110 protein-coding genes and 6 pseudogenes (2 of these 116 only partly in view) are annotated in these 109,240 nt (G+C 73.6%); 71 read left to right on the top strand and 45 right to left on the bottom strand.

What is annotated here, in order from left to right; all coding sequences use genetic code 11:
• Positions 1-986: the 3' portion of a S1 family peptidase gene (locus tag E4N63_RS00775; protein WP_228430411.1), read on the top strand. It extends 61 nt beyond the left edge of the window; only the last 986 of its 1,047 coding nucleotides appear in the window; the start codon falls outside the window, past its left edge; its stop codon occupies positions 984-986.
• Positions 987-1,100: 114 nt separating this feature from the next.
• Here E4N63_RS00775 and E4N63_RS00770 read toward each other — a convergent pair whose 3' ends face one another.
• Positions 1,101-1,919, bottom strand: coding sequence for an IclR family transcriptional regulator (locus E4N63_RS00770; RefSeq protein WP_230239644.1), 819 nt, complete (start codon positions 1,917-1,919; stop codon positions 1,101-1,103).
• 141 nt (positions 1,920-2,060) lie between these two features.
• Here E4N63_RS00770 and E4N63_RS00765 point away from each other — a divergent pair, with 141 nt between their 5' ends.
• The 5 genes from E4N63_RS00765 (at position 2,061) to E4N63_RS00745 (ending at position 7,048) form a co-directional block, all read left to right on the top strand.
• Positions 2,061-3,578 carry a sodium:solute symporter family protein gene (locus E4N63_RS00765; protein ID WP_125625613.1) on the top strand — a complete coding sequence of 506 codons (1,518 nt, stop codon included), beginning with the start codon at positions 2,061-2,063 and terminating at the stop codon, positions 3,576-3,578.
• Positions 3,579-3,635: 57 nt separating this feature from the next.
• Entirely contained in the window at positions 3,636-4,580 is a 945-nt protein-coding gene (locus E4N63_RS00760) for a 5-dehydro-4-deoxyglucarate dehydratase (RefSeq protein ID WP_125625612.1), read from the top strand.
• On the top strand, positions 4,577-5,833 hold the full coding sequence (locus E4N63_RS00755) for a glucarate dehydratase family protein (protein WP_125625611.1): 1,257 nt from the start codon (positions 4,577-4,579) through the stop codon (positions 5,831-5,833). Before E4N63_RS00760 ends, E4N63_RS00755 begins: the two co-directional genes overlap by 4 nt.
• Before the next feature lie 227 nt (positions 5,834-6,060).
• Complete coding sequence (locus tag E4N63_RS00750; protein WP_125625615.1) at positions 6,061-6,483, top strand: Hsp20/alpha crystallin family protein; 423 nt, start codon at positions 6,061-6,063, stop codon at positions 6,481-6,483.
• Between the two features lie 175 nt (positions 6,484-6,658).
• Positions 6,659-7,048, top strand: a complete 390-nt coding sequence (locus E4N63_RS00745) for a DUF2267 domain-containing protein (RefSeq protein ID WP_308188621.1) — start codon at positions 6,659-6,661, stop codon at positions 7,046-7,048.
• A gap of 78 nt (positions 7,049-7,126) precedes the next feature.
• On the opposite strand, the gene E4N63_RS00740 is transcribed toward E4N63_RS00745, so the two are convergent.
• Positions 7,127-7,420: a hypothetical protein gene (locus E4N63_RS00740; RefSeq protein ID WP_125625609.1), complete on the bottom strand. Its 294-nt coding sequence runs from the start codon at positions 7,418-7,420 to the stop codon at positions 7,127-7,129.
• A 286-nt stretch (positions 7,421-7,706) separates the two neighbouring features.
• Here E4N63_RS00740 and E4N63_RS00735 point away from each other — a divergent pair, with 286 nt between their 5' ends.
• Positions 7,707-8,060: a PRC-barrel domain-containing protein gene (locus E4N63_RS00735; protein WP_125625608.1), complete on the top strand. Its 354-nt coding sequence runs from the start codon at positions 7,707-7,709 to the stop codon at positions 8,058-8,060.
• Between the two features lie 22 nt (positions 8,061-8,082).
• On the top strand, positions 8,083-8,262 hold the full coding sequence (locus tag E4N63_RS00730) for a hypothetical protein (RefSeq protein ID WP_019712151.1): 180 nt from the start codon (positions 8,083-8,085) through the stop codon (positions 8,260-8,262).
• 346 nt (positions 8,263-8,608) lie between these two features.
• Here the strand turns inward: E4N63_RS00730 and E4N63_RS00725 are convergent, their stop codons facing one another.
• The gene (locus E4N63_RS00725) at positions 8,609-9,457 is read right to left on the bottom strand and encodes a BN159_2729 family protein (RefSeq protein ID WP_230239643.1); all 849 of its coding nucleotides are present in this window, start codon (positions 9,455-9,457) and stop codon (positions 8,609-8,611) included.
• Positions 9,454-10,314 carry a sigma-70 family RNA polymerase sigma factor gene (locus E4N63_RS00720; RefSeq protein ID WP_230239642.1) on the bottom strand — a complete coding sequence of 287 codons (861 nt, stop codon included), beginning with the start codon at positions 10,312-10,314 and terminating at the stop codon, positions 9,454-9,456. Before E4N63_RS00720 ends, E4N63_RS00725 begins: the two co-directional genes overlap by 4 nt.
• 153 nt (positions 10,315-10,467) lie before the next feature.
• On the opposite strand from E4N63_RS00720, the gene E4N63_RS00715 reads away from it, so the two are divergent.
• From E4N63_RS00715 to E4N63_RS00705, 3 genes are all read left to right on the top strand, one after another.
• Positions 10,468-10,878 (top strand): helix-turn-helix domain-containing protein, encoded by a 411-nt coding sequence (locus E4N63_RS00715; RefSeq protein WP_125625604.1) that lies wholly within the window; start codon positions 10,468-10,470, stop codon positions 10,876-10,878.
• Between the two features lie 168 nt (positions 10,879-11,046).
• Positions 11,047-11,247, top strand: a complete 201-nt coding sequence (locus E4N63_RS00710) for a hypothetical protein (RefSeq protein ID WP_125625603.1) — start codon at positions 11,047-11,049, stop codon at positions 11,245-11,247.
• Between the two features lie 321 nt (positions 11,248-11,568).
• Positions 11,569-11,955 (top strand): DUF2267 domain-containing protein, encoded by a 387-nt coding sequence (locus E4N63_RS00705; protein ID WP_230239641.1) that lies wholly within the window; start codon positions 11,569-11,571, stop codon positions 11,953-11,955.
• Positions 11,956-12,042: 87 nt separating this feature from the next.
• On the opposite strand, the gene E4N63_RS00700 is transcribed toward E4N63_RS00705, so the two are convergent.
• A complete protein-coding gene (locus E4N63_RS00700; RefSeq protein WP_230239640.1) occupies positions 12,043-13,125 on the bottom strand; it encodes a MerR family transcriptional regulator in 1,083 nt (360 codons plus the stop codon).
• Positions 13,126-13,308: 183 nt separating this feature from the next.
• Here E4N63_RS00700 and E4N63_RS00695 point away from each other — a divergent pair, with 183 nt between their 5' ends.
• Positions 13,309-13,605 carry a hypothetical protein gene (locus E4N63_RS00695; protein WP_230239639.1) on the top strand — a complete coding sequence of 99 codons (297 nt, stop codon included), beginning with the start codon at positions 13,309-13,311 and terminating at the stop codon, positions 13,603-13,605.
• A 156-nt stretch (positions 13,606-13,761) separates the two neighbouring features.
• Here E4N63_RS00695 and E4N63_RS00690 read toward each other — a convergent pair whose 3' ends face one another.
• A complete protein-coding gene (locus E4N63_RS00690; RefSeq protein ID WP_230239638.1) occupies positions 13,762-14,529 on the bottom strand; it encodes a class I SAM-dependent methyltransferase in 768 nt (255 codons plus the stop codon).
• Between the two features lie 221 nt (positions 14,530-14,750).
• Here E4N63_RS00690 and E4N63_RS00685 point away from each other — a divergent pair, with 221 nt between their 5' ends.
• The 3 genes from E4N63_RS00685 to E4N63_RS00675 all read left to right on the top strand — a co-directional run bounded on the left by E4N63_RS00685 (position 14,751) and on the right by E4N63_RS00675 (position 17,015).
• Positions 14,751-15,593, top strand: coding sequence for an SAM-dependent methyltransferase (locus tag E4N63_RS00685; RefSeq protein WP_125624670.1), 843 nt, complete (start codon positions 14,751-14,753; stop codon positions 15,591-15,593).
• 164 nt (positions 15,594-15,757) lie between these two features.
• Positions 15,758-16,018: a DUF397 domain-containing protein gene (locus tag E4N63_RS00680; protein WP_125624669.1), complete on the top strand. Its 261-nt coding sequence runs from the start codon at positions 15,758-15,760 to the stop codon at positions 16,016-16,018.
• Between the two features lie 85 nt (positions 16,019-16,103).
• Positions 16,104-17,015, top strand: a complete 912-nt coding sequence (locus E4N63_RS00675; RefSeq protein WP_125624668.1) for a helix-turn-helix transcriptional regulator — start codon at positions 16,104-16,106, stop codon at positions 17,013-17,015.
• A gap of 131 nt (positions 17,016-17,146) precedes the next feature.
• On the opposite strand, the gene E4N63_RS00670 is transcribed toward E4N63_RS00675, so the two are convergent.
• Together E4N63_RS00670 and E4N63_RS00665 are read right to left on the bottom strand one after the other, a co-directional pair.
• Positions 17,147-19,174, bottom strand: coding sequence for a CocE/NonD family hydrolase (locus E4N63_RS00670; RefSeq protein ID WP_125624667.1), 2,028 nt, complete (start codon positions 19,172-19,174; stop codon positions 17,147-17,149).
• A 3-nt stretch (positions 19,175-19,177) separates the two neighbouring features.
• On the bottom strand, positions 19,178-20,443 hold the full coding sequence (locus tag E4N63_RS00665) for an acetyl-CoA carboxylase biotin carboxylase subunit family protein (RefSeq protein ID WP_125624672.1): 1,266 nt from the start codon (positions 20,441-20,443) through the stop codon (positions 19,178-19,180).
• Between the two features lie 183 nt (positions 20,444-20,626).
• Here E4N63_RS00665 and E4N63_RS00660 point away from each other — a divergent pair, with 183 nt between their 5' ends.
• The gene (locus E4N63_RS00660; protein WP_230239637.1) at positions 20,627-21,610 is read left to right on the top strand and encodes an aldo/keto reductase; all 984 of its coding nucleotides are present in this window, start codon (positions 20,627-20,629) and stop codon (positions 21,608-21,610) included.
• 108 nt (positions 21,611-21,718) lie between these two features.
• On the opposite strand, the gene E4N63_RS00655 is transcribed toward E4N63_RS00660, so the two are convergent.
• Positions 21,719-23,407 carry an SDR family oxidoreductase gene (locus E4N63_RS00655; protein WP_230239636.1) on the bottom strand — a complete coding sequence of 563 codons (1,689 nt, stop codon included), beginning with the start codon at positions 23,405-23,407 and terminating at the stop codon, positions 21,719-21,721.
• 349 nt (positions 23,408-23,756) lie between these two features.
• Here E4N63_RS00655 and E4N63_RS00650 point away from each other — a divergent pair, with 349 nt between their 5' ends.
• The gene (locus E4N63_RS00650) at positions 23,757-24,209 is read left to right on the top strand and encodes a hypothetical protein (RefSeq protein ID WP_019706456.1); all 453 of its coding nucleotides are present in this window, start codon (positions 23,757-23,759) and stop codon (positions 24,207-24,209) included.
• A gap of 84 nt (positions 24,210-24,293) precedes the next feature.
• Here the strand turns inward: E4N63_RS00650 and E4N63_RS00645 are convergent, their stop codons facing one another.
• Together E4N63_RS00645 and E4N63_RS00640 are read right to left on the bottom strand one after the other, a co-directional pair.
• Entirely contained in the window at positions 24,294-24,746 is a 453-nt protein-coding gene (locus tag E4N63_RS00645; RefSeq protein ID WP_125624664.1) for a DUF4383 domain-containing protein, read from the bottom strand.
• Positions 24,747-25,216: 470 nt separating this feature from the next.
• Positions 25,217-25,576: an STAS domain-containing protein gene (locus E4N63_RS00640; protein ID WP_078649263.1), complete on the bottom strand. Its 360-nt coding sequence runs from the start codon at positions 25,574-25,576 to the stop codon at positions 25,217-25,219.
• A gap of 56 nt (positions 25,577-25,632) precedes the next feature.
• Between E4N63_RS00640 and E4N63_RS00635 the strand changes: the two genes are divergently transcribed.
• A complete protein-coding gene (locus E4N63_RS00635) occupies positions 25,633-26,217 on the top strand; it encodes a TetR/AcrR family transcriptional regulator (protein ID WP_125624662.1) in 585 nt (194 codons plus the stop codon).
• Between the two features lie 59 nt (positions 26,218-26,276).
• Positions 26,277-26,651 (top strand): RNA-binding S4 domain-containing protein, encoded by a 375-nt coding sequence (locus E4N63_RS00630; protein WP_095756384.1) that lies wholly within the window; start codon positions 26,277-26,279, stop codon positions 26,649-26,651.
• 64 nt (positions 26,652-26,715) lie between these two features.
• Here the strand turns inward: E4N63_RS00630 and E4N63_RS00625 are convergent, their stop codons facing one another.
• From E4N63_RS00625 to E4N63_RS00615, 3 genes are all read right to left on the bottom strand, one after another.
• Positions 26,716-26,889, bottom strand: a complete 174-nt coding sequence (locus E4N63_RS00625) for a hypothetical protein (RefSeq protein WP_185831263.1) — start codon at positions 26,887-26,889, stop codon at positions 26,716-26,718.
• A gap of 255 nt (positions 26,890-27,144) precedes the next feature.
• Entirely contained in the window at positions 27,145-27,804 is a 660-nt protein-coding gene (locus tag E4N63_RS00620) for a class F sortase (protein ID WP_125624661.1), read from the bottom strand.
• A 45-nt stretch (positions 27,805-27,849) separates the two neighbouring features.
• Positions 27,850-28,635: a CHRD domain-containing protein gene (locus tag E4N63_RS00615; RefSeq protein ID WP_125624660.1), complete on the bottom strand. Its 786-nt coding sequence runs from the start codon at positions 28,633-28,635 to the stop codon at positions 27,850-27,852.
• A gap of 267 nt (positions 28,636-28,902) precedes the next feature.
• On the opposite strand from E4N63_RS00615, the gene E4N63_RS00610 reads away from it, so the two are divergent.
• The 3 genes from E4N63_RS00610 to E4N63_RS00600 all read left to right on the top strand — a co-directional run bounded on the left by E4N63_RS00610 (position 28,903) and on the right by E4N63_RS00600 (position 31,626).
• A complete protein-coding gene (locus E4N63_RS00610; RefSeq protein ID WP_230239635.1) occupies positions 28,903-29,217 on the top strand; it encodes a multidrug efflux SMR transporter in 315 nt (104 codons plus the stop codon).
• 145 nt (positions 29,218-29,362) lie between these two features.
• Positions 29,363-29,812, top strand: a complete 450-nt coding sequence (locus E4N63_RS00605) for an SRPBCC family protein (protein WP_125624659.1) — start codon at positions 29,363-29,365, stop codon at positions 29,810-29,812.
• A 422-nt stretch (positions 29,813-30,234) separates the two neighbouring features.
• A complete protein-coding gene (locus tag E4N63_RS00600) occupies positions 30,235-31,626 on the top strand; it encodes a lysine N(6)-hydroxylase/L-ornithine N(5)-oxygenase family protein (RefSeq protein ID WP_230239634.1) in 1,392 nt (463 codons plus the stop codon).
• Positions 31,627-31,638: 12 nt separating this feature from the next.
• Here E4N63_RS00600 and E4N63_RS00595 read toward each other — a convergent pair whose 3' ends face one another.
• Together E4N63_RS00595 and ctaD are read right to left on the bottom strand one after the other, a co-directional pair.
• Positions 31,639-31,992, bottom strand: coding sequence for a hypothetical protein (locus E4N63_RS00595; protein ID WP_125624657.1), 354 nt, complete (start codon positions 31,990-31,992; stop codon positions 31,639-31,641).
• 7 nt (positions 31,993-31,999) lie between these two features.
• Positions 32,000-33,763, bottom strand: coding sequence for a cytochrome c oxidase subunit I (gene ctaD, locus E4N63_RS00590; protein ID WP_125624656.1), 1,764 nt, complete (start codon positions 33,761-33,763; stop codon positions 32,000-32,002).
• Between ctaD and E4N63_RS00585 the strand changes: the two genes are divergently transcribed.
• Positions 33,750-33,899: a hypothetical protein gene (locus E4N63_RS00585; protein WP_185831262.1), complete on the top strand. Its 150-nt coding sequence runs from the start codon at positions 33,750-33,752 to the stop codon at positions 33,897-33,899. The two genes, ctaD and E4N63_RS00585, sit on opposite strands and share 14 nt — an antisense overlap.
• 110 nt (positions 33,900-34,009) lie before the next feature.
• Here the strand turns inward: E4N63_RS00585 and E4N63_RS00580 are convergent, their stop codons facing one another.
• Both E4N63_RS00580 and E4N63_RS00575 read right to left on the bottom strand, forming a co-directional pair.
• Entirely contained in the window at positions 34,010-34,639 is a 630-nt protein-coding gene (locus tag E4N63_RS00580; RefSeq protein ID WP_230239633.1) for a PP2C family protein-serine/threonine phosphatase, read from the bottom strand.
• A 655-nt stretch (positions 34,640-35,294) separates the two neighbouring features.
• Positions 35,295-35,855, bottom strand: a pseudogene (locus tag E4N63_RS00575) (PAS domain-containing protein); the annotation flags it as partial.
• A gap of 466 nt (positions 35,856-36,321) precedes the next feature.
• Here E4N63_RS00575 and E4N63_RS00570 point away from each other — a divergent pair.
• The gene (locus tag E4N63_RS00570; protein ID WP_228430409.1) at positions 36,322-36,882 is read left to right on the top strand and encodes a hemerythrin domain-containing protein; all 561 of its coding nucleotides are present in this window, start codon (positions 36,322-36,324) and stop codon (positions 36,880-36,882) included.
• Positions 36,883-36,948: 66 nt separating this feature from the next.
• On the opposite strand, the gene E4N63_RS00565 is transcribed toward E4N63_RS00570, so the two are convergent.
• On the bottom strand, positions 36,949-37,197 hold the full coding sequence (locus E4N63_RS00565) for a hypothetical protein (protein WP_228430408.1): 249 nt from the start codon (positions 37,195-37,197) through the stop codon (positions 36,949-36,951).
• A gap of 124 nt (positions 37,198-37,321) precedes the next feature.
• Here E4N63_RS00565 and E4N63_RS00560 point away from each other — a divergent pair, with 124 nt between their 5' ends.
• The 17 genes and pseudogenes from E4N63_RS00560 (at position 37,322) to E4N63_RS00485 (ending at position 54,728) form a co-directional block, all read left to right on the top strand.
• Positions 37,322-37,684, top strand: coding sequence for a helix-turn-helix transcriptional regulator (locus E4N63_RS00560; RefSeq protein ID WP_230239632.1), 363 nt, complete (start codon positions 37,322-37,324; stop codon positions 37,682-37,684).
• Between the two features lie 270 nt (positions 37,685-37,954).
• Positions 37,955-38,563, top strand: a complete 609-nt coding sequence (locus tag E4N63_RS00555; protein ID WP_125624704.1) for a hypothetical protein — start codon at positions 37,955-37,957, stop codon at positions 38,561-38,563.
• 599 nt (positions 38,564-39,162) lie between these two features.
• Positions 39,163-40,650, top strand: coding sequence for a UDP-N-acetylmuramoyl-L-alanyl-D-glutamate--2,6-diaminopimelate ligase (locus E4N63_RS00550; protein ID WP_125624703.1), 1,488 nt, complete (start codon positions 39,163-39,165; stop codon positions 40,648-40,650).
• Positions 40,651-41,028: 378 nt separating this feature from the next.
• A complete protein-coding gene (locus E4N63_RS00545; protein WP_125624709.1) occupies positions 41,029-41,574 on the top strand; it encodes a TerD family protein in 546 nt (181 codons plus the stop codon).
• 155 nt (positions 41,575-41,729) lie between these two features.
• Positions 41,730-42,287 (top strand): DUF6153 family protein, encoded by a 558-nt coding sequence (locus tag E4N63_RS31345; RefSeq protein ID WP_374112651.1) that lies wholly within the window; start codon positions 41,730-41,732, stop codon positions 42,285-42,287.
• 82 nt (positions 42,288-42,369) lie between these two features.
• Positions 42,370-42,998: pseudogene (locus tag E4N63_RS00540) on the top strand (DUF305 domain-containing protein).
• A gap of 342 nt (positions 42,999-43,340) precedes the next feature.
• Positions 43,341-44,381 (top strand): C40 family peptidase, encoded by a 1,041-nt coding sequence (locus tag E4N63_RS00535; RefSeq protein WP_125624700.1) that lies wholly within the window; start codon positions 43,341-43,343, stop codon positions 44,379-44,381.
• 183 nt (positions 44,382-44,564) lie between these two features.
• A complete protein-coding gene (locus E4N63_RS00530) occupies positions 44,565-44,915 on the top strand; it encodes an NADH-quinone oxidoreductase subunit A (RefSeq protein ID WP_039820962.1) in 351 nt (116 codons plus the stop codon).
• Positions 44,906-46,336: a hypothetical protein gene (locus E4N63_RS00525; RefSeq protein ID WP_230239631.1), complete on the top strand. Its 1,431-nt coding sequence runs from the start codon at positions 44,906-44,908 to the stop codon at positions 46,334-46,336. The genes E4N63_RS00530 and E4N63_RS00525 overlap by 10 nt, the downstream gene beginning before the upstream one ends.
• Entirely contained in the window at positions 46,329-47,273 is a 945-nt protein-coding gene (locus E4N63_RS00520) for an NADH-quinone oxidoreductase subunit H (protein ID WP_125624698.1), read from the top strand. The genes E4N63_RS00525 and E4N63_RS00520 overlap by 8 nt, the downstream gene beginning before the upstream one ends.
• Before the next feature lie 18 nt (positions 47,274-47,291).
• Positions 47,292-47,855: an NADH-quinone oxidoreductase subunit J gene (locus tag E4N63_RS00515; protein ID WP_125624697.1), complete on the top strand. Its 564-nt coding sequence runs from the start codon at positions 47,292-47,294 to the stop codon at positions 47,853-47,855.
• Positions 47,852-48,157, top strand: a complete 306-nt coding sequence (locus E4N63_RS00510; RefSeq protein WP_019706390.1) for an NADH-quinone oxidoreductase subunit K — start codon at positions 47,852-47,854, stop codon at positions 48,155-48,157. Before E4N63_RS00515 ends, E4N63_RS00510 begins: the two co-directional genes overlap by 4 nt.
• Positions 48,154-50,144: pseudogene (locus E4N63_RS00505) on the top strand (proton-conducting transporter membrane subunit). The gene E4N63_RS00510 and the pseudogene E4N63_RS00505 overlap by 4 nt, the downstream one beginning before the upstream one ends.
• A 5-nt stretch (positions 50,145-50,149) precedes the next feature.
• On the top strand, positions 50,150-51,661 hold the full coding sequence (locus tag E4N63_RS00500; RefSeq protein WP_185831267.1) for a NuoM family protein: 1,512 nt from the start codon (positions 50,150-50,152) through the stop codon (positions 51,659-51,661).
• A complete protein-coding gene (locus E4N63_RS00495; RefSeq protein WP_230239630.1) occupies positions 51,658-53,151 on the top strand; it encodes an NADH-quinone oxidoreductase subunit N in 1,494 nt (497 codons plus the stop codon). Before E4N63_RS00500 ends, E4N63_RS00495 begins: the two co-directional genes overlap by 4 nt.
• A 165-nt stretch (positions 53,152-53,316) precedes the next feature.
• Positions 53,317-54,510, top strand: coding sequence for a cytochrome P450 (locus E4N63_RS00490; RefSeq protein ID WP_230239629.1), 1,194 nt, complete (start codon positions 53,317-53,319; stop codon positions 54,508-54,510).
• Between the two features lie 2 nt (positions 54,511-54,512).
• On the top strand, positions 54,513-54,728 hold the full coding sequence (locus tag E4N63_RS00485) for a ferredoxin (RefSeq protein WP_176743609.1): 216 nt from the start codon (positions 54,513-54,515) through the stop codon (positions 54,726-54,728).
• Between the two features lie 263 nt (positions 54,729-54,991).
• On the opposite strand, the gene E4N63_RS00480 is transcribed toward E4N63_RS00485, so the two are convergent.
• The 4 genes from E4N63_RS00480 to E4N63_RS00465 form a co-directional block, all read right to left on the bottom strand.
• Positions 54,992-55,630 (bottom strand): hypothetical protein, encoded by a 639-nt coding sequence (locus tag E4N63_RS00480; RefSeq protein WP_185831266.1) that lies wholly within the window; start codon positions 55,628-55,630, stop codon positions 54,992-54,994.
• Between the two features lie 226 nt (positions 55,631-55,856).
• Positions 55,857-56,096: a DUF6411 family protein gene (locus tag E4N63_RS00475; RefSeq protein WP_230239628.1), complete on the bottom strand. Its 240-nt coding sequence runs from the start codon at positions 56,094-56,096 to the stop codon at positions 55,857-55,859.
• Positions 56,097-56,188: 92 nt separating this feature from the next.
• Entirely contained in the window at positions 56,189-57,064 is an 876-nt protein-coding gene (locus E4N63_RS00470; protein WP_230239627.1) for a cytochrome c oxidase assembly protein, read from the bottom strand.
• Entirely contained in the window at positions 57,061-57,552 is a 492-nt protein-coding gene (locus E4N63_RS00465) for a DUF2243 domain-containing protein (RefSeq protein WP_228430407.1), read from the bottom strand. The genes E4N63_RS00470 and E4N63_RS00465 overlap by 4 nt, the downstream gene beginning before the upstream one ends.
• A 539-nt stretch (positions 57,553-58,091) precedes the next feature.
• On the opposite strand from E4N63_RS00465, the gene E4N63_RS00460 reads away from it, so the two are divergent.
• The 6 genes and pseudogenes from E4N63_RS00460 (at position 58,092) to E4N63_RS30865 (ending at position 62,929) form a co-directional block, all read left to right on the top strand.
• Positions 58,092-58,202, top strand: a complete 111-nt coding sequence (locus tag E4N63_RS00460) for a keywimysin-related RiPP (RefSeq protein WP_230239626.1) — start codon at positions 58,092-58,094, stop codon at positions 58,200-58,202.
• A 19-nt stretch (positions 58,203-58,221) separates the two neighbouring features.
• A complete protein-coding gene (locus E4N63_RS00455; RefSeq protein WP_308188620.1) occupies positions 58,222-60,315 on the top strand; it encodes a lasso peptide isopeptide bond-forming cyclase in 2,094 nt (697 codons plus the stop codon).
• Complete coding sequence (locus E4N63_RS00450) at positions 60,198-60,455, top strand: lasso peptide biosynthesis PqqD family chaperone (RefSeq protein ID WP_125626285.1); 258 nt, start codon at positions 60,198-60,200, stop codon at positions 60,453-60,455. The genes E4N63_RS00455 and E4N63_RS00450 overlap by 118 nt, the downstream gene beginning before the upstream one ends.
• A complete protein-coding gene (locus tag E4N63_RS00445) occupies positions 60,452-60,886 on the top strand; it encodes a lasso peptide biosynthesis B2 protein (protein ID WP_125626286.1) in 435 nt (144 codons plus the stop codon). The genes E4N63_RS00450 and E4N63_RS00445 overlap by 4 nt, the downstream gene beginning before the upstream one ends.
• Positions 60,883-61,833, top strand: a pseudogene (locus tag E4N63_RS30870) (ABC transporter ATP-binding protein); the annotation flags it as partial. The gene E4N63_RS00445 and the pseudogene E4N63_RS30870, both read left to right, overlap by 4 nt.
• A 385-nt stretch (positions 61,834-62,218) precedes the next feature.
• A complete protein-coding gene (locus tag E4N63_RS30865) occupies positions 62,219-62,929 on the top strand; it encodes an ATP-binding cassette domain-containing protein (protein ID WP_308188619.1) in 711 nt (236 codons plus the stop codon).
• A gap of 91 nt (positions 62,930-63,020) precedes the next feature.
• Here E4N63_RS30865 and E4N63_RS00435 read toward each other — a convergent pair whose 3' ends face one another.
• Genes E4N63_RS00435 through E4N63_RS00425 form a run of 3 tightly spaced genes read right to left on the bottom strand, consistent with a single transcriptional unit; the run spans position 63,021 to position 65,883 of the window.
• Complete coding sequence (locus tag E4N63_RS00435; protein ID WP_230239625.1) at positions 63,021-63,371, bottom strand: hypothetical protein; 351 nt, start codon at positions 63,369-63,371, stop codon at positions 63,021-63,023.
• Positions 63,372-63,373: 2 nt separating this feature from the next.
• Positions 63,374-64,060, bottom strand: coding sequence for a hypothetical protein (locus E4N63_RS00430; protein ID WP_230239624.1), 687 nt, complete (start codon positions 64,058-64,060; stop codon positions 63,374-63,376).
• A complete protein-coding gene (locus tag E4N63_RS00425; RefSeq protein ID WP_230239623.1) occupies positions 64,057-65,883 on the bottom strand; it encodes a serine/threonine-protein kinase in 1,827 nt (608 codons plus the stop codon). The genes E4N63_RS00430 and E4N63_RS00425 overlap by 4 nt, the downstream gene beginning before the upstream one ends.
• A gap of 306 nt (positions 65,884-66,189) precedes the next feature.
• Here E4N63_RS00425 and E4N63_RS00420 point away from each other — a divergent pair, with 306 nt between their 5' ends.
• Complete coding sequence (locus E4N63_RS00420; RefSeq protein ID WP_230239622.1) at positions 66,190-67,299, top strand: site-2 protease family protein; 1,110 nt, start codon at positions 66,190-66,192, stop codon at positions 67,297-67,299.
• 65 nt (positions 67,300-67,364) lie between these two features.
• Here E4N63_RS00420 and E4N63_RS00415 read toward each other — a convergent pair whose 3' ends face one another.
• A complete protein-coding gene (locus E4N63_RS00415; RefSeq protein ID WP_230239621.1) occupies positions 67,365-70,037 on the bottom strand; it encodes an AMP-binding protein in 2,673 nt (890 codons plus the stop codon).
• 310 nt (positions 70,038-70,347) lie between these two features.
• Here E4N63_RS00415 and E4N63_RS00410 point away from each other — a divergent pair, with 310 nt between their 5' ends.
• The 4 genes from E4N63_RS00410 to E4N63_RS00395 all read left to right on the top strand — a co-directional run bounded on the left by E4N63_RS00410 (position 70,348) and on the right by E4N63_RS00395 (position 74,974).
• Positions 70,348-71,385, top strand: coding sequence for an iron ABC transporter substrate-binding protein (locus tag E4N63_RS00410; protein WP_230239620.1), 1,038 nt, complete (start codon positions 70,348-70,350; stop codon positions 71,383-71,385).
• Between the two features lie 108 nt (positions 71,386-71,493).
• Positions 71,494-72,975 (top strand): iron ABC transporter permease, encoded by a 1,482-nt coding sequence (locus E4N63_RS00405; protein ID WP_230239619.1) that lies wholly within the window; start codon positions 71,494-71,496, stop codon positions 72,973-72,975.
• Positions 72,972-74,027, top strand: coding sequence for an ABC transporter ATP-binding protein (locus E4N63_RS00400; RefSeq protein ID WP_125625436.1), 1,056 nt, complete (start codon positions 72,972-72,974; stop codon positions 74,025-74,027). The genes E4N63_RS00405 and E4N63_RS00400 overlap by 4 nt, the downstream gene beginning before the upstream one ends.
• Positions 74,028-74,158: 131 nt before the next feature.
• Positions 74,159-74,974, top strand: coding sequence for a restriction endonuclease (locus tag E4N63_RS00395; protein WP_230239618.1), 816 nt, complete (start codon positions 74,159-74,161; stop codon positions 74,972-74,974).
• Positions 74,975-74,989: 15 nt separating this feature from the next.
• Here E4N63_RS00395 and E4N63_RS00390 read toward each other — a convergent pair whose 3' ends face one another.
• Together E4N63_RS00390 and E4N63_RS00385 are read right to left on the bottom strand one after the other, a co-directional pair.
• Positions 74,990-76,189 (bottom strand): PP2C family protein-serine/threonine phosphatase, encoded by a 1,200-nt coding sequence (locus E4N63_RS00390; protein WP_228430404.1) that lies wholly within the window; start codon positions 76,187-76,189, stop codon positions 74,990-74,992.
• 293 nt (positions 76,190-76,482) lie between these two features.
• Positions 76,483-77,151, bottom strand: coding sequence for a TetR/AcrR family transcriptional regulator (locus E4N63_RS00385; RefSeq protein WP_185831296.1), 669 nt, complete (start codon positions 77,149-77,151; stop codon positions 76,483-76,485).
• A 97-nt stretch (positions 77,152-77,248) separates the two neighbouring features.
• Between E4N63_RS00385 and E4N63_RS00380 the strand changes: the two genes are divergently transcribed.
• Both E4N63_RS00380 and E4N63_RS00375 read left to right on the top strand, forming a co-directional pair.
• Positions 77,249-77,965, top strand: coding sequence for an NAD(P)-dependent oxidoreductase (locus E4N63_RS00380; RefSeq protein ID WP_125625438.1), 717 nt, complete (start codon positions 77,249-77,251; stop codon positions 77,963-77,965).
• A gap of 605 nt (positions 77,966-78,570) precedes the next feature.
• Positions 78,571-78,840, top strand: a complete 270-nt coding sequence (locus tag E4N63_RS00375) for a MerR family transcriptional regulator (RefSeq protein WP_095757849.1) — start codon at positions 78,571-78,573, stop codon at positions 78,838-78,840.
• 104 nt (positions 78,841-78,944) lie between these two features.
• On the opposite strand, the gene E4N63_RS00370 is transcribed toward E4N63_RS00375, so the two are convergent.
• A complete protein-coding gene (locus E4N63_RS00370; RefSeq protein ID WP_230239617.1) occupies positions 78,945-79,835 on the bottom strand; it encodes a LysR family transcriptional regulator in 891 nt (296 codons plus the stop codon).
• 93 nt (positions 79,836-79,928) lie between these two features.
• On the opposite strand from E4N63_RS00370, the gene E4N63_RS00365 reads away from it, so the two are divergent.
• Complete coding sequence (locus E4N63_RS00365; protein ID WP_230239616.1) at positions 79,929-80,330, top strand: nuclear transport factor 2 family protein; 402 nt, start codon at positions 79,929-79,931, stop codon at positions 80,328-80,330.
• Positions 80,331-80,459: 129 nt separating this feature from the next.
• Here E4N63_RS00365 and E4N63_RS00360 read toward each other — a convergent pair whose 3' ends face one another.
• Entirely contained in the window at positions 80,460-80,903 is a 444-nt protein-coding gene (locus E4N63_RS00360) for a VOC family protein (protein ID WP_125625442.1), read from the bottom strand.
• A gap of 101 nt (positions 80,904-81,004) precedes the next feature.
• On the opposite strand from E4N63_RS00360, the gene E4N63_RS00355 reads away from it, so the two are divergent.
• The 4 genes from E4N63_RS00355 to E4N63_RS00340 all read left to right on the top strand — a co-directional run bounded on the left by E4N63_RS00355 (position 81,005) and on the right by E4N63_RS00340 (position 85,601).
• The gene (locus E4N63_RS00355) at positions 81,005-83,104 is read left to right on the top strand and encodes a helix-turn-helix transcriptional regulator (protein WP_230239615.1); all 2,100 of its coding nucleotides are present in this window, start codon (positions 81,005-81,007) and stop codon (positions 83,102-83,104) included.
• A gap of 294 nt (positions 83,105-83,398) precedes the next feature.
• Positions 83,399-83,626 carry a hypothetical protein gene (locus E4N63_RS00350; RefSeq protein ID WP_125625444.1) on the top strand — a complete coding sequence of 76 codons (228 nt, stop codon included), beginning with the start codon at positions 83,399-83,401 and terminating at the stop codon, positions 83,624-83,626.
• Positions 83,623-84,657 carry a helix-turn-helix domain-containing protein gene (locus E4N63_RS00345; RefSeq protein ID WP_125625445.1) on the top strand — a complete coding sequence of 345 codons (1,035 nt, stop codon included), beginning with the start codon at positions 83,623-83,625 and terminating at the stop codon, positions 84,655-84,657. The genes E4N63_RS00350 and E4N63_RS00345 overlap by 4 nt, the downstream gene beginning before the upstream one ends.
• Positions 84,654-85,601, top strand: coding sequence for a TniB family NTP-binding protein (locus tag E4N63_RS00340; protein WP_230239614.1), 948 nt, complete (start codon positions 84,654-84,656; stop codon positions 85,599-85,601). The genes E4N63_RS00345 and E4N63_RS00340 overlap by 4 nt, the downstream gene beginning before the upstream one ends.
• Positions 85,602-85,935: 334 nt before the next feature.
• Here E4N63_RS00340 and E4N63_RS00335 read toward each other — a convergent pair whose 3' ends face one another.
• The 4 genes from E4N63_RS00335 to E4N63_RS00320 form a co-directional block, all read right to left on the bottom strand.
• Positions 85,936-86,769: an aldo/keto reductase gene (locus E4N63_RS00335; RefSeq protein WP_230242282.1), complete on the bottom strand. Its 834-nt coding sequence runs from the start codon at positions 86,767-86,769 to the stop codon at positions 85,936-85,938.
• Between the two features lie 157 nt (positions 86,770-86,926).
• Positions 86,927-87,133 carry a hypothetical protein gene (locus E4N63_RS00330; protein WP_230239613.1) on the bottom strand — a complete coding sequence of 69 codons (207 nt, stop codon included), beginning with the start codon at positions 87,131-87,133 and terminating at the stop codon, positions 86,927-86,929.
• Positions 87,130-87,561: a heme-binding protein gene (locus tag E4N63_RS00325; protein WP_230239612.1), complete on the bottom strand. Its 432-nt coding sequence runs from the start codon at positions 87,559-87,561 to the stop codon at positions 87,130-87,132. The genes E4N63_RS00330 and E4N63_RS00325 overlap by 4 nt, the downstream gene beginning before the upstream one ends.
• A gap of 69 nt (positions 87,562-87,630) precedes the next feature.
• Positions 87,631-88,836 (bottom strand): MFS transporter, encoded by a 1,206-nt coding sequence (locus tag E4N63_RS00320; protein WP_230239611.1) that lies wholly within the window; start codon positions 88,834-88,836, stop codon positions 87,631-87,633.
• Positions 88,837-88,984: 148 nt separating this feature from the next.
• On the opposite strand from E4N63_RS00320, the gene E4N63_RS00315 reads away from it, so the two are divergent.
• Positions 88,985-89,458: a MarR family winged helix-turn-helix transcriptional regulator gene (locus E4N63_RS00315; RefSeq protein ID WP_125627010.1), complete on the top strand. Its 474-nt coding sequence runs from the start codon at positions 88,985-88,987 to the stop codon at positions 89,456-89,458.
• On the opposite strand, the gene E4N63_RS00310 is transcribed toward E4N63_RS00315, so the two are convergent.
• The 4 genes and pseudogenes from E4N63_RS00310 to E4N63_RS00295 form a co-directional block, all read right to left on the bottom strand.
• Positions 89,370-89,930 (bottom strand): VOC family protein, encoded by a 561-nt coding sequence (locus tag E4N63_RS00310; RefSeq protein ID WP_230239610.1) that lies wholly within the window; start codon positions 89,928-89,930, stop codon positions 89,370-89,372. The genes E4N63_RS00315 and E4N63_RS00310 overlap by 89 nt on opposite strands.
• A 592-nt stretch (positions 89,931-90,522) precedes the next feature.
• Positions 90,523-90,942: an SRPBCC family protein gene (locus E4N63_RS00305; protein WP_230239609.1), complete on the bottom strand. Its 420-nt coding sequence runs from the start codon at positions 90,940-90,942 to the stop codon at positions 90,523-90,525.
• A gap of 58 nt (positions 90,943-91,000) precedes the next feature.
• Positions 91,001-91,999: pseudogene (locus E4N63_RS00300) on the bottom strand (aldo/keto reductase); the annotation flags it as partial.
• A gap of 173 nt (positions 92,000-92,172) precedes the next feature.
• Complete coding sequence (locus tag E4N63_RS00295; protein ID WP_230239608.1) at positions 92,173-92,553, bottom strand: hypothetical protein; 381 nt, start codon at positions 92,551-92,553, stop codon at positions 92,173-92,175.
• 146 nt (positions 92,554-92,699) lie between these two features.
• On the opposite strand from E4N63_RS00295, the gene E4N63_RS30370 reads away from it, so the two are divergent.
• From E4N63_RS30370 to E4N63_RS00285, 3 genes are all read left to right on the top strand, one after another.
• Positions 92,700-92,831 carry a hypothetical protein gene (locus E4N63_RS30370; RefSeq protein ID WP_268270950.1) on the top strand — a complete coding sequence of 44 codons (132 nt, stop codon included), beginning with the start codon at positions 92,700-92,702 and terminating at the stop codon, positions 92,829-92,831.
• Positions 92,831-93,235 carry a hypothetical protein gene (locus tag E4N63_RS00290; protein ID WP_228430400.1) on the top strand — a complete coding sequence of 135 codons (405 nt, stop codon included), beginning with the start codon at positions 92,831-92,833 and terminating at the stop codon, positions 93,233-93,235. The genes E4N63_RS30370 and E4N63_RS00290 overlap by 1 nt, the downstream gene beginning before the upstream one ends.
• 136 nt (positions 93,236-93,371) lie before the next feature.
• Complete coding sequence (locus E4N63_RS00285) at positions 93,372-93,926, top strand: XRE family transcriptional regulator (RefSeq protein ID WP_125626762.1); 555 nt, start codon at positions 93,372-93,374, stop codon at positions 93,924-93,926.
• 448 nt (positions 93,927-94,374) lie between these two features.
• Here E4N63_RS00285 and E4N63_RS00280 read toward each other — a convergent pair whose 3' ends face one another.
• Entirely contained in the window at positions 94,375-95,361 is a 987-nt protein-coding gene (locus E4N63_RS00280) for an alpha/beta fold hydrolase (protein ID WP_230239607.1), read from the bottom strand.
• 142 nt (positions 95,362-95,503) lie between these two features.
• On the opposite strand from E4N63_RS00280, the gene E4N63_RS00275 reads away from it, so the two are divergent.
• Positions 95,504-96,136: a helix-turn-helix domain-containing protein gene (locus E4N63_RS00275; RefSeq protein WP_230239606.1), complete on the top strand. Its 633-nt coding sequence runs from the start codon at positions 95,504-95,506 to the stop codon at positions 96,134-96,136.
• A 68-nt stretch (positions 96,137-96,204) separates the two neighbouring features.
• Here E4N63_RS00275 and E4N63_RS31340 read toward each other — a convergent pair whose 3' ends face one another.
• From E4N63_RS31340 to E4N63_RS00255, 4 genes are all read right to left on the bottom strand, one after another.
• Positions 96,205-96,537 (bottom strand): hypothetical protein, encoded by a 333-nt coding sequence (locus E4N63_RS31340; protein ID WP_374112650.1) that lies wholly within the window; start codon positions 96,535-96,537, stop codon positions 96,205-96,207.
• Between the two features lie 249 nt (positions 96,538-96,786).
• The gene (locus E4N63_RS00265) at positions 96,787-98,415 is read right to left on the bottom strand and encodes an FAD-dependent oxidoreductase (RefSeq protein ID WP_230239605.1); all 1,629 of its coding nucleotides are present in this window, start codon (positions 98,413-98,415) and stop codon (positions 96,787-96,789) included.
• 168 nt (positions 98,416-98,583) lie between these two features.
• Positions 98,584-98,823, bottom strand: a complete 240-nt coding sequence (locus E4N63_RS00260) for a hypothetical protein (RefSeq protein ID WP_125625570.1) — start codon at positions 98,821-98,823, stop codon at positions 98,584-98,586.
• Positions 98,820-100,178: a S8 family serine peptidase gene (locus E4N63_RS00255; RefSeq protein ID WP_230239604.1), complete on the bottom strand. Its 1,359-nt coding sequence runs from the start codon at positions 100,176-100,178 to the stop codon at positions 98,820-98,822. The genes E4N63_RS00260 and E4N63_RS00255 overlap by 4 nt, the downstream gene beginning before the upstream one ends.
• Positions 100,179-100,814: 636 nt before the next feature.
• On the opposite strand from E4N63_RS00255, the pseudogene E4N63_RS00250 reads away from it, so the two are divergent.
• Positions 100,815-101,411, top strand: a pseudogene (locus E4N63_RS00250) (serine protease); the annotation flags it as partial.
• A gap of 478 nt (positions 101,412-101,889) precedes the next feature.
• On the top strand, positions 101,890-102,861 hold the full coding sequence (locus tag E4N63_RS30860) for an endonuclease I family protein (protein WP_230239603.1): 972 nt from the start codon (positions 101,890-101,892) through the stop codon (positions 102,859-102,861).
• Positions 102,862-102,870: 9 nt separating this feature from the next.
• On the opposite strand, the gene E4N63_RS00240 is transcribed toward E4N63_RS30860, so the two are convergent.
• Positions 102,871-103,863, bottom strand: coding sequence for a pyridoxal-phosphate dependent enzyme (locus E4N63_RS00240; protein ID WP_230239602.1), 993 nt, complete (start codon positions 103,861-103,863; stop codon positions 102,871-102,873).
• Between the two features lie 216 nt (positions 103,864-104,079).
• Here E4N63_RS00240 and E4N63_RS00235 point away from each other — a divergent pair, with 216 nt between their 5' ends.
• The 5 genes from E4N63_RS00235 to E4N63_RS00215 form a co-directional block, all read left to right on the top strand.
• Entirely contained in the window at positions 104,080-104,946 is an 867-nt protein-coding gene (locus E4N63_RS00235) for a helix-turn-helix transcriptional regulator (RefSeq protein ID WP_125625573.1), read from the top strand.
• Between the two features lie 3 nt (positions 104,947-104,949).
• The gene (locus E4N63_RS00230; RefSeq protein WP_019708414.1) at positions 104,950-105,180 is read left to right on the top strand and encodes a DUF397 domain-containing protein; all 231 of its coding nucleotides are present in this window, start codon (positions 104,950-104,952) and stop codon (positions 105,178-105,180) included.
• Positions 105,181-105,258: 78 nt separating this feature from the next.
• On the top strand, positions 105,259-106,077 hold the full coding sequence (locus tag E4N63_RS00225) for an SAM-dependent methyltransferase (RefSeq protein WP_125625579.1): 819 nt from the start codon (positions 105,259-105,261) through the stop codon (positions 106,075-106,077).
• A gap of 84 nt (positions 106,078-106,161) precedes the next feature.
• Positions 106,162-107,616: an FAD-binding oxidoreductase gene (locus E4N63_RS00220; protein ID WP_125625574.1), complete on the top strand. Its 1,455-nt coding sequence runs from the start codon at positions 106,162-106,164 to the stop codon at positions 107,614-107,616.
• 179 nt (positions 107,617-107,795) lie between these two features.
• Positions 107,796-109,240, top strand: the 5' portion of a protein-coding gene (locus E4N63_RS00215) for a nitric-oxide reductase large subunit (protein WP_230239601.1). The gene runs 1,072 nt beyond the window's last position; only the first 1,445 of its 2,517 coding nucleotides appear in the window; the start codon lies at positions 107,796-107,798; the stop codon falls past the right edge of the window.

Below are 109,240 nucleotides of genomic sequence, written 5' to 3'. Positions count from 1 at the left end.
GCGCCGCCGTTCCCCGTCCCGCTCCGGCCGTGATCACCCCGGCCGCCGCCGGGGAACTCTCGGCCCGGCTCACCACCCGGCTGGGGAAGGAGGCCGGGGGCGCCTACTACGAGGCGGGGAGCGGGCGGCTCGTGGTGAACGTCCTCACCGATGGCGCGGCGGACACGGTGCGCGCGGCCGGTGCCGAGGCGAGGCCGGTACGGCACTCCCTGGCCGAACTCGACGCCGTACGCGCGGCCCTGCGCGAGGAGGCCGCGATCCCGGGGACGGCCTGGTCGGCCGACCCCCGGCTGAACAAGGTCGTCGTCACCGCCGACCGCACCGTCACCGGGGCGCGCCTGGACCGGCTGGAGGGCGTCGTCGGCCGGTTCGGGGCGATGGCCGTTCTCGAGCGGACGGACAGCGAGTTCACGCCGTTCCTCGTGGGCGGTGACCCCGTCTGGACCGGGCGGGAGCGCTGTTCGCTGGGGTTCAACGTGACCGTCGACGGCAGGCCCCACTTCCTGACCGCCGGCCACTGCGGCGGCGAGGACGCGGGCTGGTCCACCTCCCGGGGCGGCCCGCGGATCGGAGTGGTCGCGCAGGCCCGGTTCCCCGGCGAGGACTACGCGCTCGTCCGCTTCACCTCCTCGAGCGTCACGAGCCCCAGCCTGGTCGGCCTGTCCCGGGGGCGGACGCAGCGGATCACCCGGGCCGCCGATCCGGTGGTGGGCCAGCAGGCGCGGCGCGGCGGCAGCACCTCCGGGCTGCGGTCGGGCGCGGTCACCGGCCTCGACGCCACCGTCAACTACCGGGAGGGCACGGTGCACGGGCTGATCGAGGCCGACATGTGCGCGGAGCCCGGGGACAGCGGCGGACCGCTCTTCGCCGGGACGGCGGCGCTCGGCCTGGTCTCGGGGGGCATCGGCGACTGCTCCGGCGGGGGCACGACGTTCTACCAGCCGGTGACCGGCGCGCTCCGGGCGACCGGCGCGGCCATCGGCTGACACCCGCGGCCGCGGCCGCCCCGGCACACCGGCACCCGTCACCGGACCCCGGCACTCCTCCCGTGCCGGGGTCAGCCGCGTGCCGCACGCGGCGCGGGGCTGAGGCGCCCGCGTTCAGCGGATGCCGACCCGCCGCAGCCGCCGTCCCAGATCCCCGGCCACCTCGGTCAGCAACTCGCCCACCCCGGCGACCGCTTCCTCGGTGACCTGGTCGGTCGGCATGGAACAGCTGATCGCGTCGGTGGCCGGGATGCGGTACGGGATGACCGCGGCGGCGCAGCGCACACCCGGCGTGCCCTCCTCCGTCTCCAGGCCGTAACCGCGTTCCCGGGTCTCCGCGCAGGCCGCCTCCAGGGCCTCCAGGGTGGTGAGGGTGTTCGGGGTGAGCGCGGGCAGGGGGACCGGCATCAGCCCGGCGATCTCGTCCTGGGTGAGTTCGGCCAGCAGCACCTTGCCGAGGGCCGTGGCGTGCGCCGGCAGGGTGCGGCCGACCCGCGAGACCAGATGGGCCGAGCGGCGCGATTCCCGCGTCTCCAGATAGACCACCTGGTTGCCGTCGCGGCGCGCGTAGTGCGCGGTGAAACCGGTCTTGTCGCGGACGGTCTCCAGCGCCTCGGTGGCGTACGGGATGACGGGGTCGCGGTCGAGGTAGGCGGTGCCGCAAATGAGGGCGCGCACCCCGAGCCGGTAACCGCCGCCGCCGTCGGTCTCCAGCCAGCCGGACTCGTGAAGGGTGCGGAGCAGGCCGTGGAGGCTGGAGCGCGGGAGTCCGGTCGCGGTGTGGAGCGCGCCGAGCGTCAGCCAGTCGTCGTTCGCCGCGAAGGTCTCGATGAGATCGATGGCCCGGCGGGCCGACTTCACCCCGGCCGGCTCCGGTCTGCCCCCGGCCGGCCCGGTGCGGGCGGCGTCGGGGAGGGCGGTCGGTCGCGGCATGCTGCTCCTCTGTTCCTCTGTCCGAACCGTTGACACGTGATCCACGTCATACTAGCTTCCCCGAACGCCATTCAGGTGTGCGAACTCTGTCCGCCTGAGTGACTCCATTCACATATGTGAAATCTGAGAGGGGTCGCTGCAGTGCACATACTCGACTGGATCATGGTGTGCGGGTACTTCCTGGTGATGGTGGGCATCGGCTGGTGGTCCCACCGGAGGGTCCGCAACGTCCGGGACTTCTACATCGCCGGCCGGAAGATGCCCTGGTGGCTGGCGGGCATCTCGCACCACATGTCGGGCTACAGCGCGGTCATGTTCGTCGCCTTCGCCGGCGTCGCGTACACCGACGGCATCACCGTCTACTTCTGGGCCTTCGCGACCATCGGCATCGGGGTCGGCATCGGCAGCTGGCTCTTCGCCGCCCGCTGGAACCGGCTCTCCTCCCGGCTCGGCGTCGCCTCGCCGCTCGAATACCTGGCCCGCCGTTACAACGTTCCCACCCAGCAGGCCCTCGCCTGGAGCGGCAGTCTGCTCAAGGTCTTCGACGTGGCCTCGAAGTGGTTCGCCGTCGCGGTGCTGCTGAACTCCTTCGCCGGAGTGCCGCTGGTGCTCGGCATCATCATCACCGGCACCGTCACCATGATCTACTGCACCGCGGGCGGGCTCTGGGCCGACGCCCTCACCGACTTCGGCCAGTTCCTCATCCAGGGGCTCGCCGGCCTCGTCATGCTCTGGGTCGTGCTCGGCAAACTCGGCGGATTCTCCTCCCTGTTCACCTTCTGGGGCGATCTGCCGGAGGGGCACCTCAGCCCCACCACCTCCAAGTACACCACCGTCTTCCTGCTGGTCTACATCCTGGTGAAGACCCTGGAGTACAACGGCGGCATGTGGAACCTGGCGCAGCGCTACATGGCCGCGCCGAGCACCCACGCCGCCCGCCGGGGCGCCGTCCTCTCCTCCGTGCTCTACCTGGTCTGGCCGTTCGTCCTGATGATCCCGATGTTCGCGGCGCCGCTGATCGTCCCCGGTCTGGAGGACCCCACCACCTCCTACGCGGTGATGACCACGACCCTGCTGCCCGCCGGCATGGTCGGCCTGGTCCTGGCCGGCTTCTTCTCCCACACGATGGCGATGGTCGCCTCCGACGCCAACGCCATCTCCTCCGTCATCACCCGCGACATGCTCCCCGTGATGTGGCGCCGGGCGCGCGACTTCTCCGCGAGCGAGAAGCTGCTGGCCGCGCGGATCGCCACCTTCTCCTTCATCACCCTCAGCATGATCGTCGCCACCCAGGCCAAGGACCTCGGCGGCGTCCTCGCCATCGTCGTCTCCTGGGTCGCTGCGCTGATGGGCCCGATCTCCATCCCGCTGCTGCTCGGCATGCTGCCGTGGTTCCGCCGCTGCGGATCCCGCGCGGCCCTGGTCTCCTGGGCCGCAGGACTGGGTACCTACGCGCTCGTCTACTACGTGCTCGACAGCACGCAGACGACCATCGTCGCCGCGCCCATCCTGGTGTCGCTGGTCCTCTACTCCGGACTCGGCCTGCTCGCGCCGGAACCGAGTGTGCGCGCGGACGAGATCATCGACACGGCCGGCCGCAAGGACGAGGACACCGGCGGCCCGGAGAGCTCGTCCGAGGACCCCGTCGTCGCCGTATGACGCAGGGCCGGCCCGCGGCCCCGGCCGGACATCCGACCAGAGGAGAGAACGGACCCGATGACGCAGTCCACCGCAGAACTGAACGGCCTGCTGGCCTTTCCGTTCACCCCCTTCACCGACGACCTCGAACTCAACCTCGACGCCTTCGCCGACCATGTCGAGTTCCATGTGGCGGCGGGCGCCGGAGCACTGTTCGTCGGATGTGGCACCGGCGAGTTCAGCTCGCTCGCGCCGGACGAGCTGAACGCCCTGGTACGGAAGGCGCTTGACGTCACCGGCGGGCGGGTCCCCGTCTGGGCCGGGGCCGGAGGCGGCGCCGCGACCGCCCGCGCGGGTGTCGCGGCGGCCGCGGCGGCCGGGGCCGACGGCGTCCTGCTGCTGCCCCCGTACCTCGTCACCGGCCCGCCCGCCGGCCTCGTCGCCCACGTGCGGTACGCGGCGGGCGGCACCGGCGTGCCGCTCATCGTCTACCACCGCGCCACCAGCGTCCTCACCGAGGAGTCAGCGGTCTCCCTGCTCTCCGTCCCCTCCGTGATCGGCATCAAGGACGGCCACGGGGACATCGAGCGGATGAGCCGCATCGTCACCGCGGTCCGCGCCGCCGGCGGCCGGGGACGGGACTTCCTCTTCTTCAACGGACTGCCCACCGCCGAGATGTCGGCGCGCGCCTACGCCGCCATCGGCGTCGAGCGCTACTCCTCCGCCGTCCACGGCTGCGTGCCCGAGATCGCCCAGCGCTTCCACCGAGCCCTCTCCGAGGGCGACGGCTCCACCATGGAAACCCTGCTGAACGGCTTCTACCTGCCCCTGGTGGCCCTCCGCGACGAGACCCCCGGCTTCGCCGTCTCCCTGGTCAAGGCCGCCGCCCGGCTGCGCGGCCAGAAGGTGGGCCCGGTCCGGCCGCCGCTCGCCGAGCCCACCGACGGCCAGCTCCGGCGGCTGGAGCGGATCATCGACCACGGCCTCGCCGTCCTCGCCGGGCTGGAGGCGGGCGGCCGATGAGAATACGGGAGGCCCTCCTCACCCCCGTCGCCTTCGCCGACCCGCCGCTGCTCAACGCCATGGGCGTGCACGAACCGTACGCGCTGCGCAGCGTGCTGCGGCTCGTCGGCGAGGACGGCGTGACCGGGCTCGGGGAGTCCTACGGCGACGAGGCGTTCCTCACCCAGGCCCGCCGGGTCGCCGAACAGCTCACCGGCTGGGACGTGTTCGACCTGCCGGGCCTGCGCCGGACGGTCGAGCGCGTCGTCGGCGAGACCGTGTACACCGATCTGCACGGCCTCACCGGCGGCTTCTCCACCGGCAAGACCCTCGCCAGCGTCTACTCGCTCTTCGAGGTGGCCGCCCTCGACGCCCAGGGGCGGCTCCTCGGCCGGCCGGTCTGCGACCTGCTCGGCGGCCGGGCCCGGGACGAGGTCGAGTTCTCCGCCTACCTTTTCTACAAGTACGGCGCCCACCTGGGCGCGGAGGCCGACGACTGGGGCGAGGTGCTCACCCCGGAAACCCTCGTCGGCGAGGCCCGGCACATGCTGGACACCTACGGCTTCCGCTCCCTCAAGCTCAAGGGCGGCGTCCTCCCGCCCGCGCAGGAGACCGAGGGCATCCGGGCCCTCGCCGCGGCCTTCCCCGGCCACCCGCTGCGCATCGACCCCAACGGCGCCTGGAAACCCGACACCGCCATCGAGGTCGCCCGCGCCCTGGACGGCGTCCTCGAATACCTGGAGGACCCCACCCCCGGCATCACCGGCATGGCGCGAGTGGCCGAGGAGGCGGGCATGCCGCTCGCCACGAACATGTGCGTGGTCCGCTTCGACGACCTCGAACCGGCCATCCGGGCGAAGGCGGTGGGCGTCGTCCTCTCCGACCACCACTTCTGGGGCGGCCTGCGCGACACCCAGGCCCTCTCCGTCCTCTGCCGGTCCTTCGGCATCGGCCTGTCCATGCACTCCAACAGCCACCTCGGGATCAGCCTCGCCGCGATGGTCCACGTGGCCGCCGCGACCCCGCATCTCAGCTACGCCTGCGACACCCACTGGCCGTGGAAGGAGACCGACGTCATCGTCCCCGGGACCCTGGAATTCCGCGACGGCGCCGTCAGAGTGCCCGACGGGCCGGGGCTCGGAGTCGAACTGGACGAGGACGCCCTCGCCCGCGCCCACGAGGACTACCTCCGCTGCGGTCTGAGGAAGCGCGACGACGCGAGCTACATGCGCCGCTACGTGGGGAGTTTCCAGCCCAACACGGAACGCTGGTAGCCCGGCGCCCGCGGTCCCGGCCCACCGCACCACCCGCGGCGGGGGAGGGGGCGTCCCTGATCCCCTCTCCCGGCAAGGGAAACGGGGGTGCTGCTCTGCCGGTCGACCCGCTCTGACCTGCATAAAGGACGGGGTTGAGTGGCAGCTTGTCAAGTTTTCTCGTGCGGTGTATATAAGAAGTGTGTAGGGCATCGCAAGCAGTGCCACATGGAGGGAGATGACCCGTGATGCTCATGCGTACCGACCCCTTCCGCGACCTGGACCGGTTCGCCCAGCAGATGTTCGACAGCGTCACCCGGCCTTCGGGCATGCCGATGGACGCGTACCGGTCGGGCGAGGACTTCATCGTCCACTTCGACCTTCCGGGGATCGACCCCGAGAGCATCGACCTCGACGTCGAGCGCAACGTCCTCACCGTGCGGGCCGAGCGCAGGTCGCCGGCTCCCGAGGACGCCGAGGTGATCGCCGCCGAGCGTCCCGCCGGAAGCTTCAGCAGGCAGCTCTTCCTCGGCGACACCCTCGACACCGAGCGGATCGAAGCCTCCTACGAGGCGGGTGTGCTGACCCTGCGGATCCCGGTCGCCGAGCAGGCCAAGCCGCGCAAGATCCAGATTTCGGGCGGCAGCGAGCGCAGGGAGCTCCGTTCCTGACCCGCCGCGGGGTGCCGGGGCCGCGCAGTGGCGGCCGCGGCACCCTCCTGTGCGCCGTGCCGTGTGCCGTGTTCTGCGCGACGGACCGGGCCGCCGCCGGGCATGCGCCCCGGGCCGCCGGGTGTCGCGCACCGTCTGTCAGTCGTCGTGAGGGGAAATGAGGAGGAGCGCGCGCATGCGCTGGAGTGAGTTCACCGAGCAGGTCCGGGAACGCGGCGAGTATCCGACCCGGCGGGAAGCCGAACGGGTGATCCGTGTCGTGCTCTCGGCGCTGGCCGGTCAGCTCGGCCGGGCGGAGCGGCATCTGCTGGCCCGCCGGCTCCCGCCGGAGGCGGCCCGGGTGCTCATCACGCAGCGGCCGGTGAGCCGGCCGCTGGCCGCCGCGGAGTTCGTGGACGGGATCGCCGCCCGGACCGAGGGAGCGACCTCCGCGACCGCCCGCTGGGACACCAGCTCGGTTCTGAGCGTCCTCGCCGATGGGGTGGACCGCGAGCTGCTGGACCGGATCATCGACCGGCTTCCCGGCGGCTACGCCCTGCTGTTCGGCCGGGCGCAGCTCGTCTGACGCACCGCCGGCCCGGCCCTCCGAGCGCGGACCGGGGCGGCCGGGCCGGCGGTGACCGGCGAGGCGGGCCTCCGGCCGTCAGCCTCTCTCCTCCTGCTGCCCGTTCGCGGCCCCGGGCGTTCTGCGCGGGCGTGCGGGCGTGCGGCGCCGGCTTCCGCGGGCCGTGCCCGCCGTTCTCTCCCGCCCGGCCAGGTCGATGACGGTCGCGCCGGTACCGGCCGCGCTCTCCGCCGTCTCCGGGTCCGGCTCCGGCCGGTCCTCGCGTCCTGTGCCGGCGGAACGGCCTTCCAGGGCGGCGAGAGCCTCGTCGAAGGTCTCTCCCGTCACCTGCATCCGTATACGCGCCAGGCGCTGCACTTCTTCGTTCGCCACCCGGCACAGCATAGGCCCCGGGAACACCCGCCCCCGGCCATCGGCCGGACGGGACCGCCCGGTCACCGCGCCGATCCGGCCATTCCGGCCGCCCGGTTCAGGCCCCCCGGGGGGCGGCCGCTCCTCCGTGCCCGCGGCGCCGGTGATCCTCCGGGGCCCGTCCGATAGCCCGTCAGGCGTACGGATCCCGCCGCCCGTGCGCTCCCGGCGCGCGGACGGCGCCGTATGCGGATAGGACGGATGAGGACGGGACCGGGAAGCGCCCGCGGAGAACGGAGGACATGCGGTGTTCGAGGCCGAGAACATCAAGGACTGGCGCGGCCACGCCGTGCTGGACGCCGAGGGCCGGCGGATCGGGGAACTGGAGTCCGTCTATGTCGACACCTCCTCCGACGAGCCGGCCTTCTCGGCAGTCCTCGTCGGCCTGCCGACCCGGCGCCGGCTGGTGTTCGTGCCGCTGGACGGGGCCACCGTCGGGCCCGGCCATCTCAAGGTCCGGGTCTCGCGGAAGCAGGTGAAGAACGCCCCCTCGATCGACCGGGACGGCGAACTCCTCGCCGAGGAGGAGGCGGCGGTCTTCGCCCACTACGAACGCCCCTACCGGCAGGGCTCCGGCGGACGCCGGCTGGCCCGGCGCTGAGCGCCCCCGTATCGGAGATCCCATGGCCCTGTTCCTGTTCCTGGTCCTCGTCGCGGTCGGACTCGGCATCGCCGGGGTGGTCGTCGAGGGGCTGTTCTTCCTGCTCGTCATCGCGGTGGCCGTCTTCCTCGCCGACCTGGTGCTGCTCGGTGTGCGCATCGGCCGCCGCCGGCGCCCGGCAAGGCACCGTCTGCCGCGGTGACCGCGGAGTCTCCCGCCCCGGCGTGCCGCCGGGAGGCGCGCCGCGGGGCAGGGGGACGGCGCCGCGGAGAAGGGGCGTCACCGGGAGGAAGGCCGGGCCCGGTTGCCACTCGGGGGTGGGACAAGGACGGGTCCGGCCCTCCGGACCGGCGGGAGCGAACGCCGTGCTCGGCCGCGCTCGCCGGCGGACCGGCCGGCTGCCCACCGCCCTAGGGGGTGCGCGACGGGCCGACGGCCCCGGGAACCGGCGCCGACAGGGGCATTCCGGCACCGGTTCTTGAAAGTTGACTACCACCGGCGGGACGGTCCATGTACCGGGCGGGCCGTTTCCCGGGAGCGGATCGGACTCAGTCCGCGTCCCCGCCGGTCACCGGCGGGGACGCGCCGGTGTCCACGGGCGTGAGCGGCCCGGCGTGCCGGACGATGTTCTCCAGGGTGCACAGCTCCGTGCGGCCCCGTACGGACAGCAGCGGCATTCCGCTTTTGTCGCGGATCCCGAGGAACAGCCACTGGTTGCCGTCCCCGCCGTTCTCGGCCAGCGGCCGCGCCAGGTCGTAGACGCGGCCCCAGAGACAGTAGGGCCGCACCGCCTCCTGGTAGGCCGCGTGGAGCAGCCCCGGTACCTTGTGGGCCACGAGCCGCACCGGTACGCCGGCCCGCGTGCCGAAGGCCAGCTGGGCGTATCCGGCCGGCCGGGTGTCCTCCGCCGCCCCGGCGCCGATCTCGGAGAGCCACCGTTCCCAGTCGGCCAGGGTCCGGGCCCGGATGCAGACCACGACCCGGTCGTGGTCCTGCTCGATGGTGAGCACCTCGGGGCGGTCGCCGTGGTGGTCGACGAGGTCCTCGAAGACCTTCTCCGCGCGGGCGCAGCGGGCCTCCCACTCCGCCGGTGCCGGCAGCCGGGTCACCGTGCCGGGCTCGGGGGGCGGATCGGCGGCCGGATCCGTCCGGCGCAGCACGATGCCCTGGTGCGGCAGCACGGTGTCCGGGGGCGGCCGGTCGGCCCCGGGAGGCCCGGGAACGGCCTCCGGGGTGACCTCGGTGCGATCGACGCGGCCCATGGCGTTGATGTCGGTGAGGAGCCCGGCGGCGTCCAGGTCGACCGCGATGCGCAGTTCCAGCTCCGGCCCGCTGTAGGCCGCCAGCGCCTTGCGGATGATCCGCAGGGCGTGCGGGAGGTTGGGATTCAGGGTCATGCGGCGACCACCGGATGGCCGGCGGGGAGCGAGCGTGCCAGGCTCCGTACGGCCCGGTGGGTGAGGGTCTTGACCGCGCCCTCCCGTTTCCCCATGATCCTGGCCGTCTCGGCGACCGACATCCCCCGCCGGAAGCGGAGGGTCACGCACTCCTGCTGCAGGGAGCTCAGCCGGCCGACGGCCGCCCACAGGGCGGCATGGGTGTGGGCCTCGATGACCCGGTCCTCGGCCGCCCGCTCGTGGAGGTCGCCGTGGACCACCTCCCCGGGGAAGACCTCGCGCCGGGCCGGGCCGGACTTGTAGTGGTCGATGACGATGTTGCGCGCGATCACCGTCAGCCAGGCGCCGAAGGCCCCGCCCCGGCAGGAGAAGGTGCCGATGCCGCGCAGGGCGCGGAGGAACGTCTCGCTGGTGACGTCCTCCGCCAAGGCGGTGTTGCGCACCCGGTGCTGGACGAAGGCGAACACCTGCCGGTGATAGCGGTCGTAGAGAGCGGCGAAGGCCTCGGGGCTCCCGTCGCGGGCACGTGCCACGAGCCGCTGCTCGGCGGTCGTGTGCGGGAGGGCGGTCCGGGTGTCATCCGGTGTGGTCACGGCGGTGCCTTCCTGGTCGGGGGCGGGGACGGCAGGTCGCGGGGCGAGGATCCGGGTGTCGTCGGGCGGGAGGCCCAGGGCGGAGCGGAGGCGGCGGTAGGTGGCCGGACGCATGCGGCGTCTGGTTCCGACTTCGATGCGGCTGAGATAGCTGGCGGTGATGCCCACCCGCTCGGCGAGCTGGGGGATCCCGATGCCGCTGCGCATGCGGAGGTCCCGGACGACCGCCCCGTCCACGGGATACGTGGGTGAGGGACTCTGCATGGCGGAGAAAGTAGCGGGAGTTAGCGGCTATGTCCAGTCGCAATTAGCGGGTTTTCACGGCTAGTTGGCGCGAAGCTTCGCTAACTCCCGCTTATTTTGCGGTGCATATGCCAAGTCCTAGCCGGTCCTAGCCGGTCCTGAGAGGATGGGCGCATGGTTCCCCACCTCGATCGTTTGGCAGAGCGCGTCACGCGGCGCCGGCTGGATCTCGGCCTCGGTGTCGAGCCGGCCGCGCGGTCCGCCGGCATCAGCAAGGACACCTGGAAGCGGGTCGAGCGCGGTGCGCGGGTCCGTGACACCAGCTACGCGCACATGGAGCGGGCTCTGGGCTGGGCGCCGGGCAGCTGCCGCCTCGTACTCTCCGGCGGGGAGCCGGTCCCGGTCGAGCGGGCGGATGCCGACGCGGGGGTCGTCATCGCCTCGTTCCCCAGGGAGGAGGTGGAGGCCGGTATCCGGCAGGCCCTCGAGAGCGCGGCGATCGCGGTCACCGATCTGCAGGCGAGCAAGATCCGGGAGATGAACGAGCGGGTGCTGGAGGACCTGCGCCGCAGAGGGCTGATCTGAGCGGACGGGGACGGCGGGCGGCGGGCGGGGCGGAGGCGCGGGCCCGGCCGGGAGCGGTGTGCTCCGCCGCGGCGCGGCGCTCTGCAGGATTCCTGGGCCCGGAGGCGACGGAAGTGGCACGATCGGACGGTCACTCGGGGGTTCTCCCACTCCTGAAAAGGGGGAACCATGCGCAGCACTCTGGTGATTGCTGACCACGGGCCGGCCTTCCGCGGATGGGTGGCCCGCACCCGGACAGGGCGGGAGGTGTGCGTCGCTCCGCCCGCGGTCCGGACCGACCCGGTGGCCCGGCAGGTCGTGCGGGAACTGGTGACGCGACTCGGAGGGAACTGCACGGTCTGCGCCGGCTGCTTCATCGGGAGGGAATGACCGGCGGCCGGTTCGCGGAAGTCCCGGCGGCAGGGGTGCCTGCCGGACTGCCGTGACGACCTGACCGGCCGTCCGCTCCCGCTCCATGGCGCGTCCTCCGTGCAGCCGTCCTGTGCCGTGCCCGGCCCGGGGCGGCTGTGCGTGCGTCCCCCTATCCGTCCCGCGGGAGGGCCGGGCAGCCGGGCGAAAGCTGTTTGAAGCGGAGGGCCCCTGGTACCTCTAGAAGGACATTCGCCGCGGACGGTGCGAATCGCCCCGGACCCGGCCGGTATCCCTGGCGCCGGGCCCGGATATCCGCCCACACAAGGAGTGAGCCATCCCATGCCGTACGGAGCCTTCCTCGCAGCCGTGCGCGAGCGCGGTGGATACAGCGCGGACGAAGCGGACCGGGTCACCAGGGCCGTCCTGACCGCGCTGGGCACCCGGCTGACGCCCGATATCGCGGGTCATCTGGCCGACCAGCTGCCCGAGCCGCTGGCCGACATGATCAATGACGCGGAGGCCGCGGCCCGGGACTGGGGGGTGCGGACGTTCGTCGCCCATGTGGCCGAGGCCACCGGTGAGGACGAGGAGAGCGCCGAGGTGGCCGCCCGCGCGGTGCTGTCCACGCTGGCCGACCGGATCGGCCGCGGTGAGCGGGACGTGCTGCTCAGCCGGCTGCCCGCCGAGTACGCCGGTCTCTTCGGCTACCCGGAGCTGGCCGGCTGAGGGAGTGGCGGGGCGCCGGTGCGGAGGAGGCCGCCCGGCTTCGGCCCGGCCCCGGCCTCCGAAGCTCGCCCCCTGTCCGGGAGACCGTCAGCGTCCGTTGACCGGGTGATCTGTGATCTCCGTGGCTCCAGCCGCTTCGGTCCCCGGTCGCCGGGGGTGCGGCCGTCCCGCGTCCCGCATGGCGTCGGCGATCCAGGCGTAGGGGATGGGGTCGTGATGGTCCTCGGGCGCGGTCCCGTTGATCCGCGCCACCAGGGACAGATACCGGCCGTGGGTGTCGTCGTAGACGGGGCCCCCGGAGGTGGCTTCCTCTTCGGTGACCCGGCGCAGGATGCCGGGTATCTGACGGCAGCCGTCGGCCATCCGGTTGCGGACTTCGGGGGTGAGCGGTGTGCCGGACAGCGCGGTGGCCGCTGCCATGAAGCGGGTGACGGCCTGCTGGGCCCGGGCGGACCGGGGCGGTTCTCCGGCACGGTACGCGGCCAGGAGCTCCTCCATCGGCGGGGCCCCGGTCACGTGGATGAAGTCCTGCAACGGGCCGGTCGCCAGGACCTGCGCCTCCGGAGTGGAGTAGGCGTCCCGCAGGTAGGCGCGGACCGCGTCGCGGAACCCGGGATCCGTCACCAGGTCGGCCAGCTCGATCCAGGCCTCGAACTGGGCTGCCGTGGGGTCCGCGGGCAGGACCGGGCGCATCGTCCGCAACCGGTCGACGAAGCCCTCGGGGACGTCCAGGTCCTCGCCGGCGTCGTACCAGAAGTCATCGATGGTCTGTTCGCGTTCCTCGTCGGTCATCGAGACGAGCTTGTGCATCAGGCCGGCTTGAGCGGGCGTGCCGCCCCCCTGTTCGATCAGGGTTCTGAGCACCGCCCGCCTGGCCCGCAGGATGCGCTCCCGGCGCTCGACGATGCCCAGGTGCGTGGTGAGCAGGGCGTGCAGGGTCGTGCCGCCTTCGAGCAGGCGGCGGATCTCGTCCAGGCCGGTGTCCAGCTCGCGCAGGGTACGGACGAGTTCCAGCCGGGCGATGGCGGCGATGTCGTACATCCGGTGGCCGGCCCCGTTCAGGCCCGTGGGCTCGACCAGCCCGGCGTCGGCGTAGAACCGGACGGCACTCACGCTCAGGCCGCTGCGGCGCGCGGCGTCTCCGACGGGGTACAGCTCGTGGTCGTTCACGGGGTCACTGTGGTACCTCAAGTCGCTTGAGACGCAAGCCGGTTCACGTCCCCCCGGAGAGGCAACGGAGATCCGCCTCCCGGGCGATGCGGTCCCCGTCCCGGTCCGGGGAGGCTGCACAGCAGCGACCGCACGAAGGGAAGGCCATGGCAGTGATCAAGGAGCCCGACTGGAACACCGTGGGTGTCCTGGGATCCGCCCGGGGGGTACACGGGCGGGGAGCGGCTGGCCCGCCTCGGCATCGACCACGCCTCGGCGCGCGGCGCTCTGACCGGTGATCGCGTCCGTCTGGCGGCCGACCCCCGGTCCTTCGAGCAGTACATCGATGAGTCAGCGGGCCGGAGCGCGGTGAGGCCGGCCTGCTCCGGCAGCGGATCGACGGCCGATCCGGGCACCGGCCCCCTGGTCGAGATCCTCCTGAGGGAGGAGGCACGCGCCCGGCAGCTGATCGACGCACCGGCCACCGCCACCGGCGACTGACGGGGCACGGGGTCCCGGGCTTCGCCCACATGCCCGCCGCCCGTGCGGCAGGTGCCGGGGCGGGTCCGGACGGGGGCGGGTCCGGACGGGCGGGGCGGGAGCCGGGGCGGCGGTGTTCCGCGCGGGACGGGCCGGGGCGTCATCCCGCCGCGGGACTCATCCCTCGCCTTTCCGGGGACCTTCGCCGCCCCGGCCCCCGGTGTCCTCCGCGCCGCTGGGCCGCTCGGCCAGGAAGGTGTGCACGATCCCGCGCTGCCAGCCCGTCACCGGAGCGGTCCGCACCGGCGGCAGCCCCGCCCGGGCCAGCCGCTCGCGGAAGGCGCCCGCGGTGTCGAAGTCCAGCACGCTGCGCCACAGATGACGGTAGAGCGAGGCGTCGCCCCGGGACAGGGAACCGGCCGGGATCACGATGCCCCAGCAGACCGCCGACCAGACGAGCCGGTGGAACGGGGTCCCGGTCAGCGTGTACTCGTGCACGGCCAGTCGCCCGCCCGGGCGCAGCAGCTCGCGTACCGTCCGCAGCACCGCGTCCGGGTCCGCCACGTTCCGTACCAGGTAGGCGGCGAAGACGGCGTCGAACGGGCCCTCCGCGCCCGGCCGGGGCAAGTCCTCCGCCGCGGCGTGGACGAACTCGACGTCGCCGTCCCAGCGTTTGGCGGCCGCCTGCCGCAGCATGCCCGCCGAGGCGTCGACCGCCGTGATCCGGGCGCGGGGCGCGGCGGCGAGCAGGGCGGCCGTCGAGGCGCCCGTGCCGCAGCCCAGATCCAGCACCCGCATCCCGGCCCCCTGCGCGGGCAGCGCGAGCCGGCCGGCGGACAGCCGCAGATGCGCGTGGTAGCCCGGGTTGGCGGCGACGAGGCGGTCGTAGGAGCCCGAGGCCCGGTCGAAGGCGGCGGCGAGGGCGCCGTCCTGGAGTGTGGTCATGGCCCCGAGGGTTCCCCGGAGAGGGCGCGGGCCAAACGGAACCCGGACCACCGCTTCCGCGTGCCGGCAGCCGCGGCGGACGGCCGGGCCCGCCCGCCGCGGCTGTCGGCGGCCCGCGCGAGCCCTGGGAAGCGGGCCGCTGCGGAGCCCCAACACAGTAGGGTCGTCAGCACAGTTGACGGCCCGTCCGGCAGCGGGCGGCGGGGAAGGAGCGGTGCAGCATGGTGGACGCGGAGGGATGGATGCGGACCGGGTCCAGGCCGCCGGTCGAACTCCACACCGACCGGCCGCACGCCGCGCGCGTGTACGACGTCCTGCTGGGCGGCAAGACCAACTACCCGGAGGACCGGAAGGCGGCCGAACAGCTGCTGGAGACGATGCCGATGGCCGGCCTGGTGGCGCACCAGAACCGCGCCTTCATGCACCGCGCCGTGCGGTACCTGGCCCGGGAGGCCGGGGTCCGCCAGTTCCTCGACATCGGCACCGGCATACCGACCTCGCCCAATCTCCACGAGGTCGTCCAGGACGCCGACCCCGCCTGCCGGGTCGTCTACACCGACAACGACCCGATCGTGCTGGCCCATTCACGGGCCCTGCACGAGTCCACCCCCGAGGGCCGGACCGCCTACATCGAGGCCGATCTGTGCGACCCCGACGGCATCCTGGAGCACCCCCGGCTCCGCGCGACGCTCGACTTCGGACAGCCCGTAGCGGTGACCCTGGTGGCGGTGCTGCACTGGCTTCCGGAGCGGGCCGACCCGTACGGCATCGTCGCCCGCCTCCTCCGGGACCTTCCCCCGGGCAGCCACCTCGTGCTCAGCCATGCCACGAACGACTTCGAACCGGCCATGCTGAAACAGGTTTCGGACAACTTCAAGGCCAAGGGGTCGAACGTGACGCCGCGGAGCAAGGACGAGGTGCAGCGCTTCTTCGACGGCCTCGACCTCGTGGAGCCGGGCCTCCAAGTCGCCCAGCGCTGGCGCCCCGATCCGGTCGACGTGGGCGCGGAGACCCTCTCCGACACCGACATCCCGCTCTACGTCGGCGTCGCCCGCAAGCCCTGACCCGAAGCGCACCGCGCGCGAAGGAGGGGCTCCGGACCGCCGTGCTCCGGCTGGTGCGGTGCACGCGGCCGCACTTAGAGTCTCGCGTACGGCATATGAGGGCCTGTGCGAGGGGTTTCCGGGGCGGGCGCGGAGCCGTCCGCCCAGCGGCGGAGGAGGCTGGGATGGCGGGGACCGGCGGTGACGAGCGGCCCGACCGGGCGGACGACTTGGAGAGCGTGACATGGAGGAAAAGCCACCGCAGCGCGCCGGGCGGCAACTGCGTGGAACTCGCGGTACTCCCCGGGGGCAGGATCGCGGTGCGCAACTCCCGTTACCCGGAAGGACCCGTGCTGGTCTGGACCCGGGAGGAGATGGCCGCCTTCGTCCGCGGGGCGAAGGACGGCGACTTCGACGCCCTGGCGAGACGGGAGCAGTCCGCGTGACCGGCTCGGCGGTCGCCGGCGGGGGACCGGCCGCCCGCCGTCTCCCCAGGAGCGGGCGGCCGCGCACCGGGCAGGAGGTGCCGCGGTGAACGCGCTCACGGAACCGGACGACGCCTTACCCGTACGGCGCTACCTGGACCGGCCCGAGGCCGGGCCCACCGTGCTGCGGATCGTGGTCGGCGCCCAGCTGCGGCGGCTGCGCCGGGAACGCGGCATCACCCCGGAGGCGGCCGGCCGGGCGATCCGCGCCTCCCATGCGAAGATCAGCCGTCTCGAACGCGGGCAGGTGGGCTTCAAGACCCGTGACCTGGAGGATCTGCTCACCCTCTACGGAGTCCACGACCCGGACGAGCGCTCGGACTACCTCACCCTCGGCCGCCGGGCCAACCGCCCCGGCTGGTGGCACGAGTACAGCGACGTCCTGGAGGACTGGTTCGAGCTGCACATCGGTCTGGAGGAGTCCGCCCAGCTCATCCGCACCTACGAGGTGCAGTTCCTCCCCGGCCTTCTCCAGACCGAGGCGTACGCGCGGGCGGTGACCCGGATCGGTTACCCGGACGCCCCCCGGCGCAAGATCGACCGCCTGGTGGAGCTGCGGCTCGCCCGGCAGAAGCTGCTCACCCGGCCGGACGCCCCGAAGCTCTGGGCGGTCGTGGACGAGGCGGTGCTGCGCCGGCCCTTCGGCGGCCCGGAGGTGATGCGCGCCCAGCTGGAGCATCTGCTGGCCGTGAGCGAGCTGCCGAGCGTGTCGCTCCAGGTGGCGCCGTTCAGCGTGGGCGCGAACGCCGCGGCCGGTACCCCCGTCACGCTGCTGCGGTTCCGGGAGCCGGACCTGCCGGACAAGGTCTATCTGGAGCAGCTGACCGGCGCGGTGTACCTCGACAAGCGGGAGGACGTCGACCAGTACGGGCTGATCATGGAACGGCTGTGCGCGGAGGCGGAACCCCCGGAGGAGAGCCGGGAGTTCCTCAGGGAACTGCTCGGCCGGGAGTACTGACCGGCGCGCCGCTGCCCGGGCCCGGTGCCCGCCCCGGCGGCGGACCGCGCGGCGCCCGCCGGGCAGGGACCCCCGCCGGGCGCCGTCGCGCGGGTACGGGCCCGGGCGGTGTGCCGTGCCGGGAAGCCGGCTCAGAGATGGTCGCGGGGCACCGTCTCGTTCCAGTTGCGGGAGAACACCCGCTCCCCGCCCTCGTAGCCGTCGAGCGTGGCGTGCAGCAGGAACTCCGTCTCCGTGGAGCGGAGCACCGTACGGGTCACGGTCCGCACCTCCCAGCCGTCCCGGCGGAACGTCATCGTCCACGCCGACTCGCCGCGCACCGACTGGAAGTCGTCGGCCACCGAGTCGTACCGCTCGTAGGCGCGGCGGCCCGCTTCGAGGCCGATGTCCTCGTAGCGCACGGTGCCGTTGTCCTTGACGATCTCCAGCGACGCGTTGTAGCCGACCAGGTCGCGGGAGACGGTCCAGCGCTGCTCGGGCGGGGACACCTGGGTGGCCTCCAGCGGGGGTGTGCCCTCCGGCTCGTCGAAGGGCCGCGCCGCCACCTCGTCCGGCTCGGCCGCGGGCCGCACCGGCAGCGTCAGCGCGCTGGCGCCGGAGTACACCGCCAGCAGCACCGGCCGCGGCGGCGGCCAGGCCAGCGGCCAGTACGAGGTCGACAGCGACAGCCGGATCCGGTGCCCCGGCGGGAAGGCCTGAGCCGTGCCGTTGAGCTGCACCACCGCCCGGTACCGCTCCCCGGGCACCAGCGGCTCCGGCGCGGCCCGGCCGTCCCTGCGGGTGAGGTTCAGCAGGCCGTAGCTGACCCGGGTGGCACGGCCGTCCGGCGCCACGTCCGACAGCCGCGCCGCCACCATCGCCACCGGCTCGCTGACCGACAGGTCGAGTTCCACCGTCGGGGCGCCCAGGATCTCCAGCCGCTCGGGCAGCGGATCGGTGTCGAAGACCATCGACCCGCCGTCCTCCTCCCGCTGGTCGTAGGGGAGGTCCGGCGGCGCGTTGTACGAGGCCCACTTGCCGGCGAACTGCCCGACGGACAGCGGCGACTGCACCGTCATCTCCGTCCCGTCGGCGGTCGTCTCGCCCGGCGCGCCGATCCGGTGCCGGCTCAGCGGATGGGACATCCGCTCGATGTGCGGAGAGGGCCAGGCCGGCTCGCCGACCCAGCGGCCAGGGCGCTCCTCGTAGGACGTGGACGGCGGCACGCTCTCCTGCATCCAGGCGCGCAGCATCGGCCCGTCCATGGCCTCGTTGTCCTTGTCCTTGAGCCAGTGGTCCCACCAGCGGACGACCTCCTGGAGGTAGCCGATGGCCGGGCCGGGCTCGCCCAGGTGCGGATACTTGTGCGACCAGGGGCCGATCAGCCCGCGGCGGGGGACGTCCAGGTTCTCCAGCAGCCGCGTCACGGCGTTGGAGTAGCCGTCCGCCCAGCCGCTGGAGGCCAGCACCGGCACCCGCACGGCCGAGTAGTCCTCGCAGACCGAGGCGTGCCGCCAGTAGTCGTCGCGCCGCTGGTGGTGCAGCCACTCCGCGGCCCAGGGGCGGCTGTTCTCCAGGCGCTCCCGCCACATGTCGCGCCAGCGGTCCCCGACGAGCGCGGGGTCCGGCGGGCAGGTGGCGTAGGCGAACATGGTGCCCGCCTCGGCCAGGTTGTCCGAGAGCAGACAGCCGCCCATGTAGTGCATGTCGTCGGCGTAGCGGTCGTCGGTGAAGGACGCGATGACGATCGCCCGCAGACTCGGCGGCCGGCGGGCCGCGACCTGGAGGGCGCTGAAGGCCCCCCAGGAGATGCCCATCATGCCGGTGCGTCCGTCGCACCACGGCTGGTCGGCCAGCCAGGCGAGGACGTCCTCGGCGTCGGTCTGCTCCACCTCCAGGTACTCGTCGGTGAGGACGCCCTCGGACTCGCCGGTGCCGCGGATGTCGACCCGTACACAGGCGTAGCCGTGACCGGCCATGTAGGGGTGGTGGATGGAGTCGCGTACGGAGCTGAGGTCACGCTTGCGGTACGGGATGTACTCCAGCACCGCGGGCACCGGCTCGTCGTCCGAGGCGGTCGGCCGCCAGATCCGGGCCGAGAGCCGGGTGCCGTCCGAGACCGGGATCCGGACGTGCTCCTCTTCCTTGATCGCGCAGGGCAGGCTGGTGACGGCTCGCATGAATCAGTCGCGCTCCTCCTCGGGTGCGGCGTCGAATTCGAAGGGAAGCGCCGCCACACACCGGTCGTACTTCTCGCAGAGCTCTTCCTCGCTGTCCGCGCCGATGAAGAGATGGGCGAGCTCGAAGCTGTAGCTGTCCTGGCCCGGGAGGTCCGAGAGCCGCTGGCCCCGGCCGGGCACGATCTCGATCTTCACCCCCGGTACCTCCTCCTGCAGCCGCTCGATCTCCTCCTCGGTCGGCACCCGCCGCGCCACACCGTCCTCGAAGCGCCGGTAGTACCACTTGGCGGCCACCTGGTACGGCCCCTCGCCCTGCGGCAGCCGCGGGTCCTGGCCGAGGGCCAGGCTGAGCATGCAGTGGTGGTTCGGCACGCCGTCGACGTACTCGAACATCTCGGCGTGCGACTGCGAGTGCCGCGGATTGATCTCCAGCAGATTCAGCTCATCGGTCTCCTTGTCGTAGAAGTACTCGATGCTGAACGTCGCGGAATCCATGCCGATCTGCGAGATGACCCGCTTCGACACGTCCTTGATCCGTTCCACGACGGACTCGGGCAGCAGCTGGGTGGGGTACTGGTGGCGGAGGAAGCAGGGGGAGTCCGGGTAGTTGATGGAGTCGAGGACGCCGTACACGGTGACCTCGCCGTTGTGGACGTAGCCCTCGGCGGCGAACTGCTCGCCGCTGAGCGACTCCTCGGCCAGGCACGCCTGACCGCCCGCCTCCTCGACCTCCGCCGGCAGCTCCAGCTGGTCGAGGATGTACTCGAAGGGCTTGCCGACGCGCGAAACGCCCTCGCGGATCTCGCCGATCGCCTCGTGGAACTCCTTTTCGTCCTTGACGCCGAAGGCCAGTTCGGAGGAGAAGGACTTGACGGGCTTGAGCCACATCGGGAAGGACAACCCCTCGGGCGGACCGGGTTCCGAGAACGGATCCACCACCGCGAAGCGCGGGTGCTCGTCGATGACCTTCCGCTGCTCCAGCCGGCTCCAGTACTTGTGCTCGCACTTGACGATGGATTCCAGGCTCGTGCTGTGCAGTCCATAGCGTGCGCACAGAATGGGGACCAGCGTGCTCACCGGGAAATCCCAGTAGCCCACGATGGCGTCGATGCTTCCCTCGAAGGCGTCCAGCTTCGCCTGGGCCTTCTCGATCAGTTCCACCACGGGAATGTCGCCGACCTGGAGTTCCTCGATGGTCAGCAGCGGATGAAAACGGTAATTCACCGCCAGGGGGACGTCCTGGAGCGTGTCCAGATTCCCCTCGTCCATCCCGATGACGAAAATATTCGCTTGGCTCACCAGTTCCTCCGCCCTGTGGGAATCTCCCGTACAAACGGAGCGGCTACCCTGACCCGTCCCGCGCAATCTTCCCGGTCAGCGGCCCGCTCCCCGGACGCCCCGCCGTTCCGCCGGCCGGTCCGGCCCCGCCCGGGCGAACGTAGGATCGATCCCATGGAACAGCGAGTACTGGGCAGGACGGGCCGCGAGGTGTCCGTCGTCGGACTGGGAACATGGCAGCTCGGAGCGGACTGGGGCGAGATCCGGGAGGAGGACGCCCTCGCCGTGCTCGACGCCGCGGTGGAGTCCGGCGTCACCTTCTTCGACACGGCGGACGTGTACGGCGACGGCCGCAGCGAGCAGCTGATCGGCCGCTACCTCCGGGAGCGCCCCGACGCCGGGATCTTCACCGCCACCAAGATGGGCCGCCGGGCGGAGCAGCTTCCCGAGCACTACAACCTGGACAACTTCCGTGCCTGGACCGACCGTTCACGGGCCAACCTGGGCGTCGACACCCTCGACCTGGTGCAGCTCCACTGCCCGCCCACCCCGGTGTACTCCTCGGACGCCGTCTTCGACGCCCTCGACACCCTGGTGGCCGAGAAGCGGGTGGCCGCGTACGCGGTGAGCGTGGAGACCTGCGAGGAGGCGCTGGCCGCGATCGCCCGCCCGGGGACGGCGAGCGTGCAGATCATCCTCAACCCGTTCCGGCTCAAGCCGCTGGAGCGGGTGCTCCCCGCCGCCGCCGAGGCGGGCGTCGGCATCATCGCCCGGGTGCCGCTGGCCTCCGGACTGCTGTCCGGCCGCTACACCCGGGACACCGTCTTCTCCGCGGACGACCACCGGACGTACAACCGCCACGGCGAGGCCTTCGACCAGGGCGAGACCTTCTCGGGTGTGGACTTCGCCACCGGTGTCGAGGCCGCCGCCGAGTTCGCCGGACTGGCCCCCGAGGGCGCCACACCGGCCCAGACCGCGCTCCGCTGGATCGTCCAGCAGCCCGGCGTCACTTCGGTCATCCCCGGCGCCCGTTCGCCCGAGCAGGCACGGGCCAACGCGGAGGCCGCCACGCTGCCGCCGCTGCCGCAGGCCACCCTGGACGCCGTCCGCGAGCTGTACGACCGCCGCATCCGGGCGCAGGTGCACAGCCGCTGGTGACCCCGGGGACCCGGCCCGCCCTCCCCGTCCCGTACGCGGCGCCGCCCGCGGAGGGCCGGGGCGGGCCGGGAGCGCCCGCGCGGAAGCGGGCGGCACCGGAGGCGGTTCTCAGTGCCGGGGCCGGGAGGCCCCCGGCTTCCCGGCGCCCCGGGAGACCAGGGCGGCGATCCTGGCGGCCGGCCCCGGCGCCCGCGTCCGGCCGGGACCCCGGCCGTGCGCGGACGCGCCGCTCCGGCCGGCCCCGGCTCCCCGGCGCCCCCTTCGCGCGAGGAATCCGTCCGTCCCGGCCTCCGTCCGCGCGGACCGCCCGGCGGCGGAGGCGATGTTCCGGGCCATGCCGCCGAACACCACGGCGTGGAACGGGGAGACGCTCCACCAGTACAGATGGCCGGCGAAGCCGTGCGGGTGGAAGAGCGAACGCTGCCGGTAGACGGTGCGGCCCCGCTCGTCCCGCCCGGCGGTCATCTCCAGCCAGGCGAGCCCGGGGAGGCGCATCTCCGCACGCAGCCGCAGCAGCCGGCCCCGCTCGATCTCCTCCACCCGCCAGAAGTCGAGCGAGTCGCCCACGCGCAGCCGGTGCGGATCCCGGCGGCCGCGCCGCAGGCCGACCCCGCCGACGGCCCGGTCGGCCCAGCCCCGCACGGCCCAGGCCAGCGGGAAGGAGTACCAGCCGTGCTCGCCGCCGATGCCCTCGATCACCCGCCACAGGGCCTCGGGCGAGGCCTCGACGAGCCGCTCCCGGTCGTCGGTGTAGAGATCACCGCCGGCCCAGTCCGGGTCGGTCGGCAGCGGATCGCTGGGGGCGCCGGGGACGGAGGCCGAGGACCAGCGGGTGGCGACGTCGGCCTCCTTGATCCGCTGGAGGGCCAGCTCCACCGACCGCCGGAACCCGGTCAGCCCTTCCGGCGGGTCCGGGACATGGCGGGCGATGTCGTGCTCATGGCAGACCACCTCGTGGCGCAGTGACTCGGTCAGTGGCCGGGCGAGCGGCGCGGGAACCGGCGTGACCAGCCCGATCCAGTGACTGGAGAGCCCCGGGCTCAGCAGCGGCAGGGTCACGATCAGCCGCCGGGGCAGCCCGGCCGTCCGCGCGTACTGCCGCATCATCTCCCGGTACGTCGTCACATCGGGACCGCCGATGTCGAAAGCGCGGTCGACCTCCGCGGGGAGCCGGGCGCAGCCCACGAGGTAGCGGAGCACGTCCCGTACCGCGACGGGCTGGATCCGGGTGCGGACCCAGCGGGGTGTGACCATCACCGGCAGCCGCTCGGTGAGGTGCCGGAGCATCTCGAAGGAGGCCGAGCCCGAGCCGATGACCACCGCCGCCCGCAGGACCGCCGCCGGCACCTCGCCGTCCAGCAGGATCCGTCCCACCTCGGCCCGGGACCGCAGATGCGGCGAAAGCTCCCGCTCGGGCACCCCCGCCGGGGTCAGCCCGCCCAGATAGACGATCCGCGAGACTCCGGCGCGGTGCGCCTCCTCGGTGAAGATCCGGGCCGCGCGGCGGTCCGTCTCCTCGAACCCGGAACCGGCACCGAGGGCGTGCACCAGGTAGTAGGCCACGTCCACCCCGCTCATCGCGGCCCGCACCGACTCCGCGTCCGTCACATCCCCCCGTACGGTCTCGACCCGGCCGGCCCAGGGGTGGTCGCGGAGCTTGCCCGGGGTTCGGGCCAGGCACCGCACGGCGAAGCCCGCGGCCAGCAGCTCCGGCACCAGCCGGCCGCCGATGTATCCGGTGGCGCCGGTCACCAGACAGCGCTGCGGGGGCCGGTCCCCGTCCGTCCCCGTCTCCACATCGGCCTCCCGGTCTCGGCCCGCCGCCGGCGGGAGCGGCGGGTGTCGGCGCGGACGCGGGCGGGCGTGCCGCGCCCCCACTCTGGCACGCCCGGCGCGGAGCGCCAGCCCGGCTCTTCCGAACGGGGGACGGACGGGCCCACGCCGGACCGGCACGCATGAGCCGGGAACCGTGCGGAAGAAGAACCCGGGCCGGGCCGCACCCACGCGGTGCGGACGGAGCGCCCCGGCACGGGGCTCCGGACACGGCGCGGAGCGAGGCCGGGACGTTCCCCCGGCCCGCGCGCTCCTCGTCGCCCCTCATCGCCCACGCGGGACCCACCCGCCGCAGAGAACCCACGGAGAGACCATGGAAACCGGTACCGCAGCGGACAAGGCCGACGGACCCGATCCGCAGCACCGGCGGCCCGAGGACGCCGACGACACCGCCGTCGCGGCCGCGGGCAAACTGTCCGAGGCGCTGGAGTACACCGAGCGGGCCCGGGGGCTGCTCTACGCGTTCCACCAGCTCACCGGTCACGCCGATTTCCTGCTGGACGAGGTCGTCCGCCTGCTGCACGCCGGAGGACACCGGGAACTGGCCGATGAGGTGCAGGACGGGCTGATCGGCCGCAACGTCCTCGCCGGCCGGTGGACCTTCCAGATCGTGGAGGAGTACGACGACGGCTATTACCGCGAGTTCAGGGAGACGGAGCGGCGGGTGCGCGACCGGCTGATGGAGGGCCGCCGCCATGTGTACGAGGCGGAGCTGAAGGAACGCCGCCGCACCCACGGCCGCCCGGGGCACCGCGCCAGGCCGTAGGGCCCTGCCGGGAAACACCGGGGTCCGGCCGGGACGGGGATCCGTCGTTCCGGCCGGACCCTCCGGGGACCGGGGCGCGCCCGCTCAGGCGGTGCGGCCGTGCCCGCGGCCGAGCAGGATTCCCAGGCCGATCATGCCGATGCCCAGGAAGAAGTGCAGCCAGTCGTCGGCGGAGTTCAGCGGGACGAAGTTGGCGTCCGAGCTCTTGTCGATGACCAGGCCGTACAGCCAGAGCACCAGATAGACGGCGCCGCCGCCGACGAGGTACGCGCGGGCCAGTGAAGCCGTCCGCGCCATGGCCAGTCCGGCGACCCCGAAGGCCAGGTGGACGAGGTTGTGCAGGACGGAGACCTGGAAGATCCCGAACAGTTCCGCTCCGGAGTCGTGTCCCGCGAAGGAGAGCGAGTCGTAGTCGGTGGTGATGCCCGGGATGAAGCCGAGGATCCCGACGAGCAGGAAGACCGCCCCCACCACCTGGGCGGCGGTGCGCACCGGGGACCTGCCGGCTGCGGTTCTCTCATCATGGCGGACGTGCATGGCCGTCACCTTTCGGACGAGTAGCGGCGTCCTGGTCCGGACGCCGGTGGAAACGCTGCTCTGATCGGCATTCCGGGTACCTCCGGTGGTCTTCCGGAAACGGTGTACGGCCTGATTTATGACGGAACCCCCTGGCGCTCACGGCGAGGTGACGGCCGTGGTGGCAGGGTGCCGGGCGTGGCAGTGGCCCCCGCGGTGCGGGGAAGCGGCACAGGGAGACGCGAAGGACGCGGGAGGAAGACGCGGGGGAGAGGCGCGAGCGAGAGGCGCGAGGGAGGCGGCGGCACTCGGGCGGCCGGCGGTGCGCGCGGCGGCGGTGCCGCGGGACGGGCCCGCGCCGGGGACTCGGATTCGGTCCGCCCGGGCGGCGCCGCCCGGAGCGGCCGCGGACGCACGGGGACCGCAGCGCTGTGCTGGTCCCGCGGCCCCGGCCGGACAGACGGAGGGTCGGTGGGTTCAGAGGGGGTGGCTCAGCGGCCGGCCCCGAGCGGCGGCTCGTCCAGGAGAGAGCCGGCCAGGGTGAGCACGCGCTGCGGCTGGCGGCCCCAGTTGACCGTCGTCACCGCCCTCCGGTGCTCTTCGCCGTAGGAGCGCAGGTACCGGAGGAAGTGCAGTCCGGCGATGTCCATGAAGGTGACGTCGGCCATGTCCAGCACCACTCCGCCGTCGCCGGCGGTCAGCCCGTTCACGGCCCGGTAAAGGAGGGGCGCGGAGTCGTAGTCGACCTCTCCCCACGGCGCCACGACGGCATCACCGTCGGGGGCCCGGGTGATGGTGTGGACCCCCGCGTGTACGGGGGGCGAGGAAGACAGGTCTGTCTCTGAAGGCATGGCTTCATGATGCGCACAGTTCAACGCTCCTGTCCACGACTACACTGGGGCGCACGATGACCATCGAGATCGCAGCCACCGTATCTCCCGCAGCGGCCCGGGAACGCATTCTGCGCACGGCCTACGCATTGTTCTCCCGGCGCGGTGTCCGCGATGTGGGCATTGACGAGGTGATTCGCCGCTCGAAGGTGGCAAAAGCCACCCTCTACCGGCATTTTCCGTCGAAGGACGCGCTGGTTCTGGCGTTTCTGGAGATGCGGGAGAAGAACTGGACCCTCGGTTTTGTCGAGGCCGAGGCGCGGCGTCTCGGGAAAACGCCGGAGGAACGCCTGCTGGCGATTTTCGACGTCTTCGACGGATGGTTCCGCAGCCCGGAGTTCGACGCCTGCGCGTTCATCAACGTACTGCTGGAAATGCGGTCGGAGCATCCGCTGGGCCGGGCCAGTATCCGGCACCTGGACACCATACGGAGCGTGGTGCGCACGCTGGCCGACGAGGCCGGCCTCCGGGACACGGAGAACTTCGCGCGTTCCTGGCACATCCTGATGAAGGGCTCGATCATCTCCGCCACCGAGGGTGACTCCGACGCCGCCCGGCGGGCCCGGGCGATGGCCCGGCTCCTCATCGAGCAGCACCGCTGACGGGTGACGTCCGCACCGGCCCCGGGTGCGGCGGGGGCCCCGGCGGTAGGGTCGGGGGCATGGTGTCGGACGAGGGAGCCGTACGCGTCGACAGCTGGATCTGGTCCGTACGGCTGACGAAGACCCGCTCGATGGCCGCCTCCGCCTGCCGGGCCGGCCACGTCCGGGTCAACGGCGAGCGCGTCAAGCCCGCCCACTCCGTCAAGGCGGGGGACGAGGTGCGGCTGCGCGTCGCCGGCCGCGAGCGGATCGTGGTCGTGAAGCACCTGCTGCGGAAGCGGGTCGGGGCGCCCGTCGCGGCGGAGGCCTACGTGGACAACAGCCCGCCGCCGCCCCCGCGCGAGGAACTCGTGGTGGCCCCGCGCCGCGATCGCGGCGCCGGGCGCCCCACCAAGCGGGAGCGGCGGGAGACGGAGCGGCTGCGCGGCCGGTGAACCGGCGCGGCCCCGCGGGCGGCCCTCCGGCCCCGGGCGGGTGCCCGGGGCGTGGCCGCGGCAGTCAGCGGCGGCCCTGTTCCCGGATGCGGCGCTGGATGCCGGGTCCGTTCCAGTCCAGTGCCTCGGCCGCTTCGCGCCGGATCTCCTCGGCGGCGGCCCGGGTGTCGGCGAGGATGTCGCCCTGTTCGTTCACCAGCTGCTGGTAGATCGGGGGATGGGCGGCCGTCGTGGTCACTGTGATGGTCCTTCAGGGTCGGGTCACGGGGGTGTTCCGTGCTGTACAGCGACCATGATCTCGCAAACGTTTCCGCGCTCTCCGGGGGCCCGGGGCGCCGCGCGTCACCGTACGGCGCGGAGCCCTCCGGACGTACGGCGCGGACCGTACCCCGCGTACGGCGCGGGGCGGCCGCCGGGGGAAGTCCGGCGGCCGCCGCCGTGCGTGCCGGGTGCGGTGACCGGCACGCGGCGGGTCCCGGCGGCGCCGCGGGGGTCAGGCGCGGCTGCCCGCCAGGGAGGCGAAGACGACCACGTTGTCGGAGTAGCGGTTGTCCGACTCGGAGAACTCGCCGCCGCAGGTGATGAGGCGGAGCCCGGCGTGGTCGAGATTGCGGTACACCTCGACGGTCGGGAACTCGTTCTTCGGATACTGGCCGATCTTGTCGACCGTGAACTCGGCCGTCCTGCCGTCCTCGCGCGTCACTTCGATCCGGTCGCCCTGCTTCAGGGTGGACAGCTTGTGGAAGACCGAGGGCTCACCGTTCCAGGTGACATGGCCCGCGATGACGGCCGGTCCCAGGGCGCCGGGCGCGGGCCCGGGCTCGTACCAGCCCGCCTTGAACGGGTCGCGCGGGGTCTTCATCTCCCCGTCGGCGCCCAGGTTCAGCTTCTCCAGCGTGGAGGTGACGCCCAGCCCGGGGATGGAGATCTGCCGCGGCTGGGAGGCGCCCAGCGGCTTGACGTCCCCGGCCGGCTTGCCGGCGGGCTGCCCGCCGCCCCGCGTCGCGCCGTCACCGGGAGCGGCGGGCGGGGCCGTGCCTGCCGCCTCGTCGGACGAGGCCCGGCTCTGGACGGTCAGGATCAGCCCGACGAGGGTCGCCGACACCACGACGAACACGAAGACGAACAGGGCGCGTTTGCGGCCACGATTCACGGGGGACCTCCGGGGGTTCGGGTAGCTGCTCACGGCGGCCTCGGGTCAGCCGTCCTGGGCGGCGCGCCTGCGCCGGGTCACCACGAGGGTGCCCGCGGCCGCGACGAGCGTCGCCGCGCCGACGGCGGCCATACCGCGGCTCTGGACACCGGACGTGGAGGCCGTCGTTCCGGTCTCCACGCCGCCGGCGGGCACGGAGCCGACCGCGGCGCCCTTGACCAGGCCGCAGGCGGCCGGAGCGGTGGCCTCCTGCGGAAGCTTCGGGTCCAGGTCGCTCTTGCCGACGCCGAAGTCGTACTCGTTGTTGCCGTTGGGGTCGATGCCGTGCTGCACGACGTGCAGGTCCTGGATGTGGTCCGCGACGTCCTGGGAGACCGTGAGGGTGCGTTCGTAGGAGAGCGTGCCGTCGGCCTCGGCCACCGGCATCCGGTCGACGGCGAGGCCGCTGTCCGGGGTCGTGTCGCCGTCCACCGTCAGCGAGATGTTGATGTTGCCGTAGACGGGCAGCCCCTCGCTGGTGGTGACGATGCCGTCCCCGTCCTTGTCGGCGGTGATGTCCGGGCAGGTGAAGTCGTGCCCCTCCGTGGAGCCGTGGATGTGCTGGGCGTGCGGCTGGCCGGGCGTCAGGCCCTGCGACTCGATCTTGACGGTCAGTTCGGTGCCGTCGAGGCTCAGCATGGCGGTGCCGGAGGCGCCGGAGTTGTTGAGCTGCGAGAGGTCGATCTGGAACCCCTGCGGTCCGGCGGCCGTCGCGGCCGTCGAGGTGCCCAGGGCCAGGGCCATGGGGAGGGCGACGAGTGCGGCAAGCCGTGTGGTGCGCTTGGCTGTCATTTCGGGTGCATCCCTTCCGGTGGCCCCTGCGGTCGCAGCGGCCGGTGCGCGGTCTCGTACGCGGACCCGTTGCCGTGATCCGCCTGCACCCCTCATTCGGAACCGGGGCCGGGGCGGATTGGTGGGTGCCGGAAAACTTTTCCGGCACCCCCTCCGGCCGCCGGGCCGGGGCTCCCCCGGCGGACGCCGTGTGAGATCTTGGCCGGGGAGGCGGCCGGCCCCGGAGGGACCGGCCCGCGGCGGCGCGACGGTGTGCGGGAGTGGGCGATGGCCTGGGCGGTGCTGATCCTGTCCGGTGTGCTGGAGGCGGTCTGGGCCACGGCGCTGGACCGGTCCCAGGGGTTCAGCAGGCTCTGGCCCAGCGTGGTCTTCGGGGTGGCGCTGGCGCTGAGCATGGCGGGCCTCGCCTACGCCCTGCGGGAGGTGCCGGTCGGCACCGGCTACGCGGTCTGGGTCGGCATCGGCGCCGTCCTGACGGCGGGGTGGGCCATGGCGACCGGCGGCGAGACGGTGTCCGTCGCCAAGCTGCTGCTGCTCGCGGGGATCGTCGGCTGTGTGGCGGGACTGAAGCTGCTCCACTGACCGCCGGGCGTGAGCCCCGGAGAACCGGTGGGGCCCGGCGGCGCGAACCGAATGACCGGATCCTTCCATTCCGGTACGCATCGGCGGCGGACCCGGGGGCAGGCGGAGCGGTGTACGGAACCCCCGAGGTGAGGAGCACACCGACATGTCGAAGGTCGAGGAATCCGTCGAGGTCGAGGTCCCCGTGCGCACCGCGTACGACCAGTGGACGCAGTTCGAGGACTTCCCGCAGTTCATGGAAGGCGTCGAGCGGATCGAGCAGCGGACACCGACCCGGACGCACTGGGTGACGAAGATCGCGGGCGTCAAGCGGGAGTTCGACGCCGAGATCACCGAGCAGATCCCCGACGAGCGCGTCGCCTGGACCACCGTCGAGGGTGAGGCCAAGCAGGCCGGCGTGGTCACCTTCCACCGCCTGGACGACAAGCGGACGAAGGTCATGCTCCAGCTCGACCACGACCCGCAGGGCATCGCCGACACGGTCGGGGACAAGATGGGCTTCGTGAAGAAGCAGGCCAAGCAGGACCTGAGCCGCTTCAAGTCCTTCATCGAGTCCCGCGGTGTCGAGACCGGTGCCTGGCGCGGCCAGGTCTGACCGGCACACCCGGGTGGCGAGGCCGCGGTTCCCCACCACGACGGACGGCCGGCCGGAACCGCCCCCGCGAGGGCACGGACCACAGCGGTGGGGCCCCGGCTGCCGGGCCGGGGCCCCACCGCTGTGCGCCGCCCGGCCGGCCCGCCCGGGCCTCCGGCCGCCGAACCGGGTACCCGCGCGCGGGAATTGACCCGCTTGGCATCCGGGGCCCGGCCGGTTAGCCTCTCCTGGATTTCCGCCGGTGAGCCCAGTCCGGCACCCCTCCGCCCGGGAGAGCCCTTGCACCGTCCGGACGCCGCCGTCCCGCGCACACCATCCGCTCCCGCGGGCCGTCCCGGAGCGGCCGGACGCTCCGTACGGGCGGCAGCCGCGGCACCGGCGGCGGACCCCGCCGCGCCCGCCGGCCCGGCGGGGGAGCGGCGGTGACCGCGGCGGCCGAGCACCCCTACGACCTGGTCGGCATCGGCATCGGCCCGTTCAACCTCTCCCTGGCCGCCCTGGCCGACGGCGTGCCCGGGCTGCGCACCCTCTTCCTGGACGCCCGGCCCCGGTTCTCCTGGCACCCCGGCCTGCTCCTGGAGGGAACGGTTCTCCAGGTGCCCTTCCTCGCCGACCTGGTGACCATGGCCGACCCCACCAGCCCCTGGTCGTACCTCAACTACCTGCGGGCGCACGACCGGATGTTCCCGTTCTTCTTCTCCGAGCGCTTCCACATCCCCCGGCGCGAATACGACCACTACTGCCGCTGGGCCGCCGAGTGCCTGCCGTCCTGCCGCTTCGACGCCGAGGTCACCTCGGTGGAGTGGGACGGCGCGGCCGGCGTCTTCCGGGTGGAGCACCGGTCCGCGGCCGGCCGCCGCTCCTCGGTGGCCGCCCGGCGGATCGTGCTGGGCATCGGGACGGAACCGGTGCTCCCCGAGGTGCTGCGCCCGCTGCCGGCCGCCGGGCACCGCGGCCGGGTCCTGCACAGCGCCGACTACCGCACCCACCGCGCCCGCCTCGCCGCCGAGGACGACGTCACGGTGATCGGCGCCGGACAGTCCGGCGCCGAGGTGGTACTCGACCTGCTGCGTCACCAGGACGGCGACGGTGCCGGCGGTCCGTACGTCCGCTGGCTGGCCCGTACCCCCGCCTTCGCGCCCATGGAGTACTCCAAGATCGGTCTGGAGCACTTCACCCCCGACTACATCCGCTACTTCCGCGGGCTTCCGCCGGAGGTGCGGGACCGGCTCGTCCGCGAGCAGTGGCAGCTCTACAAGGGCGTCAGCGAGGAGACCCTCGCCGAGATCCACGACGCGCTGTACGAGCGCACCATCGGCGGCACCGAGCCCCGCGCCGCCCTGCACCCCGGTGTCGAGATCACCGGGGCCGAGGCGGTACCCGGCGGCTTCCTGCTGCGCTGCCACCACGCCCAGCAGGACAGCCGGTTCGAGGTGCGCACCTCGGCCGTCGTCGCGGCCACCGGTTACGCGGCCGTCCGCCCCGCCTTCCTCGGCCCGGTGGCCGGCCTCGTCGACTGGGACGACCGGGGCCGGTACCGGATCGACGGCGAGTACCGGGTGGCGCTCGACCCGGCCGTCACCGGCTCGCTGTACGTGCAGAACGCCGAACTGCACACGCACGGGGTCGGCGCCCCCGACCTCACCCTGGGCGCCTGGCGCGCCGCCACCATCCTCAACGCCGTCGCCGGCCGCCCCGTGTACCCCGTACCGGACCGGGCGGCCTGGACGACCTTCGGCGCGCCCGCGGATCCGGGCCACCGCGGACGGGACGGTGCGCCGGGGGACGCCGCGGACGCGCCCGCGAGCGGTTGAGGCCCGCGCGGTCTACCGGCTGAGACCGGCGACGGTCAGCGCCCAGACGCTCAGCGCCAGTGCTCCGAGCACCGCGGCGACGGCCGTGCACAGCACCCGGCGGCGCAGCGACTCGTAGCGGGCGGTGTACTCGGTCCGCAGTTCGGCGGAGCGTTGCAGGATGTGCTCCAGCAGGCGCCGGGTGAGAGCGAGCCGGTCCTCGACGTAGCCGCCGACGATCTCCTCGCGCTGAGCCGTCGTCAGCCACGGCATGCGGTCGGCGAACGCCTCGGCCTCGGTCCGGGCGTCGGCGATATGGGTCCGTCCCCGGAGGTATCCCTCCAGCTGGGCGAGCCCGGCGTTGATCTCCTCGCGATCGGGCCGCACGCCGGCCTCAGCTCCGGCCGCGGCCGTCGCCGTGACCGTGGCCCGGGCCGCGGTCGTCGCCGAGCGGCGGGGCAGCGCCCCTGCCGGGTTCGATCATGTCCCTGCGCCCGGTGTTCTCCTCCTCGTCGATGAGGGCGAGATCCGGGTGGTGCAGGTCGAAGGCCGGTGACTCGGAGCGGATCCGCGGCAGGGTGAGGAAGTTGTGCCGGGGCGGCGGGCAGGAGGTGGCCCACTCCAGTGAGCGGCCGTAGCCCCAGGGGTCGTCGACCAGGATCTTCGGCGAGTACTTGGCCGTCTTCCAGACGTTGTAGAGGAACGGCAGTGTGGAGAGACCCAGCAGGAAGGAGCCGATGGTCGAGACGGTGTTCAGCAGGGTGAACCCGTCGGCCGCGAGATAGTCGGCATAACGGCGGGGCATCCCCTCGACGCCGAGCCAGTGCTGGACGAGGAAGGTGGTGTGAAAGCCGATGAAGAGCGTCCAGAAGTGGATTTTCCCCAGCCGCTCGTCCAGCATTTTCCCGGTGAATTTCGGCCACCAGAAGTGGAATCCGGCGAACATGGCGAACACCACGGTCCCAAAGATCACGTAATGGAAGTGTGCGACGACGAAATAGCCGTCGGTGACATGGAAGTCGAGCGGCGGAGAGGCGAGCAGCACGCCGGTCAGACCGCCGAAGAGGAAGGAGACCAGGAATCCCAGCGCCCACAGCATGGGCGTCTCGAACGACAGCGAGCCGTTCCACATGGTGCCGATCCAGTTGAAGAACTTCACGCCGGTCGGCACCGCGATGAGGAAGGACATGAAGGAGAAGAACGGCAGCAGCACCGCGCCGGTGGCGAACATGTGGTGCGCCCACACCGAGGCCGAGAGACCGGTGATCACCAGTGTCGCGCCGACGAGGCCGACATAGCCGAAGATCGGCCGCCGGCTGAACACGGGGATGACCTCGGTGATGATGCCGAAGAACGGCAGGGCGATGATGTAGACCTCGGGGTGGCCGAAGAACCAGAAGAGGTGCTGCCACAGGAGCGGCCCGCCGTTCGCCGGGTCGTAGATGTGGGCCCCGAAGAGGCGGTCCACCTCCAGGGCGAACAGGGCGGCGGCCAGCACGGGGAAGACCAGGATGATCAGGACACTGGTGAGCAGGGTGTTCCAGACGAAGATCGGCATCCGGAACATCGTCATGCCCGGGGCCCGCATGCAGACGATGGTGGTGATGAAGTTGACGGCGCCCAGGATGGTGCCGAAGCCGGACATCGCCAGGCCCATGATCCACATGTCGCCGCCGACGCCCGGCGAGTACTCCTCGCGGGAGAGTGGCGTATAGGCGAACCAGCCGAAGTCGGGGGCCCCCTGCGAGGTGAGGAAACTGGCCAGGACGATCAGCGATCCGAAGAGAAAGAGCCAGTACGACAACATGTTCAGCCGGGGGAAGGCGACATCCGGCGCGCCGATCTGCAGCGGCATGATGGCGTTGGTGAAACCGGCGAACAGCGGGGTGGCGAACAGCAGCAGCATGATGGTGCCGTGCATGGTGAACGCCTGATTGTACTGCTCGTTCGAGAGGATCTGCGTGCCGGGCCGGGCCAGTTCGGCCCGAAGGGCGAGAGCAAGGATTCCGCCGACCACGAAGAAGATGAACGACGAGACCATGTAGAGGGCGCCGATTTTCTTGTGGTCGGTGGTGGTCAGCCAGTCGACGACCACTCTCCCCGGCGTCCTGGGCCTCGGTCCGGCCGGTACTTCTTTCGTCTGGATGTCCGAGACCATGAGTATTCGCCTCTCCGCCACCGGCGTCGGCAACGTCGGAATGGATGTGTCCGCCGGTTTCGCGCAGCACGCCGATGCCTCGACCGGCGGGGTGGCATCGTGCTGCGTCGTCTTGATAGCACGCGACGCCGGCTGACGGTGAGTTCGACTCTTGTACGGGCGCGGCCGGAACGCAAATGAGTGTCACCCGAATGGCGCAGGTGGTATTCCGGCGGTGCGCGGGAATTCCGGGAGAGCGGGCGGATGTCAGCCGGTGCGGCGTACCGCGAGAAGGGCGATGTCGTCCGAACGGCCCGGATCGCCGTCCTCCCGGAGAAGGAAGTCCGTGACCTCCTCCGGGCCCACTGAGCGGCCGTACTTCTGTTCGGTGTCCCGCATCCAGTGGTGGAGTTCGTTGCGCATCTGTTCGATGCAGGCGTCGAGGTCGGCGCCCTTCCGCTCCACCAGGCCGTCCGTGAAGAGGACGAGGGTCTCCCCGTCGGCGAGACGCGCCCTGGTCGTCCGGTACCGCGCGTGCGGCATGACGCCGAGCGGCGGGCCGCCCGCCAGCTGGAGTTCACCGGCCGTGCCGGGGGAGACCAGCAGGGGGTGGGGGTGTCCCGCCCGGGCCCCCTCCAGGGAGCCGTCGGAGGGGTCGAGGACGAGATAGGCGCAGGTCGCAAAGCGGCCGGTGTCGAGATCGGCCAGGACGCGGTTGGCCCGGGCGAGCACACTTCCCGGGTTCATCCCGGCGTCGGCGCAGGTGCGCAGGATGACGCGGAGCTGGCCCATGACCGCCGAGGCGTGGGCGTCGTGCCCCTGGACGTCCCCGATCACCAGGGCCGCGGTGCCGTCTGCGAGCGGCAGCACGTCGTACCAGTCCCCGCCGACGTTCATCTCGCTCGTGCCCGGGAGGTAGCGGGCGTGGGTGGCGAGTGAGGGGGCGGGGGCAGGCGGCGGGGAGCATCGCCGTCTGGAGATCGCTGGCCCGCTGGTGCTCGGAGTCGAACATCCGGGCGCGTTCGAGACTCTGCGTTAGGATCGCCGCGACGGCGGTGTAGAAGGTGCGTTCGCCCGGGTCGAAGTGGCGCGGGCCGGAGAAGGAGATGAGGCAGGCGCCGGTGGGCCGCTCGGAGGAGGAGAGCGAGAGCACGACCCAGGCCCGCGGTGGCACGGGGCCGGTGGCGCCCAGATCGGGGACGCCCGTGCCGCGCAGCCGGTTGAGGTCCTCCAGGAACAGCGGCTCCTCCTGCGTCATCGCCAGTTCCATGACCCTGCGGGCCGGTGCGTGCAGATGGCGCAGTTCCGGGGCGACGGGGGTCCGGCCGATGATCTTCAGCCCGCCGTGCTCGACGACGCCGATGGTGACGTTCGCGGCGCCCAGCGCGGGACGGGTCAGATCGGTCATGACCCGGGCGACGTCCCGTACGGTCACGGCCTTGGAGAGCGCCCGGGTCAGGCTGAAGAGGAAGGCGTCCCGCGAGCGGTCGGGGGAGAGGGACGGCATGGCCGGCGTCATACCGGGCGGACTCCGCAGCACCAGCCCCAGGGCGCGGGCGGGGCGTCCGTCCTCGCCCAGGACCACCCGGCCGTGTTCGAGCACGGGGTGCTGGCTGCCGTCCGGGTGGACGACGCGGTAGTGCAGCCGGTAGGAGCCGGTGTCTCCGGCCGGGCCCGCCCCGGGTGAGGTGACGGCGGCCTCGGTCACCTCCGCGATGGCCGCCTGCACCACCGGGAGGTCGTCCGGGTGGAGGGAGCCGAAGAACGCCTCCTCGTCACCCTCGAACTCGGCCGGGTCGACGCCGTAGATGTCGCAGGCCCGCTCGTCCCAGCGGACGGAGTTCCGCGAGAGGTCCCAGGCGAAGCCCCCGGTCCGGGTGGCCCGCGCCGCCTCGGCCAGGAGCTCGACGGAACGGTGGGCGAGGCTGTTCAGCCGAACCGCGCAGGCGTCGGCCAGCAGTTCCAGGACCGAGTCGTCGGGGGAGCCCCCGGCCGGACCCGCGGGACGCAGCCCCGCGGCCAGGACACCGGCGACCCGGCCGTCGGCGGACAGCGGCAGCAGTGCCACGGGGGTGTCCGGTCCGCCGGCGCGCAGGGGCCGTCCGGTGCGCATCACCTCCGCGACCGCCTCGTCGAACGCCCGGTTCGCGGGCCCGAGTCCGGAGTTCGCGGGGAACACCTCGGTGCGCGCGACGCCCTCGACGTATATCCGGGTGCGCTCGGGCACCAGTGGCGCCGGCTCACCGTCCTCCTCCCGGTCCTCGGTCAGGACAGCGAGCATGGCCTGCGGGTCCGGGCTCCGCAGCAGCAGAGGCAGCCGGCGGAGCAGCCCCGGCGGATGGGCTGAGGCCATGACACGCTCTTTCCGATAGCAGTCATTCACGGCAATACGGATAAATGAGACTATAGGATATCGCTGCGGACGGTCCGGCGCCCGGCCGGACGCCGGACCGCCGGGCGGGCGTGCGCCCGGCGGGTGTGGGAGTGCGGTGCGGTGGGTACCCGGTGCCCGCAGTCCGCCGCCGGACGGTGACGTCCGGCGGCCGGTGACGTATCCGACCAGGCAGGGGCAGGCGGGCATGGACCACGGTGAGGACGCCATCGCGGAACTGACGGCCGATCACCGCGAGGTCGACGAGCTGTTCGAGAGTCTGCAGGGCGTCCCCACCGGCCGTCCCGAGCGCAGGCAGGTGCTGGACCGGATCACCATGGAACTCGTCCGGCACGCGGTCGCCGAGGAGCAGTACCTGTACCCGGAGGTGCGCCGGCGCGTGCCGGGCGGCGCCGCGCTCGCCGACAAGGAGATCGCCGACCACGCAGAGGTGGAACGGCTCCTCAAGGACCTGGAGGACCGCAGGCCCGACGACCCGGACTTCGACGGGCTCGTCATCCGGCTGATCAGCGAGGTGACCGCGCACATCCACGACGAGGAGCGGCACCTCTTCGTCCGGCTGCGCGAGGTCTGCTCCCCCGAACGGCTGCGAGAACTGGGCGGCAAGATCCGCCGGGCCAAGCGGACCGCCCCCACCCGCCCGCACCCCGGCGCCCCCGACACCCCGCCCGCCAACCGTCTCCTCGACCCGGGGGCGGGGCTCGTGGACCGCGCCCGCGACGCCCTGAGCGGGCGCGGGAGGCTCTGAGTCCCCGCCCGGCGACCGGGGCGGCGGGGACGGGGAGACCCGGCGGGCCGGCGGGCCGCCACGGGATCACAGGAACCCGTGGTGCGGCGTCCAGGTGTACTTGCCGCCACCCACCCACCGGACCGCGGCGGGATCGTCGAGATCGACGTGCACCAGCCCGGCGTCGTGGGCGAGGGTGACGACGTCCACGATCGACTCGGCCTTGCCGACGGGCTCCCCCCGGATCTCCACCAGACGGAACGGCGGCTCCCCCGGGGTGACGGGCCAGACCACGATCGGCGGGGCCTCGACGAGCGGTTCGTTGATCTCGGTCATGGAATCATCGTGCGGCCGCCGGCCGGGCCCCGCACGTCCGGGCCGGGCGGGTGCGATCCGCGGGGTGAAGTGGGGGCCGCGGCAGCACCTTGTCCCGCGGCGGGGCGGCTGTAAGGATTGACGTATGTCGAATTCCGGAGGTCCGGTGCGTACGCCGGTGGCGGAGCCCGTGGTCCCGTGCTGCCCGCCGCTGAGCCGGCGCGCGCTGACCGCCGAGGAGGCCGGGCGCACCGCGGCGATGTTCAAGGCGCTGGGCGACCCGGTCCGGCTGCGGCTGTTCTCCCTGGTGGCCTCGCACCCCGGCGGGGAGGCCTGTGTCTGTGACATCTCGGATGTCGGCGTCTCGCAGCCCACGGTCAGCCACCACCTGAAGAAGCTGCGGGAGGCCGGGCTGCTCACCTCCGAGCGGCGCGGCACCTGGGTGTACTACCGGGTCGCGCCGTCCGTCCTGGCGGCCCTGGCCGGTGTCCTGGCGGCCGCCGACTGACGCCGGGCGGTGCCGGCCGGACGGAGGCGCCGCCTCCTGTGGCGGGAGCCATTTGGCCCCGCCCTCCGCCGCTCGCAGCCGTCAACGGTCGCTACGCCCCCGGGCGTGTGGAGAAGGCCGTTTGCCGCGGACTGATGTGACGTGCCGTCAGCTCCGTGTGGATCACGATGTGAGGGGTACCGGCCCCTGACGGGCGGAAGTTGTGCGCGGTAGGTTCAAGAGATCAGCACAGGGCAGTCGTGATGTGAAAACTCCCGGAAGGATGCGGACATGAGCGATACGGGTCCGAACAACCCGTACGGCCCGCCCCAGGGCGGGCAGTACCCCTCGTCCCCCCAGCAGTCCGGGCAGGGATACGGGCAGGCGCCCTATCCGCAGCAGCCCGGGCAGGGATACGGCCAGGCGCCCTACCCGCAGCAGCCCGGGCAGCCCTATGGCGGGTATCCCGGCGGCAACCAGATGCCGGAGCAGATGTCCGGCACCCTGAAGACGGCACGGGTGCTGCTCTTCGTCTTCGGCGGACTGGGCCTCATCGGCGGTCTGTTCATGACGGCCGGCGGCGCCCTGCTCAACAACAGCGAGGTACGCGAAGCCGTTGAGGAGCAGGGGGGCCTGCAGGACGGCATATCGGCCGGGCTCCTGCTCGGGCTCGGGGCCTTCGCGCTGATCCTGTCGATCGCGGAGATCGTCGTCGCCGCCAAGTTCGGCAAGGGCGGCAGCGGTGTCCGGATCGCCGCGATCGTCGTGGGGGCACTGATGATCGTCTCCGGCGTCTACTTCTTCCCGCCCGGCCTGCTGTGGATCATCGCGGGTGGTCTGGTCGTCGCCTTCACGGCGATGAAGGACGGCGCGGCCTGGTTCGCCCGCCCCCGATCCTGAACCTTCCCTTCCCGGTCCGGCCGGCCGGCCGGGAACGGTCCGCCCGTCAGGGGTGGCGTCCTCTCCGGATGCCACCCCTGACGTGGTTCGCCCGCCGCCCGGCCGCCCGCCGCCGTGCCCCGGTCCCGCGGCGGCCGTCCGGCCCGGCCAGGTGCCGCTCGCGCCGTGAACCGGCCGGTGGCACGGGACGTACACTGGGGTCATGGGTCGCACAGACGGAGTGAGGGAGTGCCCGCGCAGGGCTCCCCGCGCCGCACGCCCGGACGGCGCGATCCCGGCGACGGGTCCCGCACCCGGCGCCGTGCCTGACGCCGGCTGCCGGGCGCTGCACGGACACGGCTAGCGCCGGCGACCCCTCGGCCCCCCACCCGGGCCTTCCGCCCTTCTCCTGTCCCTCCGCGGATCTCTCCGCACGGCTCCGCTCCTGATCCGGAACGCCGTAACCACCCCCCGCCGGATTGAGTTCCGGCACCCCGGCGCCGCCGGGCCCGCCGTTCCGTTCCGCGTCCGTCCCGCCCGTCGCCGCACCAGCGGTGGCCCCGGTGTGCCGTGCGCCCGGCCGGGACGCGCGGGCGCGCCGCGCCCCCGAAAGGACGCCTGTGAAGCTGAACGCACTGCTGGCCGGACACGACCACGAGATCCTCCGCGGCGATCCGGAGACGGACATCACCGCCGGGGTCTGCTTCGACGCCGGCCGGGTGTCGCCCGGTTCGCTGTTCATCGCCGTCCCCGGTCACCGCGAGGGCGGTCCCGAGGCCATCGGGCCCGCCCTCGCGCGCGGTGCGGCGGCGGTGCTCGTCGAGGAAGGGCGGCCCGGACCACCGGAGTCGGTATGGGCGACCGCCGAGGACGTGTGTGTCGTCCGGGTACCCGGGACGCGGGCGGCCGCGGCGGCCGTCGCCTCGCGCTACCACGGCGATCCCGGACAGCGGATGGACATGGTCGCCGTCACCGGGACCAACGGCAAGACCTCGGTGTCCTACATGGTCGAGTCCGTCCTGCGGATCGCCGAGAACGCCAGGGTCGGGGTCATCGGAACGGCCGGGAGCCGGATCGGCGACGAACTGATCCCGATGCCGAGATCGGCCCTGAGCACACCGGAGTCACCCGATCTCCAGTACCTGCTGGGATGTATGCGCGACCGCGGGGCCACCAGCGTGGTCCTGGAGGCCACGTCGATGGGCCTGCTGACCCACCGTGTCGACCACACCTCCATCGACGTGGGCGTCTTCACCAATCTGACGCAGGACCACCTGGACGACCACGGAACGATGGAGAGCTACACGGAGGCCAAACTCCGCCTCTTCCGCGGGCTGTGCGGGCGCGCGGTGGTCAACGCCGACGACCCGGTGGGAGCCCGGATCGAGGCCCTGATGCCCGGGGCGGTGTCCACCTACGCGATCGACGCCGAGGCGGACTACCGGGCGACCGACCTGCACATGGACGCCTTCGGCGCGCAGTTCGTCCTCCACCACGCCGGCCACAAGTACCCCGTGGCCATCCCCGTACCGGGCCGGTACTCGGTCGCCAACGCGCTGGCCACCGTCGCGGCCTGCCATCTCCTCGGGCACGAACTGGAGGGGCTGCTCTCCGCCCTCGACCGGCTCCCCCCGATCCCGGGCCGGTTCGAACGCTTCACGGCCCCGCACGGAGCCTCCGTGATCGTGGACTACGCCCACTCCCCGGACTCCCTGGACAAAGTGCTGGCCACCATCCGGGACTTCGCGCCCGGCCGGATCATCACCGTCTTCGGCTGCGGCGGGGACCGGGACGTCACCAAGCGCGCCCGGATGGGGGAGATCGCCGGCTCCTACTCCGATCTGTGCGTCGTCACCTCGGACAATCCCCGCGGCGAGGATCCCGAGATCATCCTGGACCACGTCAGCGAGGGCCTGAGAGCTTCGGGAACCCCCTTCGAGCGCTGTGCCGACCGGCGGCGGGCGATCGCCTTCGCGCTGGCCGAGGCCGGTCCGGAGGACATCGTGCTGGTCGCGGGGAAAGGCAGTGAACCCTTCCAGGTCGTGGGGGAGGAGCTGATCCCCTTCAGCGACATGGCGACGGTGCGCGAACTGGCCGAGCCCCGGTAGGGCGTCCGGTGGGACGGGACCGGCGGGCCGGCCCGCCGCGACGAGGGCCCGGGGCGGCCCCCCAACGACCCGGCCCCGTAACGGGTCTGACGGGCCGCGGGCTCCTCCGCCCCGGCTCTCCGGCGACGGAGCCCGGGGCCGGGCCCGGGTACCCGGACGCGGAGCCGTCTCACGGGGCGCACGGTGAGCGGCGGTTGACGCCCGCGCCGACGGACCGCCGGACCCGGCTGGGCGGTCCGGCCGGCTTCCCGGAGCCCACAGGGCTTTTCCGGCCCCGGTGAGCGGGGCAGTCTCCAACCGACGGGCTCGCCGATACGATGGCGCCCGTACACGTCGCGTCACGCACCGTCCCGGGGGAAGGGGAAGCCCGTGAGCAGCATGAGCAAGGGCTCCGACGGCAATCTCAACAAGGGCCTGGAGAAGGTCCAGGTGGCGGTCAAGTGGGACCCCAGTCCCCTCGGCGAGCCCACCTGCGATCTCGACATCGTCGCCGGGACCTACTCGGCCGAGGACCCGTACGGCGATCCGGTGTACCTCGTCCACTTCGACAGCCGGTCGCCCGACGGCACCATCACCCTCACCCGCGACAGCCGCAACGGCATCGGTTTCGGGGTCGACGAGGCCATGACCCTGGAGCTCTACCGGATGGCGCCCACCTTCGCGCGGGTGGTCGTGGGCGTGGCCATCCAGCAGGGCGAGGGCCGCCGTACCTTCGGCGGGGTCCGGAACAGCGCCGTGCAGATCCTCAACGGGCCGGCCGAACTGGCGCGGGACGACTTCGAGAGCGTCTCCGGGGCCCTGGCCGCCACCGTCGCCGAGTTCCGCCGGGACGCCGACGGCGCCTGGGAGTTCCGCAAGACCCTCCGCGGGTACGACGCCGACCCCAACGCCTTTGCCCGGCTGATGGGGGAGCGGACCCCCTGATCCGGCGCGGACCCCCCGGCGCCGTCCCGCGCCGGACGCGGCTCAGCGCAGCTCCGGCATGATCCGTTCGTGGACGAGCCGGAGCCGGGCCGCGGCGTCGGGTCGACGCCGTTGCGCCGCAGGGACGGGTGCGCGGGGCCGGGCGGTGTCCCGCGATGTCCGGGCCACGGGCGAGCCGGCCGGAGACGCCGCCGGGCCGCCAGCGGCCCCGTGGCCCCCGGGCGTTCCGGAGAACGAGGTGTCCGGCGTCACGCGCACCGGCACCGGGAAGCACCGGCCCGGCGGTCCGGGGCCCGATACCATGGCGCCGTGAGCCGAGAACAGCGCCCGGTCCGGCGCCCTCCGGGGCGGACCCGCGCGTGCCTCGTGCTCGCCGTGCTCGCCGGTCTTCTGGGCCTGCACGGCCTGGCGGCGGCACCGGCTTCCATGGCCCTCGCGCCGCCGCACTCCTCCGTTTCCTCCGAGGAGCGGCCGGCCGGCCCCCGGCTCTCGGCCGACGGCGCGTGCCACGACCCCTGCGGCGGGCACGAGACGCATGCCGTGACGGACTGCGCGGCGGCCTCCGTGAGCACCGGCCCCGCACCGTCGCCCCCGTCCCCGGCCCGTACGCCGCGCGCGGTGCGGCGGGGACACCGGCCACGGCCGGGCCGCCCGCTCCCCGGGGCGGCAGAGGGCCGCCCTCGCTCTCCGAACTCCAGCTCCTGCGGATATAGGCCGCGCCTCCCGAGGTGCGCGCGCGAACGCGCCGGCGCCTCATACGGCCATGCCTGCATCAGACCTTCAGGAGTTGTGACCATGCGATCCACCCGTACCCTTTCCCGCCGCGCCGCCCGCGCGGCCGCCGCCGGAGCAGCCGCGCTGGTGCTGGCGGCCTGCGGCGGAGAGAGCGGAGACAACAGCAGCGACGACACCCGGGCCCGGCCCGCCCCTCCGCCGCGAGCGCGGCGCCGGACGCGAAGCACAACGCCGCCGACGTGGCCTTCGCGCAGGGGATGATCCCGCACCACGAACAAGCCGTCGAAATGGCGCGCCTGGCACGCGGACGCGCCGCCTCGGACGAGGTCGAGAAGCTCGCCGGGCAGATCGAGAAGGCCCAGGCGCCGGAGATCGAGACCCTCGACGGCTGGCTCGGCGCCTGGGGCGAGGAGCGGATGCCCGGCGGCATGGACCTCGGGGCCCACGAGGGCCACGGCATGTCCGGGATGATGGACGCCGGGCAGATGAAGCGGTTGGAGTCCGCCTCCGGCAAGGCGTTCGACACGGCCTTCCTGGAGCTGATGATCGAGCATCACGAGGGCGCCGTGACGATGGCCCGCACCCAGCAGAAGCAGGGGGAGTACGGGCCGGCCCGGAAGATGGCCGCGGCCATCGTCACCTCGCAGGGCGAGGAGATCGCCCGGATGAAGGATCTTCTCGGCCGCTGACGGTCTCCGACGGCCTCCGACGACGGTTGACGGACGGCGGCGGCACCGGGACGGGACCACGGGTTCCCGGTGCCGTTCGCCGGCCCGTTCAGTGCGGGCGGACGGCGTGCGCCGGGGCCAAAGGTGACGTGTCCGGGCGAATGCGGACAGCCCGGCGGTCAGAAATACCCGGGGCTTTGAGCCGTGAAACCCAGCGGGTTAAGATCCGGCGTCGAGTCCTTCGCGTGGTCGGCTGCCCAATGGGGGTGGCGGCGAAGGCACCGTCGATTCCGCAGAGTTGCGCGGAGCCGGGAGCACGCCCCACCTCCCGGCAGGCGGCCGAGGAAGAAGGAGCTGCCCTCAGTGGCGTCCCACCGTCGTCCCAAGCAGCCTAACCAGCGCGCTTACGCGGCCGTTCTCGGCGTCACTGCCGCGGCGGTCGCCCTCTCCACCAACTCGGCGCAGGCCGATCCGATGCCCGACCCCGACAAGAAGGGCGTCAAGGCGCAGGTCGACCGGCTCTACGAAGAGGCGACCCAGGCGACCGAGAAGTACAACGGGGCGAACGAGAAAGAGGAGAAGCTCGAGAAGGAGGTCGAGTCGCTGCAGGAGACGGTGGCCCGCGGCCAGGCCGAGCTCAACAAGCTGCGCAACGGCCTGGGTTCGATGGCCACGGCGCAGTACCGCAGCGGCGGCATCGACCCGTCGGTCCAGCTCCTCCTCGCCAGCGACCCGGACGGCTACCTCGAGAAGGCCTCCACGCTCGACCGGCTCAGCAGCCAGCAGCTCACCACGCTCAAGAAGGCGCAGGAGAAGCAGCGCACGCTGCAGCAGCAGCGCGCCGAGGCGGCGGACAAGCTGGGGGACCTGGAGGAGACCCGCACGGAGCTCCGGGACCGGAAGAAGGAGATCCAGGGCAAGCTGGCCAAGGCCCAGCGCCTCCTCAACAAGCTGACGGCCGAGGAGAAGGCCGCGATGGCCGCGGAGGAGGAGCGCGCGAACCGCACCAGCGCCCGCGCCGAGCTCGGCAGCCAGTCCAGCGCCACCGGCCGCGCCGCGTCCGCCTTCGAGGCCGCCAAGAGCCGGGTCGGCATGCCGTACGTGTGGGGCGCCACCGGCCCCAACTCCTTCGACTGCTCCGGTCTCACGTCCTGGGCGTTCCAGCAGGCGGGGATCGCGATACCCCGGACCTCGCAGGCCCAGGCCAACGCCGGCACCCGCATCAGCTCGCAGAGCCAGCTCCGGCCCGGCGACCTCGTCATCATGCGCAGCGACCTCAGCCACGTCGGCTTCTACGCCGGCAACGGCCAGATCCTCCACGCCCCCAAGCCCGGTGCCAGTGTGCGGTACGAGCCGATGAGCACCAGCGGCATGCCGTTCATGTGGGGCGTCCGCATCGGCTGAGCGCCGCGGGGGCGGCCCGGCGCCGCCCCCGTACCGTCGGCCGGAGCCGGACCCGACGAGCCCGCACCCGAGTGGTGCGGGCTTTTTCATACCCTCCGGCAGGTGATTCATCCTCATTGCCGCTTTTGTTGGGATGTGTTGACATGGCGTTGGCGGGTACCGGCGGTGGCGGAGGAGGACGACATGGACGTATGGGAGCCGGTGCTCGTGCTCCTGGGACTGGTGGCCGGAGGGCTGCTGCTGGTCCGGGGGGTGGGGCTGTGGCTGGCGGCGGACCGCGAGCCGCTGGAGGCCGGGCCGTTCAGCGGTGGGCCGCCCCCGGGCGAGCACGCCTTCTCCCGCTTCCATGTGCGCTGGTACCCCATCACCATGATCTTCCTGGCCTTCGACATGGAGATGCTCTTCATGTACCCGTGGGTCCGGGTGGTCTCCGAGAAGGGCCCGAGCGCCGTGGCCGAGATGTTCCTCTTCCTCGGCATTCTCTTCGCGGGCGTGGTCTACGCCCGGCGCGAGGGGGCCTTCCGGTGGACCTGAGAGACCGCCTCCGGCGTGCCGCGCTGAGCCGCCCGGGGGTCATGCTGGTCGCTCTGCCGGGAGCCACCCGCGTCCGGCTGGAACTCGAAGCCGAACTGCGGCGCCGGGGATGGCCGCGGAGCGGGAGCCCCGCCGCCGCGGATCTGCTCGTCGTCGCCGGGGAACGCGATCCGCTCGGCGAGGACTCCTGGCTCGACGGGATCTGGGAGGGGGTGCCGAAGCCGGCCGTCCGGCTGGCGGTGCGTCACCCCGGCGACGCGGCGGCGGCCCTGGACACCGGGCACCGGCTGCTGCGCGAGGACGCGGGGACCCGGCACGACCTCGCGCCGGCCGTGCCCCCGCCCGGCGGTGAACCCACCGCGCGGCGGGACGGGCGGCCCGGCGGCGGTCCCGGGGAACGGGCGGATGACGGGGCGGGCGGTCACCACGATGACGGCGGTCACCACGATGACGGTGGAGACCGGGATGACCGGGGCGGTCACAGCGACCACGGCGGTCACGGCGATCCCGGCGGTCAGGGCGATCCCGCCAGTCAGGGCGGCGAGCAGGAGAGCGGCCACGGTGACAGCAGCGGCCGTCACGGTGACGGCCACGGCGGCCACTCCTCGCACGAGACGCACGAAATGTCCGAACCCGCGGGCCTTCCGATGGCCGAACGGGCGGAGGACCGGGACGGCCTCACGCTCGACCGCCTGCGTCTGCCCCTCGGACCCGCGCTGCCGGACTGGCCGGCCGGGCTGATCCTGCGTCTGGTCCTGCAGGGCGACGTCGTCCAGCGGGCCGGGACGGAAACCCTGCCCGTGCGGCGCCGGAAGGACCCGTTCTGGGACGAGCCGTGGCTGCGTGCCGCCCGGGGGGAGACCGTCCCCCGGTCCGAGGCCGCCCGCCGGCGCTGCGCCGCCCATCTGGACAGCCTGGGCCGCTTCCTCGCCGTCGCGGGCTGGGACGACCCGGCCGCCCGCGCCCGTCGGCTGCGGGACGCCGCCCTGTCGGCGGAACCCGGGGACCGGCTGCGCGAGGACGTCGTCTCGCTGGCCCGCCGGGTGGCGCGGTCGCGTGCCCTGCGGCTGCTGACCGCCGGGCTCGGCCCGCTGCCCGCCGCGGAGGCCCGGGCAGCCGGCGTCTCCGGGCCGGCGCACACCGCCGACGGGGACGCCTACGACCGCCTGCTGGTGTGGCTGGACGAACTCGGCCGCGCCGCCGGGGAGTTCGGCGACGAACGGCCACTGGCACGGGACGACCGGACGGGCCCGCGCGGCACCCTGGACGGTGCCGCGCCCCCGTCGCAGGGACTGCTGGACGTCCTCCCGGGTCTGCTGAGCGGAGCCGAGTTCGCCGGCGCGCGGATCGTCGTCGCCAGTCTCGACCCGGACATCGACGAGCTCACGGCCGCCAGCCGGCGGGAGGCCGCCGGTGTCTGAGACCGCACCGCTGTGGGCGGCCGCCGTGCTGCCGTTCGCGCTGCTGGCCCTGGCCGCCGTCACGGCCGGGTGCGGAGCGGCCGTGTCCGCGGCGGCCGAGCGGGGCCCGGCGGGTTCCGTCCGCGAACTGGCCAGCCGGGCGGCCGCACCGCTGCGGGAGGCGCTGCGGCTTCTGGTACAGCAGCCGCGGACCACCACCGCCGCGGACGGCGCGCTCCGCCGGGCGGGGGTGGCACTGCTCCCCGCCGCCGCCGTCCTGGCGGGCGCGGTGCTGCCCCTGGGGTTCCGGTCCGTCACCGACCCCGCCGTCGGCATCGTCTGGTTCAACGCCATGGAGGTACTGGCCTGGGCGGCCGTCTGGCTCACGGGCTGGGGGCCCAATTCGGCGCTGTCGCTGGTCGGGGGCTACCGCTTCCTCGCCCAGGGCCTGGCCTACGAGCTGCCGCACATGCTGGCGATCACGACGGCGGCGCTCGGCGCGGAGTCGCTGCGGGTCGGGGAGGTGGTGGCGCGGCAGGAGGGCCTGTGGTTCGCGCTCTGGATGCCGGCCGCCTTCGCCGTCTATCTGGTGAGCGCCGTCGCCATGGCGTTCTGGGGGCCCTTCGGCCATCCGCTGGGCCGGGACGCGGCGGGCGGCGCGGCGGCCGAACTCGGCGGCCCCGCGCGGCTGGCCCTCCTCGGCGGGCGGTGGACGCTGCTGGTGGTGGCGGCCGGGTTCGCCGTGCCGCTCTTCCTCGGCGGCGGCCACGGCCCGCTGCTGCCCGGCTGGCTCTGGACGCTGCTGAAGACGGCGGCCGTGCTGGCCGTCCTGCTCGCGGTCCGGCGCGCCCTGCCCGCCGTCCGGATGGAGCGGTACACGGAGTTCGCCTGGACGGTCCTCGTCCCGCTGACACTGCTTCAGGCCCTGGCCGTCGCCGTCGTCGTGCTGAACCGATGAAGGGAGCGGAATCCGCCGATGCTCGATCACGCGCTGTTCTGGGTGCTGGCCGTACTCGCGGCCGCCGCCGGTGTCATGGTGTTCCGCTTCGACTCCATGGCCCGGGCCACCTACGCCCTGCTCACCTCGCTGTTGTGCGCGGGCGGTGTGGTGATGCTCCTCGGGCTGGACTACCTGGGCGTCGTCATCCTGCTGATGATGACCGTCGAGATGGCCCTCATGGCCGTCTTCATGGTGATGTACATGATGAACCCGGCCGGGCTGATGCCCATGTCGATGCTGCACAACACCAGGGGCGCGGCGGTCCTCTGCGGGACCGTCTTCGCCGCGCTCGCCGCGGGCATCCTGCTCGCCCCCTGGCCGGCCCGCCGCGGCCGGCCGCCCGCGGACCCCACCCACGACCTGGGCATGTCGCTGATGGGGCCGCACATGCTCACCATGATGACCTTGGGCATGGCCCTGTTCGCCACCATCGTCGGCACGGTCGTCCTGGCCACCCGCCGCGGCCGCTACGACCGTTTCGGGGACGATCTGAAGGCCCGCCGGCCCGACGACCCGGTGCCGGGAGGTGGCCGGCGGTGACCCTGGAGACGCTTCTGCTGCTCGCCGCCGCGCTGTTCAGCACCGGCCTGTTCGGCGCGCTCACCCAGCAGTCGGTCGTGATGCTGATGATGGGGCTCGAACTCATGCTGGGCGGGCTGATCGTGGCCGCCGCGGCCGTCTGGCACCACATCGCGCCCGCCGGCGCCGACGGCCAGGTGCTCATCGTACTGGCCGTCACCGTGATGGCCGTGGAGATGGCCGTCGGATTCGCGGTGGTCACCGCCCTCTTCCGCGCCCAGGAGATCGACATGACGGACATGGCCGCGGAGCTGAAGGAGTGAGCTGGCTGCTGTGGGCCCTCATCGCCCTGCCGCTGGGCTCCGGCACGGCCCTGGCCGTCCTGGGCCGCCGGGCCGACCGGGCGGCACCCGGGACGGCGGTCGCCGCGGCCGCCGCCACCCTGGGGCTGGCCTGCGCCGCCGCCACCACCCGGCCCGATGCCGCGGCGCCGCTGCTGGACGGGCTCCCGGTGCGGCTGGCGGCGGACGGACTGTCCGGCCCGGTGGCCGTGGCCACGGCCGCGGTCACCCTGGCCGTCCTCGTCTTCAGCAGCCGGGGCAACGGGCCCGGCGAGGCGCGGGCCCGCTTCTCCGGGCTGATGCTCCTCTTCTCCGGCGCCATGCTCACCACCGTCACGGCGCAGACCCTGCCCGTGCTGCTCATGGCCTGGGAGCTGATGGGGGCCACCTCCTGGGCCCTCATCGGCTACTGGTGGCGGGAACCGGCGCGGGTGCGGGCCGCCGGCACCGCGTTCCTCACCACCCGCGCCGCCGACCTCGGCCTCTACGTCGCGGCGGGCGCCGCGCTCGCCGGCGGCGGCGCCGGAGGGCTGGACCTGGACGAGCTGTCCGGAACCACCGGCCCCTGGCTGTCGGTCGTCACCGCGGGCGTCATCGTGGCGGCCCTCGGCAAATCGGCCCAACTGCCCTTCAGCTTCTGGCTCTCCCGGGCGATGGAGGGCCCGAGCCCGGTCTCCGCGCTGCTCCACTCGGCGACCATGGCCGCCGCCGGGGCCTATCTGCTCCTCAGGACCGAACCGCTGCTGACGGCCTCGGGCTGGGGCGGGCCGGTGACGGCCTGGGCCGGTGCCGCCACCGCCGTGCTCCTCGGCCTGGTCGCCGTGGCCCAGACCGACCTCAAACAGCTGCTGGCCGCCTCCACCTGCGCCCAGACCGGGTTCATGGTGCTCGCGGCCGGCACCGGCGGCATCACCGGCGGGACGCTCCAGTTCATCGGCCACGCCGCGGCCAAGAGCCTGGCCTTCCTGGTGGCGGGGGCCTGGCTGACCCTGCTGGGCACCAAGGCACTGCCCGGGCTGCGCGGAGCCGCGCGCCGCCACCGCGTGGCCGGAGCCACCTTCACCGTCGCCGCGCTGACCCTGGCGGGCTGGCCGCCACTGGTGCTCTGGGGAGCCAAGGACCTGCTCCTGGCCGCGGCCCTGAAGCACGGAGTGGCGCTGTACGCGGTAGGGCTCGCGGCCGCCGTGGTCGCCGCCGTCTACAGCGTCAAGGCCCTGTGGTTCGTCTGGCGCCCCGCGCCCGGCGCCGCAGGGGACGGCAGCGGCCCCCGTGACGGCGGTGCGGCCCGCGACGGCGGGGGAGCGCTGCCCGCCCCGGCGTCCTGGGCCCTGGGCGGGCTGGCTCTCGCCTGTGCCGCGCTCGCCGTTCTCGCGTTCGAGCCCGCACGGGGGACGTTCGCCCGGGCCCTCGGCGCCGCGGGCGAGCCGGCCCCGCACGGCTGGGAGGTGGCGCTGTCAACCGCCCTCGTCCTGGCGGCCTCGGCCGTCGTCCTGCGGCGGGCCGCCCGCCCGCTGCCGCTGCCGCCCGCCGTCACCGCCTGGTGGGGCGACTGGATGCGGCTGGAGGCACTGGCCCGGCTGCTCCTCGTCCGCCCCGTACTGCGGCTGGCCGGTGCGCTGGCCGCCTTCGACGACCGCGTCCTCTCCCGGGCCGTCCGCGCGGCCGGACACGGAGCCCTGCGCGCCGCCGGGGCCGTGGCCGTCCTCGACGCCCGGGGCCCGGACCGGGCCACCACCTCGGCGGCCCGCGCGACGCTGCGGCTCGCCCGCGCCACCGGGCGGCCGGACGGCCGCGCCGGGGGCGGGAGGAGTGGCTCGACGGCCTCGTCCGGGGGGTCACGTCCGGGGCCGCGGCCCTGGGGCGGCTGGCGCGCCGGCCGCAGACCGGTCAGCTGCACCAGTACCTCGCCCAGGCCGTCGCCGCCTTCACCGTCCTCGCTCTCGCCCTCGTCCTCGTCGCTGTGAGGTGACCGCCGTGCTCACGGTCCTCGTCCTGCTCCCCACCGCGGTGGCGGCGCTCCTGCTCTGCCTGCCCCGCCGCGCGCCGCGCGCCGTCTTCCTCGGCGGCTGGCTGGCGGCAGCGGCGGCGGAACTCGCCCTCACCGCCGTGATCTGGGCGGGATACCGGGCCGGCGGCGGGATGCAGTACGAGCAGCGGGTGCGCTGGATCCCGGACGCGGGGGTGAGCTACCACGTCGGCGCCGACGGGCTCTCCCTGCCGCTGATGGCCCTCACCTGCGTGCTGTTCCTCGCCTGCGCCGGCTACACCTGGGCGCGGCGCGGGACCCGCCGGGTGCGGGAGTTCGCCGCCCTCTTCCTCTTTCTGCAGACCACCTGCCTCGGGCTGTTCGCCGCCCTGGACCTGATCCTGTTCTTCCTCTTCTTCGACCTGTCGATCGTCGCGATGTACTTCGTCATCGCGGGCTGGGGTCACCGGGGCGCCGCCCGCGCGGCCCTCACGTTCTTCCTCTACACCTTCCTCGGCTCCCTGGCCCTCCTCCTGGGCTTCATCGGCCTCTTTCTGGCAGCCGACCCGCACACCTTCGACATCGTCGAGCTGACCCGGGAGAACCCGCTCGCCGGACGGGCCGCGTACGGCGGCCTGGTGCTGCTCGCCATCGGTGTCGGACTGGCCGTCAAGACACCGACCGTGCCCTTCCACACCTGGCTTCCGCCCGCCCACACCGAGGCCCCCGCCGTGGGCTCGGCGATCCTGGCCGGTGTCCTGCTGAAGATGGGCACCTACGGTTTCCTGCGCATCGCCATGCCCGTCCTCCCCGGCGCCTGGCGCGAGTACGCCCAGGTCTTCGTGGTCGTGGGCCTGGTGTCGGTGCTGTACGGGGCGCTGGTCGCGCTGGCCCAGACCGACTTCAAGCGGATGATCGCCTACACCTCCGTGAACCACATGGGCTATATCGTCCTGGCGTTCGGCGCGGCCGCGGCCACGGGCGCCGGAGCGGAGGAGGCCCGCCGGCTCGCCGTCACCGGGGCCGTCTTCCAGATGGTCAGCCACGGACTGCTGACCGGCGCGCTGTTCCTGCTCGCCGGAGTCCTGTACGACCGGTGCCGTACGTATGAGATGGCGGCCTACTCCGGACTCGCCGGCCGCGCCCCGGTCTTCGCCGCGCTGACCGGGGTGGCCGCCTTCGCCTCCCTCGGGCTGCCGGGGTTCTCCGGCTTCATCGCCGAATTCCAGATCTTCACCGGCAGTCTCGGTCCCCGGCCGGTGGAGACCTCGCTCGCGGTGCTCGGCATCCTCCTCACCGCCGGCCTCTTCCTCCGCGCCCTGCAGCAGATGCTCCTCGGACCGCTCCGGCTGCCGGACGCGCCCGGTGCCGGACGGCCGTTCCCCGACCTCCGGGCACCCGAACGCGTCGCCGTCGTACCGCTGCTGGGCCTCGGCGTCCTCCTGGGCATCGCGCCCCGCTTCGTCCTGGACGTCATCGAACCCGCCTCGCGCGGCGTGATGGAGCTGCTGTCCCGATGACCCGGATGGAACAGAGCCTTGTCGAGCTGATCCCGGAGGCGCTGCTCGCGGCCGGGGCCGTCGCCGGACTGCTGCTGGGCGCCTGGCTGCCGCGCCGCCGGCAGTGGCTGGTGGGCGTCCTCGCCTGTGCGGTGTGCGGAGCGGGCGCCGTGGCGGCGGCGGTCCTCGCCACCGGTCCGCCCGCCACCGCCTTCAGCGGCTCCTTCGCCGCCGACCCCGTCACGGGCACCGCCCGGATCGTGATTCTCGGCTCCACGCTGCTGGTGTCGCTGCTGGGGCTCGGCCCCCTGCACGGGCACCCGCGGCAGTCCGAGTTCTTCGTCCTGCTGCAACTCGCCGCGCTGGGCGCCCTGATGCTCGCCGGGGCGCAGGACCTGCTGCTGCTCGCCGCCGCCTACCTGCTGGCGAGCGTCCCCTCCTACGTCCTCGCGGGTTTCCGGAAGGACGCGCCCGGCACCGAGGCCGCCCTGAAGTACTACGTGGTCGGCGCGCTGCTCGGGGTGCTGATGCTGGCCGGGATCACCGTGCTGTACGCGGCTGGGCGCGGCTCCGCCTACCCCCTGCTGCGGACGGAGCTGCCGGAGGCGTCCGCGGGGCTGACGGCCGCCGGAACGGTCCTGCTGCTGGCCGGGATGCTGTTCAAGGCCGCGGGGGTACCCGGCCACTACTGGCTGCCGGACGCGGTGCAGGGGAGCGCCGCGCCGGTCGCCGCCTTCCTCACCACCGTGCCCAAGATCGGGGCGCTGGCGGCGCTGTACCGGCTGGCGGCCGTGCCGTTCTCCGGTACGTCGGCCGGATGGCCCGAGCTGGTCGCCGTGCTGTCCGCCGCCTCGATGACCCTCGGCAACCTGGCCGCGTTCTTCCAGCGGGACGTGCGGCGGCTGCTCGCCTACTCGGCGATCAGCCAGGTCGGCTATCTGCTGATGCCGGTCGCCGTGGCGGGCCGCGACTCCCTCGCCCAGCCGGCGCTGCTCTTCTATCTCGCCGCCTACGCGCTGACGAACCTCGGCGCCTTCGCCGTCGTCTGCGCCCTCCCCCGGATCCGTACGCTCGACGGCTACCGCGGCCTGGCCCGGCACCGGCCGGCGCTCGCCGTCTCCCTCACGGTCTGCCTGCTGGGCCTGGTGGGTACCCCGCCCACCGCGGTCTTCCTGGGCAAGCTGGAGGTCTTCGGCGCGGCGCTGGACGGCGGCCTCGGCTGGCTGATGGTCCTGGCCGCCGTCAACACCCTCGCCTCGCTCTTCTACTACCTGCGGTGGATCGCCCCCGCGTTCGCCATCGGTCCGTCCTCCGGGAACGGGAACGGGAACGATGCCGGTGCCGCGAAGGGGGCGCCGGACGGGGCCGGTGACCGGGGCGGCCCGTTCGCCCCCGATGAGCGGACGGCTCCGGCCGCGGCGATCGCCGTCGCGGCGGCGGCCCTCTCCCTCCTCCTCGGCCCGGCCGCCGGCCCGGTCCTCGCCGTCCTGGACGGACCGCTCGCCGGATGAAACGGCCCCGTCCGCCCGGCCGGGCCTTCCGGGCCCGCCCTTCCGGAAGCGCCCGGGGCGGTGACGAGCGGCCGAAAAGGGTGTGTTGACGCCGGAACGGCGGCGTTCCTACGGTCCTACGGGCGCGGGCGGCCGCCCCACGCCGGAGCCGGAAAGGGGACCCGAGTGACCACGACCGACACCGGACCGATCAGCTATCCCTTCAACGAGGCCACCGGGCTCGGCCTCGCCGACGCCTACGAGCGCGTCCGCCGGACTCCCGGCCTGGTCCGCGTACAGCTGCCGTACGGCGAGCCCGCCTGGCTCGTCACCCGTTACGCCGACGCCCGGCTGGTCCTGGGCGACCGCCGGTTCAGCCGGGCCGAGGCCACCCGCCGCGACGAACCCCGGCAGTCCCCGGTGTCCATGGCCAACGGCATGCTCGCCATGGACCCGCCCGGCCACACCCGGCTGCGCGCCCTGGTGGCCAAGGCGTTCACCACGCACCGGGTGGAGCGGCTGCGGCCGGACGTCCGGGCCCTCGCCGAAGACCTGCTCGGCGCGCTGGAGGAGAGCGGCCCGCCGGCCGACCTCGTCGAGGGGTACGCCCTGCCGATCCCCGTCGCCGTCATCTGCCGCCTCCTCGGCGTCCCCGAGGAGGACCGCCCGCGGTTCCGCGAGTGGAGCGACGCGGCGCTGTCCACCAGTTCCCTGACGGCGGAGGAGTTCCTGGCCAAGCGCGAGGAACTGCGGGGCTACATGGCCGGGTTGATCGCCCGGCACCGCGAGGAGCCGCGGGACGACCTGATGAGCGCGCTCATCGCCGCCCGCGACGGCGACCTGGAGCGGCTCACCGAGGAGGAGCTCATCGACCTCTGCGTCGGCATCCTCGTCGCGGGCCACGAGACGACCGCCACCCAGATTCCCAACTTCGTCCTCACCCTGCTCGACCACCCCCGGCACCTGGAACGGCTGCGCGAGGAGCCGGAGCTGATCCCGGCCGCCGTCGAGGAGCTGCTGCGCTTCGTCCCGCTCGGGGCCGGGTCCGCCTTCCCCCGGTACGCCACGGAGGACATCGAGGTCGGCGGCACCCTGGTACGGGCGGGCGAGCCGGTGCTGGTCGCCGTCGGGGCGGCCAACCGCGACGCCCTGCGCTTCGGCGAGCCCGGGCGGCTCGACTTCGGCAGGTCGGCCAACCAGCACATCGGCTTCGGTCACGGCGCCCACCACTGCCTGGGCGCACCGCTCGCCCGTCTGGAACTCCAGGAGGCCCTCCGGGCGTTGATCCTCCGCTTCCCCGGACTGCACGCGGCCGGGGACGTCGAGTGGAAGACACAGATGATCGTGCGCGGACCGCGCACCCTGCCGATCGGGTGGTAAGCATGACCTGGCACATCGAAGTGGACCGGGAGCGGTGCATGGGCTCCGCCGTCTGCGCGGGCACCGCGCCCGACCTCTTCACCATGGACGCCGACCGGTCCCGCCCGGTGCGGCCGGACGTCGAGCCGGACGAGGAGGTCCTGGACGTGGCCGACTCGTGCCCGGTGATGGCGATCGAGGTCCTCGACGGCGGGAAGGTGATCGCCCCCCGCCCCTGAGCCGCCCGGGCGGGGCACCGCCCGCCCCGTTCAGGCCCCGGAGCCGCGATCCGGGGCGTCCGCGGGGATGTGCCGAGCCCGGCCGGGTTCGGGTCCGCGGTCGTCCGTCCCTCCTCAACAGCCCTGTGCCGGGAGGAAGTCCGGAACGGTACCGGAGACCGTCCGGTGCCGCGCGTCCCGAGGTCCCCGGAAGCCCGCCCGCCCTTCCCGCTCGAGGGCCGGGAAGGACGGGCGGAGAAGTACGGGGTGGCGGCCGCCGGGTCTCAGGAGCCCGCCCCGGGCAGCTCGGGGGCGTTGGCGAACAGGTCGAAGTACATGCCGAGCGAGACGAGCAGACCGACCGCGCCGAGCACGAGGCCGGCCAGCGCCACGGACTTCACCCAGGAGCGGGTCCCGGCGCGCTGGGCGTGCAGGGCCAGCAACAGGCCGCCGACGAGGATCGCCAGCAGCGCGAAGATGCCGTTGAGCAGGGCGGCGGTGTGCCACGGGACGCTGTAGTAGGCCTCGATCTGGTCGCCGCCACCACCGGAGCTGGCCTCGATCTGGCCGATCAGCTCCTTGCGGGCGTGCAGCATCTGGCCGACCGAGGTGCCGGTGAGGGAGCAGAGGCCGAACGCGGCGCTGACGACGGCGGCGGCGCCGGCCCCGAATCCGGTGCCGGAGGCGGTGCGGGCGGGGGCGGCGTCCGCCGGGACGTCCGGCCCGTCGTCCTCGGCGCCGGTGTCTGCGGCGGGGGCGGTGCCCTCCGCGGTGGTCACCGGCTCTTCGGGCCCGGCCGCCTCGTCCTTGCGGATCTCCTTCTCCGCGGAGGGTCGCGCGGACTGCCCGGGAACGGCGGTCTTCTCCTCCTCCTTGCCGGGGTCGCTGTCGGTACGGGGGGTGGTGGTGCTCTCATCCGTCATGGGGAGCCACCCTACGGGGCGCACCTAAGGGTCCGGTAAGACCCTTCCGGCCGTACGGAGTCGCGGCCCTTCCGAGCGGCCCGGGATCCGGCGGTACCGGCGCGGCGAACGCCTCCGCCTTCCGGCTGCCGCCGGCCGCGCCGGGTTGGCGGCGGCTGCGGCACCGGGAGGCCGGAGGCGCTTCCCGCTGTGGCTCACCCGGTGAGGAGGCGGCCCGGGTGTCCGCTCAGAACGGCATGCGCCACCGGGCGCGGCGTCCGGCGGACCCGCTCCGCGACACGGCACGGGAACTGCTGCGGAACGGCTTGCTGAACAGCTGGCCCAGCGGCCCGGGCGCCTTGCCCGTCACGCGGGTTCCGGCTCCGAGGGAGCGCTGGGTCCCGCGTTCCGGATGGCGGGAGAAACGCGGCAGCAGAAAGGCCAGTACGGCCAGAACCACACAGACGACGACAATGGCGACGGCCACGGCGGAAACCTCCTCGCTCTTCGGTTTTCCGCGCTTACCCGGCCCGGGACCCGGCACACCCGAAGCTCCGGCACCGCTCCCGAATGACCTGGTCACGGGCTCGCCCCGCCGCTCTCCGCCGGTGACGGGCGACGTGGTGCGCCGGCGGAACCGGTGCCGGCCGCCCCGGTGGAGCGCCCGGCGCGGGAGCGGGCGCGCCCGGTGGCGGCGTACCACTGGACGGCGAGCACGGCGGCGAGCGCCAGTTCGACGAGATCACCGCCGTAGTACATGAGCTGCGAGCCGGTGCGCAGATCCGCTGTGCCGAAGCCGGTGCCGGGCGGGGGAACGGCGTAGAGACTCTTGGCGAGGACGGCATGGGCCGCTCCGGCGAGCAGCAGCGTCGTACCGCGCCAGGCGAGGCCCCAGGGGTGCCGCAGCGGCTCCGGCGCACAGACGGCGAAGGAGAACAGCAGCCCGGCCGCCACCACGTGGAGATGCACCAGGCTGTGCGGAAGCGGCTCGTGGTGCGAGGCGGCGAACAGGCCCGTCCGGTACAGCACCCACAGCCCGCCCACGTCCAGCAGCGCCGCAAGAGGGGGAAACACGAGCCAGGCGGCCGGCCGGGACCGTACGGCCGCGAGCAGCCCGCGCCGCGCGGATCCCGGGGGGAGCGTGCGCAGGGCCAGGGTGACGGGGCGGGCGAGGACCAGCAGCAGCGGTGCGGCCATGCCGGCCAGGACGTGCTGCGCCATATGGGCGGTGAACGGACCGCCGGGCAGGGGGACCGCGGGTGCGGCCGCCAGGGCCAGCCCGCCGGAGGTGAAGGACAGATCCCGCCTCCACGGCCAGCGGTCACCGCGCCGGCGCAGCCGGGCGGCGGCCGCCAGGTAACCGGCGGCCGCCGCCCAGGCGGCGAGCGCCGTGAGCAGCTGCCCGGGCGAGAGGTCCGGCCCGCCGGCGGCGAGAGCCGTGTACCGGCCGGTCACCGGGCCGCCGGGGGCCGCCGGGACGCGCGGTCCGCGCGCACGGCCAGGACCGCGCCGGCGGCCAGCAGCACCACAGCGAAACCGTTCCACGCCAGGTCGTAGGGGAGGAGCTCGACGCCGTACCGGACTTGGTGGGTCCGGAGCACCTTGTGGTCCACGACGCCGTCGAAGAGCTGGAAGCCGCCCAGCCCGAGGAGCAGCCCGGCCCGCGCGTGGCCCGGCGAGAGGGCACCGCGCCGCCGGAGGTCGGAGAAGAGCACGAAACCGGCCACCAGTCCCAGGACTTCGGCGGTGTGCAGCAGTCCGTCGGCGAGCAGCCCGACGGCGGGGGTGGAGCGGTCGTAGAAGTGGTGCCAGGCCAGCAGCTGGTGGAAGACGATCTCGTCGGCGGCGGCCATGAGTGCCGCGCCGATCAGCGCGGCCACCCACAGCGACCGGCGGGAGAGCGGTGCGCCCGGCCCCACTGGCTCACGTTCGCGTGCACTCACGGCTTCTCCTCGGCGCTGCGGTGGGGAGGGGACATCCGGAACGCCTACCCGGGGCGGGGCGGACCGAGTCGGGAACGCGGCAGGCGGAGGACACGGCGAGCGGTGTGCGGGGCGAGAGGGGCGCGGCCCGGCGCTGAAGGCGGCGGAAAGGACCGCCGGGCCCGGCACCGAGCAGGCCCGGCACCGAGCAGGCCCGGCCGGCCCGCTGACCGTGCGGGACCGCCGGAGCGGTGCCGGGAGGGAGCCGGTGCGCATCCGGCCATACGTTCGTCCGGCAATCCCATGGCCGGTCCGTAGGGTCCTGGTTCTTACAACAGCTGGACGGTGCATCACCCGGGCAGGGGGTTTGGAGCGCGGTATTCCGCTACGGCCTTGTTCCGCCCGTCCCGCATGGCCAATTCTCTCTGCAGCCAGCCGTTTTCGTCGGACACCACCCGGGGTCCGGGACGGCGGGCGCGGGGCGAATCGTTCCCTTTTCCGCCGCCGGCGCCGTCCGGCGGACGGCGGGGACGGGCCGCCCCGGCGAAGGGAGGAAAGGCATGCGCAAGGCTTACGAGGCGCCGGTCCTGGTCGAACTGGGCGGGTTCCGGGAGAAGACGGGGATGCTGGGGCACAGCGGCAACGACCGTCTGATCCTCAGCAAGAACTGAGGCGCGCGGAGCCTGAGCCATGACGCCTCGATCCTCCGGGATCGCGGGCCCGGGCGAGGGCCACTTCACGGTCTTTCCGGACTGTGCGGAGGCCCTCGCCGCGGCCCGCTCCCTCATCACCCCCGGCTCCCGGGTGCTCTCCTACCCCTCCGGCCGGCCCTGGCTGGCCGGCCGGTGGCACGACCGGGAGATCACCGCCGTACGCGCCCGCCGGTCGGGCATCGCCGTCCTCGGCTGCTGCCCGGCCGAGGCGGCCGAACTCCAGCGCTGCGCCGAGCGGATGCGCGACCTGACCGAGGCCGGCGAACTGGCCCGCCGGCTCCCCGGCAGCTTCCACCTCGTGGCCGATCTCGACGGCCGGCTGCGGATCCAGGGCACCGCCTCCGGACTGCGCCGCGTCTTCCACGCCACCGTCGGCGGCACGGTCGTCGCCGCCGACCGCGCCGACATCCTCGCCGAAGCCGCCGGGACCGGGGTGGACGAGGAAGAACTCGCCGTCCGCCTGCTCTGGCCCGTCCCGCACCCGCTGGCGGAGACCTCCGTCTGGCGGGGCGTGACATCCGTACCGCCCGAGGACGCCCTCGTCGTCACCCCGAGCGGCCGCGGCAGCCGGACCACACGCTGGTGGACACCGCCCGAGGCGGACGACTCCCTGGAAACCGGCGCGGAGAACCTGCGCGCGGCCCTGGACGACGCCGTACGCGCCCGCACCCGCTCCGCCGCCACGGTGAGCTGCGACCTCTCCGGCGGTCTCGACTCGACCAGCGTCACCTTCCTCGCCGCGCGCACCCCCGCCCGCGTCATCGCGAGCACCTGGCCCGGCCGCGACCCGGCCGACAGCGACCTGCACTGGGCGCGGAAGGCCGCCGAGCACCTGCCGGACCTCGACCACGTCGTCTGGGACGCCGGCGCGTCCCCCCTCGTCTACACCGGTCTGCTCGACATCGACGACCCGATGGACGAGCCCACCATCGGGGTGATGGACCGCGCCCGGGCCCTGCACCACCTCCCCGGACTCGCGGACCGGGGCAGCGAACTGCACCTCACCGGCATCGGCGGCGACCACATCGCCTGGTGCTCCGAGGCGTACTACCACCGGCTGCTGCGCACCGGCCCGCTTCTGGCCCTCGGCAGGCTCCGAGGCTTCCGCGCCCTGTGGAACTGGCCACTGCGCGACACCGCCCGGACCCTGCTGGACTCCCGCCCCTACGGGGAGTGGCTCGCCGGCACCCGGCGCGAGCTGCACGCGCCCCCGGCGCCGACCGTCGGCGGCGCCCTGGGCTGGGGCACACCGCCCCGGCTCTTCGACTGGGTCACCCCGGACGCCGGCGAGGTGATCCGGCGGGCCCTCGGCCGGGCCGCGGAGAACGCCGTCCCCCTGGCGCCCGACCGCGGTATGCACGCCGACCTGCACCTCATCCGCGACTGCACCCGGGTTCTGCGGATCTGGGAGCGGATGGCCGCCCGCACCGGACTGCCCATGGCCTCGCCCTTCCTCGACGACCGGGTGATCGAGGCGGCCCTCGCCGTCCGGCCGGCGGACCGGGTCACCCCGTTCTCGTACAAACCCCTGCTCACCTCGGCCATGCGCGGCGTCGTGCCGGACGTCTGCCTGAGCCGCCGCAACAAGGCCACCGCCTCGATGGACGCCGCCAACGGGCTGCGGGAGCACCGGGCCGATCTCCACGCACTCTGGGAGAACTCCGAACTGGCCCGGCGCGGCCTGGTCGACGCCGGCCGGCTCCGGGCGCTGGCACGGCGGCCCGCCACCCCCGGCCTGCGCGAGGCGATGCTCTACTCGACCATCGCCTGCGAGGTCTGGCTGCGCACCCTCGCACCCGCCGCCGCCCCGCTTCCGGCCCCGCACCGGGTCCCCTCTGCCGGCGCCGTCCTGAGCGGCCGTCCTGAGCCGCCGCCGCCCACCCCGCACGCCCACCCGCACACCCACTCCGCACCCCGCGCACCGGCGCCGGGGCGGGAAAGGAACAGGAAGAGATGCCGTTGCAGTTCGCCGCCGATGTGTCCACCGCCGAGACCGACTACGGAACCGTCCTGCTGGACCAGCGCAGCGGCCGCTACTGGGAACTCAACCCCACTGGCACGCTGGTGGTGAAGGCCCTGCTGCGCGGCGCCGACGAGAAGGACGCCGTGGAGGCGCTCGTGGCCGAGTTCGAGATCGAACGTGAACAGGCCGCGCACGACGTGGCCGCCCTGGTCGAGACGCTGCGCGACTCGGGGCTGGTGACGGCGTGAGCACCCCCGCCGCACTGGACCGGCCCTCCGGCGTGCCCCTGGCCCACCGGCTGGCCGCACGCGCCGTCCTGCCGCCGGCGTACCTCCTCGCCCGGTTGCAGCCCCGCCGGATCCGCCGGCTGCTGGAAGCCGTCCGCCGCGGGGCCCGTCCGGCGTCCCCGGAGCGGACCCTGGCGGCGCGGAACGCGGTGTGCTCGGTCAGCCTGTTCTGCGCCGGCCCGCAGGGCTGCCTCCCCCGCTCGCTGGCGGCGGCGCTGCTGTGCCGGATCTGGGGAGTGTGGCCGACCTGGTGCACGGGGGTGCGCGTGGTCCCGCCGTTCACCGCCCACGCCTGGCTGGAGGCGGACGGCCGTCCCGTCGACGAGGGAGTGCCGGACGGCTATTTCACCCGGCTGCTGAGCGTCCCCCCGCGGCGGCGGACCGCCGGATGACGCTCCCCGCCGCGCCGTCGGACGTCCGCGGCGCACCGCCCGCGCCCGCCGCCGGACAGGACCCGCCCGGCCAGCCGCATGCGCCCGCCGGGGCCGGCGGGGAGCCCGCGGAGCCGGGCGCGGGACCGGCCCCGGAGAACCGCACGGTGCGGGCGGCCGTCCGCCGGATGTTCCAGCTCACCGCCGGGCACCGCCGGGGCCTCGCGCTGGCGGCCGTCCTCACGCTGGCCGCCTCCGCGCTGGGGCTCGTCCAGCCGCTGGTCGCCAAGGAGTTCGTGGACTCCGGCGGCCGGGGCGAGGTGCGCTGGCTGCTGCTGCCCGCCCTGGCCGCGCTCTTCGTCACCGAGGCCGTGACCGGGGCCGGCGGTCGCTTCCTGCTCGAACGCACTGGCGAGGGCGTGGTCCGCGGACTGCGGCACGGTCTGGTGGCCCGGCTGCTGCGGCTGCGGATGAAGACCTACGACGAGCATCGCGCCGGCGATCTGGTCTCCCGGGTCACCACCGACACCTGCCTCCTGCGCGAGGTCGTCGCCCAGGCTCTGGTGGACCTGGTGGTCGGCGTGCTCGCCGCCGCCGGCGCGGTGGCCCTGATGTGGTGGATCGACCCGCTGCTGCTGCTCCTGGTCACGCTCACCGTCGCGGCGGCCGCGGTGGTCGTCACCTCCCTGCTCTCCGGGATCCGGGCCGCCGCGGAACGGACGCAGGGCGCCCTCGGGGAACTGGCCGCCGACCTCGAACGCGCCCTGCGCGCCCTGCCGATGGTGCGGGTGCACCGGGCCGAGGAGCGCGAGGCCCGGCGGATCGGGGAGCGGGTCGACACCGCGTACGGGGCGGGCGTGCGCACGGCGAAACTCGCGTCCGTGATGAGCCCGGCGGTGGAACTCGCCGTCCAGGGCTCCTTCCTGCTCGTCCTCGTCATCGGCGGGATGCGGGTCGCGTCGGACGCCGACTCCCTCGGCGACCTGGTGGCGTTCCTGCTCTACGCCTCCTATCTGGTGATGCCGCTCTCCTCGGTCTTCCGGGCGGCCGGCCTCCTCCAGAAGGGCATGGGCGCCTTCCAGCGCATCGACCGGGCGCTCGCCCTGCCGGTGGAGGACGACCGGCCCCGCGCCCCGCCGCACGGGCCCCGCCCACGGCGGAACGGGGACCGGGGCGGAGGGCGTCGCGCCCGGCGGGACGCAGCGCCGTGCGGGGAGCGCGGCGGAGGGCTGCGCGCCCGGCGGCGCGACTCCGGCGCTCGTCCTCCGCGATGTCCACTTCGGCTACCACCCGGGCCGTCCGGTCCTGCGCGGCCTCTCCCTCACCGTGCCGCCCCGGGGGCGGGTCGCCCTCGTGGGGCGCTCCGGCGCGGGCAAGAGCACCGTCCTCGCGCTGATCGCCCGGTTCCGCGACCCCGACTCCGGAACCCTGCTGTTCGACGGACGGCCGGCCGGGGAGCTGGGGCGCCGGGAGTGCCGGAAGCGGCTCGCCGTCGTCGGCCAGGTACCGCACCTGGTCCACGGCACCCTCCTGGAGAACATCACCTACGCGGTGCCGGACGCCCCGCCGGAGGAGATCGACCGCGTCGTCGGACTGGCGAATCTGCGGGAGGTCGCCGACCGCCTGCCCGACGGTCTGCACAGCACCCTCGGCGACCACGGCGGCCGGCTCTCCGCGGGGGAGCAGCAGCGGGTGGCCATCGCCCGCGCCCTGCTCACCCGTCCCCGGCTGCTGCTGCTGGACGAGCCAACCGCGCATCTCGACCCCGTCAACGAGGCCGAACTCTCCGCCGCCCTGGACGGGGTGGCCCGGGAGTGCGCGCTGCTCGTCATCGCACACCGGCTGGCCACGGTCCGCACCGCCGATCGCGTCCTCCTCCTGGAGAACGGGGTGATCGCCGCGACCGGGCGCCACGAGGAACTGCTCACCCGCAGCGTGTCCTACCGCCGGCTCGCCCTCGCGGGCCGCGCGGAGCCCTCCGCCGTGCCGGAGCCCGCCCCTCTCCGGCCGGACGCGCCGGAAGCGGGCCGACCGGCGGGCGGGGGCGGGCCCGCGGCGCCGTGAGAAGCCGACGACGGCGAGCGGGTTCACCGGGTGTTCCCGCCGTCTCCCGGTGGCGCCACGGCTGTGCGGGGCCGGTGGCCCCCGCGGGCCGTCAGCCGCAGCGGTAGGTGAGGGCGGCGGACTCCGTGCGGCGGCCGGGCGAGGTGATGCGCAGCTCGGCGGTCGCCCGTACGGTGCCCTCGCCGCGGAACGTCCACTTCAGCCGGAGCCGCGCCTCCCGCTGCCCCCGGACGAGCCGCTCCACCAGCGGCCCGGACTCCGTGCCGTCGCTGCGCAGCCAGCGGTAGCGGATCGTGCCCGGCTGCCCGTTGGTGCGCACCCGCGCCACCACGTCCGCGGTGGTGCCGCAGCCGCCGGGGCCGCTCGCCCGTACGGTCACCCCGGTCACCGCGAACTCCGGCCCGCTCCGGTCCCAGGCGAGGAAGAGCACGACACAGAGCATGATCAGGCCCGCCGGGGCGTACCGGCGCGGCCACCGGGGACCACGGCGGGCGGGCGGCGGCCGGTGGGGCGGGCCCGCCGTGCCAGGGGCCGGCCGGAGGGCTGCCGGGCGGCGGCGTGGGCGGGTGCGCGCGCCGGCCGCCGCACCCCGTCGGACCACCGCGCACGGGCGGGCACTCCGGGGCCGAAGCGCAGGACACCGTCCGGCGCGTACGGCGGTCCGGACCGGCCGTGCCCCGTGCTCGCGGTGGCGCCGGAGGGGAGGGGGAAGCCGTGCGCCGGGCCGGGGTTACGGCCGGCTCCTTCCCCCGGCCCGGGTGGGGCGCCGGTCCCGGTCAGGGGCAGCACCTGGGTCCGTTCCCCGGAGCTCCGGTCCCGCTCCCGGTCCCGTTCCCGCTCCCGGTCCCGGAGCGGGCCCCTGTCCCCGCCGGGTTCCGGCTCCGGCCCGGGCCCCGGAGCGGCGGAGCCCCAGGCGTGGTCGAGCACGGTGGCGGAGTAGGTGAGGTCGTCCCCGGCCACGGGGCCCGGCGGCGCGGAGCCCCCGGTACCGGGCCCCGTGCGGCTCTCTTCCGGCGGGGTGCCCTCCGGCAGCCGTACGGTCTCCGCCTCGCGCGCCTCCCCGGGGCCGGGCGGGGAGGGCCGTCCCGGATGGTCTCCGGGCGTCCCCGGCCCCTGGCCGTCGGAGGTCATCGCAGGCAGTCCGCGTACCACGGGTCCGACCTGAAGGCCGTACCGGACACGGTGGTCACCTCCAGGACGTACCACCGGCAGTCCAGCGGCCGGGCCTCCCGGTTGGCGACGGCGTAGGGCTCGCCGCCCTCGCTGATCCGGAAGGCCACCGGTGATCCGGAGGGGCGGCGCGGCGCGCTCCGGGAGTCCTGCGCGTACCACTGGGCGGAGAGGCCCACCGGGCCCTCCCCGTCGGTGGTCACCGTGACCCGGCCGGTGAGGGTCTCGCCCGACCAGCCGGTGCGGATCGTCACATCCCGCACCGTGGCCGGCGGCGGCTGTGAGTGCCCGGGCGGGGTGGTCCCGCCACCGGTGGTGGCACCGGTCGTGGGGGCGCCGGTGTGCGGCGCCGTTTCCGTGGCGGACCCGGACCCCGGCCCGGTCGGCGCGGACGGCCACCAGCTCCCGGAGGGCTCCCCGGTGCCGCCGGTGGTGGCTCCCGGAGACGCGCTCCCCCCGCCACCGCCCGGCGTGGCCGAGCCGGAGGGGGAGGCGGTCGAGCCGCCGGAGGGCGACGCGGACGGGCCGCCGGTGGCGCCGGGAACGGTGGGAGCCGTGGTGGCGGTGGCCGTGGTCCCGTTCTCCCCGGCCCAGCTGCCGGGCAGCAGGGAACCGAGCACCACCAGGGTCGCGACGACCAGCGCGCCCGCCGTGGCGAGCCGCCCGCGCGGGTCGCGCCCCACCGGCCCGGCGCCTCCCAGCGGGTCGTTGCCCTGCGGGAGGACCAGGGTGTCCGGAGGCGCGCCTCCGCCGGACGGGGCGCCGCCGTCCGGGGGACCACTGCCGGGAGGCGGGCCGCTCTCCGGAGGCGGACCCGGCAGCGTGGTGACGGCGGCGTCGGTGAAGCCGACCCCGCCCTCCGCCTCCGCGGCCCGCGGAATGAGCAGCGGCAGCAGCGCCGCGAGGGAGGCGAGACGGCCCCGGCCCCGTTCCTCCCAGCCGGGACCGTAGGCGCGCCCGGCCACCTCCTCCAGCTCCCGGAGGAAGGCGGCCGCGTCCCGCGGGCGCTCCTCCGGTGCCTTCGCCATGCCGTGCCGCACCAGCCCGCGCACGGGCTGCGGCACCCGCTCGTCGGGGACGGGATCCGTGGTGTGCCGCAGCGCCAGCTCCATCAGGCTCTCCCCGGCGAACGGCTTCTCACCGGTGAGGCACTCGAAGAACGTCACCGTGGCCGCGTATACGTCGGTCGCCGGGGTGGCCGGGGCCCCGTTCCACTGCTCGGGGGCCATGTACGGCGGGGTGCCGCTGACCCCGGTGCGGCGGTCGCCGCTGCGCCCGGCGATGCCGAAGTCGACGAGCTTCGACGAGCCCTCCTCCGTCACCAGCACGTTGGCGGGCTTGTAGTCGCGGTGCACCACGCCGGCCCGGTGGGCGTCGGCCAGACCGAGCAGTGAGCCCTTGAGGACCAGCAGCGCGGCCTCCGGGCCGGTGGGCCCCTCCTGCCGGATCAGCGCGCGCAGCGGTACGCCCTCCACGAGCTCCATGACGATGGCCGCCCCCTCGGGCGCCTCGACGTACTCGTAGAGCCCCGTCACGTGCGGGGAGCGCAGGCCGCCCAGCAGATGGGCCTCGGTGCGGAAGGCGGCACGGAACGCGTCGTCCGCGGCCAGGGCCTCGTTCAGGTATTTGACGGCCACCGGATGCCCGGTGGCGTCGTGAACGGCGACCACCACGCGCCCGCCGCCGCCCGAACCGAGCTCGCGGATGTGCGTGTAGCCGGGAACCGTCCACTCCGGGCCGGGGCCCTGAGGAAGAGTCGCGTCGGAACTGCCGGATCCGGTCATCGCCGCCCCCCTGCGGTCATGGATGACTTCGGGGACCGGCGCACCCCCCGTACCGGACCGGTGCGTTGCGTCCCCCTGCCGGGACTATGACAGCCTCCGGCGATTCGGAGAACGCCGAATCCGTAACAGAATGTCCACAAAGCTGCCACCGGCCGTGCGGGGCTCCCGGTCTCCGCGCGGCCCGGAGCCCCGTGCCGTACGGGAACCCATCCGGCGGACACGGCCGCCGCGGAGGGGTTCCGCCCGCGCGCGGCGGGTACTCGTGCGCCGTCCGCGAACCGCGCCGAGCGCTCGGAGGCCGCTGCCGTGGGACAGACCTTCTCGCTGGGCCGGCTGGCCGGGATCCGCATCGGAGTGAACTGGAGCGTCCTGGTCATCCTGGCCCTCCTCACCCTGGGACTGGCCGAGGGGCGCCTCCCGGAGGCACACCCCGGCGATCCGGGGTGGCTGTACTGGGCCGTGGGCCTGGTCACCGCGGCGGCCTTCCTGCTGTCCCTCCTCGCCCACGAGATCTCGCACGCCCTCGTGGCGCGCCGCCACGGGGTCGAGGCCGACAGCATCACGCTCTGGCTGCTCGGCGGGGTCGCCCGTCTCCGGAGCGAGGCCCCGGACCCCCGGGCCGAGCTGCGCATCGCGGGCTCGGGCCCGCTCGTCAGCCTGGTGCTCGGCGCCGTGTTCGCGGGCCTGGCCGCGCTGATCCGCGCCGCCGCCGGACCGGGGCTGGCCGCCGAGGCGGTCGCCTGGCTCGCCGGTATCAACATCCTGCTCGCCCTCTTCAACGTCCTGCCGGCGGCGCCCCTGGACGGGGGGAGACTGCTGCGGGCGGCCGTGTGGCGGCGCACCGGCGACCCGGTGCGCGCCACGGTGGTCGCGTCGGCGGCGGGCCGCGTCCTCGGCTGGAGCCTGGTGGCCCTGGGGCTCTACCTGGTGCTGCTGGGCGCCGGATTCGGGGGGATCTGGCTCGTGCTCATCGGCTGGTTCCTGGTCGCGGCGGCCACGGTCGAGGGCGGCCAGGCGCGGCTGCGGGAACTGCTGTCCGGGGTGTCGGTCCGCGAGGCGATGAGCCCGGACCCGGTCACCGCCCCGGCCTCCGCCACCGTCGAGGACTTCCTGGAGAGCCCGGCGTTCCGCTACCGGCACTCGGCGTTCCCGGTGGTCGGGGACGACGGGGCCCCGGCGGGCCTGGTGACGCTGCACGACGCCCGCGCGGTACCCGCCGCGGCACGCGCCACGACCCGGCTCGCGGAGGTGATGCTCCCCCTGGAGGAGATCCCCACCGCCGCCCCGGGCGACCCGCTCGCCCGCTCCTGCCCGCTCTCCAGGCCGCCCCCGCCCGCCGCGCGCTCGTCTTGGAGGACGGCGGGCTGGCCGGCATCCTCTCCTCCTCCGACATCAGCAGGATCACCACCTGGCTGACCTCGGCCACGCCGTGGGGGACCAGGGCCTGACGCCCGGCCGTCCCGCCGCCCCCTCCGCGGCGGCTACGCGGCGACCGGCGCGGAAGCCTCCGGGCGGCCGGTACCGGTGCCCGTGCGCAGCAGGCGTGGCTGCCCGCCTTCTTCGCTCTCCCCCCTCTCCCCGCTCTCCCCGCCGGGCGCGGGCGCGGTCCGTCCCCGGCGCCGGAGCAGGGCCGGCAGCCGCCGTGTGAGATGGGTGACCACGGCGGCGTACGCGACGCCGACGGCCAGTGAGGCGATCAGCGCCAGCAGCGGGGAGTGCTCCTTGAGCAGCGGGTAGACCTGGAAATGGGTGAGGTAGACGTACAGCGAGCTGTGGGCCAGCAGCCCCGCCACCCGGTTGAGCGGGCCCAGGCTCGGCAGGTTCCGCACCCAGATCAGCAGGGTGAGCCCGGTCATCGCCACCGCGGTCCGCAGCGGCTGGCCGTCGCCCTCCGGGAACAGCCCCGGGACGGTGGCCAGCACCACCGCGGTCAGCAGGAGGCGCTGCCCGGCCGTACCCGCCCGGGCCGCGGCCCAGCCCAGGGCGAACAGCCAGAAGACGACGACGGCCGTCAGATGCGGCGCCCGGAGGTCGAACCCCGGCAGGTTGTAGCGGGTGACCAGCGCCAGGGCCGTCAGCGCCAGCGGAAAGCCGAACGGGAACCGGCGTTCGGCCCGGTCCAGTGCCGGGACGGCCAGCACGGCGGCGAGGAAAACGAGGATGTACAGCAGGCTCTCGACGAACCAGTAGTGCCACTCCTGCCGGCCCTCGTGCGTCCCGACGACGCTGTTGAGCAGCAGGATGTTCTCGGGGTCGTAGCCGTCCGCGAAGAGCACCGCCCCGGTGATCCACACGACGCTCGGCACGGCGATGTACGCCATGCTGCGCCCGAGGCGCCGGACGCGTTCCGGGCGGGCCGCCGCAGTGAGGTGGAAGCGCGCGAAGTTGTAGCCGGCCACGCCCAGCAGGATGTGCGCGCCGCCCTGGATCAGGAAGAGCGGTATGTGGGAGCCGGCGATCAGGACGATGGCGACGGCGCGCAGGGCGACGCCGGTCTCCAGGACGCGCCGCCGGCCGGCCCGCCGCGGCGCCGGTGCCGGAGCCGTCAGCTCGCGGATGGACCGGGTGTGCCAGTCGCCGGGCAGCCGGCCCAGGGCCTCCTCCAGCCGTACGGACATCTCCACATAGGAGAGGGAGTCACCGCCGAGGCCGGTGAAGCTGCTGTCCTCGGTGACGTCGTCCCGGTCGAGGATCTCCGCGTACAGCGCGCACAGGTCGGCGGGGCGGGCGGGCCCCCGCCGCGCGGAGGGCCGCCCTTCCGCCGGGCCGCCCGCCTCCGCCGTGTTCCCGCCGGGGGCGGGGACCAGCGCCCGTACGGCCCGGTAGTCCGGTTTGCCCGTGGCGAGCCGGGGGAGTTCGGGGTACGCGCGGACGTGGACCGCCCGGGGCGGCAGGCCGCACTCGTCCGCGACCAGGCGCCGGACGCGGCCCGGGTCCGCCCCGCCGGTGACGGCCACGGCCAGCCCGTCGTCGGAGCCCGCGCAGAACGCGTCGACGCCGTGGCGGCCGAGGACCGCCTCGACCTGCTGCGGGTCGATGCGGAGCCCGAGGATCTTGGCGAACCGGCTGTGCCGTCCCACCACCTCGTACAGGCCGTCCGGCGCGCGGCGCGCGATGTCCCCGGTGCGGAGCTCCCGGGTGGTCCGGCCCCGTGCCAGGTCGGCCGGGGTCTCCGCGTAACCCAGCATGACGTTCGGTCCCGTGTAGACCAGTTCGCCGGTGTCGCCGGCGGAGTCGTCGCCGGGCAGGCCGGGCAGCGGCCGCAGCCGGAAGGAGCCGCCGGGCACGGGGACGCCGATGGCCTCCGGCCGGGACTCCGCGAGCTCCGGGGGCAGATAGGCCATGCGCGCGGTCGCCTCGGTCTGGCCGTACATGACGAACAGGTCCCAGCCGTCCCGCCGTCCCAGGGCGGCGTAGCGGGCCACGCGGTCGGGCGCGAGCCGGCCGCCCGCCTGGGTGAGGTAGCGGAGGTGGGGGAGGCGCATGTGCTCGAACCCGACCCGGTCGAGCAGGTCGAAGGTGTACGGGACGGCGGCGAAGGTCGTGGCGCGGCTGTCGCGGAAGAGATCCCAGAAGCAGGTGTCCGCCACCGACAGGTCGGTGAGGACCAGCCCGGCACCGCTCAGCAGATGGCTGTTGACCACGGAGAGGCCGTAGCAGTAGTGCAGGGGCAGCGTCGTGGCGGCGCGGTCGCTGGCGCGGATGTCGAGGTAGCCGGCGATGGACTCGGCGTTGCTCTGCAGGTTCCCGTGGGACAGGCGGACCAGCTTCGGCGATCCGGTCGATCCGGACGTGCTGAGCAGCAGGGCGAGATCCGGGTGCAGCTCGTGGGCGGAGACCGCGTGCCGTTCCTCCACCGACCACCGGCCGTCCACGGGCCGGATCACCACATCGGGGTCGTAGGCGCCGGTCATCGACCGCAGCGTTCCGGGGCTGCCGCCCGGGACGAGCAGCAGGGGGTGGCCGCCGGCGAGGGCCGCGAGATAGGCGACCAGGGAATCGACCGTGTTGGCGCCGGCGAGCAGGACCAGCCGCCGCCGCGAACCGAGACGCCGGGCGGCCGCCGACACCCGGGCGGCGAGGTCCCGGTAGGACAGCTCACCGCCGGCCGTGATGAGGGCGGTGCGGTCGCCGTGGGCGGCCAGGTCGCGCACGAAGGGGACGGGGGCGGTGCCGGGGAGCTGCTCGGGTGGTGCGTCACGCGCCGTATGGTAGGTAAGGCTTACCTAAAACTGAAACCCGTTGGATATGTGATCTGTCCTGCACCGCCCCTCACGCCCTCCCGCGTCGCCGGGGACGTCGGGGGCGCCGGCGAGGGGGGCGGTGAACATCACACTTGACGGTCAGGTTAGGTTTACCTTAACCATGGGGGTGCTCGCCCGTACCTCCGCGGCGATCAACCAGCCGCCCGCCTCCCGCCCGCACACCGCGCGCCCGGGGGCACCACGCAAGGAAGGCTCCACCATGCGCCGCCTCCCCGCCCGCCGTCGTCTCGCCGCGCTCGCAGCGGCGGCCCTCCTCCTGCCCGCGGCCGCGGCCTGCGGCGGTGACGACCAGGGGGAGTCGGGGAACGACTCCGCGCTCGTCATCTACTCGGGCCGCAACGAGAAACTGGTGAAGCCGATCCTCGACCAGGTCGAGAAGGCCGTCGGCAGCAAGGTCGAGGTCCGCTACGGCGACAGCGCCGAACTGGCGGCGCAGATCCTGGAGGAGGGGGACCGGAGCGAGGCCGCGCTGTTCTTCTCCCAGGACGCCGGCGCCCTCGGCGCCCTGTCCAAGGAAGGCCGGCTGGAGAAACTGCCGGAGAAGACCCTCGGCAAGGTCGACCCCTCCTACCGCTCCGGCAAGGGCGACTGGACCGGCGTCTCCGGACGCGCCCGCGTCATCGCCTACAACCCGGAGAAGACCGCGAAGGCCCCGGACAGCGTGCACGACGTCACCGAGGCGAAGTGGAAGGGCGAGGTCGGCTACGCGCCGACCAACGCCTCCTTCCAGGCCTTCGTCACCGGCATGCGGGTCCTGGAGGGCGACGACGCCACCCGCGACTGGCTGAAGGACCTCAAGGCCAACGGCGCCAAGGAATACGCCAACAACCTCGCGGTGCTGGACGCGGTCGACTCCGGAGAGGTCTCCCTCGGCCTGATCAACCACTACTACTGGTACGAGCGGGTCGCCGAGAAGGGCGACGACGCGGTGACCGCGAAGCTCCACTTCCTGCCCGGCGGGGACCCGGGCGCCCTGGTCAACGTGGCCGGGGCCGGCGTCCTGGAGGGCAGCGGACAGAGCGAGCAGGCGCGCAAGGCCGTCGACTTCCTGCTCTCGAAGAAGGCACAGACCTACTTCGCCGAGGAGACGAAGGAGTACCCGCTGGCCGCCGGGGTCGACTCGGAGACCGAGGACCTGCCGCCGCTGGACTCCCTCGACAGCCCCGAGATCGACCTCGGCGAACTGGACTCGCTCCAGGAGACGCTGGCCATGCTGCAAGACGTCGGCATGGTCTGATCCGTGCGCTCCTCCCCGCCCGCGGCCCCGGCGGCTCCCGTCCCCGCCCGGCCGGCGCCCCGCGCCGCCGGGTACCGGCGTGCCGGGAACCGGCCGCCCTGGCCCCTGATGGCCCTGGCGGGCGTCGCCTCGGTCTTCGCGCTGCTGCCGCTCGGCTACCTCGCCGTCCGCGCCCTGGAACGCGGCCCCGGCTACGCCTGGGAGCTCGTCGCGACGGAGCGCACCGCCTCGCTGCTCGGCCGGAGCCTGGGGCTCGCCGCCGTGGTCGTCGCCGCCTGCCTGGTGCTCGGTGTCTCCCTGGCCTGGCTCACCGTGCGCACCGACCTGCCCGGCGCCCGGTTCTGGTCGGTCCTGGTGACCCTGCCACTGGCGGTGCCCAGCTACGTGGCCGCGTTCACCTGGCTGTCCGCCGCCCCCGGTCTGGCCGGATTCACCGGGGCCGCCCTGGCGCTGACCCTGGTCAGCTTCCCCTACGTTTATCTGCCGGTGACCGCCGCCCTGCGCGCCACCGACCCCGCGCAGGAGGAGGCCTCCCGCTCCCTCGGGCTCGGGCCGGTCCGCACCTTCCTGCGGGTCGCCCTCCCGCAGCTCCGCCCCGCCGCCGCGGGCGGCGGGCTGCTGGTCGCGCTGTACGTGCTCTCCGACTTCGGCGCCGTCTCCCTGATGCGGTACGACACCTTCACGCGCGCCATCCACACCTCCTACCGCGCCAGCTTCGACCGCACCCCGGCGGCCGCCCTCAGCGTCGTCCTGGTGGTGATGACCGTGCTCCTCGTCGCGGCCGAGGCCCGCACCCGGGGCCGCGCCGGGCACGCCCGCACCGGCACCGGCACCGCGCGTCCCGCCGCGCCCGCGGCCCTGGGCCGCGGGCGGGCCCCCGCCCTGGCCTGGTGCGGCGTGGTGACCGCCCTGGCCGTCGTCCTCCCGCTGGGCACCCTCGGCTACTGGCTGGCCGCCGGCTCCTCCGCGACCTGGGACCCCGCCCGGCTCGCCCAGACCGCCTGGGCCACGCTCGGCGTCGCCGCCGCCGGGGCCGCGCTCACCACCGTGCTGGCCCTGCCGGTCGGCGTGATCGCCGCCCGGCACCGGGGGCGCGCCGCCCGGCTGCTGGAGCAGACGGCCTACGCCGGGCACGCGCTGCCCGGCATCACCGTGGCGCTGGCCCTCGTCTTCCTCGCCGTGCGCTACGCCCATCCGCTCTACCAGGAACTCCCGTTGCTGGTCGCCGCGTACGCGGTGCTCTTCCTCCCCGTCGCGGTGGCCGCCACGCGCGCCGCCGTCCTCCAGGCCCCGCCCGTGCTGGAGGACGTGGCCCGCTCCCTCGGCCGCTCACCGCTGCGGGCGCTGCGGGAGATCACCGTCCCGCTCGCCGCGCCCGGGGTGGCCGCCGGGGCGGCGCTGACCTTCGTGGTGTGCATGAAGGAACTCCCCGCGACCCTGCTGCTCCGCCCCACCGGCATGGACACCCTGGCCACCCGTCTGTGGACCGAGACCGGTGCCGGTGCGTTCGCCGCCGCCGCCCCGTACGCCGCCGCGCTGATCCTCCTCGCGGCCGTCCCCTCGTATCTGCTCGGGAGGCACCGCACATGACCGAACTGCGCATCTCCGGCCTGTCGAAGTCCTACGGCGGCGGCACCCCTGTGCTCGACGGCCTCGGTCTCACCGTGCCCGCCGGGGCCCTGGCCGCCGTGCTCGGCCCCTCCGGCTGCGGCAAGACGACGCTGCTGCGGATCATCGCCGGCTTCCTCCGCGCGGACGCGGGCACCGTCGAGGTGGCCGGCCGCACGGTCGAGGGCCCCGGTACCCATGTGGCGCCCGAGCGGCGCCGGATCGGCATCGTCCCGCAGGAGGGCGCGCTCTTCCCGCATCTCAGCGTGGCCCGCAACGTGGCCTTCGGCCTGCCCGGCAAGGACCGCGGGGAGCGCCGCCGCCGCACCGAGGAGATGCTCGGCCTGGTCGGCCTCGCCGGCTACGGGGACCGGATGCCGCACGAGCTCTCCGGAGGCCAGCAGCAGCGGGTGGCGCTGGCCCGGGCACTCGCCCCGCGGCCGGAACTGGTGCTGCTGGACGAGCCGTTCAACGCCCTCGACAGCGCCCTGCGCACGGAGGTCCGGGCCGATGTCCGGGCCGCGCTGCGCGCCACCGGCGCCACCGCGGTCCTGGTCACCCACGACCAGCAGGAGGCCCTGTCCACCGCGGACCTGGTGGCCGTCGTACGGAACGGGACGGTCGCCCAGTGCGGCACCCCGCAGGAGGTCTACCGCCACCCCGCCGACCTGTGGGTCGCGGGCTTCGTGGGGGAGGCCGTGACCCTCCCCGGCACGGCGCGCGACGGCGCGGCCGTCACCGCCCTGGGCCGGATACCCGTCACCGCGCCCTCCGGGGACGGCGGCGCGGCGAGCGGCCCGCGGGAGGGGACCGTGCTGCTGCGGCCGGAACAGCTGCGGCTCACCGAGGCGGCGGCCGCGGAGACCCTCGGCACGGTTCTCGACGTGAGCTACTTCGGGCACGACGCGATGGTCACGGTCGTGGTGGAAGGGCTCGACAGCCCCGTGGACGTCCGGGTCGCCGGACCGGTGACCGTCCGGCCCGGCGAGCGGACGGGGATCGGCGTGACCGGCGAGGCGGCACTCCACGGCTGAGCGCCACGGGCCGCAGGCACGGCTGTGAACGGTGGCGTGCCGGGTGGCAGGGGCGGGTGTGCGGTAAACCCGCGGACCCGGGGCAGGAGGCAGGAACGATCTTCGTTCGGACCTCTGGGGGGAGCCTGTCCATGGCCGCACCGACCCGGCACACCGCACCCGGCCACCACGAGCCCGGGCCCGGACCGGAGCCCGGACGCCCGCTCGGGGTGCGCCAGTGGGCCTCCTCCCTCGGGCTGCTGGCCGTCCTCGTCTGCGGGATCGGGCTGACCCTGAGACAGGCGAGCCAGGCCTCGCCCGGGCACCTGGCGACCGCGGCGCTCGGGACGCTGGTGGCCGTCATGGCCGCGGTCGCCGTGGTGCGCGGCCGCCGGCAGGCGCGGACCGCCGCCCGGCACCCCGGCGCCCTCCCGCTGGAGGAGGAGATCGCCGCCGCCGAACGCGAGGCGATGCCGGAACTCCTGCCCGACCTGCACCCGGAGCCGGGCCCGGAAGGCGTACCGGAAGCCGTCCCGGACCCCGCCCCGGAGCGGTGCGCGGAGCCCTGCCCGGAGGAGGAGGTCCGCGGCGCCTACGACGCCATGGACGCCGACGCGTTCGAGCAGGCGGTGGCGGCGCTGTGCGAGCGCGACGGCTGCCGGGACGTCGGCGTGGTGGGCGGGGCCAACGACCTGGGCGCGGACGTGGTGGCCACCCGCCCGGACGGCCGGCGGATCGTCATCCAGTGCAAGCGCTACTGCGCGACCAACAAGGTCGGATCCCAGGAACTGCAGCGGTTCGGCGGCACCTGCTTCACCGTCCACGAGGCCGATGTCGCCGCGCTCGTCACCACCAGCTCGTTCACCGAACCCGCGGTCGACTACGCCGCCCACACGGGCATCCGCTGCTTCGACAGAGCCGCCCTGGCCGCGTGGGCGGAGCGCACCGGCCCGGCCCCGTGGGAGTGACGGGCGCCGTCCGGATCAGGGCCGGAGGTGGCCGGCGGTCGCGCCGGGCCACTCGCAGACCAGGACGGTGGCGTCGTCCCGCATCGTGCCGCCGTGGTAGTCGAGCACGGCGTGGACCAGGCGGCGCAGGGTCTCCGGCACGGGCAGCTTGTCGGCCTCGTGCCGGATGATGAAGTCCGTGAAGCGCTGCACGCCGAACTCCTCACCGCCGGCGCCGCGCGCCTCGGTGATGCCGTCGGTGTAGAGCAGCAGCCGGTCGCCCGGCTCCAGCTGGTCGCGGCAGACGGTGACGGGCAGGTCCAGCCCGGTGCCGAGCGGATGTGTGGGCCGGCTGCGCAGGGCGGTGGCCGTGCGCCCGCCGCGTATGACCACCGGTGGCAGATGCCCGCAGTTGATCCAGCTCAGCATCCCGGTGCCGAGGTCGAGGTCGGCGAGGATACCGGTGGCGTAGCGGCTGCGGCCGAACTGCTCGATCAGGGTGTGCTCGATGATCTCGCGGACCCGGGGCAGGTCCGCGCCCTGCCGGCGCCCGCTGCGGCAGGCGGCCACGGCCAGATTGGCGGTCAGCCCCGCGGCGGTGTCGTGGCCCATGGCGTCGAAGAGGGCGAGGTGGGCGGTGCCGTCGGCCTCGGCGTAGTCGAAGGCGTCCCCGGCGATCTCGTAGGCCGGCTCCATGGCCGCGCTGATCATCATGCGGTGGTTGGCGAAGGTCTTCGGCGGCATCAGGGTCCACTGCATCTCCGCGGAGACCGTCATCGGCCGGGTGCGGCACAGCCGGGCGAGCGAGTCGCTGACGGCGCGCTTGCTGACCAGCAGCAGCCCCAGGAGGGAGGCCAGGCCGGACAGCACCTCCTCGGTCTCCGGGCCCGGTTCGGCGGGCTCGCAGCTCAGCACGCCGATCCGCTCGGTGCCGTCCAGGACCGGCACCCAGTACTGCTGCCGTCCGCCGATGACGGCGGGCAGGATCCGGGCACTCTGGAAGGCGCGGCCCGGCAGGGTGGCGTTGATCCGCAGCTGCCGGCCGCCCTCACCGGCGTCGGGGCCGCGGCCGGTCACCTCCCGCAGGACGTTCTCCTGCAGATCGGCCACATAGATCCGCAGACGATGCAGACCCACGCGGTCCGCGTGCGCGGCCACCAGGGACGGCAGTTGCTCGAGGCTGGCCGTGTGACTGGCGTCGAGCAGCGAGGTCAGCATCCGGGCGGTGTCGCACATAGGCATCATGGTGGCCGGAACCCATCTGGGCGGGAGCCCTCGCGCCCGTCTCCCTCGCCGCACACCGCGGCGGACCACGGGAACGGTGTCCGGGTTCTTCGGAACGAGAGATCGATAGCGGGCGGCCCTCAGCGTACGCGGCGCGGAACGGGCGGCGGTACGCGCGGTCGCCGATGCTTCTGAACCGCACGGCACTTGACGAGGGGCGACGGCGGCCGGCCCGTGCCCGGGCTGTCCGCCGTGCCCGGCTCCGGACACCACGGCCCGGTCCGACGCGCAGGGCCGGGCAGCCCTCAGGCGCTCCCGTCCTCGTCCGGGTGCAGGGCGTCGAGGATGAGGGCGAGGCCGAAGGTGAACTCGTCGGCGTAGTCGTAGCCGGGTTTGAGGGCGTGCTCGGTGGCGAGTTCGGTGAGGTGCGGGTAGGCGTCGGCGGGCATCTCGCGCAGGATGGCGCCGGCGACCTCGTCGAGCTCGGCCGGGCCGCTGAACGGCAGGCTCAGCTCCTGGATGACGAAGCCGTACAGATAGCTGTCGATCAGCGAGAAGGCGTGCGCGGCCATCGGGACGGAGAACCCTCCGGCGCGCAACGTGCCGAGCACGGTGTCGTGGTGGCGCAGGGTCGCCGGGCCGGGCCGCGTGCGGGAGTCCATCAGGGCGACGGCCCACGGATGGCGCCGGAGCGCGGCGCGGGCGGAGACCGCGCGCCGGCGCATGGCGCTCTTCCAGTCCGTGTCGGGCGGCGGCAGCTCGATTTCGCCGAAGACCGCGTCCACCATGCCGTCGAGGAGGTCCTCCCGGCCGGCGACGTGGTGGTAGAGCGACATCGCCTCGACGCCCAGCGGCCCGGCGACAGCCCGCATCGTGAGCGCGGCCGAGCCCTTCTCGTCCGCCACCGCCATCGCCGTGCGGATCACCCGCTCGCGGCTGAGCGTCCCGCGCCGGCCCCTGCCTCCCTCGCGCATCCGCTCTCCTCTCGCCCTCGCTGCCTTGACTGCCTTACGGCATAAGGCTAACGTGCCTTACATCGTAAGGTTGACATTCCGGTGAAAGGGCCGCGCCATGGGCACGGAACGTGTGAAGAAGGTCTGCATCGTCGGGGCTTCGGGGAAGCTCGGGCAGTACATGGTCCGGCACGCGCTGGAACGCGGCTACGAGGTGGTCGGCGTCTGCCGGGAGCGCAGCGTGCCGAAACTGGCCGACTTCGAAGGCCGGATGACCATCGTCCCCGGACCCACGAACGACCCGGAGGTGATCCGGCGCGCGGTCGCCGGGTGCGACGGGGTGCTGACGGTGCTGGTGCCCTGGGGAGTGCAGCAGTACGCGTCGGGCACGGCGCAGGCGGTGCTCGACCACGCGCGGCCGGGGGCGCGCCTGGTCTTCTCCTGCGGCTGGCACATCACGCGCGACGGCAGGGACCGCTACTCCTGGAGCTTCCGGGCGGCCGTCCGGATCGCCGCCCGGCTGGCGAAGCTCCTCCGGTACGTCGAGATCGACGACCAGGTGGAGGCGTGCCGCCGGGTGTTCGCCAGTGACACCCGGTGGACCGTGGTGCGCGGCAGTTCCCTGGAGGAGGGTGAGAGCCAGGGGCTCCCCGTGTGGAGCCGGCACGTGGGGGACCCGGTGCTGGCCGGCAATCTGACGCGCCGTGTGGACTTCGCGCTGTTCATGGTGGAGGCGCTCACCGACGACACGCTCGTCCGGGAGGCCCCGGCGATCGTCGGCCGCCTCACCCCCGGGGCACTCGCCCACGCCGGCGAGGCGGGCAGCCGCTCCTGAGGGCGATGCGCCGGACCGGCCGGACCCTTCTCCACCGGTCCGGAAAACCTCCTGTGGCCGTTGTAGACATTCGGGGGCAGGGGAGTTAACGTTTCTTGTGTAACCGAAGGCGGAGTCAAGTCAACGGGACGCGGCAGCGACGACCGCGTGAGCAGGACGGCACGGTGGTGCGGTGGTTGGGGCCGGCAGTGGGAAAGGGGCCCCGGCGCCGGCGGCCGGGCCGGGCGGCTCCAGGAGCCGCCGGAGCAGTATCACCACGTTGATCACCGGAAGAGAGGAGCACATCACCATCGGGATCGCCCGGGCGGCGCCCCCCTCGTCACCCCGGGTACGGCAAGGCCAGGAAAGGCAAGGTGGTCCTCGGTCACGCATTCAAAGATCCCCGTAACCCCGGCCTCCGGCCGGCGTACGGAACGAGTGAGACCGGCGCAGTGAGCCGGTAGATGGTGTTGTATCCCTCGGGGCTCCGGTGCCAGCACGGCACCGGAGCCCCTCGACGCGCGTTCACAGGACAGGACTCAGAGACAGAGGTGCAGGTGGCAGCGGAAGACCCTTCGAACACCACGACCGATCCCCTGGAAGACGACGACTACCCGGCCTACACCATGGGCCGCGCGGCGGAAATCATCGGCACCACCCCTGCCTTCCTCCGGGCCGTGGGGGACGCGCGGCTGATCACCCCGCTCCGCTCCGCGGGCGGCCACCGCCGCTACTCCCGCTATCAGCTGCGGATCGCCGCCCGGGCCCGCGAACTCGTCGACCAGGGAACCCCGATCGAGGCGGCCTGCCGGATCATCATCCTGGAGGACCAGCTCGAAGAGGCCCGGCGCATCAACGAGCGGCTGCGCGGCGCGGAGTCCCCGTCCGGCCGCTGACCCCGGGGAACGGCCCCGCGCACGGGCAGCGGAGCCGGGCGCCCCGGGGCTGCGGACCGCGCGCCGCGTCCGTGCCCCCGCACCCCGGGCGGTGGGCGCGGTTCTCACCGGCCGGTGCTCCGCAGGGCCGCGCGGGCACGGCCGACCAGGGCCCGGCCCGCCGGACCCGCCGGGCCGCCGGCACGCCACGCGAAGACCAGCCGCCCGCGCAGGTCCGGCCGCGTGAGGGCGACTCCCCGCAGCCGGTCCGGCCGCGCCGCGGCGACCACGGCGGGCAGGATCGCCACCCCCAGCCCGCGGGCGGCGAGTTCGGCGAGCACCCCCGGATCGCCGGCCTCGAACGCGATCCGGGGGGTGAAGCCGGCCGCCGCGCAGGCCTCGTCCAGCCGGGCGCGCAGGCCCGTGCCGCCGGGGAGGCTGATCAAGGTGTGGCCGCGGAGCGCGGCGAGCGGGAGGCGCGCATGGACGGCGAGTTCGTGACCGGGGGCGACCGCGGCGACGATCGGCTGGTCGTCCACCACCACGGACGCGAGACCCTCCGGAACCGTCTCTCCCACACTGATCACCGCCGCGTCGAGACGCCCCGTGCGCACGCCGTCGACCAGCCGGTCCGTCGTCTCCTCGGTCAGGGTGATCTCCACGGCCGGATGGTCCCGGTGGAAGTCCGCGAGGAGACCGGGCAGATCCACCTTGTGCGAGGTGACGCTGCCGATCGCCACCGTGCCCCGGAGGAGACCGGTCAGCTCCTCGGCGGCGGACCGGGCGCCGTCCGCCGCCGCGAGGGCGGTCCGCGCGTGGGGGAGGACGGCGGCACCGGCCGCGGTGAGCCGCACCGTGCGTCCGGAGCGGTCGAACAGTTCCTGCCCGAGCTCCCGTTCCAGGCGGCGGATCTGCGCGCTCACCCCGGGCTGCGCCACATGGAGCCGCTCGGCGGCCCGGGTGAAGTTCCGCTCCTCGGCCACGGCCACGAAGTAGGCGAGCTGGCGCAGTTCCATAACCGATGATTCTAGTGACCAGACCAACCAGCTCTTGGACTTCTGGTTCGGGCTCCCGCAGGGTGGTGGCGAGCGAGAGATCAGGAGGCACCCATGACAGGAACAGGAACAGGAACAGGAAGCGGCACCGGCGCGCGGGAACGCGCCACCACCCCCGAGGACGTCACCCGGCTGTTCGTGGAGCGCGCCAACGCCCGTGACGCCGAAGGACTGGCCGAGCTCTACGCCCCCGACGCGGTGCTCGCCTTCCCGCCCGGGGCCGTCACGGCCGGCCGGGAGGCGATCCGCGCCGTGTGCGAGCGGATGCTGGAGCACGCACCGCTGCCGTTTCCCCGGGAAGAGCCGCTGCCCACGGTCCGCCACGGCGACCTCGCCCTCACCTCGACGCGCTCCGCTGACGGCACGGGCGGCAGGGTGCAGGTCGTACGCCGCGAGCCGGACGGCAGCTGGCTGCGGATCATCGACCGGCCGGAGATGCCGGGCACCTCGTCCTGACCGGGTGTCCGGCGGGAGCGCGCGCGGCGGGACGGTGAGGCGGGCCGGCGGACACGCCCCGGCCGGCTCCGCCACGGCGGGACCGTGCGCGTGCCCGTCCCGACGGGGCCGGGGCCCGGCGCCCCGTAGTCAGGACAGCTGGGTTCCGCCGAGGTCCGGGATGGTGAGCGAGCCGTCCTCGGAGAGGGGGAAGCCCGGATTGTGGGCGACCTCCCAGACATGGCCGTCGGGGTCGGTGAACGCGCCCGCGTAGCCGCCGTAGAAGGTGGCGGCCCCGGGCCGGGTGACGGTGGCGCCCGCTTCGCGGGCCGCCGCGAGGAGTCCGTCGACCTCCCCGGGGGAGCGCAGGTTGTGGGCGAGGGCGATCCCGCCGAACCCGTCCGCCCGGGTGTCCTCGACACCGGAGCCCCGCGCGAGCGCGTCGCGGCTCCAGAGGACGAGGCCGAGGCCGCCCGCCTGGAAGAAGACCGTGCCCTCGGTTTCCTGGCCCCGCCAGCCGAGACGCTCGTAGAACGCCCGGGAGCGGGCCACGTCGGCGACACCCAGAGTGATCAGGCTGATGCGCTGTTCCATTCGGGCAACGTACCTCTCCGCCCCGCTTCGTCCGTGGCGGCGGGCGGGCACGCCGGGTGTGGCGTCCGGTGTATAAAGTCTGCGGCTGGGGGTGGTGTCCGGTGTCCGAGTTGTTCGAGGCGGTCGACGCGCTGGTCGAACGGCGGGCCACGCTCCCGCCGCCCGCCGAGCGGGAGCGGCTGCGGAAGGCGCACGGCCTGACCCGGGAGCAGGTCGCCGAAGCCCTGGGGGTGCGACGGACGACGGTCGTCAACTGGGAGGCGGGGCGCACCGAGCCCCGGCCGCCGCAGCGCCAGGCGTACATCCGCCTGCTGGACCGGCTCGCCGCGCTCCATCCGGCACCCGCCGAGCCCGTGCGGCCCGCAGAGCCCCAACAGCCCGGGGAATCCGCGGAGCCCGCCCGGTCCGGCGGAACCCCGGATGCCGCTCCTCCGCCCGCGGCCGCCGGCCCGGCCGGGACCGGGCCCCGCGTCTCCGGCGCGCCCGCCGCCACCCCGGCCGCCGCACCGGGCCGGTCCGCGGACCGGGGACCGGCCGCACCCCGCGCACGCGCCCAGGAACCCTCCGCCGGCTCGCCGTTCGCGGACGGCCCGCTCGTGGTGCTGGACGGGGACGGCACCGCGTACGGGGTCGGCGGCCTCGTTCTGGAGTGCCCCGCCAAGACGGTGCCGGAGCTGGTGGAATGGGCCCTCGGCGAGGCCCGGCTCGGCGCGGAGCGGCTGCACCCCGCCGGCCGGGACGCCGATCCGCTGGTCGTGCTGACCGCCGCCGCGGCGGCCCGTCTCGGCCTGCCGCCCGAACTGGAGGACCGGCGCACCTGGCGGCTGCCGGAGGACCACCCCGTCGTCCGCCGGATCACCCGCGCCGGATGGCGGCTCACGCGGCGCGGTTTCGGGCCCTGGCCGCGGATCTACCGGCCCGCGGCCGACGGCCGGCGCCGGTGCGTGCAGCTGGCCGTGCTGCCCTTCGGCGCGCTCGACCCCCGCTCCTGGCCCGGTGCGGAGGACCTGCCCGCGCCCCGGCTCGCCCAGGTCCTGGGCGACTACGCGGCCCGGGTCCTCACCCCGCGCGGTTCGTGCGCCGTCAACGGCCTGGAGCTGATGACGGCCCTGCGGCCGCCGACCCGTCCGGTGCGCGAGGAGGGCGGGGACCGCTGGGTGCCCGGCCCCGTCCCCGGCTCGCTCACGGCCGCCGTCGACCCGGCGCCCCCGGAGGCGCCCGAGGAACACCCCGTCGCCGCGGGCCGCCCCGCCGGTCATGAGCTGGACGAGGAGGCCCACGACTGGATCCGCGATCCCCAGCTGCTCACCGACGCCGAGTGCGGCCGGGCGTACGCGGTCGGACTGGACGTCAACATGGCCTTCGCCGCCGCCGCCAACCGGCTGCCGGTGGGCCTCGGTGCCCCGGTCCACGTACGGGAGCCGCGCTTCGACAAGAAGCTGCCCGGCTGCTGGTACGCGGACCTCTCCGGCATCGGCCTCGACCCGCGCCTGCCGAACCCGTTCACCCCGCACGGCGACCGCCCGGAAGGACCGGCCTGGTACGCCACGCCCACCCTGGCGTACGCGGTGGAACTCGGCCACGACGTGCGGCCGTCGGAGGCCTGGGTCCGGCCGGAGCACGGGCCCTATCTGGACCCCTGGTACCAGCGGCTGCGCGACGCCTATCTCGCCACGATGGAACGCCTCGGCGTCACCCCGGGCATGCCGGAGGCCGAGTTCCTCGCCGCGATGGAGCGGCACCGGCGGGCCGACCCCGGCCAGGCCGCGGTGCTGTCCGCCGTGAAGGCCACGGTCAAGGGCGGCATCGGGAAGCTCCGCGAACGCCCCCAGGGCCGCGGCCACCGGCCCGGTCAGCGGTGGCCCGCGCTGGAACGCCCCACCTGGCGCCCGGACATCCGCGCCGCCGTGATCGCCTCGGCCCGGGTCAACATGCACCGCAAGATGCGCAAGCTGGCCGAGGGCGCGGGCCTGTACCCGGTCGCCGTCCTCTCCGACTGCGCCGTCTACCTCTCCGACGGCCCCTCCCCGCTGGACGTCCTGCCGCGCACGCCCGACGGGGCGCCGCTGCCCGGCGGGTTCCGGCTCGGCGTCAACCCGGGGATGGTCAAGCACGAGGGCACCCAGTCCCTGCTGTGGGCCGCGGAACTGCTCGACGCCGGGCACAACCCGGCCCGCCACATCAAGGCCGGCGGCGCTTAGGTACTCAGAATCCGCGTCATGTTCTCGCGAGCGATGACCTCTGAATAGCACTTATGACGCGGTTCTGAGACCGGGCCCGCTGGTCGTCGACGTCAAGCCGCGCCACCGGGTAGCCCGGCCGGAGCACGCGTTCGCCTTCGCCTGGACCCGTAAGGCGGTCGAGGCCCGAGGCCGGCGCCAGGAGGTATGGAGCGAGCCGCCGGAGGTGGAGTTGGCCAACGCCCGGTTTCTCGCGGGCTACCGCCGCGACTGGCTGTTCGAGCCGGACCCGCTCGAGGAGATACAGACGAGGCGGTGGAGGAGGAGCCACCGCCGGAGCCGCTGTTCGACCCGGCCATTCTCGACGACGTACGCGACCGGGTCGCGGACGGGGACACGCTGGGGGAGGCGTTCGCCTGCCTGCCGGACCGTCCGGCTCCGCTGGTACGGGCTGCGGTGTTGCATCTGCTGTGGAAGCAGCAGTGGCGGACTGACCTGAGCGTTCCGCTCAGTGCCCGCAGCGTGCTCAGGACGGCGTCATGAGCCGGGCCGCGGTGCGCGTGGGGAGTCGCTTCCCCTACGACGGCGAGATCGTCGAGGTGGTGGAGCTCGCCAGCACGCAGGCCGGCGGCGAAGTGGTCCTCAAGGACGGCCAGGAACGGCTGCTGCGCCCGGCCGTCAAGGAACTGCTGCCGTCCGACCGCGCCCGGATCATCCCGGGCGGGCCTGGACCGGCTTCCGACGACCCGCAGGACGTGGCCGCGGTGGTGCTGGACCAGCTGGATGCCGCTGAGCGTGAACGGGTGTTGGAGCGGGCCGCGCACGTGAGGGAGATGCTCACCGGGTTCCGCAGCGGCAGCGAGGAACCGGCGGCCGCGGGCGAGCCTCGCGCTCCTTACGCTGCGGGCGAGCCGTTGGAGAGCCGGTACGCGGCGAAGGCGGCCGGGCTTGAGGTGGCCGCTCGCACGGTCAAGCGGTGGGTGTCGGCCTTCCGCCGGGACGGTGAGGCGGGACTGGTACCGGCCCGCAGCGGGCCGCGTTCGGGGCACCGGAACGCGGAGCCGTGGTCGGAGGCGGCGCCGGAGGTGATGGTCGAATACACGGGCCAGTCCAAGCCGTCGCGGAAGATGGTCATCGAGCGGACCCGGGCCCGCGTGCTGGCCAGGGGATTTGACGAGGAGGATCTGCCCAGCCGGGCGACGGCCTACCGCCTCCTGGAGGACATGGAGCGGCGCCATCCGACGTTCCGGCTGAGCACGAAGCGAAACCGGGACATCGCCGCCCGGCCCGGCGGGGTCTACGGGAAGCTGCGGCCGACCCGGCCGGGTGAGTACCTGCTGATGGACACCAACCGCTTGGACGTGTTCGCCCTGGACCCGGGCATGCTGCAGTGGCTGCAGGCGGAGCTGACCGTCGCGGTGGACGCCTTTCCGGGGCTGGGCAAGACCACTGCGGTGCTGGCCTTCGCCCGGGACTTCCACCGCCGGGAGATCGCCGAGGGCGGCGCGTTCACGGCCGGCGGGCACGAACGGCTCCCCGTCTGCCGGGTGGGCCTGACCGGCAACACCGGATGAAGGACTTCAACCGGGCGATGCTGGAGTTCTTCGGCCACCCCGGCCGTACCACCGGCACCACCGCGCAGTTCGCCCAGCGCGCCCTGGACCGCGTGCTCTCGTGTGATGTGAAGCTCTTGATCGTCGACGATCTGCACTCCCTCCGGTGGAGGGCGACCGGCGGTGTCGAGGTGAGCAACCACTTCAAGTACATCGCGAACGAGTTCCCGGTCACCTTGCTGTTCGAGCGGATCAGCGGCCTGCCGGCACCTCTCGCCCCGGCCGCCTACGTGCCCGCCACGCCGGAGCTGCGGACCGTGCTGCGGACCTTCGAAACGGATCTCACCCCCGCGTTGATGAGTCAACTCGATGAGCATGCAGGCGAGTTCCTCGCCCGGCAGGGCATCCATGACGAGTCCCACGCCCGGCGGCCGCCGACGGACATCGTCGACGGTCTCGAGCTGCCCGGGTGCGACCTTGGGGACATCGACCTCCACGCGCTGCACCGCCTCGTCCGGGACGAATCCCTGACGACAGCGGGGGCGGCCTGCCGTCTGGGCTTCAGCCATGACGCTGTCCGCTTCGTCCTGCAGGAGCAGCCAGCACCCCCGAAGAGATCCGCGATGTGGGAGAGAGGAGCGACTATTCGCCGTGCTCGTGCCGCGCTCCCCAGGGACAAGTGCGTCCGCCTCTGCCTCGAGGAGTACCGCACGCTCAAGTGGATCGCGAAGCACGCCGACGTGAACGAAGAGGCCATCAAGGTCCTGGTCCGCGAGTACGGCATGATCCGCGAAGGCAAAGCGACCCGCTGGCGCCAGATCGATCTCGACCGGCTCCGCGATCAACGGGCCGCTGGACGCACCTGCCGGGAGCTCGCCGAGGAGACCGGCTTCTCGCTCGGAATGATCAGCTGCCTGGGCCGACGACATGACATGCCCGGCCGCCGATCCGCCCGGAAGGGCTGACCTGCCGCGTCACGCGGCGGGGTCGTAGCCGAGCGCCAGCTCCGCAACCCAGTTCCGGCGGCGGTGAGGTTCAGCGCGGTGCCGACCACCTGGTAGGTGAAGTCGTCCCACTCCTCCAGGACCCGTGGCTCGTCGGGCCGGAGGTCCGTGCACCGGAAGGTTCATCGGCGGGCGACGCCGCTTGTGGTACGTGGCGAGCGGGCTGTCGGCGCGCGAGCCCGGGAATCACAGAACGGAATTACAGAAAAGGGGTTCGCGCGGGCGGGATCTTTCATCCCGCCCGCGCGAGCCGGAGCAACCCGTCTAAGGAGTCCCAACCGCCCTTCAAGCCAGGTCAGTTGAACTGGTCCGGGTGCGGGCCGGTGCGCAGGTCGCGGTCGAGGCCGGCGATCGCGGCCATCTCGTCGTCGGTGAGGGCGAAGTCGAAGACATCGAGGTTTTGGCGGATGCGCGCGGGGGTCACCGACTTGGGGATGACGATGTTGCCGAGCTCCAGGTGCCAGCGCAGGACGACCTGGGCCGGGGACTTGCCGTGCCGGTCGGCGATGGCCGTGACGGCCTCGTCCCCCAGGACGGCGCCCTGGGCGAGCGGGCTCCACGCCTCGGTGGCGATGCCCAGCTCGGCGTGCGCGGCACGCAGTTCGCTCTGCTGCAGGCCGGGGTGCAGCTCGACCTGGTTGACGGCCGGGACGAGCTCGGCGCCGTCGATCAGCCGCTTCAGGTGGTCGGGCTGGAAGTTGGAGACGCCCGCGGTGCGGACCCGGCCGCCGGCGACGAGCTTCTCGATGGCCTTCCAGGTCTCCTTGTACTGATCACGGGCCGGGGTGGGCCAGTGGATCAGATACATGTCGACATAGTCGAGGCCCAGCTTGGCCAGGCTGTCGTCGAAGGCGCGAAGCGCGGCGTCGTAGCCCTGGTCGGCGTTCCACAGCTTGGTGGTGACGAACAGGTCTTCGCGGGCGATCCCGGAGGCCGTGAGGGCCTTGCCGACGCCGGCCTCGTTGCCGTAGATCGCGGCGGTGTCGATCGAGCGGTAGCCGGCCTCGAGGGCGGAGGCGACGGCGGCGGTGGTCTCCTCGTCCGGGACCTGGAAGACGCCGAAGCCGAGCTGCGGGATCTCGACGCCGTTGTTGAGCGTGACGGTGGGGATGTTGCTGTTCGATGCCATGGTGCGGGTGACCTTTCGGGCGGTACGGGGTGTACGGGCGGTGAGCGTGTAGTGGACGGTCTGGGCGCTGATGAGTCCGTCGCGGAAGACGAACGTGTCGACGCCGTCAGCGACCTCGTGGGTGTCGGTAGCGGCGCTCCACCGCAGGAACAGCACGTCACCTGCGAACTGCGGGGTCAACTGCCAGTCGGCGCCCGGCAGATCGGCGAGCAGGGCGCCGATGCCCCGTCTCGCGTCCCGTGAGGGTGCCCTCGGGGGTGAGGAAGACAGCGTCCTCTGTGTAGTTCCGGCTGATCAGGTCCAGGTCGCCGGTGCTGAGCCGGTTGCCGTGGTCGGCGAAGACCTCCTGCGGGGTGCGGCTCATCGGGCGAGCTCGGCCAGCGCGGCGGTGGCGAAGCCGTGGTCCTGCTCGGGGGCGCCGCCGCCGACACCGATCGCACCGATCAGGCGGCCGTCGCGGTGGACGGGGATGCCGCCGGCAATGAAGAGCAGCGGCTTGTCGAGGGCGGTGGGCAGGGAGTGGAACGGCCCGTCGGGCTTGACCAGGTCGACCAGGTCGGCGGTGGGCGCGTTGAGCTGCAGCGCGGTGTACGCCTTGCGGGTGCTGGTCTCGCCGGAGATCAGGACAGCCCGGTCGTCGCGGCGGAAGGCAAGCAGATGGCCGCCCGCGTCGAGGACGGTGACGCTGACCGTGACCCCGGCGGCTTCCGCCGCGCGACGGGCGGCGGCGATCAGGGTGTCGGCGTCCTGCGTGGTCAGCGGGGTGATGAGGGCCGGTGTGGTGGTGCTCATGAGGGGTTCTTTCTCGGGAGGTGTCTCGGAGGGCCGGAGGGAGGGTCCGGGCCGTGGAGGGAGGGTGGGTCAGACCGCGGCCGGGGCGGGCTCGGCGGCCGCGGAACCGGCGACGACGCGGCTCGCCCTGCGGGTGCGCCGGTCCAGGTGGGCCGCGAGGAAGGCGAGCAGCAGCGCCGTACCGGAGAGGATCGCGCCGACCCAGTTCGGGGCGGTGAAGCCGAGGCCCGCGGCGATGACGACACCGCCGAGCCAGGCGGCGAGGGCGTTGCCGAGGTTGAAGGCGCCGATGTTGGCGGCGGAGGCGAGGGTCGGGGCGGCCGAAGCCTGGTCGAGCACCCACTTCTGCAGCGGCGGCACGGTCGCGAACCCGAGGGCGCCGATCAGGGAGAGGGTGATCGCGGCGAGGACCTTGTTGTGCGCGGTCGCCGTGAACAGGAGCAGGGCGGCGGTGAGGGCGGCCAGGGCGGTGAAGAGCATCGGCATCAGGGCGCGGTCGGCGAACTTTCCGCCGAGCAGGTTGCCGAGGAACATGCCGACGCCGAACAGGACGAGCAGCCAGGTCACGGCGCCCTCGGTGTAGCCGGCGACCTCGGTCATCATCGGCGCGATGTAGGTGATCGCGGCAAACACACCGCCGTACCCGAGGACGGTCATCGCCATGGCGAGCCAGACCTGGACGTTGCGGAAGGCGGCGAACTCGCCGCGGACGCTCACCGACTCCGGGCGGCCGGTCTCGGGGACGAGCTTGGCCACGCCGAGGAGGCCGACGGCGCCGAGCGCGGCGACGAGGACGAACGTGACGCGCCAGCCGGCGGCCTGTCCGATGTACGTGCCGCCGGGGACGCCGACGATGTTGGCCACGGTCAGGCCCATGAACATCAGGGAGATCGCGGAGGCCTTCTTCTGCGGGGCGACCAGGTCGGCGGCGACGACGGAGCCGATGCCGAAGAACGCGCCGTGCGCGAGGGAGGCGACGATCCGGCCGGTCAGCATGAGGCCGAAGCTGGGGGCGACGGCGGAGAGGGTGTTGCCGGCGATGAACAGGCCCATGAGGAACATGAGCATCTTCTTGCGGGAGACCCGGGTGCCGAGCACGGTCAGGAGCGGGGCGCCGATGACGACGCCGAGCGCGTAGCCGGACACGAGCCAGCCGGCGGTCGGGATGCTGACGCCGAAGTCGCCTGCGACCTGAGGCAGCACGCCCATGATCACGAATTCGGTGGTGCCGATCCCGAAGGCCCCGATGGCGAGGGCCAGGAGCGCGAGAGGCATGGGGGTACCTTTCCAGGTTGTTGCATGGTGGGGTTACGTCGAAAGACAATAATTGCAAGCGCGGGATAAATGCAAGCGGGAGTAATCCTGGCGTGCGTTAGCCCTTGTGTGCAACTATTGGGGGGGATGGTTCGACAGAGGAGCCCCGATGACCGCCACCGCACCCGCACTGACCGCCCTGGCCCACGGCTGGTGCGCCCTCTCTCTGCTGCACGGGAGGATCGAGTCCCACCTGGAGCGCGCGCTCCAGGCCGGGCACGGACTGAGCGTGCGTGAGTACTCCCTGCTCGACGTGCTGAGCCGCCAGCACGACGGAGAGGGCGGCCATCTGCAGATGAAGCAGGTCGCCGATGCCGTCGTCCTCAGCCAGAGCGCCACCACCCGCCTCGTCACCCGCCTCGAGGACCGCGGCCTGCTCCTGCGCTACCTGTGCCCCACCGACCGCCGCGGGATCTACACCAACGTCTCCGACGAGGGCCTGCGGCTCCTGGAGGAGGCCCGCCCCACCAACGAGGCAGCCCTGCGCGAGGCCCTCACCGAGGCCGCGGAGGACCCACAGCTCGCGCCCTTCGTCCGCGTGGTCGAGGAGACGGGCGTGCCGATGCAGGCGCCCGCGGCCTGAAGCAGGGTCCGGCCATCCCCTGGCCCTGCCGGGGCCGGCCCCGGCAGGGCCAGTTGGCGAACCCGCCCTTGGGTTCGATGATCTCCAGGTTGGTGCCGTCGGGGTCGTTGAAGTACGCGACCTTCGTGCCGAGCGCGGCTTCCGGGGTCACCTCGCCGGCGATGAACGTGTAGTCGTCACCCAGGAAGTCGTAGCCGGCGTCCTTCATCCGCTGGTACACGGCGTCGAAGTCGTCGACCTTGAAGCACAGGTGCATGGAGCCGGGCCGGTTCGCCTTGCCGTTGGTGCGCTCGCCGACCGGGTCCTGGAACTGGATCAGGTCGATGCCGAGCCCGTCGATGTTGATCGTCGCGTACCGCAGCTTCGCGTTCGGCAGCCCCTGCGTACGGCCGAACGGCTCGCTGTCCATCGTTCCCTGCGCGACGGGCTCGCGTCCTGTCAGGGCCGAGTAGAACGCGATCGAGGCGTCCAATCGGACACCGAGATCCCTACGTGGGCACCCCGCGTGAGGTGCATCGGCGTATCGGCGACAGTCATGGGAGTCCTCCCGGATTCGGGCCTGTGAGGATATCCCTGGCAATTCTTCCGAAAGCGAAGTATTGCGCATTCTCTCGCGCGAGTGGAGCGGGCCGGTACGCCGAGCTGTCCGCGCCCAACCCTCATGGCCGCACCGGCCGGAGAACGGTCTGGGCGACGGCGCGGACGAACGCAGGGCGGGCCGACCGCTCGCTGCCGAATGTGACAGCAGGGCCGCGATACTGCCGGCCGACCGGCCCGCGCTCGCGGACGGCCGCCGCGAGATCCTCGCCGTCATCGCGGATGCGCGGGCAGCGGCCCGGGCTCGATCAGGTGCGACGCCGCTTCGTACCTGCCGCGCGGCCCAGCCGGGGCGCTCGACGCATCTGCACCCTCGTGATCGGCCCGCGTCGGCGCAAGGCGTCGAGTCCCATACGGAGGATGTCGTACTTCCGGGCGCGGCCCCTTCCTGCCGCTCGCGCACATGGAGTGCGCGACGCAGGGCGTGGCGGCGTGGTGCGGCGGTCGGGTTTCGTGCAGCCGTGTCGTCAGGCGGACAGGGTCTTGTGCAGGGCTTCGAGCCCGCCGCGGTAGATCTCGGCGAAGAGGTCTTCCGCTTCCTGTTCGCTGACGCCGTCGGGGTTGAAGCGGCCGGACCACTGGACCTCGGCGACGTCGTCCCGGCCGGGGACCGCGTGGACGCGGAGGGTGGAGACGTAGCCGTTGACGGGGAAGGGCGCTTCGAGGATGGCGTAGCTGTAGTGCCGCCCGGCCTCGGTGAAGTCCATGAGGCGCTCGATGATCACGTCACCGTCGGGGTTGGTCAGGCGTCGGACCCGGCCTCCTTCGAGAGCGGTGCTCTCGGGGATGTAGGGGAGCCAGTCGGGGAGGGCATCGAAGCCGCCGATGAGGTCCCAGACCTTCTGGGGCGGTGCGGGCAGGACGCGGGAGACGGACGTGGAAGCCATGGTCTTCTCCTGTTGCGGTGTCTGGGTGGTGGGGGTGTAAGGGGTGGTCAGGCGCCGTGGGGAGCGGGGCGGTCGGGCTGACCAGGCCGGCGGCGCGGAGGTCGGCCCAGAAGGCGGCCGGGACGGTCTCGTTCAGGGCGGCGGTGTCCTCGGTGATGCGGCCGGGCCGGGTGGCGCCGGGGATGACGGCGGCGGACGCCGGGTGGGAGAGGGAGAACTGCAGGGCGGCGGCCTTGATACTCACGCCGTGCTTCTCGGCCAGGGCCTTCAGCCTCCCGACCCGCTCGATGATCTCCGCCGGGGCCTGCTGGTACTCGAAGTGCGTACCGCCGGCGAGGATGCCGGAGCTGTAGGGGCCGCCTACGACCATGTCGACGCCCTGCTCCTGGGCCATGGGCAGCAGGCGGGTGAGGGCGTGCTCGTGGTCGAGGAGGGTGTAGCGGCCGGCGAGGAGAAAGCCGTCGGGCTGCGGCTCGTCGAGGGCGAGGGTCAACTCGATGGGCTCGGTCTTGTTGACGCCGAGCCCCCACGCCTTGATGACGCCTTCGTCGCGCAGCCGGGACAGCACCCGGAACGCGCCGGTGCGGGCCTCCTCGAACTTCTGGAGCCACTGGTCGCCGTGGAAGTCCTGGGCGATGTCGTGGACCCATACGATGTCGAGCCGGTCGGTGCCCAGGCGCTCGAGGGAGCCCTTGAGGGAGCGTTCGGTGGCCTCGGCGGTCCACTCGTGCAGAACCTTGTTCGGATTGCCGTGCTCGAAGATCCCGCCCTTCTCGCCGAGGTCGGAGGTCTCGGTCTCGCGCTCGTCGAGGATGACGCGGCCGACCTTCGTGGACAGGACGTACGAGTCACGGGGCTTGGTGGACAGAACCTCGCCCAGGCGCTCCTCGGCGAGCCCCGCGCCGTAGAGGGGGGCGGTGTCGAAGTAGCGGACCCCCTGGTCCCAGGCGGCCTCGACGGTCGCGCGGGCTTCCTCGTCGGGGATCGCCCGGAACATGTTGCCCAGCGGGGCGGTACCGAAGCCGAGCTTGCCGGGAAGGATGTGCTTGAGGGGCATGAATGTGCCTTTTCGGTGAGTGGTGCAGTGGCTGGGAAGAGTCCCGGCACAGGGTGAGGCACGGGGCCTCTTCGGTTGGGTGGCTCCGGCAGAGGTGTCGTGGCAGTGTGCACGCGAGCCGGCTTGGCAGGGCCCGATGTACGGCGCAAGTGGTTGCAGGAGCCCCTTACGAGTTAGAACAATAATTGCATGCGCCGGTTAATGCAAGGTGGGGTGCCGCGTACGCGAGTCGTACGCAAAGGGTGACCGGAAGTCGTGGAGCCTTTGGCGAGGCCGTAGCCCTGGGCTGCAAGGTCCTGCGCGGCTCGCGCACCGCCGAACAGCGCGCGATCCACCACCGTGTCCGTGATCACCCGCAAAGGCGGCCGACCTTGAACCAGCGTCAAGTCGCCGACAAGAACGGCGCCACCTTCAAGCCGATGCTGGCCAACCTCGACCTGGCCGGCCGCGTCGTCGCCTTCGGCGCCCTGCACTCTCGGCGCGAGCGCGCCCGCTACCTTGTCGAGGCGAAGAACGCCTACTGCATCGCACTGATCAAGGGCGAGCTCACACACCTCGGCCGTGGCCTCTCCTGTGCCGCCTGGCACACTAAGGGAGAGGCTGTTGGACCCCGTTATAGCGGAGGTGCATGGTCTATCCCCAACAGGTCGTCTCAACTTCTCCGGCCTGCCACGACGAGGCGGCCTCGCAGGGAGGCACGATGATTCAGATCACGCTCGGCAGGAAGAAGGACATCGACCCGCACATCGATCCGCTCCAGCGCTCACAGATCGGCTGGAGCGACGGACTGTCCGACCGGCAACTTCACGAGATGCCCGCGGAGTCTGGGTAATGCCCGGTTCGCGCGTCGAGCGGGAGCGGTTCGCGGTCGTCAATGGCGGTGGAATCATCCGCCAGGCCATGGAGATCGACCGGAATATTGACGTCCCCGGCGGGAGGCGGGCCTTCGAGGGCCGCATCCTTGGTCCCGGCCATCCGCTGTACGACCACTACGTCGGCAAGCCCGCCCCGAACGGTGCCCAGCAGAACCCCATCACCTACTTCAAGTACCCACTGGACAACCGGAATTGCAGCTGCGGTTGTGGTAGGCCGATCGAACGCGGCACCTTCCTTCCCGGACACGACCAGCGAGCCATCCACGAGCGCATCGCCCGGGTCGGCACCGTGATGGACTTCATCACCTGGTTCGACCAGATCTGGAAGACCGACGAAGAGCAGCAGGACGATGAGGCATGAAGAAATGCCATCGCGCTGAGACGGAACCCGTGGGACATCTGACGAGACAGCAGAGCAAACAGCAGGTCAGCGCGGCCCGGCATGACAATGGCAGCGCGAACCTACACGGCGCCGGCGACGGAGAGGAGTGACCCGCGTGGGAGAGATCGGCGACAGCCTGCTCCGGGCCGACGAGGAGTCCTTCACCCGCCGGCCGCCCAAGTCCACCCAGGCGCGGGTCCGTTACCTGCTGAGCCAGGTCAGGACCACCCGGGCGGTGGCCGCGCTGCTCGGGGTCAGCATGCGCTCGGTGGAGCGCTATCTGCAGGGCACCCGGAAGCACCCGCCCCGCCCCATCGCCGACCGGCTGGAGGCCGAGGTCCGCCGCCGCTGGCAGCCCCGCGTCCGGGAACGGGCCCGCCGCCGCGCCACCGACACCGGCATCACGGTCGAGACCCGGGCCCGTTTCGGCTACACCGCCGCCCCCGGCTCCACCGACGACGGCCGCGTCCGCCGCGTCACCCAGCACCTCCCGCCCGCGTACGCCGCCCGGCTGCTGGAGGCGCGGGCGGCCGGGGCCGGCGAGGCCGAGCTGCGCGGCATCGTCGCCGAAGGGCTCCAGGAGATCTACTTCAAGGACCGCGGCCGCCGCGCCCAGGACCTCCGGGTGGAGTTCACCGACATCGACTACATCGACATCGGCTACGGCTGACGCGGGGCGCCGCCGCCGGACCGGCGGCCGCCTGAGCCCGAGCACGGTAGTTGTCATACAGGCAGGCTTGTTGTCACCGGCGCAGTGAAGGACGCGCGGGTTCCGGAGGAGTGCTGACAGCCTGAGCACCGCCGTATCTCAGCAGGTCGATGAAGGTGCCTGCGTCCTTGATCCCCCGTGGGGAATCCCTGCCCCACCTCCCGGTCGGTCAGAAGACCGCGGCCGCCCCGGTCACCTGGCCGTCAGCATCGGCACTCCGAGTGGTGCCCTTCCCCGCGGGCTCACGTTGAGCGGCCCGAGACAGGACCGCATCCTCAAGAAGCGGCCGAACGCGTCGGCCCGCTCAGGCTGATGCGACTGTCCGGCATCACCGAGCAGACCGCCCTGCGCCGCCTCGGCGCGGCCCACCCCAAACGCACCGCCAAGCGGACCGGGTGGCCCGCCTGGTTCAGCCCTGGATGGTGGCGAGCCAGTCGATCAGCAGGCTGTTGACCTCCTCGGGGCGTTCCTGCTGGATCCAGTGGCCGCAGCCGTCCAGGAGGTGGGAGGCGGACAGGGCGGGGAGGGTGGTGGGGTAGGCGTCGATGGCGTCGGCCATCCAGGTGGTGGAGGCGTCCAGTGCGCCGCCGACGAACAAGGCGGGCTGTTTGATCGGGGCTCCGCGGTGGGGGGCGAGGTCTTCCCAGTCGCGGTCCATGTTGCGGTAGCGGTTGAGGGCGCCGGTCAGGCCGGTGCGCTCGAACTCCCCGGCGTAGACGTCGAGGTCCTCCTCGCTCAGCCAGGCCGGGAGCGGGCCGGAGGGGAAACGGTCGCGCATCTGACAGCCCGGGGTGACGAAGTGCGGGTCGGGCTCGCCCTCGGCGGGCATGGTGTCGGCGGACAGGGCCGCGTAGAAGCCCGCGAGCCAGTCCCGGACACCGGGCTCGATCTCCGCCTCGGCGCGGCCGGGCTTCTGGAAGTAGGAGACGTAGAACTCCTGCTCGGGACCGCCGATCCGGCCGAAGACGTCGGTGGGGCGGGGGCCGCCGGGCGGCGCGTACGGGACGCTCAGCAGGCCGACCGCGCGGAAGACTCCGGGGTGGAGCAGGGCGGAGGCGGCGGCGATGCCCGCGCCCCAGTCGTGGCCGACGACCACCGCGCTTTCCTCGCCGAGGGCGTGCACGACGGCGACGTTGTCCTCCACCAGGTCGAGCAGTCGGTAGGCGTCGGTCGCGGCGGGCTTGGAGGAGCGGCCGTAGCCGCGCACGTCGATCGCCACTGCCCGGTACCCGGCCGCGGCGAGGGCCGGGAGTTGGCGGCGCCAGGAGTACCAGGACTCGGGGAAGCCGTGCACGAGCAGGATCAGCGGGCCGGTGCCCTGCTCGGCCAGGTGCAGGCGCCCGGCAGGGGCCTCGACGGTGCGGTGGCGGAGTGCGGCGGTCGGCTCGGATCGCATGGGGGACTTCTCCTCGGTTCGCGCGCGGTCGGCGGGCACCCATCGATCATGCGGCGCGGCGGCCACTCGGCGCGATCAGCGTTGCCATTCCGGCAAGCTTGCAGGACAGGGTGGTGGAGTGGCACGGAGGGAAGGAACGACCGTGGCAGGGGACGACGTGGCCCAGATGCTGGCGGCGGTGGGGCCCCGGCTGCGGGCCGTGCGCGAGCGCCGTGGCGTCACACTCGCCGATGTCAGCCGCGCGACCGGCATCTCGCCCAGTACGCTGTCGCGGATCGAGACCGGCCGGCGCAAGCCCACCCTGGAGGTGGTGCTACAGCTGGCGAAGGAATTCGCAGTCTCCCTGGACGAGCTGGCCGGCACCGCACCCGCTCCCGCGGCCGAGCCCCGCGGCACGGCGCGGCACGGCTTCGGCGACGACAAGGCGGTGTTGCCGCTGACCCGGTACGTCGGCGGCCTGCACGCCCACAAGCATGTCCTGCCTGCCGTCGAGAGGCCGCCCGGGCGGCCCCGGCAGGTGTCCCACGAGGGCTACGAGTGGCTGTGCGTCCTGTACGGGCGGCTGTGGCTCGCACTCGGTGACCAGGACCTCGTCCTGGCTGCCGGGGACGTCGCCGAGTTCGACACCCGCATCCCCCACGGAGTCGCGAACGCCGGATCCGACGGACCGGTCGAGTATCTGATCATGTTCGGGCCTCAGGGGGAACGTCTACGGCCGCGCACCTCTCCGGCCGCTGGTCGTCGCGGGACTGGTGACGGTAAGGCTGCTGAATGAGCGTTTGTGACAAGCCGCGTGCCTCGCCGGTGGCAACGGCGCTGCTTCGTTCGGTCTCATTCGCCACGTCATCCGGCTCTGCCGGTGACAACTGGCGTGCTTCGGCCCACGAGCCCGGCCGTTGGCCCGGGGGAGGTCAGGGTCCGGTGGCCTCCGGGGCGGTCGGCGCCGGGGACGCCGCGTGCTGTGAGGATGCCGCCGGTCCAGGTGAGGAAGCCGGTGAAGAGCCGCGGATCGCCGGTGTAGAGGGTGGTGGCGAGGAAGTCGGCGATGTGGGCGATGTCCTCGGCGGTGTGCCGCCGCTGCGCGGCCGTGCAGTCCCGTATCGCCGGGATACGGGCCTCCAGGCCGGCGAGGGTGTCCCGTACCAGCCGGGGCGCGTCGTCAACGGGGAGTGGCACGCCCTGCCCGCCCGGCTGCTCGCCGAGGTGTCCGCCCCGGCGTCGAGCGCCGAGAGCACGGCCTCCGTCGCCGCGTCCTCGTCGCCCGGGGAAACGGCCTGCCACAGGAGCTCGGCGACCGGGCCGCCGGCCGGTTCCGGTAGCCCGGCGGCCGGGGCGGGGAGGGCGCGGCGGGGAGTGGGGGTGGTCGTCATGCGGGATGCCGCTCCTGTGGGGGAAGGTCCGGCAGGGCCCGCCCGGTGGATCGTCTCAGCGGGCGGGCCGGCCGGCCTGCCAGGTGAGCCGGCCCCCGTCCAGATTGACGGTCCGGAATCCCTCCTGGGCGAGGACGCGCAGCGCCGCGTGGCCGCGGAGTCCGCCCTCGCAGAAGACGAGGATCTCCCGGTCCCGGGGAAGCCGGCCGAGGCCGGACCGGAGTTCGTCGAGCGGGATGTTCCGGGCGCCCGGGATGGTGCCCGCCGCGTGCTCCGCGCGGGTGCGGACGTCCAGCAGCAGCGCGCCCGCCGCCAGCCGGCCCTCCACCTCGTGCCACTGCACGGTGGGGCTGGTTCCGTCGGCGAGGTTCCCGGCGATGTAGCCGAGCATGTTGACGGGGTCCTTCGCCGAGCCGAAGGGCGGCGCGTAGGCCAGTTCCAGATCGGCCAGTTCGGGTGCGGTCAGACCGCCCGCGATGGCCGTCGCCAGCACGTCGACGCGCTTGTCGACGCCTTCCGTCCCCACGGCCTGTGCCCCGAGGATGCGTTCGCCGTCCGGGCCGACCAGGAGCTTCAGCGCCAGGGGCCGCGCGCCCGGGTAGTAGCCGGCGTGCGAGGCGCTGTGCAGGTGCACGGCGCGGTACGGGCGCCCGGCGGCCCGCAGCCGCTTCTCGTTCCAGCCGGTCGCCGCCGCGGTCAGGCCGAAGACCTTGACGACGGCCGTGCCGGCGGAGGGACGGGCGCGCACCGGCCGGCCGGCGATGGCGTCGGCCACCAGGCGGCCGTGCCGGTTGGCCAGGTTGGCCAGCGGGACGAGGGCCGGCTCGCCGCTGAACGCGTCCCGCTTCTCGGCCGCGTCCCCGACCGCGAAGACGTCCGGGTCGGTGGTGCGCTGCGCCTCGTCCACGGCGATGCCCCCGCAGGGACCGATCTCCAGGCCCGCCGTCCGCGCCAGAGCGGTCTCCGGCCGCACCCCGGCGGCGAACACCACCAGGTCTCCCGGGAGCGTCTCGCCGGTGCCCAGCTCCACCGTGTCCGGCAGGACCTTGGCCACCCGGGCGCCGAGCCGCAGGTCGACGCCTCCGGCGGTGAGCTCGGCCGCCGGCTGCCGGGCCATCTCGGGGTCGAGCGGCGCGAGCACCTGGTCGCCCATCTCCACCAGCGAGACCGCCAGTCCCCGGTGCCGCAGGTTCTCGGCCACCTCCACTCCGATGAAGCCGCCGCCGACCACCACCGCGCTCCGGGCGCCGTCCTCCACCCGGCGCAGCACCCGGTCGGAGTCCCCCACGTCGCGGAGCGTCAGGCCCCGTTCGGCACCGGGCACCGGCGGTACGACGGGCGTGGCGCCGGGGCTGAGGACGAGGCGGTCCCAGGGCTCGGTGTACTCGCGGCCGTCGCCCTGGTCGCGCACCCGTACGGTCCGGGCCGTCCGGTCGACCGAGAGGACCTCGTGCCGGACGCGGACGTCCAGGGCGAACCGTGCCGCCAGGTCCCCGGGCGTCCGGAGGAGCAGATCGGCGCGGTCGGGGATCACTCCGCCGATGTGGTACGGGAGACCGCAGTTGGCGTAGGACACATGTGCGCCGCGTTCCAGGACGACGATCTCCGCCTTCTCGTCGAGACGGCGCAGCCTGGTGGCCGCGGACATCCCGCCCGCGACCCCTCCGACGATGACGACCTTCACGTGATGGCTCCGTTTCCACTCCGGGTTTATACCCCCGAGGGTATGAGTCCGGCGGAGGGGGACAGGGGGCCGAAGGTCCCGGGAGCGGGGAGCGGAACGGTCCAGAGAAAATGGGCCGCCCCCGGGCCGGCGGGCCCGGGGGCGCGGTCCGCGGCGGCCGGCGTGCCGCTACTGGACCGGGGAGTCCGGGGGCGGGACCCGGTAGCCGCGTTCGCGCTCCACCGCCTCGACGCCGTCGATCGACTCCAGCCCCGGCAGCCGGTCGTCACGGACCGTCCCCGTGAGCGAGCCGAGGTCCGGCAGTTCGGACGCCACCTCCAGCCCCGCCTCCCGGAGGGCCCGGACCACCTCGGGAAAACGCCCGGGATCGACCGCCACGACGACGGATACGGGCCGCGGCGCGCTCACGGCGCCTGCAGCAGTCCCGCTCCCACGTCGACGGCCGGCAGCGGCAGCCGACGGGCCCCGGCGAGCAGGAACGACTTCAGTTCCGCGGCCGACGCGCCCGGGGCCGCCTCGGCGAACAGGGCGATGGCGCCGGCCACATGGGGCGTGGCCATGCTGGTGCCCCGCAGCCGCCGGTGGCCGGGGGCCTGCGGCCAGGAGGAGAGCACGTCCACACCGGGAGCGGCGATGTCGATCTGGCCGCCGTCGGGGTTGAGCCCGGCGTTGGAGAACGACGCGACCGCGAACCCGCTGTCGAGCGCTCCGACGGCGAGAACCGAGGGGCAGTTCGCCGGGTGCCCGACGGGCTCGACGACGTGCGGGCGCTCGCTCTCGTTGCCCGCCGCCGCGACGACCAGGGTCCCGGCCCGCATCAGGCGCCGGGCGATCTGCTCGTACACCCGCGAGGGGCGCTCGCCCGGGCCGACCGGGGAGCCGAGCGACATGGAGATGACCCGGCATCCCTGGCCGAAGGCCCAGTTCATGCCCGCCAGGATCTGGGTGTCGGTGCCGCCGCCCCCGTCGCCCAGCACCTTCCCCGCGTAGATCTCCGCCTCGCAGGCCACGCCGTAGCGGGGCGCCGCGCCGGGCGTCCGCGGCCCGCAGGAGGTGCCCACGCAGTGGGTGCCGTGGCCGTGGCCGTCCTGCACGGCCTGGCCGGGGACGAAGGAGGCCGCCCCCTCCAGGCGCGCGGTCAGATCGGGATGGCCGGTGTCCACGCCGGTGTCCAGGACGGCCACCCGGACCCCCTGGCCCGAGAAGGCGGACCGCGGCACGCCCGCCGCCTGCAGACCCCAGGTCACCAGGGACTCGTCGAAGCCGGCGGTCCCGGGCTCCCGGACGGCCGCGGTGTCGATGCGCTCCAGCGCGTGCTGGACGAGCTCCTCGACCCCGTCGTGGTAGCCGCGCAGATAGTCGGCCGTCGCGGTCTCGGCCCGGGACTCCGTCAACTGCGAGGCCCAGAGCACCCGTTCCCGCTCCACGGCGAGGACGGCCGGTTCGTCCCTCGCGGTCTCCATGACCGCCCGCCGCTGGTCGGGCGCGGCCTGGACGACCGCGACCCCGAGGTCCTCGAACACGACCGACCCGGCCTGCTCCAGCACCTCCGCCGTGCTCTCCGTCACGTCGGGGCGTATCCGCTCCGCCGGTTCGGTGCCGGCCCGGGACCGCAGGGTCGCCATGCCCTCCTCCTGCGCCCCGGGGGCCAGGAGGACGAGGAATCGGTCGGTGTACTCCCCGGCGGTCTTGGAGATGCCCGCGTCGGCCAGGTCCGGCCGGCCGCGGTGCCCGCGGCCGCCCGCTGTCTCATAGTGGTTCATGGCTGCTCCGGTTCGTGCCCCCCGGCAGGGATGGTCGGTGCGCACCGGCCCCGGGTGGCGCCGTCGGACCGGCGCCGTCGGACCCGTACCGCCGGCCCGTACCGCCCTCGCGCCGTCGTGCGGCACGGGCGGCCCCCACCGCCCCGGCCGGTGCTCCTTCCACCGTCCCGCCGCCGTCCGCCCGGTGCAAACGGGGCCCGTGACCCCCCGGCCGCGCACCGGGCGCGGAGGCGCGGACCCGGTCCCGGACAGCGGGACGGCGACCCACCCCCGCTACTCCATACGGGTGAGGGGCGGCCGGTGCCCCGCCGGACCCGGTGGGGAAGCCGGACCCCGGCGTGGTGGCGGTGCGGCGGCGCGGGGAGGCGGAACCGCCCGCGGGGCCGGACAATCGGGTGAAACGGGGGCGACATCACCTGCCATGTGCCCCACCGGGGCGGTGAGGAGGCGGCCGTGGTCACCGCCGAGTACGTGTCCCAGCTCAGCGCCGCGGGGTCCCGCTACGCGGGACGCACGGAGGCACGGACCGAGACGGCCCGGAAACTCGACAGCCGCGGCGTGCTCCACACCGACGAGCCCTCGCGGGTCACCCGGCGCCTGGAACGGCTGGGGGCCGACTGGTCGCTGGCGGCCGCCATGGAGCGGACACCGCCCCTGGCCTCGACCGGAGCCGGCCTCGACGGCGCGGTGGCCCCCGAGCACTTCGGTGCCGGCATGCTGGGCCTGGAGCGGCTGATGGGGCGGAACGACCTCATCGACGTCGGCTTCCTCGAAGCGGGCTGGCTGGCCTCCCGGTCGGTCGGCCGGGTGGTCGTCCGGGGACGCGGCGCCCACTACGGCACCGGCTTCCTGGTGTCGCCGTCCCTGCTGCTGACCAACAACCACGTCCTGCGCGACCAGGAGGAGGCCGGGCGGGGCGTGGTCGAGTTCAACTTCCAGACGGGCGCGGACGGAACCGCGCCGGACCCGGTGGCCTTCTGCCTCGAACCCTCCCGGTTCTTCGCGACCGACCGGGACCTGGACTACACCGTGGTCGCCGTCGCCGCGCGTTCCACCGAGGGAAAGCCCCTGGCGGCGTTCGGGATGCTGCCGCTGGACGAGACCCAGGGCAAGGCGATCCTCGGCGAGATGGTGAACATCGTCCAGCACCCGAACGGCGAGCCGAAGCAGCTCGCGCTGCGGGAGAACAGGGTCATGGATCTGCTGGAGACGTTCGTCCACTACGAGACCGACACCGCGCCCGGGTCCTCGGGCTCGCCGGTCTTCAACGACCAGTGGGAGGTGGTGGCGCTGCACCACTCCGCCGTCCCGCTCACCGACGGCGACGGCCACTACCTCGCCCTCGACGGCACCCGCTGGACCCCGGAGACGGGAGAGCAGAACCTGGCCTGGAAGGCCAACGAGGGCATCCGCGCCAGCCGCGTGGTGCGGGCGCTGCGGGACCTCCCGCTGACCGGCGCCCCCGACGCGCTCCGGGCGGAACTGCTGGAGGCCGCCACCACGCGGCACCCGGCCGGGGCTCCCTTCCCGGCCGGGCCCCGTTCCCTCCGCCTCCGCCCCGCGTGGACGCCGGCGGAGACGGAGACGGCGGCGGAGACGGCCGGGGCGCCGGCACCCCGGCCCCGTACCGTCCGGCACCCCGGGCGCCGCCACCGGCTGGACCGTCCCGCTGCGGCTCGACCTGACCGTCGTCCCGGGAACGGCCCCGGCCGTGGCCCCTGCCGCGGCGGGCGCCCCGCCCGTCCCCGGCCCGGAGCACCCTCGCCCGGAGCACCCTCGCCCGGCGCGCGCCGCCGGGCGTGCGCCGACCGCCGCCGGGCTGGGCGCGGCGCTCGTCGACCTGGAGGCCGGCGCCTCCCGCCCGTACTACGACCGCGCGGCCGACGAGATCGCGCGGGAGACGTACTACGCCGCCGTGCGCGAGTCCATGCCCGGCGCGTCCCCCGCCGAACTGCGTTCCCTGCTGGCCGAGTTGCTGGAGAGCAGCCATCTGCGGCGCCCCGCCTACCAGCCCATGCGGCTGGTCTACCCCTGGGTGGACCTGCACCCCGACCGGCGGCTGCGCAGCCTCTACTCCGGCAAGAGCTTCGACCCCGTGGAGTTCATCCGCGCCGACGCCGCCGCCGAGGCCGCGCGGGCCGCCCGCTGGCAGGAGTTCCTGCTCCGCGAGAGCGCCCCCGGGCCGGGAGCACTGGCGGCCGAGTCCGCCGCGCTGGAGGCGGCGCTCCCGTACAACTGCGAGCACGTCGTCCCGCAGTCCTGGTTCGAGCGCCGCGAGCCCATGCGCGGCGATCTGCACCACCTGTTCGCCTGCGAGACGGGGTGCAACAGCTTCCGCGGCAACTTCCCGTACACCGACTTCCCGGACTTCGGCGAGGCCCTGCGCCACGACTGCGGCCGGCGGGAACAGGAGCGGGGCTTTGAGCCGTCCGCGGGCAAGGGGGCGGCCGCCCGGGCCACCCTGTACTTCCTGCTCCGCTACCCCGGCCGCGTCGGCGACGCCGCCCGCGAACTCACCCCCGGGCGGCTGGAACTGCTGCTGGCCTGGCACGAGGCGGACCCGGCCGGTGAGTGGGAACTGCACCGCAACGCCGCCATCGCCGAGATCCAGGGCAACCGCAACCCGCTGATCGACCACCCGGGCTGGGCCCGCGCCGTCGACTACTCCGCGGCCTGGGCCTGAACGGCCGCCTCAGCCCTCCGCCCCCGGCGCCCGAGGGCTCTCCCGGCCGGTGGTGAGAGCCGGCCGTGCGCCGACGTCCGCCATGACGTTGCCGCCGGAGAGCACCACCCCCACCGGGCCCGGGGCCGGCCGGACCCGGCCCGACAGCACGGCCGCCAGGGCCAGCGCGCCACTGGGCTCGGCCGTCTGCCGGTACTCCCGGGCGTAGACGCCGACGGCCCGCCGGATGTCCTCGTCCGCGACGGTGACGCGCTCGTCGAGGAGCCGGGCCGCAAGCTCTCCGGCCATCGGGTCCGGGTCGGCGCTGTCCAGCGCCCACGCCTGCCGCGATCCGGCGGTGCCCGCGGCTATCCGGTGCTGCGGCGCGCTGCTCACGGTGAGGGACCGCGCCGGCGCCACCCCCACGACCCTGACGCCGCGCCGTCGGCCGCGGGCGACCAGTGCCGAGCCCGCGGCGAGGGAACCGCTGCCGAGCGGCAGGATCAGCGTGGCCAGATCGGGCACTTGGCGCAGCATCTCCCAGGCGACCGTGCCCGCCCCGATGACGGCGTGCCGGCCGCCGGGCCGGACCACGGTGAGACGGTGCCGGCCGGCCTGCTCGGCCAGCACCGCCTCGCCCGCCCCCGGCGAGCCGGCCGGATGGAAGACCGGGCGCGCGCCGCACGCCAGCAGGTCGCGGACGAGCGAGGCGGGGACGTCGTCGGGTACCACGGCCGTGACCGGCACGCCGTAGCGCCGGCCGGCCCAGCCCAGGGCGCGGACGAAGTTGGCGCGGCCGCGGCCGATCACCCCCTGGTCCAGCCGGTGCTGCGGCAGGCCGGCCAGCAGCCGGATCAGACCGCGGACCTTGAAGGAGCCGCCCGGCTGGCGGCTCTCCAGTTTGACGAACAGCCGCCGCCCCAGGCGCTGGTCGACCTCGGGACAGTGGTGGACCGGGGTGTCTCCCGCGAACAGGCTGAGCACGGGGAGGGTGGCCTCGATGTCGTGGACGGTGGGTGTCACCGGGTGCTCCGATCGGGTCGCCGCAGGCAGGGAAGACCGTGGAACGGGGGGTGCGCGAAACGCCGTTGCCGGTTCGAGGGGCCTCATTCTGTCGGAGACCCTCGTCCCGCAAGGCTCATTCTGATAATTTCATCTTGATGTATCCGGCGCGGCGAGGCGCCGGTCGCCGTCCCGCGGCGGCGGCCCGTCCTCGCGCGGAGGACAAGGGGGTGGCGGATGGCCAGAGTCCGTTCGATGAGCACGCCGACCGTCCGCTTGGTCATCCTCGGCAAGCGGCTGAAGGACCTGCGGACGGCGGCCGGCAAGTCCTACGGGGACGCCGCCAAAGTGCTCGGCGTCAGCGAACTGACGATCCGCCGGATGGAGAAGGGCGAGGTCGGATTCAAGATCCCGTACGTCCGGAACCTGCTCACCGAGTACGGCGTGAGCGGGCAGCAGGAGATCGACGACTTCCTGGCCCTGGTCGAGGCCGCCAACCGGCCCGGCTGGTGGCACCGCTACCGGGACGCGCTGCCCCCGTGGTTCAAGACCTATGTGGCGCTGGAGGAGGAAGCCGGCGTCATCCGCGCCTATGAACCGAACTTCATCCCCGGCCTGCTGCAGACCGAGGAGTACGCGCGGACCGTGCTCCGCGCCGGTCTCGGCAGGGGAGCCGAGGAGGAGGCCGAACGCCGCGTCGCCTTCCGCATGGAGCGGCAGAAGCTGCTGACCCGGCCGGACGCCCCGCGGCTCTGGGTGATCATGGACGAGACGGTGCTGCGGCGCCCCATCGCCCCGCCCGAGGTCATGCGGGCCCAGATCGAGCACCTCGTCGAGGTCTCCGCGGCGCCCAACATCGCCCTCCAGCTGATGCCGTTCGCCCTCGGCCTGCACCCGGCGATGTACGGCCCCTTCCACATCTTCCGTTTTCCGCAGCCCGAGTTGCAGGACATCGTCTACCTCGAGAACCTCATCGGCGCCGTGTACCTCGACGAGTACGACGACGTCTCCGCCTTCGCCGAGGTCATGGACCGGATGGGCGCCCAGGCCCTGCCGGCACGGCGCACCGCGGCGGCACTCGACGCCATGCGCAAGGAGATCTGAACCATGGACCGCGTCTACAGCGCAGCCCGGGAGCTCGGGCAGGACGGCTGGCTCAAGCCCTGGAGCGGCGACAACGGCGGAAGCTGTGTCGAGGCGCTGGAGCTGGGCGACGGCCGGATCGCCGTCCGCCAGTCCGAGGACCCCGACGGCCCCGCGCTGCTCTTCACCCTGCCGGAGATCGAGGCCTTCGCCCGGGGCTGGCCGGCCGGCAAGGCGCAGCTGCTGTCCTCCTGACCGAACCCGGTTCCGCGGGTACGACCGACGCGCCGTCGACCGGCGCCGCGAACGAAAGGGCACCGCATGTCGGACGACATGAGCTGGACGCAACGGAATCCGGAGTACGTGCCGCCGGAGATCGACACCACCCGGCCCAGCATCGCCCGGGTCTACGACGCCATCCTCGGGGGCAAGGACAACTACCCGGTGGACCGCGCCGTGGCGGAGGAACTGAACGAGGCGTTCCCCGACGGCGGCGCCGGAGCCCGGCTCAACCGCGCGATGCACGGACGCGTGGTGCGCCACCTGGCCGAGATGGGCGTCGACCAGTTCCTCGACCTGGGATCGGGCCTGCCCACGGCGCCGAACACCCACGAGGTGGCGCAGTCGGTGAACCCCGGGGCGAAGGTCGTCTACGTCGACAACGACCCGATCGTGCACGCCCACGGCCGCGCCCTGCTCGCCGACGACCACCGGACCGTCGTGGTCGACGCCGACGTCCGCGAACCGGACAAGGTGCTCACCCATCCCGAGGTCACCGCGGCCCTCGACCTGGACCGGCCGGTCGGGCTGATCCTCAACGCGGTGATCCACCACATCGTCGACGCCTACGACCCGAGGGGCATCGTCGAGACCTACAAGAAGGCCATCGCGCCCGGCAGTTACCTGTCGCTGACGCACTTCACCTCCTCCACCGCCGCCGCCCGGGGCCTGCAGTCGGTCCTGATGAAGGCCCTCGGCACCGGGCAGCTCCGCAGCCTGGTGGAGATCGCCGGTTTCTTCGACGGACTGGACCTGGTCGAGCCCGGACTCGTCTATCTGCCCTACTGGCGGCCCGACGAGCCGGTGACCGCACCGCTGGACATCGCCGGTCTGCTGACCTGCGGCGGGGTGGGGCGGAAGCCGGCCGACTGACGGCGGTGGCGCGCCGTCGCGGTGAGCGCCCCGGATGCGGCCCGGCCCCCGGGACCGGATGCTGGAGACCGAGGAGGTTCCGGCATGAGCGGGAAGCAGCGCGACCGGGGCGGGCGCACACCGGCGGTGGACCGGCCCACGGCGGACGGTGCCGTTCCGCGGGCCCGTGCGGACGAGCTCGCCGCCCGGCTGCGGGGACGGCTGCTCCGTCCCGGCGACCCGGACTACGAGCCGGCGCGGGAACTGTGGAACGGCATGATCGACAAGCACCCGGCGCTGGTGGCCCGCTGCCGGGGCGAGGAGGACGTGGCCGCCGCGGTGGACTTCGCCCGGGACCTGGGGCTGCCGCTGGCGGTCCGCGGCGGCGGTCACGGCGTGGCCGGACAGGCCCTCTGCGACGGCGGGCTGGTGATCGACCTGTCGGAGATGACGGAGGTCGCCGTCGACCCGGACGCCCGCACGGCACGGGCCGGGGGCGGCTGCACCCTCGCCGACGTCGACCGCGCGACGCAGCGGCACGGCCTGGCCACCCCGCTGGGGGTGGTGTCCGCCACGGGCATCGCCGGGCTGACGCTGTCCGGGGGGATGGGCTGGCTGCGCCGCTCCCACGGGCTGAGCTGCGACAACCTGCTGTCGGCGCGGGTCGTCACCGCCGACGGACGCGTCCTGACCGCCCGGGAGGAGGAGAACGCGGACCTCTTCTGGGCGATCCGGGGCGGCGGGGGCAATTTCGGCGTCGTCGCCTCCTTCGAATACCGGCTGCACCCCGTGGGGCCGGAGGTCTACTTCTGCAACGTCTACTTCCCCGCGGACCGGGCCCGCGAGGTGCTGCGGGACTGCGAGCGGTGCCTGGCGGAGACCCCCGTCCCGGCCGGCCCGATCGGGGTCCTCGGCCGGATCCCGGAGGCCCCGGAGTTCCCGCCCGGCTCGTACGGGCGGCCGTTCGTGGCGCTGCTGGCCCTCCACCCCGGTGACCCGGCGGAGGGGGAGCGCGCCCTGCTGCCGTTCCGGGACATCGCCGAACCGATCGCCGACCTCAGCGGTGTGATGCCCTACACGGGGGCGCAGTCGGTCCTCGACGAGGAGTACCCGGACGGCCGGCGCTACTACTGGAAGTCCGTGTACGCGGACGGGCTCGGTGACGAGCTGATCGACCGCCTGACCGCCCATGCCGCGGCGGCACCGTCGGCGGACTCGACCATCGACATCTGGTACCAGGGCGGCGCGATGGCCCGGGTGGGGGAGCAGGAGACCGCCTTCGCGAACCGGAGCTCCCCCTACCTGTTCGGCGTCGAGGGGAACTGGACGGCCGCGGACGACTCGGCCGCGAACGTGGCCTGGGTCCGGGACACCGTGGCGGACCTGCGCTCGTACTCCGGCGGCGGCACCTATCTCAACTTCCCCGGCTTCCTGGAGGAGGGGGAACAGTTGATGCGCGAGGGCTACGGCAGGAACTACGAACGCCTGGCGCAGATCAAGGCGGCGTACGACCCGGACAACCTCTTCCGGCTCAACGCCAACATCCGGCCGCCCGGCTGAGGCGCGGGGAAGCGGGGCGCCGGAGAACCCCCGTGGCCCGGCGCGTGAAGCGGCCCGGGCCGCCGCCCCCGGCCCCGGTCTTAGAAACCGTAGTCCGTGTTAAATACAAAAAGCCTTGGGTTTATCCTCCTTGCCGAAGCACGGCGCTTGCCGCGCCCGGGATCTCCCGAGGAGGACACATGGCGACAGCAGAAGCGGCGGGCCCGCCCCCCGCCGCGGACCCCGCGGACGGCGGAGGCACGGGAAAGCCGGCAGGGAAGCGGGGGCGCATGATCGCCCGCGGCTGGGTGCAGGCGGCGATCCTCGTGACCCTGGGCGGGTTCTTCGTCCTGGGATTCCTGGCCATCCGCACCTACCAGGCCGGGCCCCCGATCCCCGACCGCACCGTCACCTCCGCCGGCGAAACGGTCTTCACCGGTGAGGACGTCCGCCGCGGTCAGGAGGTGTTCCTGAGCAACGGCCTGATGCAGTACGGCTCGATCTACGGCCACGGTGCCTACCTCGGACCGGACTTCACGGCCGACTACCTCCACCGCAGCGCCACTCTGGTGCGGAAGGCCCACGGCGGGGCCGGCACGCCGGACGCCGCCGAGCGGACCGTCCGGGACTTCCGGACCAACCGCTACGACGAGAAGACGGGCACCCTCGTCTGGACCGACGAACAGGCCGCCGCCTTCGGCAAGCTCACCGAGCACTACGCCGACCTGCTCGGCAAGCCCGAGGGCAAGCAGGGCCTGCGGCCGAACGCGATCACCGACCCCGCCGACATCCACGACGTCACCGCCTACTTCGGCTGGTCGGCGTGGACCGCCGCCGCGGACCGCCCCGGTGAGGACTACTCGTACACCAACAACTGGCCCTCCGAGCCGCTGGTCGACAACGAGCCCACCGGCCACACGGTCACCTGGAGCGTCCTGTCGCTGATCTTCCTGCTGGTCGGCGCGGGTGCCCTGTTCGCCGCCTTCGGCCGCTGGAACTTCCTCGGCTGGCACGGCCGGGACCAGCGCGAGCTGCGCTTCCACGCCCCCGACCGGGTCCGGCTCACCCCGTCCCAGCGCGCCACCGCCTGGTTCTTCTTCGTCATGGCCGGGCTCTTCCTGGTCCAGACGCTGCTGGGCTCCGCCGCCCAGCACTACCGGGCCGACCTCGAGAGCTTCTTCGGTATCCCGCTCGACCAGTGGCTGCCGTACAACCTGACCCGTACCTGGCATGTCCAGCTCTCCATCTTCTGGGTCGTCACCTCCTTCCTGGCGATCGGCATCTTCATCATCCCGCTGATCGCCAAGGGCTGGGAGCCCCGCAGGCAGGCGCTGCTCACGCGAGCCCTGCTCGGTGCCCTGGTCGTGGTGGTCGCCGGCAGCCTGCTGGGTGAACTCGCCGGCCAGCGCGGCTGGTTCGACGACCTCTGGAGCCTCTTCGGCAACCAGGGCTGGGAGTACCTGGACCTGGGACGCTTCTGGCAGACCCTGCTGGTGGTGGGCCTGACGATCTGGGTGGTCATCCTCTACCGCGGACTGCACCGCCGGCTGAAGCGGGAAAGCGTCGCGAACATGCCGTGGCTGTTCCTGCTGGCCGCGCTCGCCCTGCCCGCCTTCTACGCCGTCGGCCTGCTGGCCACCCCGCG

Origin of the sequence: Streptomyces sp. MNU89 (assembly GCF_020982505.1) — a bacterium.
GTDB classification, from domain to species: Bacteria; Actinomycetota; Actinomycetes; order Streptomycetales; family Streptomycetaceae; genus Streptomyces; species Streptomyces xinghaiensis.
Note: the sequence above shows the minus strand (reverse complement) of the source record. Positions and strands in the feature narration are given on the sequence as shown.

What these genes read in the sequence shown, in the direction of transcription:
- E4N63_RS00770 (WP_230239644.1), bottom strand. Translation starts at nt 1,919, where the DNA reads ATGCCGCGACCGACCGCCCTCCCCGACGCCGCCCGCACCGGGCCGGCC.
- E4N63_RS00760 (WP_125625612.1), top strand. Translation starts at nt 3,636, where the DNA reads ATGACGCAGTCCACCGCAGAACTGAACGGCCTGCTGGCCTTTCCGTTC.
- E4N63_RS00755 (WP_125625611.1), top strand. Translation starts at nt 4,577, where the DNA reads ATGAGAATACGGGAGGCCCTCCTCACCCCCGTCGCCTTCGCCGACCCG.
- E4N63_RS00750 (WP_125625615.1), top strand. Translation starts at nt 6,061, where the DNA reads ATGCTCATGCGTACCGACCCCTTCCGCGACCTGGACCGGTTCGCCCAG.
- E4N63_RS00745 (WP_308188621.1), top strand. Translation starts at nt 6,659, where the DNA reads ATGCGCTGGAGTGAGTTCACCGAGCAGGTCCGGGAACGCGGCGAGTAT.
- E4N63_RS00730 (WP_019712151.1), top strand. Translation starts at nt 8,083, where the DNA reads ATGGCCCTGTTCCTGTTCCTGGTCCTCGTCGCGGTCGGACTCGGCATC.
- E4N63_RS00725 (WP_230239643.1), bottom strand. Translation starts at nt 9,457, where the DNA reads ATGACCCTGAATCCCAACCTCCCGCACGCCCTGCGGATCATCCGCAAG.
- E4N63_RS00720 (WP_230239642.1), bottom strand. Translation starts at nt 10,314, where the DNA reads ATGCAGAGTCCCTCACCCACGTATCCCGTGGACGGGGCGGTCGTCCGG.
- E4N63_RS00715 (WP_125625604.1), top strand. Translation starts at nt 10,468, where the DNA reads ATGGTTCCCCACCTCGATCGTTTGGCAGAGCGCGTCACGCGGCGCCGG.
- E4N63_RS00710 (WP_125625603.1), top strand. Translation starts at nt 11,047, where the DNA reads ATGCGCAGCACTCTGGTGATTGCTGACCACGGGCCGGCCTTCCGCGGA.
- E4N63_RS00705 (WP_230239641.1), top strand. Translation starts at nt 11,569, where the DNA reads ATGCCGTACGGAGCCTTCCTCGCAGCCGTGCGCGAGCGCGGTGGATAC.
- E4N63_RS00690 (WP_230239638.1), bottom strand. Translation starts at nt 14,529, where the DNA reads ATGACCACACTCCAGGACGGCGCCCTCGCCGCCGCCTTCGACCGGGCC.
- E4N63_RS00685 (WP_125624670.1), top strand. Translation starts at nt 14,751, where the DNA reads ATGGTGGACGCGGAGGGATGGATGCGGACCGGGTCCAGGCCGCCGGTC.
- E4N63_RS00680 (WP_125624669.1), top strand. Translation starts at nt 15,758, where the DNA reads ATGGCGGGGACCGGCGGTGACGAGCGGCCCGACCGGGCGGACGACTTG.
- E4N63_RS00670 (WP_125624667.1), bottom strand. Translation starts at nt 19,174, where the DNA reads ATGCGAGCCGTCACCAGCCTGCCCTGCGCGATCAAGGAAGAGGAGCAC.
- E4N63_RS00665 (WP_125624672.1), bottom strand. Translation starts at nt 20,443, where the DNA reads ATGGACGAGGGGAATCTGGACACGCTCCAGGACGTCCCCCTGGCGGTG.
- E4N63_RS00660 (WP_230239637.1), top strand. Translation starts at nt 20,627, where the DNA reads ATGGAACAGCGAGTACTGGGCAGGACGGGCCGCGAGGTGTCCGTCGTC.
- E4N63_RS00650 (WP_019706456.1), top strand. Translation starts at nt 23,757, where the DNA reads ATGGAAACCGGTACCGCAGCGGACAAGGCCGACGGACCCGATCCGCAG.
- E4N63_RS00645 (WP_125624664.1), bottom strand. Translation starts at nt 24,746, where the DNA reads ATGCACGTCCGCCATGATGAGAGAACCGCAGCCGGCAGGTCCCCGGTG.
- E4N63_RS00640 (WP_078649263.1), bottom strand. Translation starts at nt 25,576, where the DNA reads ATGCCTTCAGAGACAGACCTGTCTTCCTCGCCCCCCGTACACGCGGGG.
- E4N63_RS00635 (WP_125624662.1), top strand. Translation starts at nt 25,633, where the DNA reads ATGACCATCGAGATCGCAGCCACCGTATCTCCCGCAGCGGCCCGGGAA.
- E4N63_RS00630 (WP_095756384.1), top strand. Translation starts at nt 26,277, where the DNA reads ATGGTGTCGGACGAGGGAGCCGTACGCGTCGACAGCTGGATCTGGTCC.
- E4N63_RS00615 (WP_125624660.1), bottom strand. Translation starts at nt 28,635, where the DNA reads ATGACAGCCAAGCGCACCACACGGCTTGCCGCACTCGTCGCCCTCCCC.
- E4N63_RS00610 (WP_230239635.1), top strand. Translation starts at nt 28,903, where the DNA reads ATGGCCTGGGCGGTGCTGATCCTGTCCGGTGTGCTGGAGGCGGTCTGG.
- E4N63_RS00605 (WP_125624659.1), top strand. Translation starts at nt 29,363, where the DNA reads ATGTCGAAGGTCGAGGAATCCGTCGAGGTCGAGGTCCCCGTGCGCACC.
- E4N63_RS00585 (WP_185831262.1), top strand. Translation starts at nt 33,750, where the DNA reads ATGTCCGAGACCATGAGTATTCGCCTCTCCGCCACCGGCGTCGGCAAC.
- ctaD (WP_125624656.1), bottom strand. Translation starts at nt 33,763, where the DNA reads ATGGTCTCGGACATCCAGACGAAAGAAGTACCGGCCGGACCGAGGCCC.
- E4N63_RS00580 (WP_230239633.1), bottom strand. Translation starts at nt 34,639, where the DNA reads ATGAACGTCGGCGGGGACTGGTACGACGTGCTGCCGCTCGCAGACGGC.
- E4N63_RS00570 (WP_228430409.1), top strand. Translation starts at nt 36,322, where the DNA reads ATGGACCACGGTGAGGACGCCATCGCGGAACTGACGGCCGATCACCGC.
- E4N63_RS00565 (WP_228430408.1), bottom strand. Translation starts at nt 37,197, where the DNA reads ATGACCGAGATCAACGAACCGCTCGTCGAGGCCCCGCCGATCGTGGTC.
- E4N63_RS00560 (WP_230239632.1), top strand. Translation starts at nt 37,322, where the DNA reads ATGTCGAATTCCGGAGGTCCGGTGCGTACGCCGGTGGCGGAGCCCGTG.
- E4N63_RS00555 (WP_125624704.1), top strand. Translation starts at nt 37,955, where the DNA reads ATGAGCGATACGGGTCCGAACAACCCGTACGGCCCGCCCCAGGGCGGG.
- E4N63_RS00545 (WP_125624709.1), top strand. Translation starts at nt 41,029, where the DNA reads ATGAGCAAGGGCTCCGACGGCAATCTCAACAAGGGCCTGGAGAAGGTC.
- E4N63_RS31345 (WP_374112651.1), top strand. Translation starts at nt 41,730, where the DNA reads ATGTCCGGGCCACGGGCGAGCCGGCCGGAGACGCCGCCGGGCCGCCAG.
- E4N63_RS00530 (WP_039820962.1), top strand. Translation starts at nt 44,565, where the DNA reads ATGGACGTATGGGAGCCGGTGCTCGTGCTCCTGGGACTGGTGGCCGGA.
- E4N63_RS00515 (WP_125624697.1), top strand. Translation starts at nt 47,292, where the DNA reads ATGCTCGATCACGCGCTGTTCTGGGTGCTGGCCGTACTCGCGGCCGCC.
- E4N63_RS00495 (WP_230239630.1), top strand. Translation starts at nt 51,658, where the DNA reads ATGACCCGGATGGAACAGAGCCTTGTCGAGCTGATCCCGGAGGCGCTG.
- E4N63_RS00485 (WP_176743609.1), top strand. Translation starts at nt 54,513, where the DNA reads ATGACCTGGCACATCGAAGTGGACCGGGAGCGGTGCATGGGCTCCGCC.
- E4N63_RS00480 (WP_185831266.1), bottom strand. Translation starts at nt 55,630, where the DNA reads ATGACGGATGAGAGCACCACCACCCCCCGTACCGACAGCGACCCCGGC.
- E4N63_RS00460 (WP_230239626.1), top strand. Translation starts at nt 58,092, where the DNA reads ATGCGCAAGGCTTACGAGGCGCCGGTCCTGGTCGAACTGGGCGGGTTC.
- E4N63_RS00455 (WP_308188620.1), top strand. Translation starts at nt 58,222, where the DNA reads ATGACGCCTCGATCCTCCGGGATCGCGGGCCCGGGCGAGGGCCACTTC.
- E4N63_RS00450 (WP_125626285.1), top strand. Translation starts at nt 60,198, where the DNA reads ATGCCGTTGCAGTTCGCCGCCGATGTGTCCACCGCCGAGACCGACTAC.
- E4N63_RS00435 (WP_230239625.1), bottom strand. Translation starts at nt 63,371, where the DNA reads ATGCTCTGTGTCGTGCTCTTCCTCGCCTGGGACCGGAGCGGGCCGGAG.
- E4N63_RS00430 (WP_230239624.1), bottom strand. Translation starts at nt 64,060, where the DNA reads ATGACCTCCGACGGCCAGGGGCCGGGGACGCCCGGAGACCATCCGGGA.
- E4N63_RS00425 (WP_230239623.1), bottom strand. Translation starts at nt 65,883, where the DNA reads ATGACCGGATCCGGCAGTTCCGACGCGACTCTTCCTCAGGGCCCCGGC.
- E4N63_RS00410 (WP_230239620.1), top strand. Translation starts at nt 70,348, where the DNA reads ATGCGCCGCCTCCCCGCCCGCCGTCGTCTCGCCGCGCTCGCAGCGGCG.
- E4N63_RS00405 (WP_230239619.1), top strand. Translation starts at nt 71,494, where the DNA reads ATGGCCCTGGCGGGCGTCGCCTCGGTCTTCGCGCTGCTGCCGCTCGGC.
- E4N63_RS00400 (WP_125625436.1), top strand. Translation starts at nt 72,972, where the DNA reads ATGACCGAACTGCGCATCTCCGGCCTGTCGAAGTCCTACGGCGGCGGC.
- E4N63_RS00395 (WP_230239618.1), top strand. Translation starts at nt 74,159, where the DNA reads ATGGCCGCACCGACCCGGCACACCGCACCCGGCCACCACGAGCCCGGG.
- E4N63_RS00390 (WP_228430404.1), bottom strand. Translation starts at nt 76,189, where the DNA reads ATGTGCGACACCGCCCGGATGCTGACCTCGCTGCTCGACGCCAGTCAC.
- E4N63_RS00385 (WP_185831296.1), bottom strand. Translation starts at nt 77,151, where the DNA reads ATGCGCGAGGGAGGCAGGGGCCGGCGCGGGACGCTCAGCCGCGAGCGG.
- E4N63_RS00380 (WP_125625438.1), top strand. Translation starts at nt 77,249, where the DNA reads ATGGGCACGGAACGTGTGAAGAAGGTCTGCATCGTCGGGGCTTCGGGG.
- E4N63_RS00375 (WP_095757849.1), top strand. Translation starts at nt 78,571, where the DNA reads ATGGGCCGCGCGGCGGAAATCATCGGCACCACCCCTGCCTTCCTCCGG.
- E4N63_RS00370 (WP_230239617.1), bottom strand. Translation starts at nt 79,835, where the DNA reads ATGGAACTGCGCCAGCTCGCCTACTTCGTGGCCGTGGCCGAGGAGCGG.
- E4N63_RS00365 (WP_230239616.1), top strand. Translation starts at nt 79,929, where the DNA reads ATGACAGGAACAGGAACAGGAACAGGAAGCGGCACCGGCGCGCGGGAA.
- E4N63_RS00360 (WP_125625442.1), bottom strand. Translation starts at nt 80,903, where the DNA reads ATGGAACAGCGCATCAGCCTGATCACTCTGGGTGTCGCCGACGTGGCC.
- E4N63_RS00345 (WP_125625445.1), top strand. Translation starts at nt 83,623, where the DNA reads ATGAGCCGGGCCGCGGTGCGCGTGGGGAGTCGCTTCCCCTACGACGGC.
- E4N63_RS00340 (WP_230239614.1), top strand. Translation starts at nt 84,654, where the DNA reads ATGAAGGACTTCAACCGGGCGATGCTGGAGTTCTTCGGCCACCCCGGC.
- E4N63_RS00335 (WP_230242282.1), bottom strand. Translation starts at nt 86,769, where the DNA reads ATGGCATCGAACAGCAACATCCCCACCGTCACGCTCAACAACGGCGTC.
- E4N63_RS00330 (WP_230239613.1), bottom strand. Translation starts at nt 87,133, where the DNA reads ATGAGCCGCACCCCGCAGGAGGTCTTCGCCGACCACGGCAACCGGCTC.
- E4N63_RS00325 (WP_230239612.1), bottom strand. Translation starts at nt 87,561, where the DNA reads ATGAGCACCACCACACCGGCCCTCATCACCCCGCTGACCACGCAGGAC.
- E4N63_RS00320 (WP_230239611.1), bottom strand. Translation starts at nt 88,836, where the DNA reads ATGCCTCTCGCGCTCCTGGCCCTCGCCATCGGGGCCTTCGGGATCGGC.
- E4N63_RS00315 (WP_125627010.1), top strand. Translation starts at nt 88,985, where the DNA reads ATGACCGCCACCGCACCCGCACTGACCGCCCTGGCCCACGGCTGGTGC.
- E4N63_RS00305 (WP_230239609.1), bottom strand. Translation starts at nt 90,942, where the DNA reads ATGGCTTCCACGTCCGTCTCCCGCGTCCTGCCCGCACCGCCCCAGAAG.
- E4N63_RS30370 (WP_268270950.1), top strand. Translation starts at nt 92,700, where the DNA reads ATGATTCAGATCACGCTCGGCAGGAAGAAGGACATCGACCCGCACATC.
- E4N63_RS00290 (WP_228430400.1), top strand. Translation starts at nt 92,831, where the DNA reads ATGCCCGGTTCGCGCGTCGAGCGGGAGCGGTTCGCGGTCGTCAATGGC.
- E4N63_RS00280 (WP_230239607.1), bottom strand. Translation starts at nt 95,361, where the DNA reads ATGCGATCCGAGCCGACCGCCGCACTCCGCCACCGCACCGTCGAGGCC.
- E4N63_RS00255 (WP_230239604.1), bottom strand. Translation starts at nt 100,178, where the DNA reads ATGAACCACTATGAGACAGCGGGCGGCCGCGGGCACCGCGGCCGGCCG.
- E4N63_RS00235 (WP_125625573.1), top strand. Translation starts at nt 104,080, where the DNA reads ATGGCCAGAGTCCGTTCGATGAGCACGCCGACCGTCCGCTTGGTCATC.
- E4N63_RS00230 (WP_019708414.1), top strand. Translation starts at nt 104,950, where the DNA reads ATGGACCGCGTCTACAGCGCAGCCCGGGAGCTCGGGCAGGACGGCTGG.
- E4N63_RS00225 (WP_125625579.1), top strand. Translation starts at nt 105,259, where the DNA reads ATGAGCTGGACGCAACGGAATCCGGAGTACGTGCCGCCGGAGATCGAC.
- E4N63_RS00220 (WP_125625574.1), top strand. Translation starts at nt 106,162, where the DNA reads ATGAGCGGGAAGCAGCGCGACCGGGGCGGGCGCACACCGGCGGTGGAC.